This window comes from Rhodobacter sp. SGA-6-6 (assembly GCF_011043545.1).
Classification (GTDB): Bacteria; Pseudomonadota; Alphaproteobacteria; order Rhodobacterales; family Rhodobacteraceae; genus Pseudogemmobacter.
In genome coordinates, this window is record NZ_JAAKGP010000001.1 from 497368 (window position 1) to 606814 (window position 109447).

115 protein-coding genes, 1 tRNA gene and 1 riboswitch (2 of these 117 running past the window's edge) are annotated in these 109447 nt (G+C 69.6%); of the genes, 55 read left to right on the plus strand and 61 right to left on the minus strand.

What is annotated here, in order from left to right; all coding sequences use genetic code 11:
- Window positions 1-464 carry the 5' portion of an enoyl-CoA hydratase gene (locus G5B31_RS02370; protein ID WP_165013387.1) on the minus strand. It extends 313 nt beyond the left edge of the window, so the window shows 464 of its 777 coding nt (coding positions 1-464); it begins with the start codon at window positions 462-464; its stop codon lies beyond the left edge, outside the window.
- Between the two features lie 56 nt (window positions 465-520).
- Entirely contained in the window at window positions 521-1372 is an 852-nt protein-coding gene (gene mutM / locus G5B31_RS02375; RefSeq protein ID WP_165013389.1) for a bifunctional DNA-formamidopyrimidine glycosylase/DNA-(apurinic or apyrimidinic site) lyase, read from the minus strand.
- A gap of 130 nt (window positions 1373-1502) precedes the next feature.
- Between mutM and ubiE the strand changes: the two genes are divergently transcribed.
- On the plus strand, window positions 1503-2252 hold the full coding sequence (gene ubiE, locus G5B31_RS02380) for a bifunctional demethylmenaquinone methyltransferase/2-methoxy-6-polyprenyl-1,4-benzoquinol methylase UbiE (RefSeq protein ID WP_165013391.1): 750 nt from the start codon (window positions 1503-1505) through the stop codon (window positions 2250-2252).
- A gap of 1 nt (window position 2253) precedes the next feature.
- On the plus strand, window positions 2254-3789 hold the full coding sequence (ubiB, locus tag G5B31_RS02385; RefSeq protein ID WP_165013393.1) for a 2-polyprenylphenol 6-hydroxylase: 1536 nt from the start codon (window positions 2254-2256) through the stop codon (window positions 3787-3789).
- Window positions 3790-4036: 247 nt separating this feature from the next.
- Here the strand turns inward: ubiB and G5B31_RS02390 are convergent, their stop codons facing one another.
- Together G5B31_RS02390 and G5B31_RS02395 are read right to left on the minus strand one after the other, a co-directional pair.
- Window positions 4037-4693, minus strand: coding sequence for a flagellar hook capping FlgD N-terminal domain-containing protein (locus G5B31_RS02390; protein WP_165013395.1), 657 nt, complete (start codon window positions 4691-4693; stop codon window positions 4037-4039).
- Window positions 4694-4702: 9 nt separating this feature from the next.
- Entirely contained in the window at window positions 4703-5080 is a 378-nt protein-coding gene (locus G5B31_RS02395) for a flagellar hook-length control protein FliK (protein WP_165013397.1), read from the minus strand.
- 1539 nt (window positions 5081-6619) lie between these two features.
- Between G5B31_RS02395 and G5B31_RS02400 the strand changes: the two genes are divergently transcribed.
- The 6 genes from G5B31_RS02400 (at window position 6620) to G5B31_RS02425 (ending at window position 10601) form a co-directional block, all read left to right on the plus strand.
- Window positions 6620-6898, plus strand: a complete 279-nt coding sequence (locus G5B31_RS02400) for a rod-binding protein (protein ID WP_165013399.1) — start codon at window positions 6620-6622, stop codon at window positions 6896-6898.
- Window positions 6891-7217, plus strand: coding sequence for a hypothetical protein (locus G5B31_RS02405; protein WP_165013401.1), 327 nt, complete (start codon window positions 6891-6893; stop codon window positions 7215-7217). The genes G5B31_RS02400 and G5B31_RS02405 overlap by 8 nt, the downstream gene beginning before the upstream one ends.
- Before the next feature lie 210 nt (window positions 7218-7427).
- Window positions 7428-8960: a flagellin gene (locus G5B31_RS02410; RefSeq protein WP_165013403.1), complete on the plus strand. Its 1533-nt coding sequence runs from the start codon at window positions 7428-7430 to the stop codon at window positions 8958-8960.
- Window positions 8961-9031: 71 nt separating this feature from the next.
- Window positions 9032-9403 (plus strand): flagellar biosynthesis regulator FlaF, encoded by a 372-nt coding sequence (gene flaF, locus G5B31_RS02415; RefSeq protein ID WP_165013404.1) that lies wholly within the window; start codon window positions 9032-9034, stop codon window positions 9401-9403.
- Entirely contained in the window at window positions 9400-9804 is a 405-nt protein-coding gene (gene flbT / locus G5B31_RS02420; protein ID WP_165013406.1) for a flagellar biosynthesis repressor FlbT, read from the plus strand. Before flaF ends, flbT begins: the two co-directional genes overlap by 4 nt.
- On the plus strand, window positions 9801-10601 hold the full coding sequence (locus tag G5B31_RS02425; RefSeq protein WP_165013408.1) for a DUF1217 domain-containing protein: 801 nt from the start codon (window positions 9801-9803) through the stop codon (window positions 10599-10601). Before flbT ends, G5B31_RS02425 begins: the two co-directional genes overlap by 4 nt.
- A gap of 391 nt (window positions 10602-10992) precedes the next feature.
- Here the strand turns inward: G5B31_RS02425 and G5B31_RS02430 are convergent, their stop codons facing one another.
- Complete coding sequence (locus G5B31_RS02430) at window positions 10993-12303, minus strand: FliI/YscN family ATPase (protein ID WP_165013409.1); 1311 nt, start codon at window positions 12301-12303, stop codon at window positions 10993-10995.
- Window positions 12304-12387: 84 nt separating this feature from the next.
- Between G5B31_RS02430 and G5B31_RS02435 the strand changes: the two genes are divergently transcribed.
- The 9 genes from G5B31_RS02435 to G5B31_RS02475 are packed head-to-tail and all read left to right on the plus strand — an operon-like array spanning window position 12388 to window position 16827.
- On the plus strand, window positions 12388-12771 hold the full coding sequence (locus tag G5B31_RS02435; protein ID WP_165013410.1) for a FlgB family protein: 384 nt from the start codon (window positions 12388-12390) through the stop codon (window positions 12769-12771).
- A gap of 3 nt (window positions 12772-12774) precedes the next feature.
- Complete coding sequence (gene flgC, locus G5B31_RS02440) at window positions 12775-13155, plus strand: flagellar basal body rod protein FlgC (protein ID WP_165013411.1); 381 nt, start codon at window positions 12775-12777, stop codon at window positions 13153-13155.
- Window positions 13156-13166: 11 nt separating this feature from the next.
- Window positions 13167-13457: a flagellar hook-basal body complex protein FliE gene (gene fliE / locus G5B31_RS02445; RefSeq protein ID WP_165013412.1), complete on the plus strand. Its 291-nt coding sequence runs from the start codon at window positions 13167-13169 to the stop codon at window positions 13455-13457.
- Window positions 13454-13720 (plus strand): flagellar biosynthetic protein FliQ, encoded by a 267-nt coding sequence (locus tag G5B31_RS02450; protein ID WP_165013413.1) that lies wholly within the window; start codon window positions 13454-13456, stop codon window positions 13718-13720. The genes fliE and G5B31_RS02450 overlap by 4 nt, the downstream gene beginning before the upstream one ends.
- 3 nt (window positions 13721-13723) lie before the next feature.
- Window positions 13724-14431 carry a flagellar hook-basal body complex protein gene (locus tag G5B31_RS02455; protein ID WP_165013414.1) on the plus strand — a complete coding sequence of 236 codons (708 nt, stop codon included), beginning with the start codon at window positions 13724-13726 and terminating at the stop codon, window positions 14429-14431.
- Between the two features lie 8 nt (window positions 14432-14439).
- Window positions 14440-15225, plus strand: a complete 786-nt coding sequence (flgG, locus tag G5B31_RS02460) for a flagellar basal-body rod protein FlgG (RefSeq protein WP_165013415.1) — start codon at window positions 14440-14442, stop codon at window positions 15223-15225.
- Window positions 15225-15644, plus strand: a complete 420-nt coding sequence (flgA, locus tag G5B31_RS02465; protein WP_165013416.1) for a flagellar basal body P-ring formation chaperone FlgA — start codon at window positions 15225-15227, stop codon at window positions 15642-15644. Before flgG ends, flgA begins: the two co-directional genes overlap by 1 nt.
- Window positions 15641-16363 carry a flagellar basal body L-ring protein FlgH gene (flgH, locus tag G5B31_RS02470; RefSeq protein ID WP_165013418.1) on the plus strand — a complete coding sequence of 241 codons (723 nt, stop codon included), beginning with the start codon at window positions 15641-15643 and terminating at the stop codon, window positions 16361-16363. The genes flgA and flgH overlap by 4 nt, the downstream gene beginning before the upstream one ends.
- A complete protein-coding gene (locus G5B31_RS02475; RefSeq protein ID WP_165013759.1) occupies window positions 16360-16827 on the plus strand; it encodes a flagellar basal body-associated FliL family protein in 468 nt (155 codons plus the stop codon). The genes flgH and G5B31_RS02475 overlap by 4 nt, the downstream gene beginning before the upstream one ends.
- 33 nt (window positions 16828-16860) lie before the next feature.
- Here G5B31_RS02475 and G5B31_RS21345 read toward each other — a convergent pair whose 3' ends face one another.
- The 10 genes from G5B31_RS21345 to fliL form a co-directional block, all read right to left on the minus strand.
- A complete protein-coding gene (locus G5B31_RS21345) occupies window positions 16861-17193 on the minus strand; it encodes a hypothetical protein (RefSeq protein WP_165013420.1) in 333 nt (110 codons plus the stop codon).
- Window positions 17190-18251 carry a flagellar type III secretion system protein FlhB gene (locus G5B31_RS02485; protein ID WP_165013422.1) on the minus strand — a complete coding sequence of 354 codons (1062 nt, stop codon included), beginning with the start codon at window positions 18249-18251 and terminating at the stop codon, window positions 17190-17192. The genes G5B31_RS21345 and G5B31_RS02485 overlap by 4 nt, the downstream gene beginning before the upstream one ends.
- On the minus strand, window positions 18248-19018 hold the full coding sequence (locus tag G5B31_RS02490) for a flagellar biosynthetic protein FliR (protein WP_165013424.1): 771 nt from the start codon (window positions 19016-19018) through the stop codon (window positions 18248-18250). Before G5B31_RS02490 ends, G5B31_RS02485 begins: the two co-directional genes overlap by 4 nt.
- Complete coding sequence (gene flhA / locus G5B31_RS02495) at window positions 19015-21081, minus strand: flagellar biosynthesis protein FlhA (RefSeq protein ID WP_165013426.1); 2067 nt, start codon at window positions 21079-21081, stop codon at window positions 19015-19017. Before flhA ends, G5B31_RS02490 begins: the two co-directional genes overlap by 4 nt.
- Entirely contained in the window at window positions 21081-21755 is a 675-nt protein-coding gene (locus G5B31_RS02500) for a transglycosylase SLT domain-containing protein (RefSeq protein WP_165013428.1), read from the minus strand. Before G5B31_RS02500 ends, flhA begins: the two co-directional genes overlap by 1 nt.
- 82 nt (window positions 21756-21837) lie before the next feature.
- Complete coding sequence (locus G5B31_RS02505) at window positions 21838-23952, minus strand: hypothetical protein (RefSeq protein WP_165013430.1); 2115 nt, start codon at window positions 23950-23952, stop codon at window positions 21838-21840.
- Complete coding sequence (gene motA / locus G5B31_RS02510; protein ID WP_165013432.1) at window positions 23952-24821, minus strand: flagellar motor stator protein MotA; 870 nt, start codon at window positions 24819-24821, stop codon at window positions 23952-23954. The genes G5B31_RS02505 and motA overlap by 1 nt, the downstream gene beginning before the upstream one ends.
- A 59-nt stretch (window positions 24822-24880) precedes the next feature.
- The gene (locus G5B31_RS02515) at window positions 24881-25444 is read right to left on the minus strand and encodes a MotE family protein (RefSeq protein WP_165013434.1); all 564 of its coding nucleotides are present in this window, start codon (window positions 25442-25444) and stop codon (window positions 24881-24883) included.
- Window positions 25441-25818 carry a DUF6468 domain-containing protein gene (locus tag G5B31_RS02520; RefSeq protein WP_165013436.1) on the minus strand — a complete coding sequence of 126 codons (378 nt, stop codon included), beginning with the start codon at window positions 25816-25818 and terminating at the stop codon, window positions 25441-25443. The genes G5B31_RS02515 and G5B31_RS02520 overlap by 4 nt, the downstream gene beginning before the upstream one ends.
- Window positions 25819-25828: 10 nt before the next feature.
- Window positions 25829-26317, minus strand: a complete 489-nt coding sequence (fliL, locus tag G5B31_RS02525; RefSeq protein WP_165013438.1) for a flagellar basal body-associated FliL family protein — start codon at window positions 26315-26317, stop codon at window positions 25829-25831.
- A gap of 114 nt (window positions 26318-26431) precedes the next feature.
- On the opposite strand from fliL, the gene fliF reads away from it, so the two are divergent.
- The 5 genes from fliF to speB are packed head-to-tail and all read left to right on the plus strand — an operon-like array spanning window position 26432 to window position 30608.
- Window positions 26432-28006: a flagellar basal-body MS-ring/collar protein FliF gene (gene fliF, locus G5B31_RS02530; protein WP_165013440.1), complete on the plus strand. Its 1575-nt coding sequence runs from the start codon at window positions 26432-26434 to the stop codon at window positions 28004-28006.
- Window positions 28006-28608 (plus strand): flagellar biosynthesis protein, encoded by a 603-nt coding sequence (locus tag G5B31_RS02535; protein WP_165013442.1) that lies wholly within the window; start codon window positions 28006-28008, stop codon window positions 28606-28608. The genes fliF and G5B31_RS02535 overlap by 1 nt, the downstream gene beginning before the upstream one ends.
- The gene (locus G5B31_RS02540; protein WP_165013444.1) at window positions 28601-28870 is read left to right on the plus strand and encodes a FliM/FliN family flagellar motor switch protein; all 270 of its coding nucleotides are present in this window, start codon (window positions 28601-28603) and stop codon (window positions 28868-28870) included. Before G5B31_RS02535 ends, G5B31_RS02540 begins: the two co-directional genes overlap by 8 nt.
- Window positions 28867-29598, plus strand: a complete 732-nt coding sequence (fliP, locus tag G5B31_RS02545; RefSeq protein ID WP_165013446.1) for a flagellar type III secretion system pore protein FliP — start codon at window positions 28867-28869, stop codon at window positions 29596-29598. The genes G5B31_RS02540 and fliP overlap by 4 nt, the downstream gene beginning before the upstream one ends.
- A gap of 56 nt (window positions 29599-29654) precedes the next feature.
- The gene (gene speB / locus G5B31_RS02550) at window positions 29655-30608 is read left to right on the plus strand and encodes an agmatinase (protein ID WP_165013448.1); all 954 of its coding nucleotides are present in this window, start codon (window positions 29655-29657) and stop codon (window positions 30606-30608) included.
- 155 nt (window positions 30609-30763) lie between these two features.
- On the opposite strand, the gene G5B31_RS02555 is transcribed toward speB, so the two are convergent.
- From G5B31_RS02555 to G5B31_RS02600, 10 genes are all read right to left on the minus strand, one after another.
- Window positions 30764-31936 (minus strand): HlyD family efflux transporter periplasmic adaptor subunit, encoded by a 1173-nt coding sequence (locus tag G5B31_RS02555; protein WP_165013450.1) that lies wholly within the window; start codon window positions 31934-31936, stop codon window positions 30764-30766.
- Window positions 31933-34155: an ATP-binding cassette domain-containing protein gene (locus tag G5B31_RS02560; protein ID WP_165013452.1), complete on the minus strand. Its 2223-nt coding sequence runs from the start codon at window positions 34153-34155 to the stop codon at window positions 31933-31935. The genes G5B31_RS02555 and G5B31_RS02560 overlap by 4 nt, the downstream gene beginning before the upstream one ends.
- Window positions 34155-35474, minus strand: a complete 1320-nt coding sequence (locus G5B31_RS02565; protein ID WP_165013454.1) for a TolC family protein — start codon at window positions 35472-35474, stop codon at window positions 34155-34157. The genes G5B31_RS02560 and G5B31_RS02565 overlap by 1 nt, the downstream gene beginning before the upstream one ends.
- A gap of 20 nt (window positions 35475-35494) precedes the next feature.
- The gene (locus G5B31_RS02570; protein WP_165013456.1) at window positions 35495-38656 is read right to left on the minus strand and encodes an Ig-like domain-containing protein; all 3162 of its coding nucleotides are present in this window, start codon (window positions 38654-38656) and stop codon (window positions 35495-35497) included.
- A gap of 223 nt (window positions 38657-38879) precedes the next feature.
- Window positions 38880-39878, minus strand: a complete 999-nt coding sequence (locus G5B31_RS02575; RefSeq protein WP_165013458.1) for an ABC transporter ATP-binding protein — start codon at window positions 39876-39878, stop codon at window positions 38880-38882.
- A gap of 7 nt (window positions 39879-39885) precedes the next feature.
- Window positions 39886-40908, minus strand: coding sequence for a Gfo/Idh/MocA family protein (locus G5B31_RS02580; protein ID WP_205911766.1), 1023 nt, complete (start codon window positions 40906-40908; stop codon window positions 39886-39888).
- A complete protein-coding gene (locus G5B31_RS02585) occupies window positions 40905-41741 on the minus strand; it encodes a carbohydrate ABC transporter permease (RefSeq protein WP_394352107.1) in 837 nt (278 codons plus the stop codon). Before G5B31_RS02585 ends, G5B31_RS02580 begins: the two co-directional genes overlap by 4 nt.
- Complete coding sequence (locus G5B31_RS02590) at window positions 41741-42661, minus strand: carbohydrate ABC transporter permease (RefSeq protein ID WP_165013460.1); 921 nt, start codon at window positions 42659-42661, stop codon at window positions 41741-41743. Before G5B31_RS02590 ends, G5B31_RS02585 begins: the two co-directional genes overlap by 1 nt.
- Window positions 42662-42742: 81 nt before the next feature.
- Complete coding sequence (locus G5B31_RS02595; protein ID WP_165013462.1) at window positions 42743-43990, minus strand: ABC transporter substrate-binding protein; 1248 nt, start codon at window positions 43988-43990, stop codon at window positions 42743-42745.
- A 41-nt stretch (window positions 43991-44031) separates the two neighbouring features.
- Complete coding sequence (locus G5B31_RS02600) at window positions 44032-44916, minus strand: N-acetylmuramic acid 6-phosphate etherase (protein WP_165013464.1); 885 nt, start codon at window positions 44914-44916, stop codon at window positions 44032-44034.
- A gap of 159 nt (window positions 44917-45075) precedes the next feature.
- On the opposite strand from G5B31_RS02600, the gene G5B31_RS02605 reads away from it, so the two are divergent.
- The 5 genes from G5B31_RS02605 to G5B31_RS02625 are packed head-to-tail and all read left to right on the plus strand — an operon-like array spanning window position 45076 to window position 49486.
- Window positions 45076-45906 carry a BadF/BadG/BcrA/BcrD ATPase family protein gene (locus tag G5B31_RS02605; protein WP_165013466.1) on the plus strand — a complete coding sequence of 277 codons (831 nt, stop codon included), beginning with the start codon at window positions 45076-45078 and terminating at the stop codon, window positions 45904-45906.
- A complete protein-coding gene (locus G5B31_RS02610; RefSeq protein WP_165013468.1) occupies window positions 45906-46670 on the plus strand; it encodes a GntR family transcriptional regulator in 765 nt (254 codons plus the stop codon). The genes G5B31_RS02605 and G5B31_RS02610 overlap by 1 nt, the downstream gene beginning before the upstream one ends.
- Window positions 46667-47689, plus strand: coding sequence for an SIS domain-containing protein (locus G5B31_RS02615; protein WP_165013470.1), 1023 nt, complete (start codon window positions 46667-46669; stop codon window positions 47687-47689). Before G5B31_RS02610 ends, G5B31_RS02615 begins: the two co-directional genes overlap by 4 nt.
- Window positions 47686-48792 carry an N-acetylglucosamine-6-phosphate deacetylase gene (nagA, locus tag G5B31_RS02620; protein WP_394352108.1) on the plus strand — a complete coding sequence of 369 codons (1107 nt, stop codon included), beginning with the start codon at window positions 47686-47688 and terminating at the stop codon, window positions 48790-48792. The genes G5B31_RS02615 and nagA overlap by 4 nt, the downstream gene beginning before the upstream one ends.
- A 43-nt stretch (window positions 48793-48835) precedes the next feature.
- Window positions 48836-49486 (plus strand): GntR family transcriptional regulator, encoded by a 651-nt coding sequence (locus G5B31_RS02625; protein ID WP_165013474.1) that lies wholly within the window; start codon window positions 48836-48838, stop codon window positions 49484-49486.
- Here the strand turns inward: G5B31_RS02625 and G5B31_RS02630 are convergent.
- Window positions 49483-50142 (minus strand): type 1 glutamine amidotransferase, encoded by a 660-nt coding sequence (locus tag G5B31_RS02630; protein WP_240904239.1) that lies wholly within the window; start codon window positions 50140-50142, stop codon window positions 49483-49485. The genes G5B31_RS02625 and G5B31_RS02630 overlap by 4 nt on opposite strands.
- Before the next feature lie 91 nt (window positions 50143-50233).
- On the opposite strand from G5B31_RS02630, the gene G5B31_RS02635 reads away from it, so the two are divergent.
- Genes G5B31_RS02635 through G5B31_RS02645 form a run of 3 tightly spaced genes read left to right on the plus strand, consistent with a single transcriptional unit; the run spans window position 50234 to window position 53138 of the window.
- Complete coding sequence (locus G5B31_RS02635; protein ID WP_165013478.1) at window positions 50234-51490, plus strand: cytochrome P450; 1257 nt, start codon at window positions 50234-50236, stop codon at window positions 51488-51490.
- A 33-nt stretch (window positions 51491-51523) separates the two neighbouring features.
- The gene (locus G5B31_RS02640) at window positions 51524-52816 is read left to right on the plus strand and encodes a glutamine synthetase family protein (RefSeq protein ID WP_165013480.1); all 1293 of its coding nucleotides are present in this window, start codon (window positions 51524-51526) and stop codon (window positions 52814-52816) included.
- A gap of 7 nt (window positions 52817-52823) precedes the next feature.
- Complete coding sequence (locus G5B31_RS02645) at window positions 52824-53138, plus strand: 2Fe-2S iron-sulfur cluster-binding protein (RefSeq protein ID WP_165013482.1); 315 nt, start codon at window positions 52824-52826, stop codon at window positions 53136-53138.
- A 17-nt stretch (window positions 53139-53155) separates the two neighbouring features.
- Here the strand turns inward: G5B31_RS02645 and secB are convergent, their stop codons facing one another.
- Window positions 53156-53665 (minus strand): protein-export chaperone SecB, encoded by a 510-nt coding sequence (gene secB / locus G5B31_RS02650; RefSeq protein ID WP_165013484.1) that lies wholly within the window; start codon window positions 53663-53665, stop codon window positions 53156-53158.
- Window positions 53666-53822: 157 nt separating this feature from the next.
- Here secB and G5B31_RS02655 point away from each other — a divergent pair, with 157 nt between their 5' ends.
- Complete coding sequence (locus tag G5B31_RS02655; protein ID WP_205911767.1) at window positions 53823-54503, plus strand: FCD domain-containing protein; 681 nt, start codon at window positions 53823-53825, stop codon at window positions 54501-54503.
- On the opposite strand, the gene G5B31_RS02660 is transcribed toward G5B31_RS02655, so the two are convergent.
- The 8 genes from G5B31_RS02660 to pip form a co-directional block, all read right to left on the minus strand.
- Window positions 54500-55006 (minus strand): flavin reductase family protein, encoded by a 507-nt coding sequence (locus tag G5B31_RS02660; protein WP_165013488.1) that lies wholly within the window; start codon window positions 55004-55006, stop codon window positions 54500-54502. The two genes, G5B31_RS02655 and G5B31_RS02660, sit on opposite strands and share 4 nt — an antisense overlap.
- A gap of 10 nt (window positions 55007-55016) precedes the next feature.
- Window positions 55017-56357: a glutamine synthetase family protein gene (locus G5B31_RS02665; protein WP_165013490.1), complete on the minus strand. Its 1341-nt coding sequence runs from the start codon at window positions 56355-56357 to the stop codon at window positions 55017-55019.
- A complete protein-coding gene (locus G5B31_RS02670; RefSeq protein ID WP_165013492.1) occupies window positions 56347-57033 on the minus strand; it encodes a TetR/AcrR family transcriptional regulator in 687 nt (228 codons plus the stop codon). The genes G5B31_RS02665 and G5B31_RS02670 overlap by 11 nt, the downstream gene beginning before the upstream one ends.
- Entirely contained in the window at window positions 57030-58313 is a 1284-nt protein-coding gene (locus G5B31_RS02675; protein ID WP_165013494.1) for an alpha/beta fold hydrolase, read from the minus strand. Before G5B31_RS02675 ends, G5B31_RS02670 begins: the two co-directional genes overlap by 4 nt.
- The gene (locus G5B31_RS02680; protein ID WP_165013496.1) at window positions 58313-59620 is read right to left on the minus strand and encodes an acyl-CoA dehydrogenase family protein; all 1308 of its coding nucleotides are present in this window, start codon (window positions 59618-59620) and stop codon (window positions 58313-58315) included. Before G5B31_RS02680 ends, G5B31_RS02675 begins: the two co-directional genes overlap by 1 nt.
- 22 nt (window positions 59621-59642) lie before the next feature.
- The gene (locus G5B31_RS02685; protein ID WP_165013498.1) at window positions 59643-60695 is read right to left on the minus strand and encodes a peptidase M29; all 1053 of its coding nucleotides are present in this window, start codon (window positions 60693-60695) and stop codon (window positions 59643-59645) included.
- 118 nt (window positions 60696-60813) lie between these two features.
- Window positions 60814-61446 carry a flavin reductase family protein gene (locus G5B31_RS02690; RefSeq protein WP_165013500.1) on the minus strand — a complete coding sequence of 211 codons (633 nt, stop codon included), beginning with the start codon at window positions 61444-61446 and terminating at the stop codon, window positions 60814-60816.
- A gap of 78 nt (window positions 61447-61524) precedes the next feature.
- Window positions 61525-62496, minus strand: a complete 972-nt coding sequence (gene pip / locus G5B31_RS02695) for a prolyl aminopeptidase (protein WP_165013502.1) — start codon at window positions 62494-62496, stop codon at window positions 61525-61527.
- Between the two features lie 55 nt (window positions 62497-62551).
- Here pip and ubiG point away from each other — a divergent pair, with 55 nt between their 5' ends.
- Together ubiG and G5B31_RS02705 are read left to right on the plus strand one after the other, a co-directional pair.
- The gene (ubiG, locus tag G5B31_RS02700) at window positions 62552-63286 is read left to right on the plus strand and encodes a bifunctional 2-polyprenyl-6-hydroxyphenol methylase/3-demethylubiquinol 3-O-methyltransferase UbiG (RefSeq protein ID WP_165013504.1); all 735 of its coding nucleotides are present in this window, start codon (window positions 62552-62554) and stop codon (window positions 63284-63286) included.
- 58 nt (window positions 63287-63344) lie between these two features.
- Complete coding sequence (locus tag G5B31_RS02705; RefSeq protein WP_165013506.1) at window positions 63345-64202, plus strand: YihY/virulence factor BrkB family protein; 858 nt, start codon at window positions 63345-63347, stop codon at window positions 64200-64202.
- 59 nt (window positions 64203-64261) lie between these two features.
- On the opposite strand, the gene xylA is transcribed toward G5B31_RS02705, so the two are convergent.
- From xylA to xylF, 5 genes are read right to left on the minus strand one after another with little or no spacing between them, the layout of a single operon-like run.
- Window positions 64262-65563, minus strand: a complete 1302-nt coding sequence (gene xylA / locus G5B31_RS02710; RefSeq protein WP_165013508.1) for a xylose isomerase — start codon at window positions 65561-65563, stop codon at window positions 64262-64264.
- 1 nt (window position 65564) lies between these two features.
- Window positions 65565-66998, minus strand: coding sequence for a xylulokinase (gene xylB / locus G5B31_RS02715; protein WP_165013510.1), 1434 nt, complete (start codon window positions 66996-66998; stop codon window positions 65565-65567).
- Window positions 66998-67756, minus strand: a complete 759-nt coding sequence (locus tag G5B31_RS02720; protein ID WP_165013512.1) for an ATP-binding cassette domain-containing protein — start codon at window positions 67754-67756, stop codon at window positions 66998-67000. The genes xylB and G5B31_RS02720 overlap by 1 nt, the downstream gene beginning before the upstream one ends.
- The gene (locus tag G5B31_RS02725) at window positions 67756-69105 is read right to left on the minus strand and encodes a sugar ABC transporter permease (RefSeq protein WP_165013514.1); all 1350 of its coding nucleotides are present in this window, start codon (window positions 69103-69105) and stop codon (window positions 67756-67758) included. The genes G5B31_RS02720 and G5B31_RS02725 overlap by 1 nt, the downstream gene beginning before the upstream one ends.
- A gap of 59 nt (window positions 69106-69164) precedes the next feature.
- The gene (gene xylF / locus G5B31_RS02730; RefSeq protein WP_165013516.1) at window positions 69165-70190 is read right to left on the minus strand and encodes a D-xylose ABC transporter substrate-binding protein; all 1026 of its coding nucleotides are present in this window, start codon (window positions 70188-70190) and stop codon (window positions 69165-69167) included.
- Between the two features lie 210 nt (window positions 70191-70400).
- Here xylF and G5B31_RS02735 point away from each other — a divergent pair, with 210 nt between their 5' ends.
- A complete protein-coding gene (locus tag G5B31_RS02735; protein ID WP_165013518.1) occupies window positions 70401-71681 on the plus strand; it encodes an ROK family transcriptional regulator in 1281 nt (426 codons plus the stop codon).
- 48 nt (window positions 71682-71729) lie between these two features.
- On the opposite strand, the gene G5B31_RS02740 is transcribed toward G5B31_RS02735, so the two are convergent.
- A complete protein-coding gene (locus G5B31_RS02740; RefSeq protein ID WP_165013520.1) occupies window positions 71730-72575 on the minus strand; it encodes an SDR family oxidoreductase in 846 nt (281 codons plus the stop codon).
- 115 nt (window positions 72576-72690) lie between these two features.
- Between G5B31_RS02740 and G5B31_RS02745 the strand changes: the two genes are divergently transcribed.
- From G5B31_RS02745 to G5B31_RS02755, 3 genes are all read left to right on the plus strand, one after another.
- Entirely contained in the window at window positions 72691-74169 is a 1479-nt protein-coding gene (locus tag G5B31_RS02745) for an AMP nucleosidase (protein WP_165013522.1), read from the plus strand.
- Between the two features lie 152 nt (window positions 74170-74321).
- Window positions 74322-74612, plus strand: coding sequence for an HU family DNA-binding protein (locus tag G5B31_RS02750; RefSeq protein ID WP_165013524.1), 291 nt, complete (start codon window positions 74322-74324; stop codon window positions 74610-74612).
- A 66-nt stretch (window positions 74613-74678) separates the two neighbouring features.
- Window positions 74679-75551 carry a DMT family transporter gene (locus tag G5B31_RS02755; protein WP_165013525.1) on the plus strand — a complete coding sequence of 291 codons (873 nt, stop codon included), beginning with the start codon at window positions 74679-74681 and terminating at the stop codon, window positions 75549-75551.
- A 271-nt stretch (window positions 75552-75822) separates the two neighbouring features.
- Here G5B31_RS02755 and G5B31_RS02760 read toward each other — a convergent pair whose 3' ends face one another.
- A complete protein-coding gene (locus tag G5B31_RS02760) occupies window positions 75823-76434 on the minus strand; it encodes a glutathione S-transferase family protein (RefSeq protein WP_165013526.1) in 612 nt (203 codons plus the stop codon).
- 40 nt (window positions 76435-76474) lie between these two features.
- Here G5B31_RS02760 and G5B31_RS02765 point away from each other — a divergent pair, with 40 nt between their 5' ends.
- The 4 genes from G5B31_RS02765 to G5B31_RS02780 all read left to right on the plus strand — a co-directional run bounded on the left by G5B31_RS02765 (window position 76475) and on the right by G5B31_RS02780 (window position 78736).
- On the plus strand, window positions 76475-77206 hold the full coding sequence (locus G5B31_RS02765; RefSeq protein WP_346763868.1) for a YafY family protein: 732 nt from the start codon (window positions 76475-76477) through the stop codon (window positions 77204-77206).
- 70 nt (window positions 77207-77276) lie between these two features.
- Window positions 77277-77753 (plus strand): Rrf2 family transcriptional regulator, encoded by a 477-nt coding sequence (locus G5B31_RS02770; protein ID WP_165013527.1) that lies wholly within the window; start codon window positions 77277-77279, stop codon window positions 77751-77753.
- Between the two features lie 45 nt (window positions 77754-77798).
- Window positions 77799-78161 (plus strand): hypothetical protein, encoded by a 363-nt coding sequence (locus tag G5B31_RS02775; protein WP_165013528.1) that lies wholly within the window; start codon window positions 77799-77801, stop codon window positions 78159-78161.
- A gap of 83 nt (window positions 78162-78244) precedes the next feature.
- Window positions 78245-78736: a copper chaperone PCu(A)C gene (locus G5B31_RS02780; protein ID WP_165013529.1), complete on the plus strand. Its 492-nt coding sequence runs from the start codon at window positions 78245-78247 to the stop codon at window positions 78734-78736.
- A gap of 88 nt (window positions 78737-78824) precedes the next feature.
- On the opposite strand, the gene aroC is transcribed toward G5B31_RS02780, so the two are convergent.
- Window positions 78825-79925 (minus strand): chorismate synthase, encoded by a 1101-nt coding sequence (gene aroC / locus G5B31_RS02785; protein WP_165013530.1) that lies wholly within the window; start codon window positions 79923-79925, stop codon window positions 78825-78827.
- A gap of 275 nt (window positions 79926-80200) precedes the next feature.
- Between aroC and G5B31_RS02790 the strand changes: the two genes are divergently transcribed.
- The 4 genes from G5B31_RS02790 to G5B31_RS02805 all read left to right on the plus strand — a co-directional run bounded on the left by G5B31_RS02790 (window position 80201) and on the right by G5B31_RS02805 (window position 84747).
- Complete coding sequence (locus G5B31_RS02790; RefSeq protein WP_165013531.1) at window positions 80201-81187, plus strand: TerC family protein; 987 nt, start codon at window positions 80201-80203, stop codon at window positions 81185-81187.
- A gap of 263 nt (window positions 81188-81450) precedes the next feature.
- A riboswitch (TPP riboswitch) is annotated at window positions 81451-81552 on the plus strand.
- Between the two features lie 39 nt (window positions 81553-81591).
- Entirely contained in the window at window positions 81592-82566 is a 975-nt protein-coding gene (gene thiB / locus G5B31_RS02795; protein ID WP_165013533.1) for a thiamine ABC transporter substrate binding subunit, read from the plus strand.
- Window positions 82542-84065, plus strand: coding sequence for an ABC transporter permease subunit (locus G5B31_RS02800; protein WP_165013535.1), 1524 nt, complete (start codon window positions 82542-82544; stop codon window positions 84063-84065). The genes thiB and G5B31_RS02800 overlap by 25 nt, the downstream gene beginning before the upstream one ends.
- A complete protein-coding gene (locus G5B31_RS02805; RefSeq protein WP_165013537.1) occupies window positions 84052-84747 on the plus strand; it encodes an ATP-binding cassette domain-containing protein in 696 nt (231 codons plus the stop codon). The genes G5B31_RS02800 and G5B31_RS02805 overlap by 14 nt, the downstream gene beginning before the upstream one ends.
- 49 nt (window positions 84748-84796) lie before the next feature.
- Here the strand turns inward: G5B31_RS02805 and G5B31_RS02810 are convergent, their stop codons facing one another.
- From G5B31_RS02810 to G5B31_RS02855, 10 genes are all read right to left on the minus strand, one after another.
- A complete protein-coding gene (locus G5B31_RS02810; RefSeq protein ID WP_165013539.1) occupies window positions 84797-85591 on the minus strand; it encodes a cytochrome c1 in 795 nt (264 codons plus the stop codon).
- A 19-nt stretch (window positions 85592-85610) separates the two neighbouring features.
- Window positions 85611-86924, minus strand: a complete 1314-nt coding sequence (gene petB / locus G5B31_RS02815) for a cytochrome b (RefSeq protein WP_165013542.1) — start codon at window positions 86922-86924, stop codon at window positions 85611-85613.
- Window positions 86925-86935: 11 nt separating this feature from the next.
- Entirely contained in the window at window positions 86936-87502 is a 567-nt protein-coding gene (gene petA / locus G5B31_RS02820; protein ID WP_165013544.1) for a ubiquinol-cytochrome c reductase iron-sulfur subunit, read from the minus strand.
- 229 nt (window positions 87503-87731) lie between these two features.
- Entirely contained in the window at window positions 87732-88337 is a 606-nt protein-coding gene (locus G5B31_RS02825; protein WP_165013546.1) for a glutathione S-transferase N-terminal domain-containing protein, read from the minus strand.
- Entirely contained in the window at window positions 88334-88639 is a 306-nt protein-coding gene (locus G5B31_RS02830) for a hypothetical protein (RefSeq protein ID WP_165013548.1), read from the minus strand. Before G5B31_RS02830 ends, G5B31_RS02825 begins: the two co-directional genes overlap by 4 nt.
- A gap of 70 nt (window positions 88640-88709) precedes the next feature.
- Complete coding sequence (locus G5B31_RS02835) at window positions 88710-89336, minus strand: FMN-binding negative transcriptional regulator (RefSeq protein WP_165013550.1); 627 nt, start codon at window positions 89334-89336, stop codon at window positions 88710-88712.
- A gap of 98 nt (window positions 89337-89434) precedes the next feature.
- A tRNA-Thr gene (locus G5B31_RS02840) sits at window positions 89435-89510 on the minus strand.
- A 74-nt stretch (window positions 89511-89584) separates the two neighbouring features.
- Window positions 89585-91138 carry a heme biosynthesis HemY N-terminal domain-containing protein gene (locus G5B31_RS02845; RefSeq protein ID WP_165013552.1) on the minus strand — a complete coding sequence of 518 codons (1554 nt, stop codon included), beginning with the start codon at window positions 91136-91138 and terminating at the stop codon, window positions 89585-89587.
- A gap of 3 nt (window positions 91139-91141) precedes the next feature.
- Entirely contained in the window at window positions 91142-92212 is a 1071-nt protein-coding gene (locus G5B31_RS02850; protein ID WP_165013554.1) for a COG4223 family protein, read from the minus strand.
- Window positions 92213-92270: 58 nt separating this feature from the next.
- Entirely contained in the window at window positions 92271-92954 is a 684-nt protein-coding gene (locus G5B31_RS02855; RefSeq protein ID WP_165013556.1) for a uroporphyrinogen-III synthase, read from the minus strand.
- A 91-nt stretch (window positions 92955-93045) separates the two neighbouring features.
- Here G5B31_RS02855 and tsaD point away from each other — a divergent pair, with 91 nt between their 5' ends.
- Genes tsaD through G5B31_RS02875 form a run of 4 tightly spaced genes read left to right on the plus strand, consistent with a single transcriptional unit; the run spans window position 93046 to window position 95755 of the window.
- The gene (gene tsaD / locus G5B31_RS02860; RefSeq protein ID WP_165013558.1) at window positions 93046-94125 is read left to right on the plus strand and encodes a tRNA (adenosine(37)-N6)-threonylcarbamoyltransferase complex transferase subunit TsaD; all 1080 of its coding nucleotides are present in this window, start codon (window positions 93046-93048) and stop codon (window positions 94123-94125) included.
- Window positions 94122-95063, plus strand: a complete 942-nt coding sequence (locus tag G5B31_RS02865) for an NAD(P)H-dependent glycerol-3-phosphate dehydrogenase (RefSeq protein ID WP_165013560.1) — start codon at window positions 94122-94124, stop codon at window positions 95061-95063. Before tsaD ends, G5B31_RS02865 begins: the two co-directional genes overlap by 4 nt.
- 3 nt (window positions 95064-95066) lie before the next feature.
- Entirely contained in the window at window positions 95067-95339 is a 273-nt protein-coding gene (locus tag G5B31_RS02870) for a YciI family protein (protein WP_165013562.1), read from the plus strand.
- Window positions 95336-95755 carry an EVE domain-containing protein gene (locus G5B31_RS02875; RefSeq protein WP_165013564.1) on the plus strand — a complete coding sequence of 140 codons (420 nt, stop codon included), beginning with the start codon at window positions 95336-95338 and terminating at the stop codon, window positions 95753-95755. The genes G5B31_RS02870 and G5B31_RS02875 overlap by 4 nt, the downstream gene beginning before the upstream one ends.
- On the opposite strand, the gene G5B31_RS02880 is transcribed toward G5B31_RS02875, so the two are convergent.
- Window positions 95752-96342 carry an HD domain-containing protein gene (locus tag G5B31_RS02880; protein WP_165013566.1) on the minus strand — a complete coding sequence of 197 codons (591 nt, stop codon included), beginning with the start codon at window positions 96340-96342 and terminating at the stop codon, window positions 95752-95754. The genes G5B31_RS02875 and G5B31_RS02880 overlap by 4 nt on opposite strands.
- A complete protein-coding gene (locus tag G5B31_RS02885; RefSeq protein ID WP_165013568.1) occupies window positions 96342-97490 on the minus strand; it encodes a TauD/TfdA family dioxygenase in 1149 nt (382 codons plus the stop codon). Before G5B31_RS02885 ends, G5B31_RS02880 begins: the two co-directional genes overlap by 1 nt.
- Before the next feature lie 95 nt (window positions 97491-97585).
- Between G5B31_RS02885 and G5B31_RS02890 the strand changes: the two genes are divergently transcribed.
- Window positions 97586-98452: a LysR family transcriptional regulator gene (locus G5B31_RS02890; protein ID WP_165013570.1), complete on the plus strand. Its 867-nt coding sequence runs from the start codon at window positions 97586-97588 to the stop codon at window positions 98450-98452.
- Window positions 98453-98464: 12 nt separating this feature from the next.
- On the opposite strand, the gene iolE is transcribed toward G5B31_RS02890, so the two are convergent.
- From iolE to G5B31_RS02920, 6 genes are all read right to left on the minus strand, one after another.
- The gene (gene iolE, locus G5B31_RS02895) at window positions 98465-99358 is read right to left on the minus strand and encodes a myo-inosose-2 dehydratase (RefSeq protein WP_165013572.1); all 894 of its coding nucleotides are present in this window, start codon (window positions 99356-99358) and stop codon (window positions 98465-98467) included.
- Between the two features lie 131 nt (window positions 99359-99489).
- On the minus strand, window positions 99490-100437 hold the full coding sequence (locus G5B31_RS02900; protein WP_205911768.1) for a biotin-dependent carboxyltransferase family protein: 948 nt from the start codon (window positions 100435-100437) through the stop codon (window positions 99490-99492).
- The gene (locus G5B31_RS02905; RefSeq protein ID WP_165013576.1) at window positions 100430-101122 is read right to left on the minus strand and encodes an allophanate hydrolase subunit 1; all 693 of its coding nucleotides are present in this window, start codon (window positions 101120-101122) and stop codon (window positions 100430-100432) included. The genes G5B31_RS02900 and G5B31_RS02905 overlap by 8 nt, the downstream gene beginning before the upstream one ends.
- A complete protein-coding gene (locus tag G5B31_RS02910) occupies window positions 101119-101865 on the minus strand; it encodes a LamB/YcsF family protein (protein ID WP_205911769.1) in 747 nt (248 codons plus the stop codon). Before G5B31_RS02910 ends, G5B31_RS02905 begins: the two co-directional genes overlap by 4 nt.
- A 63-nt stretch (window positions 101866-101928) precedes the next feature.
- Window positions 101929-102351 carry a RidA family protein gene (locus G5B31_RS02915; protein ID WP_165013580.1) on the minus strand — a complete coding sequence of 141 codons (423 nt, stop codon included), beginning with the start codon at window positions 102349-102351 and terminating at the stop codon, window positions 101929-101931.
- Entirely contained in the window at window positions 102348-103565 is a 1218-nt protein-coding gene (locus tag G5B31_RS02920; protein ID WP_165013582.1) for a pyridoxal phosphate-dependent aminotransferase, read from the minus strand. The genes G5B31_RS02915 and G5B31_RS02920 overlap by 4 nt, the downstream gene beginning before the upstream one ends.
- Window positions 103566-103793: 228 nt before the next feature.
- Here G5B31_RS02920 and G5B31_RS02925 point away from each other — a divergent pair, with 228 nt between their 5' ends.
- The 5 genes from G5B31_RS02925 to G5B31_RS02945 form a co-directional block, all read left to right on the plus strand.
- Window positions 103794-105887: a hydantoinase/oxoprolinase family protein gene (locus tag G5B31_RS02925; RefSeq protein WP_165013584.1), complete on the plus strand. Its 2094-nt coding sequence runs from the start codon at window positions 103794-103796 to the stop codon at window positions 105885-105887.
- Window positions 105884-107473 carry a hydantoinase B/oxoprolinase family protein gene (locus G5B31_RS02930; RefSeq protein ID WP_165013586.1) on the plus strand — a complete coding sequence of 530 codons (1590 nt, stop codon included), beginning with the start codon at window positions 105884-105886 and terminating at the stop codon, window positions 107471-107473. The genes G5B31_RS02925 and G5B31_RS02930 overlap by 4 nt, the downstream gene beginning before the upstream one ends.
- 67 nt (window positions 107474-107540) lie before the next feature.
- A complete protein-coding gene (locus tag G5B31_RS02935) occupies window positions 107541-108542 on the plus strand; it encodes a TRAP transporter substrate-binding protein (protein WP_165013588.1) in 1002 nt (333 codons plus the stop codon).
- 26 nt (window positions 108543-108568) lie between these two features.
- Window positions 108569-109138, plus strand: coding sequence for a TRAP transporter small permease (locus G5B31_RS02940; protein ID WP_165013590.1), 570 nt, complete (start codon window positions 108569-108571; stop codon window positions 109136-109138).
- A protein-coding gene (locus tag G5B31_RS02945) for a TRAP transporter large permease (RefSeq protein WP_165013592.1) crosses the window boundary here: on the plus strand, window positions 109132-109447 show its 5' end (the start). It continues 989 nt past the right edge of the window; 316 of the gene's 1305 nt are visible here — the first part of the coding sequence; the start codon lies at window positions 109132-109134; the stop codon falls past the right edge of the window. Before G5B31_RS02940 ends, G5B31_RS02945 begins: the two co-directional genes overlap by 7 nt.

The following is a 109447-nucleotide window of genomic DNA, read 5'->3' on the forward strand; positions in this document are numbered from 1 at the left end:
TTCGACTTGCCCACCAGCCGGGTCAGCCGTTGCGTCCCGCCCATCCCCGCGACGATGCCGAGGTTGATCTCGGGCTGGCCGAATTTCGCGGTGTCGGCGGCGATGATGAAGTCGCAGATCATCGCCAGTTCGCAGCCGCCGCCCAGGCAATAGCCCGAGACCGCCGCGACGATCGGCTTGCGCACCCGCATGATCGCCTCGGCCTCAGGGCCGAAGAGGTTGTCGAAGAACACGTCGGCGAAGCTTTTCCCCGCCATCTCCTTCACGTCCGCCCCGGCGGCGAAGGCCTTCTCCGAGCCGGTGATGACGATGCAGCGCACCTTGTCGTTGGCCTCGGCCTGCGTCACCGCGTCGGCCAGCTCGCGCATGATGGTGGTGTTCAGCGCGTTCAGCGCATCGGGGCGGTTCAGCCGGATCAGGGTGGTGTAATCCTCGATCTCGACGATCAGCGTCTCATAGGCCATGGCTCTGTCCCCCGGATGTCGCGCGGACTCCTAGCAGAGGCCGCAGGATAGGCAAGTCACCGCTGGCAGGCGGGACAGTAGAAGCTGGAGCGGCCGGATTGCACGATCCGTTCCACCGTGCCGCCGCAGCCCGGCGCGGTGCAGGGCTGGCCCTCGCGGTCGTAGACGCGGAAGCTGTGCTGGAAATAGCCCAGCTCGCCATTGGCCTGCCTGTGGTCGCGAAGCGACGATCCCCCGGCCTCGATCGCCTCGGCCAGCACCTCGCGGATCAACGGCACCAGCGCCGCCGCCCGCGCCTCGCCCAGATCGCCGGCCGGCGTGGCCGGGTGCAGGCCGGCGCGGAACAGCACCTCGCAGACGTAGATGTTCCCCAGCCCCGCCACCAGATGCTGGTCCAGCAGCGCCGCCTTCACCGGCGTCCGCCGCCCGGCCAGCGCAGCGGCCAGATAGGGCCCGTCGAAGCTGTTCCCCAAGGGCTCCGGCCCCAGCGTCGCCAGCAGCGGATGCGTCTCTGCACCGGCGGTTCCGACCAGATCCATCGCCCCGAAGCGGCGGGCGTCGTTGAAGGTGACGCGGCCGCCGCCCTCCATCTCCAACACCACATGGTCGTGCTTCTGCGGCGCCGGGTGGTCGTGGTGGAAGCCGCCGAGCATCGCGCCTGAGACCAGCATCCGCCCCGACATGCCCAGATGGATCAGCAGCGTCTCGCCGGTCGACAGGTCGGCCAGGATGTATTTCGACCGCCGCCGCAGCGCCTGCACCTGCGCGCCGCGCAGCCGCTCCGCCATCCGCGGCGGGAAGGGCCAGCGCAGGCCCTCGCGGTTCACCCGCGCCTCCAGGATGCGGCGGCCCTCCATCACCGGCAGCAGGCCGCGGCGGACGGTTTCCACTTCGGGCAGTTCGGGCATGGGCGACTCCTTTGCCGCCATCTTCCCCGATCCCGCCCCGCCCGCAACCCGCCCGCTGCGGCAGTTTGCGGTTTCCCTCCGGCCCCCCGCGGGGCTATACCGCCGCAGACAGCATCTCCACGGGCCAGACATGAGCGGCGAGGACAAGACCACCCATTTCGGCTACCGCGACGTGCCCGAGGCCGAAAAGGCCGGCATGGTCCACGGCGTCTTCTCCCGCGTCGCCAGCAAATACGACGTGATGAACGACCTGATGTCGATGGGCATCCATCGCGTCTGGAAGGATGCGATGATGGACTGGCTGGCCCCCCGGCCCGGGCAGCGCCTCCTGGACGTGGCGGGCGGCACCGGCGACGTGGCCTTCCGCTTCCTGAAACGCGCGCCCGGGGCGACGGCGGTGGTCTGCGACATGACCGAGCCGATGCTGGTCGAGGGCCGCAAACGGGCCGAGGCCGAGCAATTGGCCGCCTCCCTCGACTGGGTGGTCGGCGACGCCATGGCCTTGCCATTCCCCTCGAACAGCTTCGACACCTACACCATCAGCTTCGGCATCCGTAACGTCACCCGCATTCCCGATGCGCTGGCCGAGGCGTATCGCGTCCTGAAACCCGGCGGCCGGCTGATGGTGCTGGAGTTCAGCCAGATCCCCAACGACCTGATGCAGAAGGTCTACGACCTCTATTCCTTCAACGTCATCCCGGTGATGGGCCAGATCGTGGCCGGGGACCGCGACTCCTATCAATATCTGGTGGAATCGATCCGCAAATTCCCCGATCAGGAGACCTTCGCCGGCATGATCCGGCAGGCCGGTTTCGCCCAGGTCAGATACCGCAACCTGACCATGGGCATCGCCGCCCTGCATTCCGGCTGGAAGATCTGAGTTGCGCGGCCCGCACAACATCTGGCGGCTGGTCCGCACGCTGGCCACGATGGAGCGCACCGGCGCCATCGGCCAGGTGCTGGAAGCGATGCAGGCCCCGCCGCGGCTGCGGGTGGCGGCGCGCATCCTCGGCTGGCCGTTCAAATGGATGGGCCTGCGCGGCGATCCCGACCTGCCGCCGCTGACCCGGGCGCTGACCGCGCTCGGCCCGGCCTACATCAAGTTCGGCCAGGTGCTCTCCACCCGCCCCGACATCGTCGGCGAAGAGATGTCCGGCCAGTTGAAATACCTGCAGGACAAGCTGCCGCCCTTCCCCACCGCCATCGCCAAGGCCATGGTCGAGGCCGAGCTGCAGGTGCCGGTGGACGAGCTGTTCTCCGCCTTTTCGGAACCCGTCGCCGCCGCCTCGATCGCGCAGGTCCACCGCGCCACCATGGCCGCGACCGGGCAGGACGTGGCGGTCAAGGTGCTGCGCCCCAACATCGAGCGCGCCTTCCGCAAGGACCTCGACGCCTTCTACCTTGCCGCGATCTGGATCGAGCGGCTGGCCCCGTTCTCGCGCCGCCTGCGCCCGCTGGACGTGGTGGCGCATTTCGAGGGCGTGGTGCTGGGAGAGCTGGACCTGCGGCTGGAATGCTCCGCCGCCTCGGAATTCGCCGACAACACCGCCGGCGACGCCGGGTTGATCGTGCCGAAGCCGGTCTGGTCGGCCTCGGGCCGCACGGTGATGACCATCGCCTGGGCCGAGGGCATCGGGCTGAACGAACTGGCAGCGATGGACGCCGCCGGCATCGACCGCGTGGCGCTCGGCGCCCGGGTGCTGCAGCTGTTCCTCAGCCACGCCCTGCGCGACGGCTTCTTCCACGGCGACATGCACCAGGGCAACCTGAAGGTCACGCCCGCCGGCGACCTGATCGCCTACGACTTCGGCATCATGGGCCGGATCGACGAATACACCCGCCGGGTCTATGCCGAGATCCTGATGGGCTTCATCCGCAAGGACTACCGCCGCGTCGCCGAAGTGCATTTCGAGGCGGGCTACGTGCCCCCCGACCGCGACATCGACGAATTTGCCCGCGCCCTGCGGGCGGTGGGGGAGCCGATCTTCGGCATGGAGGCCAGCCGGATTTCCATGGCGCGGCTGCTGTCCTACCTCTTCGAGGTGACCGAGCGTTTCGGGATGGAGACGCGCACCGAACTGATCCTGCTGCAGCGCACCATGGTGGTGGTGGAGGGCGTGGCACGGTCGCTGGACCCGCATATCAACATCTGGCAGGTCGCCCGCCCGGTGGTGGAAGGCTACATCCGCAAGCACATGGGCCCGCAGGCGGTGCTGCGCGACCTCTTGCTGACCGCCCGGGTCTTGGCCCGCTTCGGCCCCAAGCTGCCCGCGCTGGTCGAAGCGCAGCTGATCCGCGCCGGCAACCCCGGCGCGCCGGTGAAGCTCCTCCGCCGCGACCGGGCCTGGCGCTGGTGGCCCCTGCCCGCCATCGCCGCAGCCCTTGCCGCCGGCGCGGTGCTGGCCCGGCTGTTCTGACCGGGGCGGTCGTCCAGCAGCGAGAGCCCGCACATCATTCCATGGCCCTGCGGAGCCGATTGCCGCAGCCCGTGGCGGGGTCGCCCTGCTGCCAGTCTGATCGGGCGCAACCCAGCCCCGAAGCGGGTTTGCCTAGCCATGCCTTCCACGCCCTTGGCCGTTCGGGCGCGGTTTCGCTAATGCCCGGGGCGCAGAAGGCCCGGCGCTATCGACCATGCGCTGCCGCAATCCCTTGCGGCCGCCCCGATCACGGCGGGCTGCGCAGCGCGGTGATCTCGGCCGCCAGCACCTCGATCCCGCCCTCGAACACCAGCCGCACCCCGCCGCTGCCGCCCCGGGCCTCGATGACGCGGCCATAGTGTTCCACCGGGTCTTCCTGCACCACCTCGCCGTCGCGCCAGCTTTCCAGCGTCAGGCTGTAGCGGCCCTCGGGCAGCGGATCGCCTTCCGCATCGCCGCCCAGCCATTGGTAAAGCTCCGCCGAGACCGGCAATTCCTCGCGCGAGACGGTGTTGCCCTCGGCATCCTTGACCACCAGCACCGCCCGGTCGGCATTGGCCACCGGGTTCGGTGCCAGCGTCACCGGGCGGCCCGCATACCAGACATCCGCCGCCGCCCGCGCCTCCTGCCCGACCCAGCCGGCCAGTTGCGACATGCCGACCAGCGAGAACTGCGCCGCCAGCGATTCCAGCAGCTGGTTGGTCTGCACCTGCTGCTCCACCCCCGAGAAGGTGGCCAGCTGCATGGCATATTCCGTCGATTCCATCGGGTTCAGCGGGTCCTGGTTCTGCATCTGCACCGTCAGCATCTTCAGGAAGGTGGTGAAATCGGAGCTGAGCGCATTGGCCGCCTGCCCCGCCGGTTTGGAATAGGAGGTGGAACTGCCGGTCTCGGTGACATTCATGGTCTGTCCTCAGATGCGAAGATAAAGCCCGCCGCCGGGCCGGTCGGGGCGGGCCGCGGCTGGCAGGGAAGCAACCGCCTGCAAGGACGCCCCTGCGGCGGGCGCCTGCTCCGCCTCCGGCGCCGCGCCCGGCGGATTGCCGTCGCCGGCCCCCGGCCCGGACCAGCGCCCGAAGCTGAGATCCAGCCCCGGATGCCCTGCCGCCCGCAATTCGGCCGCCAGTTCTCCGGCATGGCGGCGCAGCAGGTCCAGCGTATCCTGCCGCTCGGCCGCGACGGTCATCACCAGCCGGTCGCCCTCCTGCCGCAGGTCGATGCGGACGTGGCCCAGTTCCTCCGGCGCCAGCCGCAGTTCGGTCACCGGGCCGTCCGGGGACAGCGCCTGCACGATCTGCACCTGAACCGGCGGCGCGAGGGCTGCCTGCCCCGGATCGGCGCGCGGCGATGGGTGGTGGATGGGGGAAACCGAATGGTCCACCGGCGCCGCAATGACTTGCGGGGAAGGCGTTGCGGGAGACGGACCGGGCGCCGCGGGTCCGGCACGGTCTGCCCCAACACCCGAGGGGGCCACCTCAACCGGACGCGATGCGGCTGCCGGGTCCTCCACCGCTCCAGGATTCACCTCTGCGGGTTTTATCTCTCCCGGCACCGCAGCAACCTCCGCCCCTTCCGCCACCCCGCCCGCCTCCACGATGACGGGTCCGGGCCGAGGGAGGACCGCCTCGCCCGGCTCGGGAACCGAGGCCGCCGCAGCACCGATCACCGAGGCCACAGGCCCCGTCTCCGGCGCCGGCCAGAGCGACCGCCACACCCGCTCTTCCCGCGCCATCCCGGGCTGCGATGGCTCCTTGGCCCGAACCACCTCCGGGTTTCCGGGCGGATCGACGGCGGGGATGGCATCTCCCTCCGCCCCGACGGTGGTGGTTCCTTCGATGGGACCGGATTGCCTCGGCGGGCGGGGCAGCACCTGTCTGTCCGGCGCTACCTCCTCGGCCGGAACGGGCTGCGCCGGCGGGGATGATGAGGGAGACGGGGCTGCGGATAGGGCCGGCGAAAAGGAGAGAACAGTCCGCGCGGCCCGCAGAACCTCCTGCCCGCCGTCTGCCTTTTCCTGCGGCCCGAAAGCCGCGGCGACCGGCGCCCCATCGCGCGACGGCGTTGGCAGTTCTGCACCAATCGGACTCGCAGGGACTGCGCCGACCGAGTCGGCAGCCGCAACCGCCGGCTGCGGCACAGGTGATGCAAGTGGCCCGTCCTCCTGCACTTCCGGCGCAGGCCGATCCGGCTGCACCGCCGCAACGCTCTCCCCCATCTGCACAGACGGTGGTTCGGCCGGCGGAACTGCGACCGCAGAAACCGGCACGGGAACGGAAAGGGCGCTGACGGAACCCTCCGCAGCGGGGAGCCCGTCTCCGGCGGGCCGGGCCGTCATATGCAGGCCTTCGTTCGGATCAATTGCGTCGGTCGGGCGATCCGCCACAGGCTCCGGCTCTAGGTTTTCCGCCGGTAGCGCGGGAAGCAACGCCGTTTCCGCCGCACGAGGCGAATCCAAAGGAGCATCTGAATCCTCCGGCAGGCCGGGGCTCTCCGACCCGTCCGCCGCTGTCTCCGGCGCCGACAACGTGGCAAGGGAAGAAACCGGCCAGAACAGCAGCGAGACCTCCAACACCGGGCCGGTCGCAACGGTTTCCAGCGGGTCTGCATCCTCCCCCAGCAGCGCCATAAACGCCGCAGGATCGGCGGCACCTTCCCCCGCTTCGGCCGGCAAGGGGGCGAGGAGCGGGAGGGGAAGGGCCGGAAAGATCGGTATCTGCGTCATGCCTGCGACTTCTGCCGGATGTCGCACCCGTTCTGCCCGCAACGGGTTACCGTTTTCTTTACCGCTGCGCGGAATGATCGGGAAAATCCGAACGACCGGGAGGGAAGGATGGACGTGACGAGACCGGGCCCGCCACCGCCCGCCGCACTCCCCACGCGCGACACCGCCCTGATGGCCCGCGCCAAGGAGCTGGAGGCGGCCTTCCTGGCCGAAATGCTGGGCCATGCCGGGATGGACGCCGAATCGGACGGCACCTTCGGCGGCGGCATCGGCGAGGAGCAGTTCGCCTCGTTCCTGCGGCAGCAACAGGCGCGGATGCTGGTGGAGCGCGGCGGCATCGGCCTGGCCGAATCGCTGTTCCGCGCCATGGGAGGAAAAGATGGCTGATTGCGCAGCATTGGAGACGATTCTGGACCGCAGCCGCGAGGCGCTGGCGGCGGGCGATCTGGCCGCGCTGGCCGGTCTTGCGGCGGAGACCGAGGCCGCGCTGGCCGACGCAGGGTGCTGCGGCCGGGCGCTGGCCGGGCGGCTGGCCGAGAAGGCGCGGCGCAACGAAAGGCTGATCGCCGCGGCGCTGGCCGGTGTCCGCGCCGCCCGGCGGCGGGCGCAGGACCTGACCGACCAAGGCCGGTTCTCCACCTACGACGCGGGCGGGCGGCGCGGCCAGCCGGGGCTGGTGGCGGCAACCCCGGCGCGCAGGCTCTAGGGTCGTTCAAATGCGCGGCAGTTTCCGGCTGCGGGCCGGGGCCGCCTTAAGACCCCGCTAACCGCCTCCCGCCATCCTGCCCCCTGCATCCCATGCCGGGATGGCGCCGCCGGGGGGACCGGCGGCAGCGGCCAGAACGCTGGAACCGCCGCGCGACAGCGGCAAGCAACGCTCCGCGCAAAGCGCCGGAAGCCAAGGAAGGAACGGAACATGTCGTCCATTCTGACGAACATCAGCGCCATGGTCGCCCTGCAGACAATGAAGGGCATCAACACCAGCATGGGCAAGGTGCAGAACGAGATCTCCACCGGCAAGACCGTGGCCACGGCCAAGGACAATGCCGCGGTCTGGGCGATCTCGAAGGTGATGGAATCCGACGTGAAGGGCTTCAAGGGCATCGCCGACAGCCTGTCGCTGGGGTCCTCGACGCTTTCGGTGGCCAGCAAGGCCTCGGAGACCATCGCCGACCTGCTGACCGACATGAAGGGCAAGATCGTCGCCGCGCAGGAAGAGAACCAGGACCGCAGCAAGCTGCAGACCGACATCGTGGCGCTGAAGGAACAGATCGCCTCCATCGTCGGCGGGGCGCAGTTCAACGGGCTGAACCTGATCTCGGGCACCGAGGACGTGAACATCCTCGCCTCGCTGGACCGCTCGGCCTCGGGCGTCGTCGCGTCGGAGATCACCGTCAACCGCCAGGACCTCGGCACCGCGGCGGGCACCTACGGCACCGGCACCTCGCTGGCGGCGAACGGCACCATCCTGAACGGCGCCAGTGCGGTCGCCGCGGCGGGCGAGACGGCGCAGGTGACCTTCGCCGGCACCTGGGCCGCGAACGACACCGCGCAGCTGACCGTGGGCGGGGTGGTGCTGAACCACACCGCGGCCGGCGCCTCGGTGGCCGATATCGCCACCCATTTCGCCGGCGCCATCAACGCGCTCGGCCTCGAAGGCGTGACGGCGGCGAATGCGGCCGGCGTGCTGACCATCACCTCGACCCGGGCGTTCGAGGGGCTGGCGGTCACCCAGAGCTCGACCACGGCGGGCGACGGCACCTCGGACATCACCGCGGTGAACGGCGCGGCGCCTACCGGCAGCAACAGCGCCACCGCCTCCACCGTGCGCCAGCGGGCCGAGCAGCTGAGCTTCTCGACCTCGGCCAAGGTGGCCGAGGGCGACGGCTACCGGGTGACCATCGGCACCTCCTCCTACAGCTACGTGGCCGGCAAGAATGAGACAATGGAGGATGTTGCCAAGGGGCTGAAGATCGCCATCGATTCGGCCGGCGCCGAGGGCGTCACCACCCGGGTGACGCAGGATACGACCACCGGCGCCTGGATGCTGAACGTCGACAATGACGGCAGCGGCAGCGCCTCGCTGGCCTTCAGCGCCACCGGCAACGCCGGCGGCAAGGCCTCGGGCGGGCTGTTCGGGCTCGATTCCATCGACGTGACCACCGACAAGGGCGCCCAGGCGGCGCTGTCCAACATCGAGACGATGATCGACCGCGCCATCGACGCCGCGGCCGAATTCGGCTCGGCCCAGGGCCGGATCGACACGCAGAACGACTTCGTCTCGGCGCTGACCGATGCCCTGACCGCCGGCATCGGCACCCTGGTCGATGCCGACATGGAAGAGGCCAGCGCGCGGCTGCAGGCGCTGCAGGTGCAGCAGCAACTGGGCATCCAGGCGCTGTCGATCGCCAACCAGCAGCCGCAGAACCTGCTGTCGCTGTTCCGGTAAGGGCGGAAGCCGGGGCCTGCGGGCCCCGGCCTTCTCCCCCTTCCTCCACCCCAGAACCGGAACAGTAAGCCATGAACGCCCATTCCAGCCTTGCCTATGCCCAACCCGCCGCGCCGACCCGCACGCCGCGCGCCGCGGAATACGAGGTGATCGCCCGCATCACCCGCCGCCTGTCCGCCGCCGCCGCGCGGCGGCAGGCCGACCATCCCGGCTTCATCGCCGCGCTGGCCGAGAACGAAGTCCTCTGGTCCACCCTTGCCGCCGATGTGGCCGGGCCGGGCAACGGCCTGCCCCAGGCCCTGCGGGCGCGGCTCTTCTACCTCTACCGCTTCACCGCCGAGCACAGCCGCAAGGTCCGCGCCGGCGCTGCCAGCGCCGAGGTGCTGGTCGAGATCAACACTGCCGTGCTGCGCGGCCTGCGCGGCGAAGGGGGTGCGGCATGACCGGCCTGGTGCTGAAGCTGGGCCCGCACGAGCGGGTGCTGATCAACGGCGCGGTGATCGAGAACGGCGACCGGCGGTCGAAGCTGGCGGTGATGACGCCCAACGCCAACATCCTGCGGCTGCGCGACGCGATCCACCCGGAGGAGGCCAATACGCCCGTCCGCCGGGTCTGCTACATCGCCCAGCTGGTGCTGTCGGGCGATGCCGATCCGGCCGACACCCGCCACCAGCTCCTGCGCGGGATCGAGCAGTTGAGCCAGGTTCTGGTGGACCCGGACAGCCGCGCGCTGCTGACCCAGGCCGGCGCCGCGGTGCTGGAGGACCAGCATTACCAGGCGCTGAAGGCCCTGCGCGGGCTGCTGCCGCGCGAGGAGCGGCTGCTGGCGGCGGGCCGGGCATGAGCTTCCAGCCGGTCATCCCCTTCTCGGGCTATGCCGGCTGGGCCTTCCTCAAGCGCACGATGGCCGTGCAGCAGGCCACGCTGCAATCGGGCGCCGCAGCAAAGCGGGACGAGGCCTATTTCCGCGCCAACATCGGCAAGATCGACACCGCCGAGCAGCTGGTCGCCGACCGCCGCCTGCTGTCGGTGGCGCTGACCGCCTTCGGGCTGGAGGGCGACCTCGGCAACAAGGCCTTCATCCGCAAGGTTCTGGAAGGCGGCACGCTGGCCAGCGACAGCCTGGCCAACCGGCTGGCGAACAAGCAATACCAGAAGCTCTCGGCCGCCTTCGGCTTCGGCGACATGGCGGTGCCGCGCAACAAGATCTCTGACTTCGCCGACAGGATCCTGTCGCAATACGCCACCCGGCAGTTCGAGGCGGCGGTAGGCGCGCAGAAGAACGAATACCGCATCGCCCTGAACGCCGAGCGCGAGATCGCCGCGCTGGCGGGCAAGAGCGGCTCGGAGGACACCAAATGGTATACCGTCCTCGGCACCGCCCCGCTGCGCGAGGCGTTCCAGACCGCGCTCGGCCTGCCCTCCAGCTTTGCCGCCATCGATCTGGACAAGCAGCTGTCGATGATCAAGGCCAAGGCAAAGGCGGCCTTCGGCAGCGACACGATCAGCCAGTTCGCCGATCCCGCCAGGCTGGAGAAACTGGTGCGCACCTATATCGTCCGGGCCGAGATCGGCGCGGTCAACGCGGGGGCGAGTTCCGGCTCGGTTGCCCTGCAACTGCTGGCCGGGCTGGGGCGGTGAGGGGGACCAGGAATGGCCCCCGGGCTGACACTCAGCGCCGCGCCACTCGGCGGGGGGCGAGAGAAGGCCGACGGTCTCGCCCCGGCCCATGCACGTCGGTCGCACCGGGAAAGGCAAAGCTTCGCCGCAATCGCATCGCCAGCCACATGCTGGCCTCCAACGCACCCCAGCCTTCGATCCGGCGAAGACCGATGCCAGCGCCGCGCCGGAAGTCCGGGGACAGTGGCAGCAAAAGACCACGTAGAGCCGGCGCCCGACCGACACGCCCCTGGCCCGAGAGCGGGGCGGCATCGGCCGGACCTTGGGAACCGGCCGGGGAAGTGGCACTCGCGCACGGAAAAGGCGGTAGCCTTGCTCGGAAACCGGGCGCGCCAGAGGGCGCACCGCCTCCCTATCCCATCAGACAAGCCTGCAATCGCGCGAAGCTCGCCTCCGGGCCGCCTGCCGGGGCGCCCTCGGCCAGGAAGCCGTCCAGCATCGGCCAGAGCCGGATCGCCCGATCCACCGCCGGGTCACTGCCCTGGACGTAAAGCCCGGCCTGCACCATCAGCTCGGCCCGGTCCCAGGCCCCCAGCACCCGCCGCGCCTCGCCGATCAGGGCGTTCTCCTCCGGGCTCGCCGCCTCGGGCAGGCTGCGCGAGACCGAGCGCAGCAGGTCTATCGCCGGATAGCGGCCCCGCTCGGCAATCCTGCGGTCCAGCACGACATGGCCGTCCAGCGTGCCGCGGATGATGTCGGCCACCGGCTCCTCCATGTCGGACCCGGCCACCAGCACCGAGAACACCGCGGTGATGTCCCCCGCCATGCCCGCCCCCGGCCCGGCGCGCTCCGCCAGCCCCATGATCGCAGGAGCGGTGGAGGGCGGATAGCCGCGCAGCGAGGCGCTTTCGCCCGAGGCCAGCGCCACCTCGCGATGCGCCTCGGCATGGCGGGTGACCGAATCGAGCAGCAGCAGGACGTGCAGCCCGCGGTCGCGGAAATGCTCGGCCACCGCCATGGCCGACAGCGCGCAGCGCCGGCGCATCAGCGGCGACTGGTCCGAGGTCGCGGTGACCACCACCGACCGCGCCATGCCCTCGCGCCCCAGCACCCGCTCGGTGAAGTCGCGCAACTCGCGCCCGCGCTCGCCGACCAGCCCGATCACCGCCACATCCGCGGCGAGACCCCGCGCGAACCGCGCCAGCAGCGAGGACTTGCCGACGCCGGAGCCGGCGAAAAGCCCGATCCGCTGCCCGCGCACCAGCGGCAGGAGCGTGTCGAACACGGCGATTCCGGTGGAAAGCCGCCCGCCCATCGCCCGCCGCGCCGCCGCAGGGGGCGGCGCGCCGGTCATCGGCCGGCGCTGCGGGCCGCACAGCAGCGGCCGGCCGTCCAGCGGCCGGCCCATCGGATCGACGATCCGCCCCAGCCAGGAGGAATCGGGCGCAATCGCCGCTGGCCCCAGCAGCGCCACCCGCGTGCCGAGGACCAGCCCCTCCGGGTCCTCCTCCGGCAGGACGGTGGCGCCGGCGGCGGAGAGCCGGACGATCTCTCCGCCCAGCCCGCCGGCGCCGGTTTCCGCCAGCACCCGGTCGCCCAGCGCCGCCATCGGCAGGCCGGCCACGGTGAAGGTGCCGCGGCCGGTCTCGGTGACGCGGCCGACCGGGCGGACAGGCTCCATTTCCGCGATTTCGGCCCGAAGTCCGTCGAAGATGCCGGTCATCGCACGCTCTCTTTGTTCCCGATTACCGTTTCTAAAGGAATCACCCTTAAGCCTTGGTGAAGCAGGTCGAGGGAGAAGCCCGAGATGTTCGAGAAGCTGGAACTCACCCGGATGGCGCAGGCCCTGGCCGCCCATGCCGGCACCCGCATGGGGGTGATCGCCGAGAATGTCGCCCATGCCGATACGCCCGGCTACAAGGCCCGGGACGTGGCCGATTTCGCCGCGGTCTGGGCCGAAAGGGGCGCGGGGATGCGCGCCACCCGCCCCGGCCACCTGTCCGATCCGCCGCGACAGGCCGCCGCCCGGCCCTTCGTCAGCGGCGGCGAGGAGGCGCCGAACGGCAACTCCGTCTCGCTGGAGGGTGAGATGGTCAAGATGGCCGAGGCCCGGCAGGAACATGAGATGGCGCTGGCGATCTACCGCAGCACCTCCGAGGTGATCCGCGCCTCGCTCGGCCGCGGCAGGTAAGCCATGGCGGACCTGATCACATCGCTGTCCTTCGCGGCCTCGGGGATGGAGGCGCAGGCGACAAGGCTGCGGCATGTCTCCGAGAACATCGCCAATGTCGACACGCCAGGATACCACCGCAAGACCATCAGCTTCGAGGCCGCAATGGACTCCGGGCTGGTAAAAGCCGGCCCGGTGCGGCTGGACCGCAGCGAACCGGCCCGCATCTACGCCCCCGGCCACCCGCTGGCCGACGAGACCGGCTATTACGACGGCTCCAACGTCGACCTGGTGGTCGAGATCGCCGACGCGCGCGAGGCACAGCGCAGCTACGAGGCCAACCTGAAGCTGTTCGACCAGGCGCGGCAGATGACGCAAAGCCTGTTCGACCTGCTGCGGCGCTAGGAGGTCCCGCCATGGACGTGAGAGCCAGTTTCGCCGCACAAAGCTATGCGCAGGCCAGAACGGCCGCAGCGCCAGGGCCGGGCACCGCCGAAAGCGGCTCTGCACCGGCGGAATTCGCCGCGTCCTTCACCGGGGCGCTGGCGAAGGCCGAGACCACGGCCCGCGCCGCCATGACCGGCGGCGCGGATCCCCATGCCCTGGTCGAGGCGCTGGCCTCCTCGCAACTGGCGGTGGAGACGGTCGCCACCGTCCGCGACCGCGTGGTCGAGGCCTATCAGGAAATCCTGAGGATGCCGATATGACCGAAGCCGCCATCTTCGACGTGATGCGCCAGGGGCTGTGGATCGCCGTCACCATCTCCACCCCGATGCTGCTGGTGGCGCTGGCGGCGGGCGTGGTCATCGGCCTCCTGCAGGCGCTGACCTCGGTGCAGGAGATGACGCTGACCTTCGTGCCCAAGGTCGCCGCCATGCTGGCGGTGTTCTGGGTGTCGATGAGCTTCATGACCACCACCCTGGTCGGCTTCTTCACCGGCACCATCATCCCGGCAATCGTGGGGGGCTGAGCCATGGACGCCGCAGGCTATACCACGCTGTCCCGCCAGTCCGGCCTGATGCGCGAGATGCAGGTAGTGGCGAACAACATCGCCAACATCTCCACCACCGGCTTCAGGCGCGAGGGCACGGTCTTCGCCGAACACGTCTACCGGATGGACGAAGGCCCGTCGCTTTCCATGCCCCACGCCGCCGGCCGGGCGGTGGACCTGTCGCAGGCCGGGCTCAGCATGACCGGCGGCGCCTTCGACTTCGCCATCCAAGGGGAGGGCTTCTTCCTGATCGAGACGCCGCAGGGCAACCGGCTGACCCGCGCCGGCCGCTTCACCCCGAACGAGGCCGGCGAACTGGTCACCCCCGACGGTAACCGCCTCTTGGACGCCGGCGGCGCGCCGATCTTCGTGCCGCCCGGCAGCGCCGTCAGCATGGCCGAGGACGGCACCCTTTCTGCGGGCGGCACACCGCTGGCGCAGGTCGGCCTCTGGCGACCCGCCGACCCGCTGTCCCTGCGCCACCAGTCCGGCACCCTGTTCGAGGCCGGGGAGCTGGAGCCGGTGGAGGACGGCCGGGTCTTCCAGGGCTTCCTGGAGGAGAGCAACGTCAACCCGGTCTCCGAGATCGCCCGGATGATCGAGGTGCAGCGTGCCTACGAACTCGGCCAGAAATTCCTGGACGCCGAAGATTCCCGCGCCCGCGGCGTGATCGAAACCCTCGGACGCTGAGGCCCGCCATGAAAGCCCTCCATATCGCCGCAACCGGGATGGCCGCCCAGCAGATGAAGGTCGACGTGGTGTCGAACAACCTCGCCAACATGTCGACCACCGGCTACAACGCCCGCCGCGCCGATTTCGCCGACCTGCATTATCAGCAGCTTGCCCGGCCCGGGACGGTTTCCGCCTCGGACGGGTCGATGCTGCCCAGCGGCATCCAGGTCGGCCTCGGCGTCCGCCCCTCGGCCGTCTCCATCGTGCTGGCCCAAGGGTCGCTGTCGCAGACCGGCGGCGATCTCGACCTCGCCATCGAGGGACCGGGCTACATCGAGGTCGCCCTGCCCTCCGGCGCCGCCGGCTATACCCGCGACGGGGCGCTGAAACGCTCGCCGGACGGGCTGATCGTCACCTCGGACGGCTATCCGGTCGCCCCCGGCATCACCATCCCCGACGACACCCGCAGCCTGGCGATCAACGCCGCGGGCGAGGTCTATGCCTATTTCGACACCCAGATCGAGCCGGAACTGCTGGGCCAGCTGACACTGACCGGCTTCACCAACGAAAAGGGACTGGAGGCGATCGGGTCGAACCTGTTCCTGGAGACCGCCGCTTCCGGCGCGCCTTTGGTCGGCCCGCCCGGGGTGGACGGCCTCGGCACCCTGCGGCAGGGCTATCTGGAGGAAAGCTCGGTCGATCCGGTGCGCGAGGTCACCGAGCTGATCAAGGCGCAGCGCGGCTACGAGCTGAACGCCAAGGTGATCACCGCCGCCGACCAGATGCTGGCGGCCACCACGCAGGTGCGGTGATGCGTCGGTTTCCCCTCCTGATCCTGCTAGCCGCGCCGGCCGGGGCCGAAAGCCTGGTCGCCCTGCGCACCCTGCCGGCGCAGACCGTGGTGACCGAGGCCGACGTGGCGCTGGTCGAGGCGCAGATCGACGGCGCCCTGACCGCCATTGCCCCCGCGCTCGGGCAGGAGGTCAGGACCACCGTCTACGCCGGGCGTCCCTTGCGGGCCGAGAACCTCGGTCCGCCGGCGCTGGTCGACCGCAATCAGACCGTGACGCTGGTCTACCTCGCCGGCGGGCTGACCATCCTGGCCGAGGGCCGGGCCCTGGCCCGCGGCGCAGAAGGAGAGGTGATCCGCGCCATGAACCTGTCCTCGAAAACCACCATTTCCGGCCGTGTCGACGGACAGGGCCGCCTTGTCGTCGGAGACCGCAATTGACCCGCCCCCTTCTGCTGCTGCCCCTTCTCCTCGCCGCCTGCGGTAATCTGTCCCAGGTCGGCAAGGCCCCGGATTTCAGCCCGCTGGAAGGCAGCTACCAGCACCATTCGCTCTATTCCACGCCGATGCCGGAAACCGCAGACCCGGATGCGCCGACCGACGCTTCCTCGCTCTGGACCGGCCAGACCACCTCGCTCCTGGGCGACCGGCGGGCGGCGCAGCGGGGCGACATCCTGACCGTGGTGATCGAGATCGACGACAAGGCCGAGATCACCAATTCCACCGGCCGGTCGCGGACCGGATCGCGCAGCATGGGCATCCCGCAGATGTTCGGCATCCCGCAGCGGATCGACGAAAGCCTGCCCGAAGGCGCCTCGATGGCCGAGGCGGTGGAGACGGACTCCGGCACGTCCTTCAAGGGCGACGGCAGCGTCTCGCGCAAGGAGAAGCTGACGCTGCGGGTGGCGGCGACGGTGGTGGAGGAACTGCCGAACGGCGTACTGCGGATCGAGGGCCAGCAGGAGGTGCGGGTGAACTATGAGCTGCGCGAGCTGATCGTCACCGGCTACGTCCGCCCCGCCGACATCTCGCGCCAGAACGAGATCACCTATGACAAGATCGCCGGCGCCCGCGTCTCCTACGGCGGCCGCGGCCAGATCACCGAGATGCAGCAGCCGCCCTACGGCCAGCAGATCGCCGACACCGTGCTGCCGTTCTGATGGGCAAGCTGCTTCCCGTCCTTCTGGCCCTTGCCGGCCTCGGCGCCGGCCTCGGCGCCGGGGTGCTGCTGCGCCCCGGGCCCGAGGAGACCCCGGCCGAGGCCGAGGCGGCGGCCGACCATGCGCCTGCGGAAGAGACGCCGCCGGATTATGTGAAGCTGAACAACCAGTTCATCGTGCCCATCGTCGAGGGCGGCCGGGTCGCCTCGATGGTGGTGCTGTCGCTCAGCCTCGAAGTGGCGGCGGGCCATTCCGAGGAAATCTACGCGCGCGAGCCGAAACTGCGCGACGCCTTCCTGCAGGTGCTGTTCGACCACGCCAATACCGGCGGCTTCCGCGGGTCGTTCACCGACGGGTCGAACCTGGTGCTGCTGCGGCAGGCGCTGAAGGAAAAGGCGGTCTCGGTGGCGGGCGGGATCGTGACCGACGTGCTGATCACCGACATTGCCCGGCAGGACAGCTGAGTCCGGGAACGTCTTGCAGCCGGGCCGGCCGGCCTATTTCCCCTTCCGCCCCGCAGGCAGCCTTTCCAGCACCCGCACCCGCCCGAAGGCCACCCGGGTCTCCTCCGCCGCCTGCAGGCAGAGCGCGGTCTGCGCCGCCAGCTGCCGGTTGATCCCGGCCCGCCGCCCCGCCGCCCATTGCTCGTAGCCGAAGCGCGCCTGTTCCGCCGCCGGCCAGAGCAGCCCCTCCCCCGCCGGCGCGGCCTCCAGGTCGGCCAGCTGCCGCAACAGCGCCTCGCGCGCCTCGTTCGCCCGCCGCAGCGCCTGCGAGCGGGTGTCGAAGACCAGTGCCGCCATCTGCTTCAGCCGCTCGCGCTCCGGGCTCATTGCCGCCGCGCCTTCCGGCGCATCGCATCGGCGAAGCGGATGGCGGCGGCGACGGCGGCGTAATGCTCGGGCCGGATTTCGCGGCCGATCTCCACCGTGGCGAACAACGTCCGCGCCGTCGGCGGGTCGCGGCGGATCGGCACGCCGTTCTCCTGCGCCCGCTCGCGGATGCGGGCGGCGATCTCGTCGGTGCCCTTGGCGACGCAGCGCGGCGCGGCCTCCTTGCCGCGCGCCCATTTCAGCGCCACCGCGTAATGGGTCGGGTTGACGATCACCACATCGGCCTTCGGCACATCCGCCAGCATCCGGTTGGTGGCGATCTCCTGCGCCCGACGGCGGCGGTCGGCCTTGAAATGCGGATCGCCCTCGCTCTCCTTCATCTCGTCGGTCATCTCCTTGCGGGTCATCCGGTGGCGGCGGGCGAACTCCAGCTTCTGCCAGAGGAAATCGGCCAGCCCGAAGGCCAGCGAGACGGCAAGGAACAGGATCAGGAAGCCCTGCAACTGCCGCGCCATCAGCGCCACCAGCGGCCCCGGCTCCATCGCCGCCGACGACATCACCGCCGGCATCTCGCGGCTCAGGAACCAGGCCAGCAGCCCGGCCACCGCCAGCATCTTGGCGAAGCGCTTGGCGAAATCGATCAGCCCGGCGCGGCCGAACTTCTGCCGGGCATTCGACAGGATCGACAGGCGCGAGCCCTTGAACGCCAACTTCGTGGGCGCGAAGATCAGCGAGCGGCTGGCGACCAGCCAGAGCAGCACCGCCGCCGCCGGCAACAGCAGCAGCGCCGCGAAGGGCGCGATCATCCGCAGGGACAGCGCCGTCGCGCCCGCCTGCGTCAGCCGGTCGGGCTGGTCGAGCAGGACCATCCCCGCCTGCCCGGCCCGCGCCACCGCCCAGCCGCCCGCCAGCATCAGCGCCAGCACCAGCCCGGCCAGTCCGGCCGAGGCCTGCAGGTCCTCGGACCGCGCGACATCCCCCTCCTCGCGGGCGCGGGTCAGCCTGCGCTCCGACGGGGCATATTCCTTCTCGGCCTCGTCCTCTTCCCCGGCCATCACCCGCCCCCCAAGGGAGCGGCCAGCGCCGCCTCCATCGCCGCGCGCCAGACGCCCAGCAGGACCGGCGCCGCCAGCGCCAGCAGCGCCAGTCCGCCCAAGGTCAGCGCCGGGGCGCCGACGAAGGAGACCATCAGCTGCGGCATCGCCCGGTTGATCGCCCCGAGCGCCAGGTTGTAGAGCAGCGCCGCCAGCACGAAGGGCGCGGCCAGCCCGAAGGCCAGCGCGAAGACCGAGGCGATCCTTCCCAGCCCCCAGCCGGCCAGATCGGCGGGGGCGGGCAGATGGCCGGGCGGCATCAGGTCGTAGGACAGGATCAGCAGCGCCACCGCCCGCTCCAGCCCGCCCATGGCGACGAAAAGCGCGAGGCCCGCCAGCACCAGAAGGTTCGCCACGATCGGTTGCGGCTCCGGCCCGGTGCCGGCGAACATCTGCGCCAGCGACACCGATTGCGCGGCGATGGTGCCGGCGGTCTGCAGGCCGAGGATCATCAGCCGCAGCCCGAAGCCGAGGACCAGCCCCGCCGCCGCCTCGGCCGCGAAGGGCAGCAGCAGGCCGGGCGGCAGCTCCGCGGGCGGGACGGCGGGGGCGACGACAAGGGTGACGGCCAGCGCCGCCGCCAGTTTCACCCTCTGCGGCACCATCTGCTCGCCGAGCGCCGGGAACAGCGCCACCGCCGCGCCGACACGCAGGAAGACCAGGGCCATGTGCCGGATGAAGCCCTCGGCCAGGCCGGAGAGTTCCGACAGCTGGGCGATCACCGCGTTCATGCCGCCACCTGGCCCAAGAGGGCGGGGCGGACCTCCAGCCCGATCTCCTCGTAGGACAGCACCGGGGTCTGGATGCCCTTGGCCTGCACCACCGTGCGCAGGAACCGCCTGCGCGCGGCCGAGGTGACCAGCGCCGGATGGGTGCCGGTCTCCACCGCCCGCGTCACCCGCTCGGCGATGCCATTGGCCAGCCGGGCGAACAGGTCGGGCGGCAGGGCCACGTCGCGGTTGGCGCGGTCGCCGTCCATCTGGTGGGCGGCGAAGGTCTTCTCCCAGTCCGGCGCCAGCTGGATCAGCGGGATGGTCCCGTCCGGCCGCTTCAGCCCCGAGACGATCTGGAACCCCAGCCTTTGGCGGACATGCTCGCAGACCGCCTCGGCGCTGCCCAGCGTGCGGGCCTCGGCCACTGCCTCCAGGATCAGCGGCAGGTTGCGGATCGAGACCTGTTCCTCCAGCAGCATCCGCAGCACCGAATGCAAGAGGTCCATCGGCACCTTGTCGGGGATCAACTCGTCGAGCAGCTTCCGGTTGGCCTCGGCCCGGGCCGGGTCGGTGAGCGCGGCGAACTCGTCCAGCAGCCGCCGCAGCCCCCGCAGCGACAGGAGCCGCGACAGCGAGGTCCGCAGCACCTCCAGCAGATGGGTCGCCAGCACCTCGGCCGGGGAAACCACGGTCAGGCCGGCCAGCACCGCATCCTCCTGCAGGTCGGGGCGGATCCAGCGGGCGGGCGCGCCGTAGACCGGTTCCTTCACGTCCTCGCCCTCCGGCGCGGGGATGCCCTCGGCCAAGAGCACCAGCACCCGGTCGGGCGACAGCCGGTCGGAGACCTTCTCGACCCCCTGGATGCGGATGCGGTAGCGGCCGGGGGGCAGCGCGGGTTCGTCGGTCAGCCGGATTTCCGGCAGGATCAGGCCGTAGCTGGTGGCGATATGGTTGCGCATGTTGGCGATGCGGCCGTCCAGCCCGGTGGCCGGGTCCAGCGCCATGGCAACCAGGTCGGGGGCGAATTCGATGTGGATTTCATCGAAGTCCAGCACATCGCCGATCTGGCGGCGGACCTGCTCGGCCTGCGGCTTCGCCTCCTCCGGTGCAGGCGGCGGCTTGCGGAAGCCCGCCCAGGCCGCGAAGCCAAGGGCGGCGGCGGCGGCGATGAAGGGCAGGAAGGGCATTCCCGGCACCACGGCGAACAGCGCCATCAGCCCGGCCACCGTGGCCAGCGCCGCCGGATAACGGCCGAGCTGGGCGAAGAACGACACGTCCGCCGCGCCCTTGGTGCCGCCGCGCGACAGCAGCAGCGCCGCGGCGACCGAGATGATGACGGCGGGGATCTGGCTGACCAGCCCGTCGCCGACGGTCAGGATCGAATAGGTCTGGAAGGCATGGGCCAGGTCCAGCCCGTGCAGGAAGGTGCCTACCGCCAGCCCGACGATCAGGTTCAGCGCGGTGATCAAGAGGCCCGCAATGGCATCGCCCTTGACGAATTTCGACGCGCCGTCGAGCGAGCCGAAGAAGGTGGTCTCGGCCAGTTCGGTCTCGCGCCGGCGCTTGGCCTCGTCATGGGTGATGGCGCCGGCGGAGAGGTCGGCGTCGATCGCCAGCTGCTTGCCGGGCATCCCGTCCAGCGCGAAGCGGGCGCCGACCTCGGCCATCCGCCCGGCGCCCTTGGTGATGACGACGAAGTTGACGATCATCAGCACGATGAAGATCACCAGGCCGAGGACGAGGTTGCCGCCCATGATGAAATCGGCGAAGCCCTCGATCACATGGCCGGCTGCGGCGGTGCCGGTGTGGCCCTGGCCGATGATCAGCTTGGTCGAGGACACGTTCAGCGACAGCCGCAGCATCAGGCTGGCCAGCAGGATGGTCGGGAAGGCCGAGAAATCCAGCGGCCGCTCGATGAACAGGGTCACGGTCAGCATCAGGATCGCCAGCGCGAAGCTGATCGCCAGGCCGATGTCCAGAAGCGCGGCGGGGACGGGCAGGACCATCATCCCGATCACCGCCATCAGCGCCAAGGCCAGCAGGACGGTGGGCCGGAACAGCCCGGCGGCGGAGAGGCGCATCACGGCCCCCCGAACAGCGGCCGGCCGCCGGCGGCCCGCGGCACCAGCGATCCGGCGGAGGCGGATTGGCCGGCGACCAGCAGGGGGAAGCCGTTGACGCGCAGTCCGGCATCTTCGGCGGGCGGGATGATGAAGGAATCGGTGCCGCCGAGGCCGGCATAGTTCGGCTCCAACCTTGCCAGATAGGCCGCCGCCTTTTCCGGCGTAGCCGAGTGATAGGCCCCGGCAGCGGCGATCCAGTCGCCCTGTTCCGCGGCGTGGCGGGCCAGCAGCCGGGCGGCATGAAGCGCATTGGCGCGCGGGTCCAGCATCTGCTCCAGCGAGGCGAAAGCCGCGCTGTGCCAGCGGTAGTTCAGCTGGAAGCAGCCCACGTCGATATTGGTGGTGCCCTGCGCCACCGCATCGGAGAGGACGGCCAGCGCCTCCTCCTCCGTCGCGAACCACAGCCCCTCGCCGCCGCGGTTCAGCGCCCAGGGCCAGGGGTGCAGCGCGCCGTCGCGGCGGCGGCCGGTCTCGGTCAGCGTCACCGCCAGCAGCAGCTGCAGCGGCACCCCGGTCTTGCGCGCGGCCTCCTCGGCGGCGCGCAGGCAGAGATCGGCGGCGGCGGCCGGAAGGGCCGGCGCCAGGACGGCGGCAAGGGCAATCGGCAGGGCGAGCATTCTGCTGCGGGGCATCTTCGGTCCGATGGGTCTGGCCGCCATCCGAGTCGCGGTCCGGGCCAGTCTGCGGCGGCAAGGGTTGCCAATCGGTTACCCGCTACCGGGCCTGAAGCAGGGCCTCGAGGACGGCGCGGGCGGCGGCGCTTTCTTCGGCCAGCGCAGCGCCGCGGGCGAGCGGCCCGGCGGCGGGCGCTTCGATGGGCTCCAGCAGGGCCGCGGCGGCGCGCCAGTTCTCCGGCCCCTCGGCCCCGACCAGCGGCCAGTCCTGGGTCCAGGTCAGCAGGCGCTGGCCCTCTTCGGCCGCCCCGGCCGCAATCAGGGTCTCGGCGGCGGCCTTCGCATCCCCCAGTTGCACCGCCGCCGCAGCCCGCAGGCGAGCGGCCTCGGGCCTGTCGTCTCCCTCCAGCAGGGCCAGGGCGGCGGGCGCGTCTCGCAAGGCGAGATGGGCCTCGGCCGCCAGCAGGCGCAGGTCCCGGTCGCCCTCGCCGACCGAACCAATCCAGCGCAGAGCGAGGTCGGGGAAGCCGAGGGCCAGCAGCCGTTCGGCGATCCGGCGGGCGGTGGCCGGGGCAAGCGGCGGGTGGCTTGCGGCCTGCCGGGCGGCCCGATCCAGGAACAGGTCGTCCGACGCGGCCTCCGCCGCCAGCGACCAGAGGTCGGCAAAGGTCTCGGGCGTGCGGTTCAGCAGCGCGAAGGCGGTGGCGTGGTCCGAGGTCATCGCGGCGGCCAGCACCCGGGCGCGCAGCAGCCGCGGCTCCAGCGCCGTGCCCTTGGCGTCCTGCAGGAAGGCGTCCAGCGCCAGCGGCACCTTCGGGTCCAGCACGCGGGCGCCGCGGAAGGCGGCCTCGACCAGCACCACCACCGCCTCGGGGCCGGAGGCGCCGCCTTCCGCCATCACCCCGGCGGCGATTTCCCCGGCTTCGGCCTGCTGTCCTTCGGCCAGGCGATAGCGGGCCTCCATCAGCGCCACCTCCGGCGAGTCGGCGGGAAGGCGCAGGATGGCGTCGCGGAGAATCCGCGCGGTCGGCTCGTCCCCGGCCTGAAGGAAGGCATCGACCAGCGGCGGGCCGAGATAGCGGCGCAGATGCGGCGGCAGGGCCGAGAAGCTGCGGGCGACGGCATCTGCATTGGTGCGCGGCAGCAGCGGCCGGTCCCGGCGCGCCAGCGTGGCCCAGAGCGCCGCCGCGGTATCGCAGCTTTCCTGGCCGTCGAAGGGGGAGTCCTCCACCGGCTCCTCGTCGACGATCCGGGACAGGGCGGAGAGCAGCGCAGCCTGATCGGCCTCCGCCCCGTCCAGCAGGGCGAGATATTGCCGCGCCTCGGCGCCGAAGCCGAGGTGGATGTGGAAGCGGGCGGCGCGCAGGATCGCCTCGGGGACGGGGGCGTCGAATTCTCCCAGCATTCCCGACCGCCCCAGCCCGATCTGCGCCGGGATCGGGCCGGGCAGGCCCCAGCCGGCGATATCCAGTTGCTTGTCCGAGATGCAGCTTTGCCCCGCGGCAGTCAGGCCGCCGGCAAGGTCGCGATCGGCCCCGGCCTTCAGGCCCGGCATCTCTCCGACCGAGACCCGAGACCATGGCCCGTCATCGACCCTGTTCGCACCAGCCTCGGGTGCCGGCCCACCCTCGGCGACCTCGACGACCCCCTCGGCCACGCCGCGGCCGATCTGCGCCAGCAGCGCATCGCGCAGCGGGTCCAGCGAGACCTCTCCGGTGGGCAGCGGAAGTGCCGGATCGGGAGGGGATTTGTCGCGGGCGATTGCAAGCCAGTCGTAGCCGGCAGCGGACTCCGCCGGCGGGGCTGCGGCAGGTTCCGCAGGTTCATCCAGCGCGGTCTCGAAACCCGATCCTTCCGGCGGCGGGCCGGAGCGGATGTCGATCACCACGATGCCGGGGCGGAACTCGAAGGCCAGCGCATGGCAGGCGCAGGCCAGCGCGAAGCGCAGCCGCCCGCTCTCCGGGTCGCGCCAGAGCGCGGTGATGCGGTCGCGCGGGATCTTCTCGAAGGCCGCGGTCACGTCATAGCCGGTGACTTCGGGGCCGAGCGCCAGTTCGTAGCCATCGGCGGAGCGGCCGAAGCGCCAGTCGCCGCTGCCCTTCGCCTCCACCACCAGACGGGTGAAATCCGCGTGTTCTCCGCCGGTCACCCGCGCGGTTTCGGCCCAGAGGGGGCCGGCGAGGACAAGGAAAAGCGCGACGAGCCGGGCCAGCATCAGGCGGCCTCCTGCTTCAGCGCCCGCATCGCCTCTTCCAGATCGCCGAAGCCGGGGCGCAAGTGGTGCGGGGTGTTCTGGCGGCCGACTTCGATGCAGATGTTGGCCGGATGGCGGTGCAGGTTGGCGACCAGAACCTCGCGGATCAGCTGGTAGAAATGGGCGTCGTCCTCCACCACCTGCTTCACCCGCGCCGCGAAAGGCCCCATCAGCCCATAGGCCAGGAACACGCCGAGGAAGGTCCCCACCAGGGCCGAGCCGATCATGCCGCCCAGCACCTCGGGCGGCTGGTCGATGGAGCCCATGGTCTTGATCACCCCCAGCACGGCGGCAACGATGCCGAGCGCGGGCAGCCCGTCGGCCATGGATTGCAGCGCGTGGCTGGAATGCATGGCGTGGTGCAGCTGCGCCTCCATCCGCTTGTCCAGCACCTCCTCGACCTGATGCGGGTCATCGTAGTTCATCGAGGCGGCGCGCAGGGTGTCGCAGATCAGGTCCACCGCGTCATGGTCGTGCTGGATCTTCGGGTAGCGGCCGAAGATGGCCGACTCATGCGGGTTCTCGACATGCTCCTCCAGCCCCACGGGGTTGGATTTCGCCAGCCGGACCAGCTCGAACAGCAGGCAGAGCAGGTCCTTGTAGTCCATCGGCTTCCATTTCGCGCCCTTGAAGACCTTGCCGATGTCCTTGAGCGTATGCTTGACCGAGGCGAGGTCGTTCGAGATCAGGAAGGCGCCGACCGCGGCGCCGCCGATCATCATCATCTCGAACGGCAGGGCGTGCAGGATCGGCTCCAGATGGCCGCCGTGGATGACGAAGCCGCCGAAGACCATCAGGATGATGACGATGATACCGATTATGCCGAACATCCGCTGCCCCCGCCTGTGCCCGGGCAGTCTGGCCGCCCGGGGTTAAGAAGTTCCGAAAGTCAGTCCTTCGGGGCCATGGCATTGCGCCCGGCCAGGATGGCGCTGACGGCATAGGCCCTTTCCGGCTGCATCCCGGCCAGCACCGCCGCCGCCGCATCGGCCCGCATCCGGCCTAGGAAGCCGGCGGCGAAGTCGGGCTCCATCGCGTCGAACAGGCGGGCGGCATCCTTGGGCTTCATCGTCTCGTAGACGGCGACCAGCCGGGTGATGTCCTCCTCCGCCGCGCCATCGGCCAGCGCGAGGGTCTTGCGCAGTTCCTCCTCCGCGGCCTGGAGTTCCGTAAGCCGCCGGGTGATCGCCTCGTCCGCCAGCGCCAGTGCGGCCTCGCGGTCGGAAATCGCCGCCTCCTGCGCGGCAAGGCGGCCCTCGCGGTCCGACAGCGCGGCGGCAAGGGCGGCCGGGGGAGCCGGGCATTCGGCGGGGGCTTCGGCCGGACCATCCGCCTCGGCCTTGCTGTTTTCGGCCAGGGCGGTCCCGAGGCTGCCGCCGATCCGCAGCGCGCCGGAGACGGCGAACATCAGCGCCAGGACGACGAGGGCCCCGCGGCCCGCACGGCGCTTCATTCCCCGTCCTCCCGCTCGCGCCCGGCCCTGCGGCGGGCGAAGCGCAGGCGGCGGCCGTCCTCCCCGGCCTCCGGTTCTGCCGCCTTCGGCTCCGGCAGGTCGTGCAGCGAGGCCATCAGCAGCTCCAGCCGCCGGGCCAGGGCATCGGCCCGCGCGGTCAGGTCCTCCAGGTTGCGCTCGGCCGAGCCGGCGACGCCGCGGGCCTTGTCCAGCGCCCGGGTCATGTCGTCCACCTGCGCCGACAGCACGGCGATGGCGCCGCCCATGCCGGTTTCCAGCGTGGTGAACCGGCGCAGCCTTGCGGCGAGGACGAGGCAATAGACCGCGGCCCCCAGAGTGGCGGCGGTCATCAGCATGTCGGCGATCAGATCCATGTCCGCCCCCTCAGTTCAGCACGAATTCGGTGACCAGCAGGTCGCGCACCCGGCCCTCTCCGGTGACGATCTGCACCCGGCGCAGCATCTGCGCCCGAAGCCGCGCCATGGCGGCGGGGTCTTCCAGCTCGGCCACCGCCACCGCGCGCAGGTAGCTGTTCAGCACGTCGAGGATGCGCGGCATCAAGAGCGTGACCTCATCGGCATAGGATTTCGCCACCTCCAGCTGGGCGGTGAACTTCAGGTGGCGGCTGAAGGAACCGGGGCCGAGCGAGATCACCACCGGCTCGACGGGCACGAAGGCGATGTCGGGCAGCGGGCCGGGCTTCTCCTCCTCCGCCTCGGCATGGTCCGGCGCCGCGGGGGCGAGGATCAGCCCCGCCCAGGCGGCATAGAAGCCGCCGCCGCCCAGGACCAGCGCCAGAACCAGCCCCAGGACCAGCGGCTTCTTCGACTTCTTCTTCGGTTCCGCATCCTGCGGCGCGTCGGCCTCTGCCACGGCGGTCTCCCTGAAATGACGGGATGAAAATAGATCGAAGGTCACTAACCGATTGTTAAGGCGCGTCCTTCAAAGCTGGCCGCAAGGGAGAAGCCCTGTCGGAGCGCAAGCGTCGTGCAGAACCTGTTGTCCACCTGGTCCGCGCTGGAGATGCGCCGGAAGATCATCGTCCTCGGGGCGACGCTGGCGATGTTCCTGGCGATCCTGGGGCTGGCGCGGATGGCTGGCACCGCGCGGATGGATCTCCTGTATGCCGGGCTGGAACCCGGAACCGCCGGCGAGATCGTCGCGGCGCTGGAGCAGCGGGGCGTCGCGCATGAGGTGCGGGGCGATTCGATCTGGGTCGATTCCGCGCAGCGCGACGGCCTGCGGATGGCGCTGGCCGCCGAAGGACTGCCGGCCGCGGGCGGCGCGGGCTATGAACTCCTCGATTCGCTCTCGGGCTTCGGCACCACCAGCCAGATGTTCGACGCCGCCTACTGGCGCGCGAAGGAGGGGGAACTGGCGCGGACCATCCTTGCCGTGCCGGAGGTGAAGGCCGCCCGCGTGCATATCTCGCAGGCGCCCGACAGCCCGTTCCGCCGCGACGAGAAGCCCACGGCCAGCGTGACCGTCACCACCTCGGGCGGCAGCCTGTCCGAGGCGCAGGCCGATGCGCTGCGGCATCTGGTGGCCTCGGCGGTGGCCGGGATGCGGCCGGGCGACGTGCAGGTGATCGACGCCGTGGGCGGGCTGATCGCCGGGCCGGAGGCGGGCGCGGGGGCGCAGGACCGGGCCGAGGAGATCCGCCGCAACGTCCAGCGCCTGCTGGAGGCGCGGGTCGGCGCCGGCAAGGCGGTGGTCGAGGTCTCGCTGGAGTTGATCACCGACAGCGAACAGATCACCGAGCGGAAGTTCGACCCGCAGGGGCGGGTGCCGATCTCGTCCGAAACCTCGGAGCGCAGCGAAAGCGCGACCCAGCCGGGCGGCGATGTCACCGTGGCCTCCAACCTGCCGGAGGGCGATGCCGGGCCGGGCGGCGATGGCAAGTCGCAGTCCAGCGAGACCACCGAGCGGGTGAATTACGAAGTGTCTGAGACGCAGCGGGAACTGCTGCGGGGCCCGGGCGGCATCCGGCGGATGACGGTGGCGGTGCTGGTGGACGGCCAGACCGTGACCGGGCAGGACGGCGCCTCGGGCTGGCAGCCGCGCAGCGAGGAGGAACTGGCGGTGCTGCGGGAACTGGTCGCCTCGGCCGTCGGGCTGGACGAGGCGCGGGGCGATGTGCTGGTGCTGAAATCTCTGGAATTCCAGAGCGTTGCCGCCCTAGGCACCGAGGCGCAGTCCAGCCTCTTGCCCGCCTTCGGCCCGGTCAATCCGATGGCGGTGATCCAGATCGCGGCGCTGGCGCTGGTGGCGCTGATCCTCGGCCTCTTCGTGATCCGGCCGGTGCTGAAATCCGGCCGCGCCGCCGCCCTGCCGCCGCCGGGCGAGATGCTGGCGCTGCCCGGCGCGGGCCAGGGCGCGCTGACCGGCGAGATCGACGACGGCTTCCAGCTGCCCGACCTGCCGGCGGTGGATTTCGGCGGGCTGGACGGGCAGCCGCCGGAAGATCCCGCCACCCGCCTGCGCCGGCTGATCGAGGAGCGCCAGGCCGAGTCGCTGGAAATCCTGCGCGGCTGGCTGGAGCCGGAAGAGGAGCGCGCCTGATGGCCATGCCGAAGCTGGAAGTCTTCGACACCGATCCGTCCCCGACCCCCGCCTCGGGCATGGTGGTGACGCAGATCGGCGCCATAGAGGAGGCGAAGCTGGCCGCCTACGAACAGGGCTACAAGGCCGGCTGGGACGATGCCGCCGCCGCGCAGTCGGAAGACCAGGGCCGCATCCGCGCCGATCTGGCGCGCAACCTCCAGCAGCTGTCCTTCACCTGGCAGGAGGCGCGGGCGCATATCCTGAAGGCGGTGGAGCCGCTCCTGGAAGAGATGGTCACCCGCCTGCTGCCCGAAACAGCGCGCGAGACGCTGGCGCCGATGGTGCTGGAGCAGGTGATGCCGATGGCCGAGGACCTGACCGACCAGCCGGTGGCGCTGGTGCTGAACCCGGCGGTGCGCCCGGCGGTCGAGGCGCTGATCGAGCAGGCCACCGGCCTGCCGATGGCGATCGAGGAAGAGCCCACCCTGCCCGAGGGCCAGGTCTACATCCGGCTCGGCGGGGCCGAGGCGCAGGTGGACCTCAGCCGCGTCACCGCCGACATCACCGCCGCCGTGCGCGGCTTCTTCAGCCTTTCCGGGGAGAGCGGAACCGATGGATGACCCTGCCGAGACGAACCCCTTCAGCCAGGTCCCGATCGAGATCACCATCTCGGTCGGCAAGGCCCGGCCCTTGGTGAAGGACCTGCTGCGCCTGTCGCGCGACGCGGTGCTGCCCTTGGACCGCCGGGTGGACGATCCGGTGGAGCTTTACGTCGGCGACCGTCTGATCGCCCGCGGCGAACTGACCGAGCTGGAGGGCGACATGGCCGGCCAGCTGGGCGTGCGGCTGACCGAGGTCGCCAACCTGCGGGGCGGATTGTGACCCGGCCGAAGGTGCTTCTGGCCGGCCTTGTCCCGCTTCTGGTCCTTCTGGCCGGCCCGGCGCTGGCGCAGCAGGTGACGCTGGACATGGGCGACGGAGGGTCGCTCGCCACCCGCTCGGTGCAGCTTCTGGTGCTGGTCACCGTGCTCAGCATCGTGCCGGGGCTGGCGGTGATGGTGACCTGCTTTCCCTTCATCGTCACCGTGCTGTCGATCCTGCGGCAGGGCCTCGGCCTGCAACAGGCGCCGCCCAACATGCTGATCGTCAGCCTGGCGATGTTCCTGACCTGGTTCGTGATGGAGCCGGTGCTGACCCAGGCCTGGCAACAGGGGGTGGAGCCCTTCACGCAGGAAGAGATCGACCTGACCACCGCCTTCGCCCGCACGTCCGAGCCGTTCCGCGGCTTCATGGCCAACCGGATCGACCCCGAGACCTTCGACACGTTGGACGCGCTGCGCCCACGCGAGGAGACGGGGGTGGAAGAGGCGCCGCTGTCGCTGCTGGTGCCTTCCTTCCTGCTGTCCGAGCTGAAACGGGCCTTCGAGATCGGCTTCCTGATCTTCCTGCCCTTCCTGATCATCGACCTGGTGGTCTCGGCCATCCTGATGTCGATGGGGATGATGATGGTGCCGCCCGCGGTGGTCTCGCTGCCGTTCAAGCTGGCCTTCTTCGTGGTCGCCGACGGCTGGAGCCTGATCGCCGGCGCTCTGGTGCGAAGTTACATGTGAGTCTTGCACCCGGCCGCCCGCCGGGGCAGCGTGGGGCAAAGCAGGAGGAGGCGTCCATGCCGTTCAACCAGCCGCTCGGCGGCAACGAGATGCCGCGCTTCGGCGGGCCGGTCACCTTCATGCGGCTGCCTTCGGCTGCGTCCGCCGAGGGGCTGGACGTGGCCTTCACCGGCATCCCGATGGACATCGGCACCTCGAACCGGCCCGGCACTCGCCTCGGGCCGCGGCAGATCCGCGACGAAAGCCGGATGCTGCGGCCCTACAACATGGCGACGGGGGCCGCGCCCTTCGACCATCTGCAATGCGCCGACATCGGCGACGTGGCTATCAACACCTTCGACCTGAAGAAATCGGTCGACATCATCACCGCGGCCTATGACGGCATCCTCTCGCACGGGGCGATCCCGCTGACCATGGGCGGCGATCATACCCTGACCTGGCCGATCCTGCGCGCGATCAGGAAGAAGCACGGGCCGGTGGCTCTGATCCATGTCGATGCCCATGCCGACATCAACGACACCATGTTCGGCGAGAAGGTCGCCCACGGCTGCCCCTTCCGCCGCGCCTGGGAGGACGGCTGCCTGCTGAACGACAAGGTGTTCCAGATCGGGTTGCGCGGCACCGGCTACGGCCCCGACGATTTCGACTGGGGCCGCAACAACGGCTGGACGGTGGTGCAGGCCGAGGAGTGCTGGCACAGGTCGCTGGCGCCGCTGATGGCCGACATCCGCGCGAAGATCGGCGACGCCCCGGTCTACCTCAGCTACGACATCGACAGCCTCGACCCCGCCTTCGCCCCCGGCACCGGCACGGTGGAGCCGGGCGGTCTGACGATCTGGCAGGGGCTGGAGATCGTGCGCGGCTGCGCCGGGCTGAACCTGATCGGCGGCGATCTGGTCGAGGTCTCGCCGCCCTACGATCCCTCGGGCAACACCGCGCTGATCGGGGCGAACCTGCTCTACGAGATGCTCTGCGTCCTGCCCGGCGTGCCGCAGCGCAAGCGGGGATAGGAGCGGTGCGCCCCGCCACAGCCGTTTTGCCGGACGGACTTCCTGCCCTTCCGCCTTCATCTTGGTGAAAATACTCTGCGGGGGGTCCGGGGGGTGCAAAACCCCCCGGCCGCCGGGCCGAGGCCCTCACGATTCCGCAAGACACCCCGGAGACCTCAGCGTTCCCGGAACGCCTCCTGGCTCTTGTAGAGCGGCTTGGTCAGGTAGGTCAGGATGGTCTTGCCGCCGGTCTGCAACTCCACCTCGGCCTGCATCCCCGGGCGGATTTCCATCTTCTTCTGCCGCTCGGTCAGCCGGGACAGGTCCACCCGCAGCGTCACGATGTAATGCGGGTCGCCGTCCGCCGCGCGCGAGCGTTCGTCGATGAAAGTGTCGGCCGAGACGAAGGTGACCTCGCCCTTCAGGCTGCCCCAGATGGTGTAGTCGTAGGCCGACAGCTTCACCACCGCCTCCTGGCCCTGCCGGACGGCGGCGATGTCGCGCGGCTTCACCTTGGCATCGACGTAAAGCTGTTCGTCCAGCGGGATGATCTGCAGGATCTCTTCCCCCGGCCGCACCACGCCGCCGATGGTGGAGATGGCGATCTCGTTCACCACCCCGCGCATCGGCGCGGTCAGCACGGTGCGGGCCAGCTGGTCCTGCGCCAGCTTCAGGTTCTGCTTCAGCGAGGTCAGCTCCTTCAGCGTGTCGGCATAATCGCCCGCCCGTTCCAGCTCGGTCTGGGTGATGGTGCCCGACAGCCGGTTCTCGGCATCGCTGTGCGCCTTGCGGGCGCGGGTCACCTCGATCAGCGGCGCCACGTCCTGGGCATACATCCGCTCCAGGATGTCCATCTCCTTCGCGGCCTGGTCCAGCACCGCCTGCGCCCCGGCCTTGCGGGCGCTGAAATCCTCGGCCCGCGCCTTCAGCAGCGTCGCCTCGGAGGCGACGATGTCCGGCACCCGCCCGGCCAGATCGCGCGGCACCATGAAGCGGGATTCGCCGCGCATCTCGGCCTCGATCCGCAGCTTGCGGATTTCCAGCGCGGCGATCTGGTCGCTGAAATCGTCCACCGCGGTCTGGTATTGCGTGCCCTGCAACCGGCCCAGAACCTGCCCCGGCTCCACCGTATCGCCCTCGGCCACCAGAAGTTCGGCCAGGATGCCGCCTTCGAGGTTCTGGATGATCTGCGGGCGGGAGGAGGACACCACGGTGCCCTGCGCCCGGACGATCTCGTCCACCCAGGCGAAGGCGGCCCAGGTCAGGAAGACCAGGAAGACCGCGCCGATGGCCCAGATCACAGCAGAAGGGCGGCCGCGGCGCTCGAACTCGTCGTCCCAGGTGGTCATTTCGGCCCCCCGACGGCGGCCTGCGCCTTGGCCAGATGGGCCAGCACGGCCTCCTTCGGCCCGTCCACGGCAAGCCGGCCGTTCTGCATGATCAGCGTCCGCGTGGTCAGCATCAGGATCGGCACCCGGTGGGTGGCGATCACCGCGGTGCGGCCTTCCAGCCAGGTCTGCAACCGGCTGACCAGCGTGGTTTCCAGCGTCTGGTCCAGCGCCGCGGTGGGTTCGTCCAGCAGCACCACCCTCGGGTCCTGCAACCACATCCGCGCCCAGCCGATCGACTGGCGCTGGCCGACCGAAAGCCCCTCGCCCAGTTCGCGGATTTCAAGGTCCAGCCCGCGCGGATGGTTGCGCACGAAGGGGCCGAGCCCGGCGAAGTCCAGCGCCTCCAAGAGGCGGTCGTCGTCGCGTTCCAGCTGGGTCATGTTCAGGTTGTCGCGGATGGTGCCGGCGATCAGCCGCACCTCCTGGCCCAGATAGCCGATGCCGCGGCGCAGGTCGCGCGGATGCACCTGGCCGAGGTCCACCCCGTCCAGCAGGACGCGGCCCTTGGTCGGTTCGTAGAGGCCCGCCAGCAGCCGCAACAGCGTGGACTTGCCCGAGCCGTTGGTGCCGAGAACGGCGACATGCTGGCCGGCGGGGATGGCGATGCCGGCGATCTCGACCGAGGGCGCGGCCTGCGGGTCGTAGCGGAATTCCACCCCCCGCAGCTCGAAGGCCCCCGCCACCCGGTCGCGGCGCAGGTATCTGCGGCCCTGCTCCTCGGCCTGCCGGGCCTCGGCCACCGCTTCCAGCGCGGTCAGCGCGGTCTTGACCTGGCTCCACCGCGCCAGCATCGAGGCGATCTGCGCCAAGGGGCCGAGGGTGCGCCCGGTCAGGATGCCGATGGCGATGATCGTCCCAACGGTGAACTGGCCGACGAAGACCATGTAGGTGCCCGCCACCACCGCCGAGACATAGGTGGCCTGCTGCACCCCCTGCGCCCAGGTCGACAGCATCGTGGTCAGGTGCCGCTGCTCGCTGCTTTTCACCGCGGAAAGCGTCACCAACTCGGCCCAGATGCGCCTGACCCGGTCCTCGCCCCGCTGGGTGGTGACGGTCTCGTGCTCGAAGACGCTTTCGTAAAGCAGCTTGGCGGCCTTGGTGGAGGCCCCCTGGGTGGAGGCGGTGATCGCCATCATCCGCTTCTGCATCAGGAAGCCGGGGGCGACCATCAGGATGCCGCCGAGGACCAGCACCCAGACCAGATTGCCGCCGATGGAGGCGACCAGCAGCAGGAAGACGATCAGGAAGGGCAGGTCGGCCAAGGTGCCGATGGTGGAGGAGGTGAAGAACTCCCGCACCGAGCCGAAATCGCGCATGGCGGCGAAGATTTCCGACGGCTTGCGCTCGCCCGGGCCCATCTTCATGCCCAGAAGCCGGTTCATCAGCCGCTGCTGCACCGCCAGCTCGATCCGCTTGCCGGTGTTGTCCAGCAGCGTGGCGCGGGCGATCTTCAGCACCGCCTCGAACAGCACCGCCAGCAGGACGCCGAGCGCCAGCACCCAGAGCGTGGGTTCCGACTGGTAGGGGATCACCCGGTCGTAGATCTGCAGGGAGAAGAGCGCGATCCCGACCGCGAGGATATTGGCGAACAGCGATCCGGCGGCGGCCTCGGCATATTGGCGGCGGTAGTGACGGAACTCGCCCCAGAACCAGTGCGGGGCGGGGGCCTGCTCGACATGCCGCGCCTCGATCCCGGCCATGGCGACGCGGGCCTGAAGGATGCGCCCGGCATAGACCTGAAGGAACTGCTCCACCGTCACTTCGGCCCGCATGTCCGGCGCGGTGGGGTCGTAGATCTCAGGCCCCTCCTCGCCGGGGCAAAGGACCAGCACCACCTGGCCGTTCGACATCTCGACCAGCGCGGGCCAGCAGCCTTCGGGCGGGATTTCGGCCGTCAGGATGCGGGTGGTCATCCCGCCGGCCTTCAGCGCGGCGGCGATCTCGTCCAGCCCCAGCCGCCCGCGCGCGGCGCCCGAGGCCAGCCGGATCTGCTCCAGCAGGTCGGCGGCGGAAAGGTCTGCCCCCAGCAGCCCGGCATAGACCGAGGCCAGCTGCGCCCGGTTCGCCGCCCGGCCATCGTCCCGGGACGGCGCGGGACGCGGGGCGGGCGCAGGGCGCGGCGAAGCGACCGGCGCTCGGGGGGAGTTCATGTCGAAGGCGACGACCCGGTCATCCATCACATCGCCGCCCCGTCCACCAGCACGCCGCGTTCGCGGGCGATGTCCAGCCGCGCCACCGCGATCCGGTATTTCAGCGTGGCCTGGTCGCGCCGCATGGCAACGAGCGACTCGAACTGGGTGACCAGCTCGATCAGCGTGCGGCCGCCGGCCTTGTATTGTTCGGTGAAGAGGTTGAGGTTCAGCTCCATCTGCCCCAGCACCCGGGCCTGCTGCGCCTCCTCTGCGGTCAGGCTGGCGATCTCGCGCTCCAGCGCGACGATGCGGCGCCGCGCCGTCTCCTCGGCCTCGCCGATGCGGCGGAAGGCGGCGGTCTCGGCCTCTTCCAGCGCCCGCAGGTTGTCCTTGCGGCCGAAGCCCAGGCCCTCGCCGTCCAGCAGCAGCCCGCCGTCCAGATCGCCCGTCTTGTCGATGCTGGCCTGCGCGCCGAAGCCCGGCATCAGCCCGGCGCGGACCATGGCGATCTCGGCCTTGCTGCGCGAAGCCTCGCCGCGGGCCAGCAGCACGTTCAGCGGCTCCGGCGTGCCGGTGTCGGGCGGCAGGACGCCAAGACCCTTCAGCCCCTCAAGCCCGCCCTGCGACATCGCCGCAAGCCCGGCCCAGGCGGTCTTGGCCGCCTCGCGTTCCTGCGTCAGCGTCGCCTCCATTTCGGCGACCTTCTGCGCGATGATGCGGTATTCGGAACGGTCGGACAGCCCGCCCTCGACCCGGATGTTCATGATCCGGTCGAAGTCGCGCATCCGCACCAGCGCGGTCTCGGTGATGCCTGCCAGCTCCGCCGCCCTTTGCGCCTCGATGTAAAGTTTCAGGCCGTCCTGCACCCGCTGGTTCAGCTCCACCGCCAGATGCACCGCGGCCACTTCCACATCCGCCGCGGAATAGGCGCGTTCGGCCTTGCGGCGGCCGTTGTCCAGGATCGCCTGGTCCAGCAGCAGACTGGCGGCCAGAGACCCCAGCGAGTTCAGGCTGACGTTCGGCCCGAGCGAGGGCAGCCAGTTCTTCGACTTCGCCTTGGCGGTCAGCCGGGCCACCCGCAGCTCGGCCTCCGCCGCGCCGGAGCCGGCGGCCAGGACCGAGGCGGCGACCTTGGCGTAAGAGCTGCCCGCGGGCAGCACCGACCGGCGCGCGGCAAGCGCGCCGATCAGGTCCGATTGCACCGCGCCCCTGCGGTCCAGCACCGGCGCGACCAGCCCCGGATCGGCGGCCGAGCGCGCGGCGGGCTCGCCGCCCAGGCACCCGGCCAGACAGGCGGCCGACAGCAGCACCAGGGCGGGGGGAAAGGCCCCCGCACCCGGCCTGCGCTTGCTTGTGACGGGCATGACCCGATCCCCGGTCAGGGTCAGATGATCGAGGTCTTGATGTCCTCGTCCACCAGCACCAATCCGTCGCCCAGCGAGTAGAGGGCATAGTCCTGGCCGTCGATGTGGCGGACCTCGCCGGTCGCCGAGGCATCGGCCAGCCCGACCTGATCGTCCGCGCCGCCCTTGACCATCAGCGTCTGGTCCGGTCCGGCCAGACGCGCCAGATCGTCGGCATCCAGCGTGAGCCTGCCCGGCGCCGAGCTCAGGTCGATGGCGCTGAAGTCGAAGTCGGACAGCACCTCCATGTCCACGTTGATGGTGGTCCCGCCCGTGTTGCGGATGTAGAGGGTGCTGGCTTCGTTCCCCGCGGCGTCCAGGTCGCGGACGATCAGGTAGCTGCCGTCCGGCACCGGGGTGTCGAAGGTGGCGAAGGAGCCCATGCTGCCACCCACATGCGTAAGCGTGGCGTCGATCTCGGTGGCCACCCCGCTGCCGTTGATGGAATAGAAGGTCAGGTCCCCCTCGGGCTGCGAGACCTGGATGCCGTTCAACTGGTTGCCGCTGCCGATATCGTTGATGATATGCGGCGCGTTCGGCGCCACGATATCGACCGAGAAGCCGAGGCCGCCACCGCTGTCGCCGATGGTGCCCGTGTTCCCGGCGGCGTCCACGGCCCGGACGGTATAGCTGAGGTTGCCTTCGGACAGGTCCGAGGCGCTCAGCTGCGCGGTCCAGTTGCTGCCGTTGACCGTGGCCTCGATCACCTTGCCGTTCGACAGCGTCAGCACGACCGATTGCGCGCCCGCCTCGACCTTGCCGCCGATGGTGACGCCCGCCGCGGCCTCGGCGGCGTTGATCGTGTCGTCGCCTGCGATGCTGCCCACCTGGGTCAGCGGCGAGACCACGGTGTCGACCTTGACGGTTTCGGTCAGGGTCGAGGTGTTGCCGACCGCATCGGTGGCGGTCATCGTCATCGCAACGCTGTTCTCGCCGGGCGGGATCTGGCCCGGCGGAACGGTGACCATCCAGCTGCCGTCGGCGGCGACGGTGGCCGCAAGCGGCGTGCCGCCGGGGCCGAACCTCACCATGACGGTCGAGCCGGGCTCCACCATGCCGGTGACGGTCAGGCCGTTGGCGGCCTCGGCCGCGTTCAGCACGTTGTCGGCGCCGGTGCTCAGCGTCAGGTGCTGGAAGGGCGAGACCTCGGTGTCGACCTTCAGGCTGTGGGTGGTGCTGGCGGTGTTGCCGGCCGCATCCGTCGCCGTGACCTGCACGGTCGAGACATAGGTGCCGGCCCGGTAGTCGCCCGCGCCGTAGCTGGCCGTCCAGTTGCCCGAGGCATCGGCGGTGACGGTGCGGGTCACGCCCTCGAACGTCACCTTGACGGTGGCGCCGGCTTCGGCGTGGCCGGTCAGCGTCAGGCCCGCGACGCGCTCGGCGCCCGAGACGATGTTGTCGCCGCCCGGTTGGCCCGGGTTGACCGAGACGCTGGTCTCGGTGTCCACCTGCACCACCCGCGTGGCGGTGGCGGTGTTGCCCACGGCGTCGGTCGCGGTCACGGTGGCGGTGGTCGGGTAGGTGCCCCCGGTGATCCCGGCGGCGGGGAAGGTGACGCTCCAGCTGCCATCCGCGGCGACGGTGGCCGGCAGGGTGGCGCCGTTCCAGGCCACCTGCACGGTGGCGCCGGGCTGCGCGGTGCCGGTCATGGTGACGCCCGCACCGGCCTCGGTGGCGTTGACCACGCCGTCGCCGGCAATCGCCGCCGGGGCGAAGGCCACGAAGGTGGTGGTGTCGACCCGGAAGGTATGGGTCGTGTCGGTGACGTTGCCCGCCGCATCGGTCGAGGTGGCGTTGATCGTGGCGTCGTATTCGCCCGCGGTCAGGGTGCCCGCGGCGAAGTTGACCGACCAGCTGCCGTCCGCCCCGGCCGTCACCACCTGCTGGATGCCCTGGATCGTGACCGTCAGCGTGGCGCCGGCGATGGAGGTGCCGGTGATCTGGAAGCCCGCCGCCGCCTCGCTGCCGTTGACGGTGTTGTCGGCCGTCACCGGATTGAAGCCGATCGGGTTCGGCACGGTATCGACCACCAGCACGTCGTTCAGCACGGTCTGGTTGCCCAGCGGGTCGGTCGCGGTGACGGTGAACGGCACCTCGTATTCGCCTGCCGGAACCTGGGTGGCCGGGAAGGTCACGCTCCAGCTGCCGTTCGAGCCGACGGTGGTGGTCTGGGTATAGTCGCCGACCTGGACGACGATCTTCGCGCCGGCCTCGCCCTCGCCGGCGATGGTCACGCCATTGGCGTATTCGACCAGGTTCTCGACATCGCCGGTGCTCTTGGCGCCTTGGGTGACCTCGACGTCCGGCGGGGTCAGGTCCAGCACGAAGGTCGGGCCGTCCAGCGTGGTCTCGGTGCCGTCGGGCTGCTCGAAGACCACTTCGGTCTCGTAGGTGCCGTCAACCGGCAGCTCGTCCTCGCCGAATTCGACGGCCCAGGTGCCGTCCTCGCCGATGATGGTTTCCTTGGTCTCGTCGCCGATGATCACGGTGACCTTGTCGCCCGGCTCGCCGGTGCCGGAGACGTCCAGCGTCTTGTCGTCGGTATTGGTGGTCACGGTATGCTTGGAGTCCGGCTCGTCCACGGTCGGCTGGGCGCGGCCGCCGTTGCCGCCGCCATCCCCGCCGCCGCCGCCGACCACGGCGCCGATCACGCCCAGGCCGGCCAGCGCCGCGCCGCCCGCGCCAAGGCCCAGCAGGCCGGGCACGAAGGCCGCCATGCCCGCCGGATCTTCGCTGACCGCACCCTGCGCCAGCGCAAGGTCGTCGCCGTTGCCGAAGCGCAGGTCATCCAGCGTCGAGAACTTGTCCCAGCCGTCGGCCGGGCCATAGGAGGCGATCAGGTGGCCGTTGCCCGCATCGGAGAACTCGACCGCGATGACCTCGCCGTTCTGCGACAGATACAGCTGGTTCGGCTCTCCGTTCTGGTTGAAATAGCCCGAAAGGACGATCTCGCGTCCGTCGATCAGCGTGACGACAAGGTCGCTTCCCCGCTGCTGGAATCCCGCGACGCTCTGCCGCGAAAGGTTGAGCGAGATCTCCTCGCCCGTCCCTAGCTGGACGAAGTTGCCACCGTCACCGGCAACGGAACCCCGCACCACACCGCCCGCAGAATCGCGGACGACGAAATCAATCGCCTTCACCATTTTACTGCTCCGCCTGTACCGCCGGGTCGTTGCCCGGCATATTGTAGTCAGGGCCTTGTTTGCCCCTATTTGGCCGGATGCTTACCTAGGTTTTGTCGTGATTTCTAGTGGGTATGCTGCGAATTGACACAAGTGGCCCGATTTTCCCCCCATTGTCGCCACAAGTGAGACTTTTCAGCCATGATTTCGCCGCAATTGCAACTATGGGTGGAATTGCAGGGGTTTAGCGCAAGCGGTTGCCTTCGGAGTCGAAATGGAAGGCCCGGCCGCCGTCGGGCGTCAGGTGCAGGGTTTCGTCCACCGCAAAGCCGTGTTCGCCGAACAGCCGCACCGTCAGAAGGCCATGCACCTCGCTGCGGACATAGACCAGCGTCTCGCCGCCCAGCTTCTCGACATGGCTGACCTTGCCCTCGATGGCGCCGGATGTGCGCGAGACGGCAAGATGCTCGGGGCGGATGCCCATGGTCTCGCCCCGCTGGCCCAAGGCGGCCGACTTCAGGAAGTTCATCTGCGGGCTGCCGATGAAGCCGGCGACGAAGGTGTTGGCCGGGTCGTTGTAGATCTCCATCGGCGCACCGACCTGCTCCACCCGGCCGGCGCGCAGGACGACGATGCGGTCGGCCAGCGTCATCGCCTCTACCTGATCGTGGGTGACGTAGATCATCGTCGCCGCCAGGTCGCGGTGCAGGCGGGCGATCTCGATCCGCGTCGCCACCCGCAGGGCGGCGTCCAGGTTGGACAGCGGCTCGTCGAAGAGGAACAGCTTCGGCCGCCGCACGATGGCCCGGCCGATGGCGACCCGCTGGCGCTGCCCGCCCGACAGCTCCGCCGGCCGCCGCTCCATCAGCGGCTCCAGCGCCAGCATCCCGGCGGCCTTGTCGGTGGCGGCCCTGATCTCTGCCTTGGCCACGCCCGCCTGTTTCAGCGCCAACCCCATGTTGTCGCGCACGGTCAGATGGGGGTAGAGCGCATAGCTCTGGAACACCATCGCCAGTTCGCGCTTGGCCGGGGCCACGTCGTTCACCCGCCTGCCGTCCAGCAGGATGTCGCCCGCGGTCGCATCCTCCAGCCCGGCAATGATCCGCAACAGGGTGGACTTGCCGCAGCCCGAGGGGCCGACGAAGACGCAGAACTCGCCCTCCTCGACGGTCAGGTCGACGCCCTTGATCACATCGGTGCTGCCGAAGGACTTGGTGACGGATTTCAGTTCCAGCGCGCCCATGCGGCCCTCACAGTTTGACGGGTTGGCCGGACCGGACGCTTTCGTCGGCGGCAAGGCAGATGGCAAGCGATTGCACGGCGTCTTCCATGTGGCGGGTCAGATCCAGGTCCTCGGCGATCGCCCGGGCCATGAAGCTCTGCTCGCGTTCGCACAGTTCCTGATGGCCGGGCTCGTCGGCCATGTTCAGGTCCTGGTCCGGCTGGCCGACGCGGTGGACGCGCAGCATCGAGGTCTTGGTATGGGTGTCGTGATCGTCGGACTTCGCGTTCTCCGGCATCCGTATGGAAACCGCGCCGTTGGGGCTGACCACGTCCTTCACGAAGAAGGCGGTATCGCTCATCATCGGGCCCCAGCCGGCCTCATACCAGCCGAGCGAGCCGTCCGCGAAGATCACCTGGAAATGGCCGTAGTTATACATGCCCGACGCGATCTCGTCGGACAGCCGCAGCCCCATGCCGCGCACCTCCACCGGCCTGGCATCGGTGATCTGGCACATGACATCGACGTAATGCACCCCGCAATCGACGATGGGCGGCGTGGTCTGCATCAGGGTCTTGTGGACCTCCCATGTGGGGCCGGAGGACTGCTGGTTCAGGTTCAGCCGGAAGACGTAAGGCCCGCCCAAGGCACGCGCCTCGGCGATCAGCCTTTGCCACGACGGATGGTGACGCAGGATATAGCCGACCACCAGTTTGCGCCCGTTCGCCTTGGCACAATCCACCACCCGGCGGGCATCGGCCACCGTGGTCGCCAAGGGCTTTTCCACGAAGACATGCGCCCCCGCCTCCATCGCCGCCACGGCGAAATCGGCATGGCTGTCGGAATAGGTCGAGACGTTCACCAGATCGGGTTTCAGCCTGTGCAGAGCCGCATGGAAGTCCGGCTCCACCGCATATCCCGCCAGCTCCGGGTCCAGCCGCGGGGTGGATCGGTTCACCAGCCCGACCAGATCGAAGGCCGGGTTGCGGTGATAGGCCAGCGCATGGCTGCGGCCCATGGTGCCCAGACCGGCAACAAGCGTTCGGATCATTTCACAGCCCCTGCGGTGATGCCGCGGATCAACTGCCGCGAAAAGATCAGGTAAAGCACCAGCACCGGAACGATGGCCAGCGATAGCGCCGCCAGCACCGCGTTCCAGTTGGTGACGAACTGCCCGATGAAGACCTGCGCCCCCAGCGTCACCGTCTTGGTGCTTTCGGCCGGGGCCAGGATCAGCGGGAACCACAGGTCGTTCCAGATCGGGATCATGGTGAAGACCGCCACCGTCGCCATCGCGGGGCGCACCAGCGGCAGCACCAGCGAAAAGAAGATGCGGTATTCCGACAGCCCGTCGATGCGCCCGGCGTTCTTCAGGTCGTCGGAGACCGACTTCATGAACTCCGACAGGATGAACACCGCCAGCGGCAGCCCCTGCGCGGTATAGACCAGGATCAGCGCGGTCAGCGTGTTCACCAGCCCGGAGGCCACCATGATCTCCAGGATCGCCACCGTGCCCAGCCGGATCGGGATCATGATGCCGAGCGCCAGATACAGCCCCATCAGCGTATTGCCGCGGAAGCGGTATTCGCTCAGCGCGAAGGCCGCCATGGCGCCGAACAGCAGCACGCAGAACAGGCTGACGCAGGTGACGATCAGGCTGTTCTGGAAATAGAGGAAGAAATCCCCCTGCTTCATCACCGTCTCGTAGCCCACCGGGTCGAAGGTGCCCGGCAAGGGCAGCGCCAAGGGATCGGCGAAGATCGCCTTCCTGCTCTTGAAGCTGTTGACCACGATCACGAAGACCGGGAACAGCGCTACAGCCGTATAGGCCAGCAGCACCGCATGGGCGGCGATGGTGCGGCCGGGGGACATCCGCGCGCTCATCAGAACTGATACCTCCGCAGCCGGGTCTGGATGCCGAACAGGTAGATGCAGACACCCACCAGGATGATGGCGAACATGGCGCCCGCGATGGCCGAGCCCATGTAGGGATCGCCCAGCTGCAACTGGAAGCCGAAGAAGGTGCGGTAGAGGAAGGTCCCCAGGATATCGGTCGAGAAATCCGGCCCGGCCAGCGCCCCCTGCGCCACGTAGATCAGGTCGAAGGCGTTGAAGTTGCCGACGAAGGTCAGCACCGAGATGATGCCGATGGAGGGCAGGATCAGGGGCAGCTTGATCTTCCAGAACTGGCTCATCCCGGTGATGCCGTCCATCTCGGCGGCCTCGATCACCTCGTCGGGGATCGACAGCAGGGCGGCGTAGATCAGCATCATCGGGATGCCGACGAACTGCCAGACCGAGACCAGCGCCAGCGCGGTCAGGGCGTATTCCTCTTTCCCCAGCCAGGGGGCGAACAGCGATTTCAGCCCCACCATGTCCAGCATCCCCGGCGCGATGCCCCAGATCGGCGACAGGATCAGTTTCCAGACGAAGCCGACGATGACGAAGCTCAGGATCGTGGGGATGAAGATCGCGGTGCGGTAGAAGGCCGCCATCCGCAGGCGCGGCGTCGACAGGATCGCCGCCAGCGCGATGCCGATCGGGTTCTGCACCAGCATGTGGATCAGGAAGAACCAGGCGTTGTTGCCGAGCGCGTTCCAGAACTGCTTCGACCACAAGGCATCGCCGAACAGCGTGGCGAAGTTGCGCAGGCCGACGAACATCCGCCCGCCCTGCCCGTCGGTGTTGAACAGCGACTGCAGCAGGGTGCCGAACAGCGGCACGATCATGATCGCGGTATAGACCGCCACCGCCGGGGCCAGAAACACGGCGATATGCCAGCGCACGGGCTTACGCGCAGCCATGCCTTCTCCCCTTTCATCTTGGCGGAAATACTCTCGGGGGGTCCGGGGGGCAGAAGGCCCCCCCGGCTCCTTCGGTTCAGATCACTTCTGCGGCTCATACCAGGAGGCCAGCCCCTCCTGCAGCCGCTTCGCCGCATCCTCCGGCGTCTCGGTGCCGCGGATGACGTTGGCGCTGGCGTTCCAGGTCTCGTTCTCCAGGTTCGGCGTGCCGCGCGACAGGATCTGGTAGGTGGAGCGGATCGTCGGCTGGCAGGTCTCGCGCCAGGAGACGAATTCCTGCGCCAGCGGATCTTCCATCGCCACCGGAGTGGAGTTGAGGCTGAAGAACCCCGGCAAGGCATTGGCATAAAGCGCCGCAAATTCAGGGCTGCCGACCCACTCCAGGAACACCTTGGCCGCCTCGGCGTTCGGCGACTTGGCGTTCATGCCCATGGCGATGTCAGTATGATCAGAGATGTAGCAGGTATCGCCCTCAGCGGCCACCGGAGGCGCAAATGCTCCCATCTTGAACCCGGCCTGGGTGTTGAAGACCGAAATCTCCCACGACCCCGCCGGATAGATCGCCGCGCGGCCGAGCGTGAACAGGTTCTGGCTGTCCGGGTAGGTCTGCGCCTCGAAGCCGTCGCCGAGATAGTCCTTCCAGCGCGCCAGCTCGGCATAGGGCTCCACCCATTGCGGGTCGGTAAGCTTCTGCTCGCCCTTGATCAGCGCCAGCCGGCCCTCTTCGCCCTTCCAGTAGTTCGGGCCGATGTTCTGGTAGCCCATGGTCGCGGCTTCCCACTGGTCGTTGGTGCCCATCGCCATCGGGATGTAGGTGCCGTCTTCCTTGATCTTGTCCAGCGCGGCGAAGAACGCGTCGCGGGTCTTCGGCACCTCGATCCCCAGTTCGGCGAAGGCGTCGGCATTGTAGATGAAGCCGTGGATCACCGATGCCATCGGCACGCAGAAGGTGGCGCTGCCGTCGTCGGTCTGCCAGGCCGATTTCGCCACCGGCGAGAAGTTGGCCATCGCACCCAGGTCGGTCAGGTCGGCCAGATGGCCCTGGTTGAACAGCTCCAGGCTGGCGTCGAACGGCCGGCAGGTGATCAGGTCGCCGGCCGAACCCGCGGCCAGCTTGGAGTTCAGCGCGGCGTTGTATTCCGCCGGGGCGGTCGGCGCGAAGACCACCTTGATGTCGGGATGCGCGGCCTCGAAGGCCGGGATCAGGGTGTCCTGCCAGATGGTCAGGTCGTCGTTGCGCCAGCTTTCGATGGTCAGCGTGGTCTCGGCCAGCGCCGGGCCTGCCAGCAGCGTGCCGGTCAGCAGCGCCACGCGATAGGTCTTGGTCATCTTTCTTCTCCCTGTTGCGGGCGTCGCTGCGCCCCTTCGCTTCACCGTTCCAGCCAGGGGGACAGATGCCCCCGGCTTTCCGTCAGATCCCCGGCCGCCTGCGCCGCCGGGCGCCCCCGCGCCACCAGCACCGCGGGCTTCACCGCGCCCGCCGTCGCCTCCAGCGCCGCGCGCGCCGTGCCGATGTCCGCCCCCGACAGCGCCGAGACGATCCGCGCCGCCCGGGCACGCAGCTTGGCGTTGTCGGCCACGACATTGACCATGTAGCCGTCATGCACATGGCCCAGCCTTATGCCGACCAGCACCGAGACCATGTTCAGCGCCGCCTTCTGCGCCGTCGCCGCACCCATCCGTGTCGATCCTGTCACGATTTCGGGTCCGGTTTCCAGCAGGACCGGCAGGTCCGCCGCCCGCAGCAGCGCCGAACCGGCGACATTGGCGATCCCCGCCACCTTGACCCCCGCCGCCCGGGCCAGCGCCGCCACCTCCAGCGTGTAGGGCGTGGTGCCGGAGGCCGAGAGGCACAGCGCCATGTCCCCCGCCTGCAGCCCGGCGGCGGCGAAATCCGCCTTGGCCAGCGCCGGATCGTCCTCCACCGCGCCGGTCATGTGCAGAAGCGCCGCCGTGCCGCCGGCGAACAGCATCGGCGTGCGGTCGGGCGGAATGCCGAAGGTGCCGGCCAGTTCCAGGCAATCCGACAGCGCCATCAGCCCCGAGGACCCGGCGCCGACATAGGCCAGCCTGCCGCCCGCCCGCAGAACCTCGGCCGCGGCCTCCGCAACCTGTTGCAATGAGGGAATCGCCGGGCGCACGGCCTCCAGCGCCGCCGCCTGCGCGTCCAGCAGCCGGGCCAGCACCTCGGCCCCGCCGGCGGCATGGAGCCCGGCCGATCCCGGATGGCGCGCTTCTGTCGACCCTTCGGCCATCTGATTCCCCCTCGTCTCCGGTATCTAATGCCAAAATAATACCACTTGTAAAGCATCCATTGCAAAAGCCGTAAATTTTGCCGGGTCAGGCAGGCTTTCCAAGGTATCTCTTGCAAATGGTATTATCTTGGTATCATCATGCGCCGCAGAGGAGTCGCCATGGGCCTGATCATCGGAGTGGACGGAGGGGGAAGCGGCTGCCGCGTCGCCGTGGCGGATGCGGCCGGCACCGTGCTGGCCCGCGCCGAGGGCGGCCCGGCCAATATCGCCACCGATCCCGAAGGCGCGCTGCGGTCGATCCTGGCCTGCGCAGAGACGGCGTTCCATCAGGCCGCCGGCTCCTCGGCCCGGATGGGCGAGGTCCGCGCCGGGCTGGGGCTGGCCGGGGCCAATGCCGCCGGCGCCGCCGAGCGGCTGACCGCCGCCCTGCCCTTCGCCCGCTGCCGGGTCGAGACCGACGCGATGACCGCCGCCCGCGGCGCCTTGGGCGCCGAGGACGGCATCCTCGCCGCCATCGGCACCGGCTCGGTCTTCGTGCGCCAGCAGGGCGGTCAACTGCGGCAGTTCGGCGGCTGGGGCATCGTCCTCGGCGACGAAGGCTCCGGCGCCAGCCTCGGCCGCGCCGCCCTGCGCCGCGCCCTGCGGGCCGCCGAGGGCTTCGTGCCGATGACCGGCTACCTGTCAGCCCTGATCGCCCGCTTCGGCGGGGCCGAAGGCGTGATCGCCTTCTCGCTGTCCGCCCGGCCCTCGGAGTTCGCGCAACTCGCGCCGGAGATCACCGCCTCGGACGATCCGGCCTGCCGGGCGATCTGGGCCGAAAACGTCTCTGACATTGCCGGAATGCTCACCTCTCTCGGCGCTCCCGCCCTTCCCGTCACCTTCGCCGGCGGGCTGGCCGCGGCCTGTGCCGCCGCCCTGCCCGACATCCCGCAGCGCCCCGCCAAGGGCACCTCGCTGGACGGCGCGCTGATGCTGGCGCGGGGGTTGTGATGGAGCAGCTGTTCAGCCCGGAAGGCTTCGACGACCCCGGCTCCGGCCCGCTTTACCTGCAACTGCAGCGCCGCATCGCGGAGGCCATCGCCTCCGGCCGGCTCTCCCCCGGCGACAGCCTGCCGGCCGAGCGCGACATGGCGGCGATGACCGGCCTGTCCCGCGTCACCGTCCGCAACGCCATCCAGGCGCTGGTTGCCGGGGGCCAGCTGGTGCAGCGCCGCGGCTCCGGCACCTTCGTCGCCCAGAAGGTCGAGCGGCTGGAACAGGCCCTGTCGCTGCTGACCTCCTTCACCGAGGACATGGCCCGCCGCGGCCGGACCGTCGATTCGCACTGGCTCTCCCGCCGCATCGACGCCCCCGCGCCCGAGGAGGTGATGGCCCTCGGCCTCGGCGGCGAGGAGCGGGTGGCGCGACTGGAGCGGGTCCGCCGCTCCGACGGCGTGCCGCTGGCGATCGAGCGCGCCTCGATCCCGGCCTCGATCCTGCCCGATCCCGCAGCGGTGGAAGGCTCGCTCTACCTGGCGCTGGAAAAGCTGGGCAGCCGCCCGGTCCGCGCCGTCCAGCGCATCTCGGCCGCCAATCTCGGCCCGCGCGACGCCGACCTGCTGGGCGTCACGCCGGGCGTGGCGGGGCTGAAGATCGAGCGGATCGGCTATCTGGCATCGGGGCGGGTGGTGGAATTCACCCGCTCGCTCTATCGCGGCGATGCCTATGATTTCGCCGTGGAACTGAAGCTTTCACCGGAAGGACAGGCAAGATGACCTCGCAGATGGCCCGCGAAGTGGCCGAGATTCCGCAGGCCGCCCGGCGCTTCCTGGACCTCTCCGCCGGCCCGCTGCGCGAGGCGGCGGGGGCGCTGCGGCAAGCCGAGCCGCGGATGCTGCTGACGGTGGCGCGCGGATCGTCGGACCATGCCGCGACCGTCCTGAAATATGCGGCGGAGATGCTGGCGGGCATCCCGGTGGCTTCCATCGGCCCCTCGGTCGCCTCGATCTACGGCCGGCCGCTGGCGCTGGCGGGGGCGGGCTGCATCGGCATCTCGCAATCCGGGCAAAGCCCCGACATCGTGCAGATGATGCAGGCGGCGCGGCAGGGCGGCGCGCTGACGGTGGCGATCACCAACCACGGCGAAAGCCCACTGGCCGCGGCCGCGGCGCATTGCCTGCCGCTGCAGGCGGGGGCGGAGACGGCGGTTGCGGCGACCAAGACCTTCGTCTGCTCGGTGCTGGCCGGGCTGGCGCTGCTGGCGGAATGGCGGCAGGACCGGGCCTTGCAGGAGGCCGTTGCCGCGACGCCGGAGGCGATGGAGCGGGCGCTGGCGCTGGACTGGTCGCCGCTGTCGGCCCGGCTGGCGCGGGCGCAATCGGCCTATGTGCTGGGGCGCGGCCCCGCCATCGGCATAGCCGCCGAGGCGGCGCTGAAGCTGAAGGAGACCTGCGGGCTGCACGCCGAGGGCTTCTCCGCCGCCGAGGTGCTGCACGGCCCCGCTGCCATCGTCCATTCCGGCTTTCCGGTGCTGGCGCTGGCGGTGGATGACGAGGCCCTGCCGCATGTGGTGCAGACCGCCGAGCGACTTGCGGCGCAGGGGGCGGATGTCTTCCTGACCGGGGCGCAGGCGAAGGGCGCGGTCACGCTGCCCGGGGTGGACGGGGTGCACCCGCTGCTGGCGCCGCTGGTGCTGGCGGTGGCGTTTTATGCCTTCGTAGAGACGCTTTCGCGCCGCCGCGGCTTCGACCCCGATACCCCGCCGCATCTGCGCAAGGTGACGGAGACCTTGTGATGACCACCTACACCGGCGCCATAGTCTATGACGGAACCCGCCTGCGGGAGGGCGGGCTTTCCGTGGCCGGGGGCCATGTCGCCGACACCGACGCCGGCCCGGTGGAGCGGCTGGAGGGCGGCTGGCTGCTGCCCGGTCTCCTGGACCTGCAGGTGAACGGCGGCGGCGGGCATCAGGTCTCGGGCGCGACCACGGCGGCCGACTTGGCGATGATGTGCCGGGTCCATGAGCGGCTGGGGACGACCGGCATCCTGCCGACGCTGATCACCGACACGCCGGAGGCGACGGCGGCGGTTCTGGCTGCCGGAGTCGAGGCGGCAGCGGTGCCGGGCTTCCTCGGCCTGCATCTGGAAGGCCCGCATCTCGACCCGCGCCGCAAGGGCGCGCACGACCCGACGCTGATCCGGCCGATGACGGATACGGACCTGAATCGTCTCTGCGAAGGCGCAAAAGCGCTGCCCTCGCTGCTGGTAACGCTGGCGCCGGAGAGCGTGACGGCAGCGCAGATCGCCGCGCTGGCGGCGGCGGGGGTGGTGGTCAGCCTCGGCCACAGCGACTGCGGCCTTGCCACGGCGCAGGCGGCCTTCGCGGCGGGTGCTTCCTGCGTGACTCACCTGTTCAACGCCATGAGCCAGCTCGGCAACCGCGAGCCCGGGCTGGCCGGCGCGGCGCTGACCGGCGCGCCGTTCTGCGGACTGATCGCCGACGGCATCCATGTCGCGCCCGAGGCCATGCGCATCGCCATGGCGGCGGCTCCGGGGCGGCTGTTCCTCGTCTCCGACTGCATGGCCCCCGCCGGCACCGTTGTGACCGAGTTCACCCTCGGCACCCGCCGCATCCTGCGCCGGGACGGACGGCTGACGCTGGAGGACGGCACGCTGGCCGGGGCCGACCTGACCCTGCCGCAGGCCATTCGCACCATGGTGGAGCGGGTGGGCGCCGCGCCGGAAGTGGCCTTCGCCATGGCCACCTCGCGCCCCGCCGCCTGCCTGCGCCGCAGCGACATCGGCCATCTGCGGCCGGGCGGCCGGGCGGATTTCGTCCATCTCGGCCCGGACTTCACCCTGCGCGGGGTCTGGCGGGCGGGACAGCGCGTCCGCTGACTTCCGCCTTTACAGAGCCGGTTTTCTCCGGCTTACCTCTGTCATGGCCGGACAGACCGATACCCTCATCACCGCGATCATGGACTGGATCGACATCGGCCGCCTGAACCCCGGCGACCCGATCGACGAGGCCGCGCTGGCCGCCGAGTTCGGCACCTCGCGCACCCCGGTCCGCGAGGCGATCCTGAAGCTGGAGGCGATGGGGCTGATCCGCCGCCACCCGCGCAAGGGTGCGACGCTGTTCCGGCCGACGCTGGAGGAGTTCCTCGCCATCCTCGAAGTCCACGCAAGGCTGGAGGGGCAGGCCGCCGGCCTTGCCGCCCGCCGGCTGTCGAAAAGCGGGGCCGAGGCGCTGGAGGCAATCGTCGCGCGCTGCGAGGACCATGCGGCGCGGCATGGCGACGGCAACCCGGACGGCTATTACCAGCTGAACCTGCGGTTCCACGAGACGGTTGCGGTGGCAGCGGGCAACCCGTTCCTGACCGAGATGATCAAGACCAATGCCCGCAAGCTGCTGGCCTATTACCGCGCGCGCTATCGCTATGCCGGGGCCATCGCGGCCTCGGCGGCCGAGCATCGGGCGCTGGCCCGGCTGATGCTGGACCGCGACTCGGCGGGCGCCGAGGCGATGATGCAGCGGCATGTGCAGTTCGACCAGATCACCGCGATGGACCTGCTGGCGGCGCTGTCCTAGGCGCGCTCGAAGAAATCCACGATGCGCTGCGCCATGCGTTCGGTCTCCGCGGGCCGGTTTAGTGACGCTTTTGCCCGCACCGCGACCTCGGGCGGCAGCTTGTCCTGATATTCCTCGACCAGCGCCTTGGCGAAATCCTCGGTGATCTCGGGGTGGTATTGCGTCGTCAGCACCCGCGGGCCGATGCGGTAGGCGCCGAAGGGGCAGTCCGCATTGCCGCCCAAGGGTTCCGCCCCCTCGGGCAGTTCGGTCACCTGCTCGACATGGGCGGCATAGAGCCGGATCGGCGCGCCTTCCATCTCGGTCTCGGCCAGCCCGAAGACCCAGCCGCCGGGATTGCGCTCCACCTTGCCGCCCAGGGCCTTGGCGATGGCCTGATGGCCGAAGCAGGCGCCGAACAGGGGCTGGTCGCAGTCCCTTATCTCGCGAATCACCTGCATCAGCCGGTGCACCCAAGCCTGATCGTCATGGACAGAGGCCGGGCTGCCGGTGATGATGAAACCGTCGTAGTCCGACAGGTCCGCAGGAAACGCGCCATCCTTCACCGCGATGGTGGTGAAGCGCCAGTCGGGCCGCAAGGACCCGAGAAGACGGGCGAATTTCTCGCCGTCCTTGGGATGCCTCTGCGCAAAATCGCTTTCGTCCGTGTTTGCCATCAGGATCGCGATATGCATGGTCTGCGGCCTTTACATATTTATGAACACGTTTAGTATATTTATAACTCAGCTTCAGGCAAGGGAGTGGCGCATGACGGTCTGGACCCCCACCGACGACGGTTTCGCCGACCTTTCCAGCCACGACACCTTCCTGAACGGCCCGCCGCACAACACCTTCGCCCGCCTGCGCCGCGAGGACCCGATGAGCTGGACCGAATATCCGCAGGGGCAGGGCTTCTGGTCTGTCACCCGCCACGCCGACATCCTGGAACTGAACGGCAAGCCGGACCTGCTGTCCAGCGCCCGCGGCATCCGGATGGAAGACCAGACCTACGAGGAATACCTGGCCCGCCGCACCTTCCAGGAAACCGACGCGCCGGAGCACATGAAGACCCGGGTCAAGGTGGCGAAGGCGTTCTCGAAGCCCGTAATCGCGCAGTTCGAGGGCATCATCCGCGACCTCTGCGGCCCGATCCTGGATGCGGCGCTGGAGAAGGGCACCTTCGACGCCACCAAGGAGATCGCCCGGCAACTGCCGATGCGGATGCTGGGCCGGATCGTCGGCCTGCCGGACGAGGACCTGCCCTGGCTGGTGGAGAAGGGCGATGCGCTGATCGCCAATACCGACCCGGACTTCACCCAGCACGTCCTCGACAAGATGACCACCGACGAATTCCGCATGATGCCGTTCAACTCGCCGGCCGGGGCGGAGTTGTTCGTCTATGCCAAGGACCTGATGCGGAAGAAGGCCGAGGCCGGCGATACCTCGGGCGTGCTGCACCTGATCCTGCAGCCGGGGCCGGACGGATCGGTCCTGCCGGAGCACGAGTTCCGCAACTTCTTCTGTCTGCTGGTCGCGGCGGGCAACGACACCACCCGCTATTCCATCGCCGCAGGGATACAGGCGCTGTGCCACCAGCCGGAACTCCTGGGCCGGATCCAGCGCGGCGAGGTGACCGAGACCATGGCGGACGAGATCATCCGCTGGGCCAGCCCCACCACCTATTTCCGCCGCACCGTCACCCGGGACTTCGACTATCACGGCAAGCAGGTGAAGGAAGGCGACAAGGTGATCTACTGGTTCGCCAGCGGCAACCGGGACGAAACCGCCTTCGCAGAGCCTTTCCGGCTGGACCTGGGCCGCACCCCGAACCGCCATGTCTCCTTCGGGCAGGGCGGGCCGCATGTCTGCCTGGGGATGTGGCTGGCGCGGCTGGAGGTGCGGGTGCTGTTCGAGGAGCTTGCCAAACGCATCCGCGCCATCGAACCTGCCGGACAACAGAAGTTCCTGCGGTCGAACTTCATCGGCGGCATCAAGGAATTGCCCGTCAGGGTCACGCTTCAATAAGCGGCGCAAGACCGCACACCAGGGAGATGCCACATGTCCGAGCGCCTGCGCGCGATGTTCTGCGATCATCTGTCGATCATGCGGGGGAAATATCTGCCCGCGTCGAAGATGAGAGATGACGAAAGCCGCTTCGCCCAGCCGAATTTCAGCGTGCATTACGACAAGGACCTGCTGCTGGAGGCGCCGGGGACGAAATGCCTGGAGGGCCTGCCCGACATGGCGCTGCGCTGGAAGGCCGAGGAGATCCGGCCCGGCTGGGAGCCGGCGACCAAGGTGGTGCTGGGGGACCTGTATCAGGGCGATGGCACGCCGCTGCCTTTGTGCCCGCGCGGGGCGCTGAAGCGGGCGGTGGCGGCCTGGGCCCGGCACGGGCTGACCCCGAAGGTGGGGATCGAGCTGGAGGCCTATGCCTTCACCCGCAACGAAGACGGCAAGATCGTGCCCTACGACAACCCGGGCGGGGTGGTCTACGGCACCGGCAATTTCACCGATCCGCGCCGGTTCTGTGACGCGATCTGGAACAAGGCGCATGAGATCGGCCTGCCCTTGGACCTGATCACCGCCGAATACGACACCCCGCAGTTCGAATTCACCCTGACCTTCGACACCGCGGTGGAGCATGTCGATACCGTGGTGCTGTTCCGGCAGATGGCGCGCGAGATCGCGCTTGACCACGGGGTGATCCTGTCCTTCCTGCCGAAGCCGATCCCGGGCAAGGGCGGCTCGGGCCTGCATGTGAACCTGTCCTTCACCGACCGCAACGGCCAGAACGCGCTGGCCAAGGGCGAAAGGGGCGACCCGGACGACCTCAGCGATCTGGCGCATGGCTGCATCGCCGGCTGGATGCGGCACCACAAGGCGATTGCCGGGCTGACGGCGCCGAACGCGCTGTCCTATGCCCGGCTGCAACCGGCCAGCCTGTCGGGCTACTGGTGCAACTGGGGCGGCGACAACCGCAACGTCACCGTGCGGGTCAGCGCCGAGGGCGGCAAGAAGGCGCGGCTGGAACACCGGATGCCCGACGCCGCCGCCAATCCCTATACCACGGTGGCGACGATCCTTCAGGCGGCGCTGCTGGGATACGAAGGCAGATACGACCTGCCGCCGAAGGAGACCGGCGACGGCTTCACCGGCAACGATGCCGGCCATGGCGTGGCGGCCTCACTGGCCGAGGCCATCGACGACCTGGCCGCCGACACCGCACTTTCCGCCGCGGTCGGGCAGGGGCTGGTCGACAACCACATCTTCATGAAGCGCGCCGAGGTCGAGAAGACCGCGGCGCTGGAGGGCGACGCCCTGCGCGACTGGTATATCTGGTATCTCTGAGGACGCGATGAAAGCCACCTGGATCCTGCCCGACGGCCGCGAGATCACCGCCGAGGTGAAGGAAGGTCTCAACCTGATGGAGGCCGCGGTCGCCAACAACATCCCCAATGTCATCGGGGAATGCGGCGGCAACCTGTCCTGCGCCACCTGCCATGTCTATGTCTCGGACGACTGGTCCGACCGGACCGGACCGGCGGGGGATTTCGAGGACCCGATGCTGGACGTGGCCGAGGCCGAGCGCCGCCCGACCTCTCGTCTGTCCTGTCAGCTGAAGATGTCGCCCGCGCTGGACGGCATCGTGCTGATCGTGCCCCAGCCCTAGGGCCGGGGCCGGGCCGGTCAGTTCGGCGTGGTCGTGGGGGCGGCGGACGCCTGCGCCCGGCGGGCCAGCTCCTGCCGGTAGAGCGCCAGGAAATCCACGCTGTCCACGTTCAGCGGCGGGAAGCCGCCGTCGCGCGTCACATCGCTGATGATGCGGCGGACGAAGGGGAACAAGAGCCGCGGGCATTCGATCAGCAGGAAGGGATGCAGCTGCTCTTCCGGCACGCCCTCCACCAGGAAGGTGCCGGCATATTCCAGCTCCAGCAGGAACAGCGTCTCGCCGTTGACCTTGTTCTTCGAGGTCACCTTGAACTTGGTCACCACGTCATACTGGTGCTCCGCCTGCCGCTTGCGGGCGTCCAGGCTGACCGCGACCTGGATGTCGGGCTGCACCTCGGCGCCGCTGATGCCCTTCTGCGCGACGATGTTCTCGAAGCTCATGTCGCGGATGTATTGCGCCAGCACCTGCATCTTCACTTGCGGGGCGGCGGCGGGGGCGCCGTTCGCGCCGGCGGTTTCTTCGGTCATCGTGATGCCTCTCCTCTGGCGGCCGCGCCGCCTGTCGGCCCGTGCTTACCAGAGCCGTCGGCCCCGCTCAATGCCAAGCGGAGGACCGCGGCATTGCGGATTCTCGACAACCTTCGGCGAAATCGGTAATCCTGCAATCGAACGCAAGGTAACCCGAATGCCCCGCAGCACCACCCTGACCGAAGACGCCTACCGGAGCCTCCGCCGCGACATCCTGCGCGGCCACTGGAAACCGCAGGAGCCCTTGCGGATGCACCAGCTGTCCGACCGCTACGGCATGGGCCAGTCGCCGCTGCGCGAGGCGCTCAGCCGGCTGCAGGCCGAGCGGCTGGTGGTGCTGATGCCGCTGAAGGGCTTCACCGTGGCGCCGCTGTCGCCGGCCGAGATGTGGGACGCGATCAACTTCCGCATCCTGCTGGAGACCGAGGCGCTGCGGCTGTCGATCCGCGACGGCGGCGACGGCTGGGAAGGCGCCATCGTCGCGGCGCTGCATTCGCTGGTGTTGCAGGCAAAGCGGGTGGAGGAGACCGGGACCGAGGCCGACCAGGACGAGTTCGAGACCCGCCACCACGATTTCCACCGCGCGCTGATCGCGGCTTGCCACTCGCCCCGGATGCTGGAGCAGTTCGACCGGCTCTATGCCGAATGCGAACGCTACCGCCTGCCCACCATGGCCCGCACCGCGCCGATGCGGCGCGACGTGCAGGGCGAACACCGGGCCATCGCCGAGGCGGCGCTGGCGCGCGATGCCGGCCGCGCCTGCGACCTGCTGGCCGGGCATTACCGCGCCACGGCGGAGCGGGTCGAGGCGCAGTTCCGCGAGATGGCGGCGGTCTAGCCCTTCGGCTCCAGCCCCACCGCCCGGCGATAGGCGCGCTGGCCGTAAAGCAGCGCGTGCGGGTTGTCGGCCAGCACCATCTGCGTGACCCGGCCGACGATGATGTGATGCGTCTCCCACAGCATCGCGGTCGCCAGCCGGCACTCGAAGGTCGCCGTCGCCCCCGCCAGCATCGGCTGACCCATCGGCCCGGCCTGCCAGTCCGCCCGGTCGAAGCGCGCGCCGTGGTCGTCGCCGCCGCGGCCTGCGAAGAGATCGGACAGCGGCTGCTGGTCCTCGGCCAGGAGGTTGGCGCAGAAGGCGCGGTTCTTCAGGATCGCCGTCGCCGCCGGGGACAGGTGATGGATGCAGGCCAGCAGCGAGGGCTGCTCGCCATCCGCCGAGACCGAGGTCAGCGAGGAGATCGTCACCCCCGCGCGCCCGCCCGGCCCGTCGGTGGTGGCGACCGCGACGAAGGTCGCGGCGCGGCTCATCCCTTCCAGAAAGGCGGCGCGCAGGTCCATGGCTTTCTCCTCAGCCCAGGTCGAAGAAGCGTTCCAGCTCCACGTCCGGGACGCGGCGGCGGAATTCATCGTATTGGCATCGCCGGGTGGAGGTGAAGGCCTCGACGAAGCGCGGGCCCAGCCAGTCCTTGGCGAAGTCCGACCCGGCCAGCCGCTCGATCGCCTCGGGCATCGAGCGGGCGAAGTCGCGGCTGGGTTCCTGCGCGTAGCCCGAGCCGATGACCTCCGGGTCCGGCTCGACCTTGCCGATGATGCCGGCGACGCCGGCGGCGATGGTGGCGGCGGCGGTCAGGTAGGGGTTGGAATCGGCACCCGGCAGGCGGTTTTCCACCCGCAGGCTGCCCGCGTCATGGCCGACCAGCCGGAAGCAGGTGGTGCGGTTCTCGTAGCCCCAGGTCAGGCCGGGCGGCGCGAAGGTGCCCGGCGCGAAGCGGCGGTAGCTGTTGACCGTGGGCTGGAACACCAGCGTCATGTCGCCGATGTATTTCTGCAAGCCGCCGAGGAACCAGCGGAAGGTCTGGCTGACGCCGTTCTTCTGGCCGTCTTCCCAGAACAGCGATTTGCCGGCCTTGTCCTTCAGGCTGATGTGCAGGTGGATCGACTGGCTGTCGGCGTTCTCGTTCCAGCGCGGCATGAAGGTGACGGACTTGCCCTGCCGCAGGGCCAGCGCGCGGATGAAGTTCTTCAGCAGCACGATCTGGTCGGCCGGCTCGACCCCGGTCCCCGCGCCGATGCAGGCCTCCATGAAGCCGGCGCCGATCTCCTCGTGCATCTTGGCGAGGTCGATCTTCAGCGGCTCGCAGATGGCGGAGATCGCCTCATACCATTCGGTCTGGACAACCTGATAGAGGATCAGGTCGTGGCTGGCGTGCATGGTCGCGGGCTTCAGGTTGCGGTAGCCCTTGGCCCGGGCGCTTTCCGGCGTCTCGTCGAACAGTGTATATTCCAGCTCCATGCCGTATTTCGGCACGAAACCGGCCTGTTCGGCCCGTGCCAGCACCTTCTTCAGGATCGCGCGCGGGCAGATCTCGGCCGAGGCGCCGGTGTAGTTCGACAGCACCAGCAGGTCGTGGCCGGGCTTGGACCAGGGCAGCTTGCGCACCGAGGCGGGGTCCAGCACCAGCGGGTCGTCGTGGAAGTCGCCGCTGTCGTCGTTCACCCCCGGGATGGTCAGCATGGCATCGGTCGGGTCCAGCGCCAGCTGCGCCGGGGCCATGCCCATGCCGTTCTTCGCAATCCCCTTCAGGCTGCCGACCGAGACCATCTGCCCGCGCAGAAGCCCGTTGGTATCGGCCATGCCGACGGTGGCAAAGCGGCTGGCCGGATCGGCAAGGAAGTCGTCAAGCGTCATGTCTCACCTGTTGGGGATGCGCGCCTTTCAGCGCTTCGAGTTGTTGGAGGTCCGCCTGCGGGGCGGTGGAATAGGCCTTCAGGAACACCCGCAGGCCGTTGTCGATGTAGCGCGCCAGCGTCGCCCGGTCGGGGGGCGAATCCGGCATATACAGAGCCTGAGTCCGCGGGGCAGAAAGGATCAGGCCCCAGAGGTCCTGCGCCGCCAGTTCGGCATCCTCGAAGTCCAGAAGCCCCTCGTCCCGCCGATCCGCCAGATAGCGCATGATGCCGCGCAGCAGATGGTCGGGGCCGCTGGCCTGGTAGGCCCGGCCGATTTCCGGGAAGCGCTGCACCTCGCCGATGATCAGCCGCGCCAGCGACAGCAGGTCGGGCCGCATCACCGTATCGGCATAGTCCCAGGCGAAGGTGTAAAGGTCCTGCACCATGCCCTCGGGCGAGGGATGCTCGAACACGTCCAGCATCCGGTCGCGCTTGCCCAGCATCATCGCCTGGAACAGCGATTCCTTCGACGGGAAGTAGGAATAGAGCGTCGGCTTGGTCAGCCCGGCCTCGGCGGCCACGGCATCCATGGTGGTGCCGGAATAGCCCATTTCGGAGAAGACCTTCAAAGCCGCATCCAGGATGCGCCTTTCGCGGTCAAGCCGGTTCTGCTGGCGGCGGGGAAGCGGTTTCATGGCAGCTTACGCAGGAATTCGGTCAGGTGGCGGTTGTAGGGGCCGGGCTCCTCGACGTTGCAGACATGGCCTGCGCCGGCGATCACCTCGAAGCGCACGTCGGGGCGGGGGGCGGCGTCCCAGATCCGGCCCGCCACGCCGCGGATTTCGGCGGGCGGGGCCAGCCGGTCATGCTCGCCGGTCATCAGCAGCACGGGCATGGTCAGCTTGCCGAAGTCGAACCGCTCCAGCGGGTTGGTGAAGCAGACCAGCGCGTCGCGGTAGGTGGCCGCCGGAATGGCCGCCATGCTGTCGTAGAGCCGCTTTTTCGTCTGCTCCGAGGCCCCCGGCCCGGCAAGAACCTGCACCACCGCCGGGGCGAAATCGGCCGGCACCTGTCCGGCGTTCAGCGGCACCTCGCGGCTGATGCGGAAGGCTTCGCGCTCGTCGGGGCCCGCTTCGGACATGCCGGTGCAGCCGCCGGAGAGGACCAGCCCATCCAGCATCTCCGGGTAGCGCATGGCGAAGGAGGTGGCGATCCACGATCCATAGGACAGGCCGACCAGAACCAGCCGTTTCGCCCCCAGAACCTCGGCCACCCGCAGGATGTCGGCGCAATAATCGTCGACGATGGATTGCCGCGGGCCGAGGGTGGAGTCGCCATAGCCCCGCAGGTCCAGCGCCGCACAACGCATCACGCTGCCCGCCGCCTGCAGTTGCTGATGCCAGTTGCTCCGCGCTCCGCCGATGCCGTGCAGGAACAGGCACAGCCGGCCGTCCCCCCGGTCGGGCGTCACGTCCAGCGCCAGCCGCGGCAGGTCGTCGAAGACCATCCTCTCCACCGGCACCGGGGCAGGCAGCGGCTCGGGCGCGGGCAACTCGCCCCTCAGCCCGGCCAGCGCCGCGATCCCGGCCTCGTAGACCGCCTTCGTCCCCTCGCAGATCGGCCCGAGGCGCGACGACGGCGCCCGGACCACCGCCGACCAGCCGACCACCGACCCGCCGCCGGTCGCCGGAGACACCGTGACCCGGGCGTCATAGGCTTCGCAGCCCGCGATCCCCTCCAGATGGGTGTAGCCGAGCACCCGGTCGCTGTCGGAGAAATACGTCAGCTGCTCGCGGTAGAGCGTATCCTCGCCCGTCACCGTGAAGGCCCGGACCAGCGCGCCGCGCGGGTCGCGCTCGGCACGGATCGTCGCCATCCACGGATGCCACAGCCCGCAGAAGTCGCGCAACACGGCCCAGACCTGATCCGGGCCGGCGTCGAGGCGCCCCGTGACCTGAACCGTGTCGCGCCCCATCAGCGCAGCATCCGCAGCGTGCCGGAGTCGCCGCGCCACAGCGAGTTGCGCGCGCCGCCCTCGTCGCCGGGGGCATCGTCCAGCTCGTCCATCTCGTAAAGCGCGAGGACGCCGATATAGTCCTCCATGATCTCCGAGGTATAGGGCAGCATCAGCGCACCGCAGCGGCTGTCGCGATACATCCGCTCCAGCGGCAACGATTTCAGCATCGACTGGCCGCCGCAGGTGCGGATCGCCATGGCGGCAATCTCCTGCACGCCCTCCATGACGTTGTATTGCGCCGCATACATCCGCATCACCTCGCCCTTCGAGGGGAAGCCCTTGCATTCGGAAAACGCCTGCCACCACAGCGCCCGCATGTTGGCAAGGCGGGCATACATCTTCGACACCGCCACCCGCTTGGTGGCATACATCCGCCGGTCGATCGGCGGCTGGCCCGGGATCTTGCCCTTCAGGTAGTCCACCGTGAAGTCGAAGGCGCCCTGCGCTACGCCCATGTAGGTCGGCGACAGCGTGGCCATCATGTGCGGCCAGTTGGGCAGGGTCTTGCCGAAGATGCCGCGCGGCATCAGCAGGTCGTCGCGGGTGACGAAGACGTCCTTCAGGATCAGGTCGCGCGAGTTGGTGCCGCGCATCCCCAGCGGGTCCCAGTCGCCTTTGACGGTCAGGCCGGGCGCGTCCTTGTGGACGACGAACAGCATCGTGTCCTCGTGCCGCGGTTCCTGGCCCTCGAAGACCTCGGTGCAGACGATGGTGTAATAGTCGCAATAGCCGGCCAGCGAGGCGAATTTCTTGAAGCCGTTGATCTTCCAGCCGCCCTCGACCGCGCGGGCCTGGGTCTGGTTCGGCTTCGAGGTCCAGTTCTGGCCGCCTTCCGAGATCGGCTGCGAGAAGATCGCCCGTTCCTTCATCGCCCGCAGGAACTGCCGCTCGCGCAGCGGGGCGAATTCGGCTTTTTCCTCGGGCGTCAGGTTCGGCATCTCGAACATGAAGCGCGACCAGGCCATCGAGCTGTTGTGCATGTTGAAGGTCAGCGCGGTGGCGCCGCAATACTTGCCGATCTCGGCCCCGACCATGGCATATTCGCCCATGGAGAAGCCCCAGCCGCCGAACTCCTCGGGGATCGACAGGCCCAGGAAGCCCGCATCCGCCAGGTCCTTGTAGTTCTCCACCGGGAAGGAGGCGTCGTCATCCACGCCCCTGGCGCGCTCGGCGAATTTCGGCCCCAGCTCGTTCACCTTGCGCAGCACCTTCTGCACTTCGGGGCGGATGCGGGACAGGTCGTAATAGTCGGCAATGTCGCTCATGTCGGTCTCTTTCGGGAAAGGGTCAGAGGGCCAGGTCGCCTTGCAGCACGCCGTCCTTGACGACGACGCGGCCGTCCAGCGCGATGGTGCAGTTGCGCATCGGCAGGTCGAAATGGCCAAGGGTGTAGCGGCCGGCATATTGGTTGGCGCCGGTGGACCAGAGGAAGCTGCCGGCCAGCGCCCGGAACTCCACCGCCTGCATGTCGCGCTTGTCATACATCGCGGCGCTGACCCATTTCGCGCCGGGATGCATCCCCCAGCCGACATGGCTCATCCCATAGGCGTTGCGGTCGTCCCAGGCTTCCATGTATTCGCGGAAATGCAGGGCGTCGATGCCGTCGCCCTCGATCCTGGTGACGAAGTCGTTCTCGATGGTGAAGTCGATCCGGCTGGTCAGGTAGGTCTTGAACGTCAGGTTCATGTCGCCGACGCCCATGACGATCCGGCCGTTCACCGCGTTCTTGCCGGGGAAGGCCAGGCACAGGCTGCCCGGCCAATGCGCCACCGCGCCCGGCGTGGTGCCGAAGCCGGCGGTGCCGCCGCAGGGCGCGCCGCGCAGGTCCACGGTCAGGTCGGTGCCAAGGGGCGAGGTCACCCGCATCTCCGACGCTTCGCGCAGCATCTGGATGCCCAGCTGCACCTTCGGCCCGTGCTCGGCCTTCGGCTCCGTCCGCTCAAGAATTTCCGGGTGTTCGTTGGTGATCACCAGCAGGCGGGTGCGGCCCGCATCCTCGATCTCCGGCCATTCCGGCGCGTGGATCAGCCCCTCCACCGTGCAATCGACGATCACTTCGCACAGCTTCAGCGCCTCGATCACCGCGCGGTTGCCCTGGATCGCCCAGCTGGTGCCGGTGGATTTCACCGGGACCGGGGCGGTCTGCACCGGGGTGGGCATCTGGATCATGCAGAATTCGGCGCCCAGGTCGTAGGCGGCCAGTTCGCACAGATGCACCAGCACCGGGCGCGACTGGGTTTCCGACAGGATGGCGATCCGCGTCCCCTTGCCGATTCCGTTCAAGGCGAAGACCCGGCGAAAGGCGGCGAGCCATTTGCCTTCGATGCGCTCTTGCAGCATCGCAGCACTCCCTGTTGACGATTCGCGTTCGCGCGAATTTCTTTACTCTGGAGTTAAGCATTCACAGGGCAGGCGAAGCTGTCAACAGGATTTTCGAGAATCTGATTTTCGACGAAAATCAGGAGCCTTCGCCGGTCAGTTGCGCCCAGGTCGGCCGCGCCAGGCTGAAGGTGTCCCGCGTCCGCACATAGTCGCTGCCGAAGGACCGCGCGACAAGCTCCAGCGCGTTGGTGTCGATATGGGCGCGGTCGGCGTCCAGCAGGAAGCGGTCCTCGATATGCACCGCCAGCACCCGGCCGATCACCACCACCTGGTTCGGCCCGGTGACCACCGAAGACAGCGCCCGGCATTCGTAGCTGACCGGGCTTTCCGCGATCCGCGGCGGGGCGACATGGGTGGAGGGCAGCGTCTCCAGCCCGGCGAAGGCCAGTTCGTCCACCCCGCGCGGCGCGTCGGCCGAGGTCAGGTTCATCTTCTGCACCAGCCGCTCCGGCACCAGGTTGACCACGAATTCCCCGGTGTCGAGGATGTTCTGCGCGGTGTCCTTGAAACCGCGCTTCGGGTCGCCCATGATGCCCAGCGCCAGCGTCGGCGGGTTGGACCCCATGACGTTGAAGAAGGAATAGGGCGCGGCGTTCAGCCCGCCGTCGCGGCCCTTGGTCACCACCCAGGCGATGGGCCGCGGGATCGTCGTCGCCGCCAGCAGCTTGTAGGCGATGGGTTCCGCCACCTGATCCAGATCGTATCGCATCGGCCTTCCCTTCGCTGCCTGCCGGCATTTGGCAAAGGGAGGCCGGGGGGTGCAAGGGATTTTCGATAATTCGCAGAATTATCGTGCCCGCAGCGCATCGGTCGCCTGCACCAGCGCCTCGCTGATCCCCGGCTCCGACAGCGCGTGCCCGGCCATGCCCACCATCCGCAGCTGGCACTTCGCCCAGCCCTGCGCCAGTTTCCAGGCCGAGACCGGCGGGCAGACCATGTCGTAGCGGCCCTGCACCACGGTGGCCCCGATATGCTCGATTCTATGGCGCTCGCGCAGGATCCAGCCGTCGCTTTCCAGGAAGCCGCCGTTCAGGAAATAGTGGTTCTCCAGCCGGGCGAAGGCGCGGGAATAATCCGACGGCCCTTCGCCGAAGCCGCCCTCGGACTGGATCGAGGCCAAGGCGTTCTCCCACTGCGCCCAGACCCTTGCGTGGCGGCCCTCCTCGGCCAGATTGCCGCTGAAGAGGCGCCGGTGATAGGCGGCGATCAGGTCGCCGCGCTCCTCCGGCGGGATCGGCGACACGAAGCGCTGCCAGAGATCGGGGAAGAAGGCCCCCGCCCCGCCGCCGTAGAACCAGTCCAGTTCCGCCTTCGTCATCAGGAAGACACCGCGCAGCACCAGATGGCGCACCCTTTCCGGGTGGGTCAGCGCATAGACCAGCGCCAGCGTCGCGCCCCAGCTGCCGCCGAAGGCAACGAAGCTGTCGATTCCCAGCGCCTGCCGGATACGTTCGACATCCGCCACCAGATGCCAGGTGGTGTTGTCCTGGACCGAGGCATGGGGCCGCGACCGCCCGCATCCGCGCTGGTCGAACAGCACGATCCGGTAATGCGCCGGATCGAAGTAGCGCCGCATCGCCGGCGAGCAGCCGCCGCCCGGCCCGCCGTGGAAGACGAAGGCCGGCACGCCGTTGGGGTTGCCGCATTGCTCGACATGGATGCTGTGGCCGTCGCCCATGTCGATGACGCGCTGGTCGAAGGGGTCGACCGGCGGGTAAAGGTATTCGACTGCGCGCTTTTGGACTGATCTGTGATCCATCGACACCCTATATAACCCGGGCGAAGCCCGAGTCGAAGCGCAAAGGGGAAGGCCCATGGAAACCACCGTCGATGCCGCCGAGGTGGCGAAGTTCGAGGCGATGGCCGCCGAATGGTGGGACCCTGCGGGCAAGTTCCGTCCGCTGCACCAGATGAACCCCTGCCGGCTGGACTACATCACCCGCCAGATCGCCGCCGAGTTCGGCCGCGACCTGACCGGCCCGCTGCCCTTCAAGGGCCTGCGCCTTCTGGACATCGGCTGCGGCGGCGGGCTGCTGTCGGAACCCATGGCCCGGCTCGGGGCCGATGTGGTCGGCGCCGATGCGGCCGAGCGGAACATCCCCGTTGCCCGCATCCATGCCGAGCAGTCGGGCCTGGCCATCGACTACCGCCACACCACCGCCGAGGCGATGGCCGCAGCGGGCGAGCGCTTCGACGTGGTGCTGAACATGGAGGTGGTGGAGCATGTGGCCGATCCGCTGGCCTACCTGACCGCCTGCCGGGATTTGCTGAAGGCGGGCGGGCTGATGGTCTGCTCCACCCTCAACCGCAATGCGAAAAGCTTCGCGCTGGCCATCGTCGGCGCCGAATGGGTGATGCGCTGGCTGCCGAAGGGCACCCACGACTGGCAGAAGTTCATGACCCCGGACGAGCTTTACGACCTGCTCCGCCGCGCCGGGCTGGACCCGGTGGACCGCAAGGGCATGGTGTTCAACCCGGTCAGCTGGCGCTGGAGCCTGTCGGACCGCGACCTTTCGGTGAACTACGTCACCGCCAGCATCCGCCGCTGACGGCGCGGGTGGCGGAAACCTCGTTGCGCCGTGCCGCCCCTCGGGCCATTCTGGCCGGATGTTGAGGTTCTGGCGGCATTTCTGGCGTTTTGTCTCGGCGGTCTGGCTGCGCGTGGGCGACGGGCATTTCGGCCTGATCGCCGCGGGCGTGGCCTTCTACGCCATGTTCGCGGTCTTCCCCGGCCTAGCCGCCGTGGTGGCGATCTGGAGCCTGATGTCCGACCCGCAGGTGATCTCCGGCTATCTGGGGATCGCCGAGCGCTTCCTGCCGCCCGATGCCGCCGACCTGATCCACGGCCAGGTGATGGAGCTGCTGACCGCCCCCGCGGCGACGCTGGGCTGGACCACCTTCGTATCGCTAATGCTGGCGCTCTATTCCGCCCGCGCCGGCGTCTCGGCGCTGGTGCAGGGGCTGGACGTGGTGCACCGCGCCAAGCCGCGGCGCTGGCTGCGCGGCTGGCTGGTGGATTTCGTGCTGACCGCGGCGCTGATCGGGGCGCTACTTGCCGCGCTGGCGACGGTGGTGATCGTGCCGATCCTGCTGAACTACGTCAGTTTCGGCACCTTCGAGGCGGTGCTGACCCGCCTGCTGCCCTGGGTCGCCATGTTCCTCTTGGTGCTGACCTGCCTGTCGATCCTGTATCGCTTCGGCCCCAACGTGCCGGGCGGGTTCCGCTCGGGCTGGATCACGGTCGGCGTGGTCTTCGCGGCGCTGGCCTGGGCGGGGGTGTCGATCGGCTTTTCCACCTATCTGTCGAACTTCAACAGCTACAACCGCATCTACGGCTCCATCGGTGCGGTGATCATCCTGATGATGTGGCTTTACCTGTCGGTCTGGGCGATCCTGGTCGGCGGCGCGATCAACGCCGAACTCGACGCCCGCCACCGCCTCTACCGCGCCATGGGCCGCCGCTGACGCTCATCGCGTGCCTTCGGCGCTCTTCGAGAAGAAGCCGAAGGCGCACGACGAGGCCCCTAGAGATACCGATTCCACAGGTTTTCCAGCCGCTCCTGCCGGCCCGACTTCGGCTGCGGCTCGATCCCCTCGGCCACGACCCGGGACGCCGCGGAAGCAAGGTCGCCCGCCAGCATCGCCTTGGCCGCCGGCGTTTGCCACCCGGCATAGCGCTCCTTCCGGGCCGCCTCCAGCTCGCCGCCTTCCAGCATCGCCGCGGCGCATTTCAGCGCCCGGGCGCAGGTGTCCATGCCGCCGACATGGGCCAGAACCAGGTCCTCGGGGTCCAGGCTCTGCCGCCGGATCTTGGCGTCGAAGTTGGTGCCGCCGGTGGCATAGCCGCCCGCCTTCAGGATCTCGTAGAAGGCCAGAGCCTTCTCGGCGTGATTGTTGGGGAACTGGTCGGTGTCCCAACCGGACTGGTAGTCGTTGCGGTTCATGTCGATCGACCCGAAGATGCCCAGGGCCGAGGCCAGCGCGATCTCGTGCTCGAAGCTGTGCCCCGCCAGGATGGCATGGCCCTGCTCGATGTTGACCTTGACCTCGGTCTCCAGCCCGAACTCTTTCAGGAAGCCGTAGACCGTCGCCACGTCGTAGTCATACTGGTGCTTCGAGGGCTCCTGAGGCTTCGGCTCGATCAGGATCGCGCCCTTGAAGCCGATCCGGTGCTTGTAGTCCACCACCTGCTGCAGGAACCGCCCGGCATGGGCGCGCTCGGCCTTCAGGTCGGTGTTGAGAAGCGTCTCATAGCCCTCGCGCCCGCCCCAGAGGACATAGTTCTGCCCGCCGAGTTTCAGCGTGGCGTCCATGTTGGCCTTCACCGTGGCGGCGGCATAGGCATAGACATCCGGGTCCGGGTTGGTCGCCGCGCCGGCCATCCAGCGGCGGTGGCTGAACATGTTGGCGGTGCCCCAGAGCAGTTTCGTCCCGTGGCTCTCCTGCTTCTGGCCGAGGTATTCGACGATCTCCTCCAGGTTCCGCAGGCTTTCCGCGAAAGTCGCGCCTTCGGGCCGGATGTCGGCATCGTGGAAGCAGTAGAACGGTGCGTTCAGGATGCCGAACAGCTCGAAAGCCGCGTCGGCCTTCAGCTTCGCAAGCTGCATGGTGTCGCCGAACCAGGGCCGCTCGAAGGTCTGGCCGCCGAAGGGGTCGCCGCCGGGCCAGGCGAAGGAATGCCAATATGCCACCGCAAAGCGCAGGTGGTCCTCCATCCGCTTGCCGAGGATCACCTCGTCCGGGTCGTAGTGGCGGAAGGCGAATTCGTTTGTGCTTTCCGGGCCTTCGTAGCGGATGGCGGGAATGCCCTTGAAGAAGTCGGTCATGCTATAGGTCCTTGATCCTGTCTTGCGCGGCGCGGAAGCGGGCATGGCCGGCATCCATCGCCGCGGTCAGTCTGCGGTCGGGCTCCACCACCCGGGCGATCTTCGGCAGGGTTGCGATCTCGGCCCCGGCGCCGGTGGCGGCCATCAGCGCCAGCCGCGCCGCGCCGAAGGCGCCGCCGAAATCGCCGGCCACCGGCAGCTGGACCGGCACGTCCAGCGCGGTGGCGATCAGCCGCAGCCAGTAGTCCGACCGGGAGCCGCCGCCCACGGCCAGCAGGTGGTTCAGCCGCGTCCCGGTCGCCGCCAGCGCATCGCGGCTGTCGCGGATGGCGAAGGTCACGCCTTCCAGCACCGCCCGCGTGGCCGCGGCCCGGTCGGTGGCATGTTCCAGCCCGGTGAAGGCGCCGCGGACCGAGGCGCTGTTCAGCGGCGTCCGCTCGCCGCCCAGATAGGGCAGGAACACGGTCTTGCCTGGGGCCTGCAACGGGCCGAGGTCGCCGGTCAGCCCGGCCGCATCCGTTCCCACCATCCGCGCGAACCAGTTCAGCGCGTCGGTGGCGGCGAGGATCACCCCCATCTGGTGCCAGGTCCCCGGCAGGGCGTGGCAGAAGGTATGCACCGCCGTCTCCGGGTCCGGCTGATAGCCGTCATTGGCCGCGAACAGGACGCCCGAGGTGCCGAGCGAGACGAAAGCCTCCCCCGCCCGCACCACGCCGACGCCGACGCCCGAGGCCGCGTTGTCGCCGCCGCCGCCGGCCACGACGACACCCTTCGGCAGGCCCCAGCGGGCGGCCAAACCGTCTCTAACATGGCCCGAAACCGCCGATCCTTCGACCAGCCGCGGCATGTGGCTGCGGGTCAGGCCGGTCGCCGCCAGCAGGTCGTCCGACCAGTCCCGCGCGCCAGTGTCGAACCAGCTGGTGCCGGCAGCGTCCGACATCTCGGCGACATGCTCTCCGGTCAGCCAGAGCCGCAGGTAGTCCTTCGGCAGCAGCACCTTCGCCACCTTGTCGCGGATCGCCGGCTCGTGCCGGGCGACCCAGAGCAGCTTCGGCGCCGTAAACCCCGGGAAGACGATGTTGCCCGACACCCGCCGGAACATCGGGTCGCCGTCCAGTTCGACCGCCTCCTCATGGGCGCGGGTGTCGTTCCACAGGATGCAGGGCCGCAGCACCTGGTCGCGCGCATCCAGCAGCGTCGCGCCGTGCATGTGGCCCGAAAGCCCGATACCCTTCACCGCACCAAGGCCATGCGCGGAAAGCCGGTCCATCACCGTCTCGGCCGCGCCGATCCAGTCGGCAGGGGATTGCTCGCTCCACCCCTCCTGCGGCCGCTGCACGGTCAGCGGCGTGGTGGCCTCGGCCAGCACCGCCTGATCCTCGCCGATCAGCACCCCCTTCAGGCCCGAGGTGCCAAGGTCCAGCCCGATATACATCAATAGGCCTGCGCGGGTTTCTTGCCCATGATGATCATCCCCAGGATGTCGTCATCCGTCACCTCGCCCACGTTCACCGTGCCGACGCGCTGGCCGTTCTTCATCACCACCGCCCGGTCGCAGAGGTCCATCACAGCATGGATGTCGTGCTCGATCAGGAAGATGCCCAGGCCCTGGCGCTTCAGCTCCTGGATCAGCTCCGCCACCATCCGGGTCTCATGCGGGCCGAGCGCGGCGGTCGGCTCGTCCATGATCAGGATTCTGGCGTTGAAATAGACCGCCCGGGCAATGGCGACCGACTGCCGCTGCCCGCCGGAGAGCGCCGACACCGGGTCCTTGAACTTGCGGAAGTTGGGGTTCAGCCGCCCCATGATCTTGCGCGTCTCGGCCTCCATCGCCGAGTCGTCGACCATGCCGAAAGCCGTCACCAGCTCGCGCCCCAGGAACAGGTTCGAGGCCGCATCCAGATTGTCCGCCAAGGCCAGCGTCTGGTAGATCGTCTCGATGTTCAGGGCGCGGGCGTCGCGGGGGTTGCGGATGTCCACCCGCGCGCCGTTGACGTAGATTTCCCCGGCATCGGCCTGATAGGCCCCCGACAGGCACTTGATCAGCGTCGATTTCCCGGCGCCGTTGTGGCCCAGCAGACCCACCACCTCGCCGGGGTAGAGGTCGATCGACACATGGTCCACCGCCTTGATGCCGCCGAAGGCGATCGAGATGTCGCGCATCTCGACCAGAGGCGTTCCTTGCCGGTCCATCAGCGGATCCCCTTGCGCTTGCGATACTGGATGTCGATCCAGACCGCGATCACCAGCACCATGCCGACGACGATGTTCTGGAACGGGCTGTCCACGCCCACCATCGCCATGCCCGATTGCAGCGCCTGCATGATCAGGGCGCCCAGAAGCGCGCCGTGGATGGTGCCGATGCCGCCGGCCAGTGCGGTGCCGCCGATCACCGCCGCGGCGATCACCCGCAATTCGTCCAGCGTGCCGATATCGTTGGTGTGGTTCTGCAACCGCGCCTGCGCGATGATCGCCGACAGCGCGCAGAGAAAGCCCATCAGCGCGAAGACCTTCACCGTCAGCAGGCGGGTGTTGATCCCCGAAAGCTCCGCCGCATCCGGGTTGCCGCCGGTGGCGAAGACGTAGCGGCCGAAGCGGGTGCGCTTCGCCACCACCGTCATCACGATGGCCACCACCGCCAGGATCAGCACCGAGACCGGCAGGCCGAAGCCCACGCTATAGCCCTCGGGCATCGCCTCGCCCTTGGCCTCGAACATGCGTTTCAGCTTGCCGGCGGGAATCTGGTAGGCGTTCAGCATGGCGATCAGGCCGAGGATGGCGCCGCAGGCCACCGCGGCCAGCACGGCCTCGGCCCAAATCGGCTTGACCGCGAAGCCGTGGCGCATCTTCCCCTTGCGGGCCTGCATCAGGCCGAACAGCACGAAGGCCGAGGCGACGATGCCGACGACCCAGCTCCACAGCGGGCCCAGCGTGCCCTCGGCGCCGCCGAACAGGATGAAGGTGGCGTCCAGCGGCCCCTGGGTCTGGCCGTCGGTCATATACCAGCCGACATTGCGCCAGATCAGCAGCCCGCCGAGGGTGACGATGAAGGAGGGAATGCGCTGGTAGCCGACCAGCCAGCCGGTGAAGCCGCCGATCAGGATGCCGAGCGCCAGCCCGGCCAGCATCGCCAAGGGCGCAATGGCCGGATGGCCGATGCCGAGCGCCAGCGTCTTCGGCAGGATCGTCACCTGCAGCACCCCCATCAGCGCCGAGCACAGCGCCAGGATCGCGCCCACCGACAGGTCGATGTGGCGGGTGACGATGACGAAGACCATGCCGGTGGCCATGATCGCCACGGAAACCACCTGGATGGTGATGTTGAACACGTTCTGCGGGATCAGGAACCGCCCGTTCGCCAGCCAGGCGAAGGGGTTCCAGCTGAACTCGGGCAGCGCGCGGATGCCGGTCCAGCCCTGGAAGGCGATGCAGATCACCAGGAAGGCGCCGATCATCCCCAGAAGCCGGGTGTCGATCTCCAGTGTTTCGAGAAGACTGCGCCGCGGCTGCGCGGGCGCGGCGTCGGGGGCCGCCTGGGTCATGGATCACCTGCCGGACAGAAGGGAGAGGGGCCCCGGTCTCCCGGAGCCCCCGCGTCGACTCAGTTGCAGGGCGCGGGACCGGCGGTCACGCCCTGGCACAGTTCGTCCTTGGTGATCCAGCCGGCATCCACCACCACCGACAGGTTGTCCTTGGTGATGGCGACGGGGGCGAGGAAGACCGAGTTCATCTCGTTGCCGCCCGGGGTGGTGAACTTCACCACGTTCGGGATGGCGTCGGGGGCGGTGCCGCCGGCCAGCGCCAGCGCGATCTCGGCCGCGTTCTTGCCCAGCTCGCGCGCGTCCTTCCAGACCGAGACGGTCTGGGTGCCCAGCGCGATGCGGTTCAGCGCCGCCTTGTCGCCGTCCTGGCCGGAGACCGGGATGCCCTGCAGCCCCACCGCCGTCAGCGCCGCCACCGCGCCGCCCGCGGTGCCGTCGTTCGAGGCGACCACCGCATCCACCGCATTGGCGTTCTCGGTCAGGATCTGCTCCATGTTCTTCTGGGCATTGGCCGGCAGCCAGCCTTCGGTATAGGCCTCGCCGACGATCTTGATGTCGCCCGCGTCGATGGCAGCCTGCAGCACCTCTTGCTGGCCGCCGCGCAGGAAGTCGGCGTTCGGGTCGGTGGGCGAGCCCTTGATCATCACGTAGTTGCCCTTCGGCGCGGCGGCGAAGACGGCGGCGGCCTGAAGCCGGCCGACTTCGACGTTGTCGAAGGTCAGGTAGAAGGCGCGCGGGTCCTCGATCAGCCGGTCATAGGCCACCACCGGGATGCCGGCATCCGCCGCCGCCTGGATCGCCGGCACCACCGCCGCGGTGTCCTGGCCCAGGATGATCAGCGCATCCACGCCCTGCGCCATCAGCGCCTCGATGTCCGAAAGCTGCTTGGCCGAGGACGATTGCGCATCGGCCGAGACATAGGTGGCGCCCGCCGCTTCCAGCGCGGCCTTGATCGCGGCCTCGTCGGTCTTCCAGCGCTCTTCCTGGAAATTCGACCAGCTGACACCCACAGTCAGGCCCTGGGCCAGTGCGGCCGACGAGAACCCGGCCGCCGCGATCACCGCGGCGAGAAAGGTCTTTTTCATGTGTTCCTCCCGTTAGACGGCCAGCGCATGGCCGGTCCGGCGGTTTCGCCGGCACGGGAAGAAACTGACCCCATTTAATTCAGTTGTCAAAATAAAAATGATCGGCGATTCTGCCGATGCCCGCCAAAGCAGCGCGAAATCGCTGCGTTGCGGCGGAAGACATGCAATCCGACCGTTATCCTGGCGGTTTTTTGTTTGAAGGCCGAACAAATGATGCCGCGACCGCCAAGGGAATACGACGATGCGCCGCGCCGCGGCGTCGGCCCGCTGATCCCGCCCTTGTCCGAGGGCCAGCGCCCGTTGCGCCAGCAGGTCTTCGACCGGGTGCGCGCGGCGGGGCTGATTCCCCGGGTGGCGCTGGCGAAGGAACTGTCGGTCTCGCCCGCCTCCGTCACCACCATCACGCAGGAGCTGATCGAGGCCGGGCTGATCGAGGAGGTCGCCGCGCCGCGCGACAACGAGGCCGGGCGGGGCCGCCCGGCGGTGGCGCTCGGCGTGCGGGCGCAGGCGCATTTCGTCGCCGGGATGAAGCTGTCGGACCGCGAGCATACCTGCGTCATCGTCGATTTCGCCGGCCACCTGCTGGCCGACGGGGTGATCCCGCGCCAGCCGGGACCGATGGCGCTGGAGGAGCTGCTGGACGCGGTGGAGCATCTGCTGGACCAGGTCTGCGCCAAGGCCGGGATGGCGCGCGGCGACCTTGCCGCCATCGGCATCGGCGTGCCGGGCTTCGTCGACGTGGCCGAGGGGATGGCGCTGTGGTCCTCGGTGCTGACCGCGCGGCAGGTGCCGCTGGCCGCCGCCGCCGCCGCGCGGCTGGGCCTGCCGGTGATCATCGACAACGACGCCAATCTGGTGGCGCTGGCGGAACTGTGGTTCGGGGCCGGGCGGGGGCTGTCGGATTTTGCCGTGGTGACCATCGAGCACGGCGTCGGCATGGGCTTCGTGATGAACCACCGTATCTACCGTGGCGCCCAGCGGGTGGGGATGGAGCTGGGGCACACCAAGGTGCAGCTGGACGGCGCGCTCTGCCGCTGCGGCCAGCGCGGCTGCCTGGAGGCTTACGTCGCCGACTATGCGCTGGCGCGCGAGGCGGTCACGGCGCTGAACTGGGGCCACCGCGACGGCGCGCCGATCAATGTGCTGCTGGAAAGCCTGTATGACCATGCCAAGGCCGGCAACGCCACCGCCCGCAGCATCTTCCGCCGGGCGGGGCGCTATCTGGCGGTGGGGCTGGCGAATGTGGTCAATCTGTTCGACCCGGCGCTGATCATCCTGTCGGGCGAGCGGATGCGCTACGACTACCTCTACGCCGCCGAGACGCTGGACGAGATGGACGCGCTGGCGATCGAGACTGGCCGGCCGCGGGCGCCGATCGAGATCCACGCCTGGGGCGACCTGCTCTGGGCGCATGGGGCGGCGGCTTTGGCGCTGTCGGACGTGACCGAGCGGCTGCTGTCGGGCCAGGCGCGCGAGATGGCGGCGCAGTAGCGGGGCCAGCCCCCGCACCCCCGGAGTATTTGTGCCAAGATGAAGGGGTTACGAGCCGGGGGTGCTGTCGGCCAACAACGCCGCGAGGCCGCTGCGGTAGTCCGGGTAGCGCAGGGTGACGCCGAGGTCGCGCTTGATGCGGTCGTTCCTGACCCGCTTCGATTCGCCGTAGAAGCTGCGGGCCATCGGGGTCAGGTCCGCCTGATCGAAGGGGACCGCCAGCGGGATGGGCAGGCCCAGCAGGCGGGAGGCCTCGGCGATCACGTCCTCGGGCGGGGCGGGGTCGTCGTCGGTCAGGTTGTAGACGGCGCCGGGATCGGGGCGGGCGATGGAGGCGCGCAGGGTGGCGGCGATGTCCTCGACATGGATGCGGCCGAAGACCTGGCCGGGCTTGACGATGCGGCGGGCGGTGCCGTTGCGCACCTTCTCGAACGGGCCGCGGCCGGGGCCGTAGATGCCGGCCAGCCGGAAGACATGGACCGGCAGGCCGGTGGCGCGCCATTCCGCCTCGGCCCCGACCCGCCAGCGCCCGCGCTCGGAGGCCGGGTCGGGCGGGGTGTCCTCGTCGACCCAGCCGCCCTTATGGTCGCCATAGACGGCGGTGGTGGAGAGGTAGCCGACCCATTCCGCCTTCGCCGCGGCGATCTGCGGCGCGGCGCGCAGGAAGGGGTCGCCGCCGGCATCCGGCGCGGCGGAGGCGAGGATATGGGTGGCCTGCTCCAGCGCCTCGCTCAGGTCGCCGGGCCAGAGGAGCGGGGCGATGCCCCCGGCGCGCAGCGCCTCGGCCTTCGCGGCCGAGCGCGTGGTGCCGGCCACCGTCCAGCCTTCGGCCAGCAGCAGGCGGGCAAGCGCGGCGGCGGAATAGCCGTGGCCGAGGGACAGGAGCATGGGCATGGCCGGACTATCCCCGCGCCGCGCCGCCGATGCAAGCCGCCTGTCGCCAAGGCTTCACTTGCGCGGCCCCCGGGGATCGGGGTTATATCGCGGATCATTTCGACGGATACCCAAGATGCAGGACGACGCCCCCGGCTTCCTTCTTCCCGACAGCCCCGGCCATACCGCCTATGACGATGCCGAGGCCGCGGTGAACCGGCTGGAAGAGCTTTACGGCAGGGCGACCGCGCATCTGTCGCATTACTTCAACATGGCGGTCAGCCGCGGCCGCCCGCCCGCCCGCGTCCGCGCCTTCTACCCGGAGATCCGGCTGACCGTCTCCACCTTCAGCCGGGCCGACACCCGGCTGTCCTTCGGCCATGTCGCGGCGCCCGGCACCTATGCCACCACCGTCACCCGGCCCGACCTGTTCCGGCAATACCTGATCCAGCAGATCGGCCTCCTGATCCGCCACCACGGCGTGCCGGTGGAGATCGGCCCCTCGGGCACGCCGATCCCGGTGCATTTCGCCGTGGCGGGCAACCCCGGCGTCTCGGTCCCGCAGGAGGGGGTGCTGGACTTCTCGCTCCGCGATGTCTTCGACGTGCCGGACCTGGCGACGACCAACGACGACATCGTCAACGGCACGCTGACGCAATATCCCGACGGGTCGATGCCGCTGGCCCCGTTCACCGCGCAAAGGGTGGACTACAGCCTGGCCCGGCTGGCACATTACACCGCCACCGACCCGGCGCATTTCCAGAACCACGTCCTGTTCACCAACTACCAGTTCTACGTCGACGAGTTCGAAGCCTATGCCCGAGCCGCGCTGGCCGATCCGGCCGGCGGCTATACCGCCTTCGTCGCCACCGGGAACCAGATGATCACCAGCCCGGACGGGCTGCTGCAACCCATCGCCAAGATGCCGCAGATGCCGACCTATCACCTGAAACGGGCGGACGGGCAGGGCATCACCCTGGTGAACATCGGCGTCGGACCGTCGAACGCCAAGACCGCCACCGACCACATCGCCGTGCTGCGGCCCCATGCCTGGCTGATGGTCGGCCATTGCGCCGGCCTCAGGAACAGCCAGCAGCTCGGCGATTTCGTTCTCGCCCACGCCTATCTGCGCGAGGACCATGTGCTGGACGACGACCTGCCGGTCTGGGTGCCGATCCCGGCGCTGGCGGAAATCCAGATCGCGCTGGAAGACGCAGTGGAGGAGGTGACCCAGCTGGAAGGCTACGAGCTGAAGCGGATCATGCGCACCGGCACCGTCGCCACCATCGACAACAGGAACTGGGAACTGCGCGACCAGTCCGGCCCGGTCCTGCGCCTCAGCCAGAGCCGGGCGGTGGCGCTGGACATGGAAAGCGCCACCATCGCCGCCAACGGCTTCCGCTTCCGGGTGCCCTACGGCACGCTCTTGTGCGTGTCCGACAAGCCGCTGCATGGCGAGCTGAAGCTGCCCGGCATGGCGTCGGACTTCTACAAGACCCAGGTCAGCCGCCACCTGCAGATCGGCATCCGCGCCATGGAGCTTCTGCGCGAGATGCCGCTGGAGCGCATCCACAGCCGCAAGCTGCGCAGTTTCGAGGAAACCGCCTTCCTCTGACGTGCGGGAATCCGGCCAAAATATGCCCCGCGCCCCGATCTGGGGCTTGATTTCGGGGCGGAAAGCATGTGTCTGGACCGTGGCCCGCAAATCGGGGGCGGTCCGCGCAGACGGACCCTGCAAGCTGGAACAACCACACAAGGGATAGACAGATGTCCACCAAGCCGATGACCAAGACCCAACTCGTTGCCGCCGTTGCCGAAGCGATGGGCAGCGACAAGAAGACCGCCTCCTCGGCGCTGGACGCCATCGCCGCGGTGGTCTCGAAGGAAGTCGCGGACGGCGGCAGCGTCACCCTGCCGGGCCTGGGCAAGGTCGCCTGCCGCGCCCGCCCCGAGCGTCAGGTCCGCAACCCCGCCACCGGCGAGACCATGACCAAGCCCGCCGACAAGACGGTGAAATTCGCCATCGCCAAGGCGCTGAAGGATCTGGTGAACGGCTGATCCGGCCTAGGGTCGTCCGTGTCGGGGCTGTCCGCCGGGCAGCCCCTTTTTCTTTGGGGAAGCGGAATGTCGGCGCGCAGTATCGTGATGGGGCTGGTCTTCGTGGCGCTGTGGTCCTCGGCCTTCGCCACCGGGCGGGTGATCGTCGCCCATGCCCCGCCGCTGACCGCGCTGGCCCTGCGCTTCGCGATCTCGGGCCTGCTGGCGGTGGCGCTGGCCCGTGCTCTGGGCCAAAGCCTGCGGCTGACCCGCGGGCAGGCGCTGTCGGTGCTGGTCTTCGGCCTGTGCCAGAACGCGCTTTACCTGGGGCTGAACTTCATCGCCCTGCAATGGGTGGAGGCCTCGCTGGCCGTGATCATCGCCGCCGCCATGCCGCTGCTGGTCGCCGCGCTCGGCTGGGCTTTCCGGGGCGAGCGGGTCTCGCCGCAGGCCGTGGCCGGGCTGGCCCTGGGCTTCCTGGGCGTGGCGCTGATCATGGGCACGCGGGTGTCGGGCGGGGCCGATCCCTTGGGCATCGCGCTTTGCGTCATCGGCGCGCTGGCGCTGGCGGTCGCCACGCTGACCATCGGCGGCGCCTCTTCGGGCGGCAACCTGCTGATGGTGGTGGGGTTGCAGATGCTGGTCGGCTCGGTCGCACTGGCGGGGATCGCCACCCTGACCGAGGACTGGCACTTCACCCCCGTCCCGGCCTTCTGGGCCGCCTTCGTCTGGCAGATCCTCGCCCCCGGCCTGGCCGCCACGCTGATCTGGTTCCGGCTGGTCAAGGAGATCGGCCCGGTCCGCGCCGCCGCCTTCCACTTCCTGAACCCGGCCTTCGGGACCCTCGTCGCCGTGGCCCTGCTGGGAGAGCAGGTCCACGGCTGGGACATCCTGGGCATCGCGGTGACGATGATCGGCATCCTTCTGGTGCAGCGCGCCCGCATCGCTGCGGTAGGGTGACGATCACCGTTTGGCCGGGCGGGAGCAGGCGAGGCACTGCCTCGCCCCCGCCCGCGCGCAGCGGCTCAACCGGAAACGATGGCAGCACAAGACCCGGTGAGGCCAGCGCCCGACCGGGCGGGCGTGAAGCGCCCGCCAGGGGGCGGGCGGGCGCTGGCCGGGTGCTTTGGGCACCCGGCCGGACAAGGGGATGCGTTGCGCGGTGGCGAAGGCGATGGCCTTCGCCAGACGGAGGAAGCAAGATCGGACCGAACGCCGGTTCCTGCGAACCTCAAGCCGCTTTCAACTGCGCCAAATCGCGCTCCAGCACCCGCAGGCGGCTGGGGCGGGACTTGCAGCGGTCCACCCAGTCGCGGATCAGCGGGTCGTCGGGGGTCATGTCCTCGAACCAGGCATAGGGGCTGTGGACCAGCACATCCGCCGCCGAATAGCTGTCGCCCATCAGCCAGGGCCCCTTTTCCAGCGCCGCACGGATGCGGGCCGTGGCCTCGGCGGTGCCGCGGATCGCGGCGGTCAGCCAGGGGTGGCTGACCCCGGCGGCCTCGAGGATCAGCACCGGCTCCAGCACGCCCTGATACCAGGCCATCCAGCCCGCGAAGACGCCCCAGTCGGGGGTGCCGGGCAGCGGGGCCATCCCGGCCTCGGGGAACAGCGCGCAGAGATGCAGGATGATCGCGCCGCGCTCGGTGATCACCCTTCCGTCGTGCAGCAGCGCCGGCACCTTGCCCTCGGGGTGGGGGTTGGCCGGGTCGCGGCGGCCGCTGCCGTCGGCGCGGGGAATGGTCACCAGCCGCAGCTCCAGCCTGTCGGCAATGCCCATTTCCTCGACCAGCGCCACGATGGCGGAAGAGCGGCTGTGGGGCGAATGAAACAGCGTCAGCATCGGATCGTCCTTTCCTTTCGGGTTTCGCATGATCTGTGCTATGGCATGGTCCTCCTGCCAGAACCCGTCAGCATCCATGGCCCGCGCCGACCGTCTGTTCCGCCTGCTTGCCGCCCTGCGCAGCCTGCCCGCGCCGGTCACCGCCGCCCGGCTGGCCGAGGAGACCGGCGTCTCCCCCCGCCAGCTTTACCGCGACATCGAGGCGCTGCGGGCCGGCGGCGCGCTGATCGACGGCGCGGCGGGCTATGGCTACACCCTGGCCGAGGACCCGGCCCTGCCGCCGCAGATGCTGACGCGGCTGGAGGTGGAGGCGCTGACCCTGGGCCTTGCCGAAATCCGGCTGGCGGGCGATCCGGCGCTGGCGAAGGCCGCCGATTCCGCGCTGGCCAAGATCGTGGCCACCCTGCCCGACCGGGTGCAGGCGCAGGCGCTGCACACCGCCCACCAGCTTTACCGTTTCGAGAAGCGGCCGCCGGCGCCCGCGCAGATGGCCGCGGTGCGCGAGGCGATCTGGGAGGAACGCGCGCTGCACATCGGCTACAGCGACAAGGCGGGCGCGGCGACGGAGCGGAAGATCTGGCCTTTGTCCGTGGTCTTCCTCGACCGCAGCCTGATCTGCCTGGCCTTCTGCCACCTGCGGCAGGATTTCCGCCGCTTCCACCTGGGCCAGATGACCGCCATCACCCCGCTGGAGGAACATTTCCGACCGCGCCGGGTGCCGCTCTTGCGGCAGATGATCGCACAGATGCGCGGCGATTCCCGACGAAACTGATCCAGATCAGATACGGCGGCGGAAAATAGGGGTAGGCGATACAGGATTCACCTCTCGCCGGGGCCTTGCCATGCGCCTGACCATCCGCACCAACCTTGCCGCCCGCGTCCTGATGCATTGCGCGGTGAACCAAGGCCGCATCGTCCGCTCTTCCGACATCGCCGAGGCCTGCAACGCCTCGGGCAACCACATGGCGCAGGTGATCCACCAGCTGCAGGTGAACGGCTTCGTCGCCACCCAGCGGGGGCGTTCGGGCGGGTTGCAGCTGGCGCTGCCGGCCGACCAGATCTCCATCGGCCGGGTGTTCCGCACCTTCGAATCCGGCGTGCCCTTCACCGAATGCTTCGATCCGGCGACCAACACCTGCCCCATCGTCGCCGACTGCCGCCTGCGCGGCTACATCGCCCGCGCAGTGGAATCCTTCTACCGCGAGCTGGACGAGGTGACGCTGGAAGACCTGGTGCAGGGGAACTGCGGGCTGCAGGCGCTCTTGGAAATGTATCCCGCGCCGCCGCCGGCCGAGGCCTGCACCCGGGCGATGGCCTGAATGCCGCCATTGATCCGCGCGCCGATCCGGGGCAAGGATGCTGTCATGTCGATGCGGCTGACCCTTTGCAGGATCGCGGCGCTCTGCCTGCTGACCCTCGCCCTGGTGGCGACGGGTTTCGCGCATCGCGCGCCCTCGCCGCAGGAGCCGGCGCTGCAATCGGCCTGGCTGCTGTCGGGCGGCAACTGGTCCGGCCTCTGCGGCGAGCCCGGCAGCGACGGCCAGCGCAGCCATGTGAAATGCCCGGCCTGCCAGTTGGCCGGCGCCGCCGACCTGCCGCCCGCCCCTGCCGCGGCGCAGAGCGAGAGGCCGCGGCTGCTGGCCGTGCTGGCCCCGCCCGCGGCAGAGGTGCCGCTGCGCCCGGTGCTGGACCCGGCCCACGGCTCCCGCGCGCCGCCGCGGGCCTGACAGGTTTTCCCGATTCCGGCCCGGCTGGCGGCGCAAAAGCGCGGCTGGGGCCGTTCCCCAACCACATCCCGAAAGGACAAGCGATGAAACACGCTTTCGGTCTGATTGCCGCCTTGATGATCTCCACCGCCGCCCATGCCCATGGGGTGACCAAAGGCGATATCGAGATCATCCACCCCAACATCCCGCAACCCGCCGCCGGTGCCAAGGCCGCCGGAGGCTACATGGGCATCTCCAACGAAGGCACCGAGGCAGACCGCCTGATCGCGGTCGAGACCGAGGCCGCCGGGAAGGCCGAGCTTCACATCTCGGAAATCGGCGACGATGGTGTGGCGACGATGCGCCACCTGCCCGAAGGCATCGAAATCCCCGCCGGCGACACCGTGGTGCTGGAGCGGGGCGGGCTGCATGTCATGCTGATGGGCCTGACCGGCCCCCTGACCGAGGGCGACATGGTGAAGGCCACGCTGGTCTTCGAGCACGCCGGCAAGGTGGAGATGGAGTTCATGGTCGACCCGCCCGGCGGCGAGGACCATTCCAAGATGGACCATTCGGACCATTCCACCGCGGAGTAACGTGAGCAAAGGGCCGGGCGGCATGAAGCTGCCCGGCCGTCACCACGCTCATCTGTCATCCCGCGAAGGCGGGGAGGCCCGACCGCCCCTACCCGATCCGCCCACGCTGCCCGCCGGTCTGGCCGCGGTCCAGCAGAAGGTGGTCCAGCAGCACGCAGGCCATCATCGCCTCGCCCACCGGCACGGCGCGGATGCCGACGCAGGGGTCGTGGCGGCCCTTGGTCACCACCTCCACCGCCTCTCCGGCCGTGTTGACCGACCGGCGGGGGGTCAGGATGGAAGACGTGGGCTTCACCGCGAAGCGGCAGACCACCGGCTGGCCGGTGGAGATGCCGCCGAGGATGCCGCCGGCGTGGTTCGAGCCGAAGCGCAGCCCCGCAGGCCCCATCTCCATCTCGTCGGCGTTCTCGACCCCGGTCAGCGAAGCCGCCGCCATGCCGGCGCCGATCTCGACCCCCTTCACCGCGTTGATCGACATCATCGCCGCCGCAAGGTCGGCATCCAGCTTGCCATACAAAGGCGCGCCGAGGCCCGGCGGAACCCCCTCCGCCACCACCTCGATCACCGCACCGACCGAGTTGTGGTCCAGCCGCAGCCGGTCCAGATATTCCGCCCAGTCCGCCGCAGCCACGGGATCGGGACACCAGAACGGGTTGCACCCGATCTCCCCGGCGTCGAAGCGGCTGCGGTCGATCGCCTTCGTGCCCATCTGCACCATATAGCCGGTGATCCGCAGCCCCGGCGCCAGCGCGGCCAGCGCCGCCCGCGCCACCCCGCCCGCCGCCACCCGCGAGGCCGTCTCGCGCGCCGAGGACCGGCCGCCGCCGCGATAGTCCCGCAGCCCGTATTTCAGATGATAGGTCACGTCGGCATGGCCCGGCCGAAACTGGCTGGCGATGTCGCCGTAATCCTTCGACCGCTGGTCGGTGTTCTCGATCATCAGCTGGATCGGCGTGCCCGTCGTCACCCCCTCGAACATGCCGGAGAGGATGCGCACCTCGTCCGGTTCCTTCCGCTGGGTGGTGAACTTCGAGGTGCCGGGCTTCCTGCGGTCCAGCCAGGGCTGGATATCGGCCTCGGTCAGCGCAATGCCCGGGGGGCAGCCGTCCACCGTGCAGCCGATGGCCGGGCCATGGCTCTCGCCCCAGGTCGTCACGCGGAACAGGTGGCCGAAGGTATTCAGGCTCATGGCTTCACTCCCGATCTGCCCCTGCGCATAGCCGCCGCAGCGCCCCGGCATCAAGCCCGGGCAGCGGAAATCGCGCGGAAATCGCCCTGTCCCCCTTGAAACGCCGCATCCGGCCCCCAAGATTGCAGCCGCGGGCCGGGCCCCTCTGACGGCGACCTGCCGTGATGTCGGACCGCATCGGGAAAACGCGCCCGATGGTCAGCCCGGCATCCTGCCCCCAACGGCCCTTGCCCGTCTGCCCCTCCGGCGCCCAATGCAGGACCCAAAGGAGCAACATGGACCTTCTTCTCACCGACCTTCTCGGCACGCCGGCCTGGATGTGGCTGGTCTTCCTGACCACCGTGCTGGTGCTGCTGGTGCTGGACCTCGGCATCCTCAACCGCGGCAGTCACGAGATCGGCGTCGCCCGCAGCCTGAAGCTGTCGGCCTTCTACATCACCCTCGGCCTGGCCTTCGGCGGCTTCGTCTGGTGGCAGATGGGGGCCGAATCCGCCGGGCTCTACCTGACCGCCTTCATCGTGGAGAAGACGCTGGCGATGGACAACGTCTTCGTCATCGCGATGATCTTCACCTATTTCGCCATCCCGCGCCAATACCAGCACCGGGTGCTGTTCTGGGGCATCCTGGGGGTGATCGTGCTGCGCGGGCTGATGATCGGCTTCGGCGCGGCGCTGGTGGCGGAATACCACTGGATCCTCTACCTCTTCGCCGCCTTCCTGATCTTCACCGGCGTGAAGATGCTGGTGACGGACGAAACCCAGGTGGACATCTCGAAGAACCCCATCCTCGGCCTGCTGCGCCGCCGGCTGAGGGTAACGGAGGGCTTGCACGGCAACGCCTTCTTCACCCGCCTGCCCGACCCGCAGACCGGCAGGCTGGCGACCTTCGCCACGCCGCTGTTCCTGGCGCTGGCGATGGTCGAGATCGCCGACCTGATCTTCGCGGTGGATTCCATCCCCGCCGTCTTCGCCATCACCACCGACACCTTCATCGTCTACACCTCGAACATCTTCGCCATCCTCGGCCTTCGCGCGCTGTATTTCGCGCTGGCGGCGATCATCCACCGCTTCCACTATCTGAAATACGCCCTCGGCGTGCTGCTGGTCTTCATCGGCTCCAAGGTCTTCATCGCCGACCTGTTCGGGCTGGCAAAGTTCCCGGCCTCGGTCTCGCTGGGCGTGACCTTCGCCATTCTCGCGGCCGGCGTGGCCTGGTCGCTGTGGAAGACGCGGGACGGGGCGGAGGGGCACGGGATCACCTGACCCCGTAGTCCGGGCGGGAAAAGGCGAGGCACTGCCTCGCCCCGCCCGTGCGAATGGGTTCACCCGGAGACGGCAGTCACTCTAAACCCCGAGAGGCCAGCGCCCGCCGAGGGCGGGGCGGGCGCTGGCCGGGCCTTTGGGGCCCGGCCGGTCCTGGTTGAAATGGTGCGCCGTGGCGAAGGCGACGGCCTTCGCCAGACCAGCGGGTGCCGCAAGTCCTGCGGACGCAACCCCTTGCACCCGGGCCGCTTTCGCCTATGCTCCGCCTCACCTCGGGGTGCCCGTCTGACGGGCTGAGATGCGAAAGCGGACCCGTTGAACCTGAACCGGCTCATACCGGCGGAGGGAAGGTGCATCGGAAACCTCCTGTGCCCGGCCATCCGTCGCAACAGAAAGGTGCCAAGATGCGGCTTTTCCTTGCGGCGCTCACCTCCTGCCTCGCCCTTCCGGCGGCGGCGGAGGTGCCCGTGCTTACCGTGCTGACCTATGACAGCTTCATCTCCGAATGGGGTCCCGGCCCGGCGGTGGAGAAGGCTTTTGAAGAAACCTGCGGCTGCGACCTGCGCTTCGTCTCGGGCGGCGACGGCGCGGCGCTGCTGGCCCGGCTGCAGCTGGAGGGCGCGGCTTCCGAGGCCGATGTGGTGCTCGGCCTCGACACCGGCCTGACCGCCGCGGCGGCGGCCACCGGGCTGTTCGCGCCGCACGGCCAGCCTGCGGCGACGGCGCTGCCGGTGGCCTATGACGACCCGCTGTTCCTGCCCTACGACTGGGGCTGGTTCGCCTTCGTCTTCGACAAGTCGAAGCTGCCCGCCCCGCCGAAATCCTTCGCGGAACTGGCGGCGTCGGATCTGAAGATCGTGATCCAGGATCCGCGCTCCTCCACCCCGGGCCTCGGCCTGCTGCTCTGGGTCAAGGCCGCGCATGGCGATGCGGCGGCGGAGGTCTGGAAGGGCCTTGCCGACAACATCGTCACCGTCACCCCCGGCTGGTCCGAGGCCTATGGCCTGTTCCTTGAAGGCGAGGCCGACATGGTGCTGTCCTACACCACCTCGCCCGCCTATCACCGCATCGCGGAACAGGACGACAGCAAGGACTGGGCGCCCTTCGACGAGGGCCATTACCTGCAGGTGGAGCTGACCGGCATTCTCGCCGCCTCGGACCAGCCCGATCTGGCGAAGGCCTTCCTTGCCTTCACCCAGGCGCCGGAGTTCCAGTCGGCTCTGCCCGCCACCAACTGGATGTATCCCGCCACCGACATCCCGCTGCCGGAGGGGTTCGAGACCGCCCGGCCGGAGAAATCCCTGCTGCTTTCGGCGGAAGAGGCCCGGGCGGCGCGCGATCCGGCGCTGGCGGAATGGCAAGCGGCGCTCGCGCAGTAGGGGCCGCCGCGGTCCTGCTGGTCGCCGTGCCGCTTGGCGCGGTGGCCTTCCGGGCGGGGGGGCTGTCGCTTTCCCCCGCCGACTGGGCCGCGCTGCGCTTCACCCTCTGGCAGGCGGTGCTGTCCTCGGCGCTGTCGGTCGGGCTGGCGATCCCGGTGGCGCGGGCGCTGGCGCGGCGACGGTTTCCCGGGCGGGGGGCGTTGATCACGCTGATGGGCGCGCCCTTCCTGTTGCCGGTGATCGTGGCCGTCATGGGCCTTCTGGCGCTGTTCGGCCGCGGCGGGGCGATCAATGCCGCGCTGGCAGCGCTCGGTCTGCCCGGAATCTCGATCTACGGATTGCAGGGGGTGCTGATCGCCCATGTCTTCCTGAACCTGCCGCTGGCGACGCGGATGATCCTGCAGGGCTGGCAGGCGATCCCGGCCGAGCGGTTCCGGCTGGCCGAGAGCCTGTCCTTCACCCCCGGCCAGACCTTTCGCCACCTCGAACGGCCGATGCTGGCCGAGGTGCTGCCGGGCGCGGCGGCCACCGTCTTCGCGCTGTGCCTGACCTCCTTCGCCGTCGCCCTGATCCTGGGCGGAGGCCCGCGGGCGACGACGCTGGAGCTGGCGATCTACCAGGCGGTGCGGTTCGAGTTCGACCTGTCGCACGCCGCCGGGCTGGCGCTGGTGCAGGTGCTGGTCGGCGGCGCGGCGGCGCTGGCGGCCTGGGCCGCGGCACGGCGGGCGGGCTTCGGCGCCGGGCTGGACCGCGCCATCGCGCTGACGCCCCCGGGGGGTTGGCGGCGGCTGGCGGACGGGGCGGCGCTGGTGCTGGCGGCCGGCTTCCTGCTGGCGCCGATGGCGGCGGTGGTGCTGCGCGGCCTGCCCGGCCTGCCCGACCTGCCGGCGCAGGTCTGGCCGGCGCTGGCGCGGTCGGTGGCGGTGGCGCTGGCCTCGGTGGTGCTGACGATGACGGCGGCGCTGGTGCTGGCGCTCGGCTCCGCCCGCCGGGGGCAGCGCTGGCTTGACCTTGCCGCCGCGCTGCCGCTGGCGACCTCGGGCCTGGTGCTGGGGACCGGGCTGTTCCTGCTGGTGCAGCCGTTCCTGCCGCCGGCAAGGCTGGCGCTGCCGGTGACGGTGCTGGTGAACGCGCTGCTCGCCCTGCCCTTCGCCTATCGTCTGCTGGCGCCCGAGGCCCGCGCCTTGCAGGCCGACTACGCCAGGCTGGCCGAGAGCCTGGGGCTGCGCGGAATGGCGCGGCTGCGGCTGCTGGTGCTGCCGCGGCTGGCCCGTCCCCTGGGCTTCGGCGCCGGGCTGACGGCGGCGCTGTCGATGGGGGACCTGGGGGTGATCGCGCTTTTCGCGGGCGAAAGCCAGGCGACGCTGCCGCTGGTGATCCAGCGGCTGTCCGGGGCCTACCGAATGGACGAGGCGGCGGCGGCCTCGCTGCTGCTGGTGGCGGTCAGCCTGGGACTGTTCTGGATACTGGATCGGAGGGGGCGCCATGCTGCGGCTTGAACGGGTGGAACTGGCGCAGGACGGCTTTCACCTGACCGCCGACTGGCAGGTGGAGAAGGGCGCGCGGGTGGCGCTGATCGGGCCGTCGGGGGCGGGGAAATCCTCGCTGCTGTCGGCCATCGCCGGGTTCTTCCCGCCGGCCGGCGGGCGCATCCTCTGGCAGGGGCAGGATCTCGGCCCGCTGTCGCCGGGCGCGCGGCCGCTGACGATCCTGTTCCAGGACCAGAACCTGTTCCCGCACCTGACGCTGGCGCAGAACCTAGGCCTCGGCCTGCGGCCGGACCTGCGGCTGTCGCCGGAAGAGCGGAAGCGGGTGGAAACGGCGCTGGACCGGGTGGGGCTGGCCGGGATGGGCGCGCGCAAGCCCGGGCAATTGTCCGGCGGTCAGATCGGCCGGGCGGCGCTGGCGCGGGCGCTGTTGCGGGCGCGGCCGCTGCTCTTGCTGGACGAGCCCTTCGCCGCGCTCGGCCCGGCGCTGAAGGCCGACATGCTGGACCTGGTGGCCGAGGTGGCGGGCGAGACCGGGGCAACGCTGCTGATGGTGACGCACGACCCGGCGGATGCCCGGCGGATCACCGAGGCCACCGTGCTGGTGGCCGATGGAGTCGCCCATCCGCCTGCGCCGACCGCGGCGCTGTTCGCCGACCCGCCGCCGGCGCTGCGCGCCTATCTGGGGCAATGAAAAACCCCGCCCTTTCGGGCGGGGTTCAGGTCTTTCCCAAAAGCCCGGATCAGGCGCCGAAGGACTTGCCCTTCACCCGCGACCACAGCTTCTTGTTGGTCAGGTAAAGCAGCACCGACAGCACGATCAGGAAGCCGACGGCCAGGAAGCCGGACTGCTTGCGCGCCATCAGATGCGGCTCGGCCGCCCACATCAGGAAGGCCGCGACATCTTCGGCCATGTGCTTCACGTCGTTGGGCGAGCCATCGGCGAATTCGACCTGGCCGTCCGACAGCGGCGGCGGCATGGCGATCTTGCCGCCGGCAAAGGTGTGGTTCTCGTAGAAGACGGTGCCCGCCTCCTCGATCTCCTCGCCGGTGTAGCCGGTCAGGAGCGAGACGATGTATTCCGGCCCGCCGATGCCGCGGAACAGCTGGTTGATGCCGGTGCCGTAGGGCCCGTGGAACCCGGCGCGGGCCTTCGCCATCAGCGACAGGTCCGGCCCCATCCCCTCACCCGAGCGGGTGGGGAACTTGTCGGTCCATTCGCGCGGACGCTCGTTGCCGTCCGGCAGCAGCACCGCGTCCAGGCTGGCCGCATAGGCGCGGACCTGGTCGGCCGGCAGCTCCGGCCCGCCGGGATCGGCGAGCGTGCGGATCGGCACGTAGTGCAGCCCGTGGCAGCCGGCGCAGACCTCGGTATAGACCTGAAGGCCGCGTTGCAGCTGGAACTGGTCGAAGGTCCCGAAGGGGCCCTCGAAGCTGAAGGCCACGTCCTCGACATGGCCCCCGTCGCCTGCGGCCCGGGCCATGCCCACCGAAAGCGTCAGCGCGGCGACGGCAGTGATTGCGATCTTGCGGAACATGTTGGCTTGATCCTTTCCGTCACTCGGCCGCATGGGGGTAGTGGGCCCTGAAGTCTTCCTCGATGGTCGCCGGCTGCGGCAGGGGCTTCTCGATGATGCCCAGCAGCGGCAGGATGACCAGGAAGTAGGCGAACCAGTAGGCCGCCGCGATCAGCGAGATCGTGGCATAGGGTTCCTCGGCCGGCATGGCGCCGCACCACATCAGCACCACGAAGTCGACGCAGAGCAGCGCGAACCACCACTTGAACATCGGGCGGTAGCGGCCCGAGCGCACCGAGGAGGTGTCCAGCCAGGGCACGATCACCATCACCGCGATGGCGCCGAACATCGCCAGCACGCCGAAGAACTTGGCGTCGATGATGCCGAAGCTGATCCAGTTGGCCAGCTGCACCACCCAGACATCGGCGGTAAAAGCGCGCAGGATGGCGTAGAACGGCAGGAAATACCATTCCGGCACGATATGCGCGGGCGTCGCCAGCGGGTTGGCCTCGATGTAGTTGTCGGGGTGGCCCAGGAAGTTGGGCATGAAGCCGACCACCGCGAAGAACACCACCAGCACCACGGCCAGGGCGAAGAGGTCCTTGATCACGAAATAGGGCCAGAAGGGCAGGGTGTCCTTCTCGGCTTCCGTTTTCGAGCCGCGGCGCACTTCAACACCCGTGGGGTTGTTGTTGCCGGTGGTGTGGAAGGCCCAGATGTGGACGGCGACCAGCGCTGCGATCACGAAGGGCAGCAGGTAGTGCAGGCTGAAGAAGCGGTTCAGCGTGGCATTGTCCACCGCCGGCCCGCCCAGCAGCCATTCCTGGATGGTCGGCCCGATGCCGGGGATGGCGCCGAAGAGGCCGGTGATCACCGTGGCGCCCCAGAACGACATCTGGCCCCAGGGCAGCACATAGCCCATGAAGGCCGTCGCCATCATGGCGAGGTAGATGATCATGCCGATGATCCAGGTCACCTCGCGCGGGGCCTTGTAGCTGCCGTAGTAGAGGCCGCGGAAGATGTGCAGGTAGACGGCGAAGAAGAACAGCGAGGCGCCGTTGGCGTGCAGGTAGCGCAGCATGTGGCCGCCGTTCACGTCGCGCATGATATGCTCGACCGAGGCGAAGGCCATGTCGACATGCGGGGTGTAATGCATGACCAGGACGATGCCGGTGACGATCTGCAGCACCAGGCAGAAGGCCAGCACGATGCCCCAGATCCACATCCAGTTCAGGTTGCGGGGGGTGGGGATCATCAGCGTGTCATAGACCAGGCTGACGATGGGCAGCCGCTTGTGCAGCCACTTCTCGATGCCCGTTCCGGGCTCGTAATGGTCGTGGGGGATACCAGCCATGGATCTCTACCTCAGCCCAGAAGAATCGTGGTTTCGTCGGTGAACTGCGCCACCGGCACGTCGAGGTTGCGCGGCGCCGGCCCTTTGCGGATGCGGCCCGCGGTGTCGTAGTGCGACCCGTGGCAGGGGCAGAACCAGCCGCCGAACTCGCCCGCGCCGTTGCCCAGCGGCACGCAGCCCAGGTGGGTGCAGACGCCCAGCATCACCAGCCATTCCCCCGCCTCGTCCAGCGCGCGGTTGGCGTCGCTGGCGTCGGTGCCGGGCTTGTTCGCGTTCTCGGAGTGCTTGTCGATCAGGGTGGGGTCGTCCAGCGACACGGCGCGGGCGGCCTCGATCTCCTCGGGCGTGCGGCGGCGGATGAACACCGGCTTGCCGCGCCATTTCACGGTCAGTTGAGTGCCCACTTGAACGTCCGAGACATCGACATAGATCGAGGCCAGGGCCCGCGTGTCGGCCGAGGGGTTCATCTGGTTGACCAGCGGCCAGACCGCGGCGCCGGTCGCCACGACGCCCGCTCCGGCCGTGGCGTAATACAGGAAATCACGGCGAGTGCCTGCGTCAGCTTCTGCGTGGGACACGAGTTCCTCTCCCTATCGGGGCCGCGGTGCGGCGGCCCATGGAAAACGGGGGTCCCGCTTGCGCGGAACCCTGCCGGTCGCGCTTTTAGACAAGGCGCGGCGGATCGTCCAGCGGACAAAGCCGCGCAGCAGGCGATTTGCCCTGCCTTTTTCCGCTGAATTTCCGGCCCTGTGGCAGAAGGGGCGCGGCGCACCGGCCCGGGCGGAGGGATGGGCGGCCATGGCGGGTTCAGCCCTGCGGGACGGTGGCCTGCAGCGCGGGGCGCGCCGCCATCGCCGCCTCCCAGGCCGCCAGCGCCGGGCGGCCCTGCCGCCAGCCGCGGCCGTCATGGCGGAAATCGAGGTATCCCAGCGCCACCGCCAGCGCGATCTGCCCCATGTCCAGCGGCCCGGCCAGATGCGGCTGCCAGCGCGTCTCGGCCGCGTCCAGCGCGCGGTTCACCTTCAGCCATTGCGCCTCGACCCAGGGCTGGTGCCGGCGTTCCTCGGGGCGGATGCGCGATTCGTAGACCATCAGGACCGCGGCCTCCATCATGCCGTCGGCCATCGCCTCCAGCGCCAGCGTGTCCCACAGCCTTTCGCCGCCGGGATAGAGGCCGGCGCCCGCGCGGTGGTCCAGGTAGCGGGTGATCACCCGGCTGTCATACAGCGCCCGGCCATCGTCCAACACCAGCGCCGGGATCTTGCCCAGCGGGTTGTGGTCCACCGGCAGGCTGCCCGGCGCGACCGGGTTGCCCGCCACCTCCTCGGTGTCGATGCCTTCGATCCCGGCCTCGCGGATCATGACCACGACCTTGCGCACGAAGGGCGAGGTCGGCGAGACGAAAAGCCTCATTCCTGCCTCTCGCGCAGCCGCAGCCGGGCCACCAGACCGGCGTCCAGCTCGTATTCCCGGCCGCGGAAGCGGATCACCCGGCGGACCCGCGCGCTGGCATTGGTTTGCCGGTCCCCGGCGCGGTCGGCGGGGCGGTGCAGGCTGATCCCCTCGCCCAGGTCGTCCAGCGCATCCTCGGCCCGCTGGTCGGTGCGGCCGGGGAAGCTGCGCCGGCGCAGCCAGCTGCGGGCGGCAATTCCGGTCGCCGCCACGGCACCGAGGCGCAGGGCGATCGGCAGGATCGGAGCAAGCGGAAGCGGCATGGCGACCTCCTTCGTCGGGGCAATCCCTTCGTGGGAAGACCAGCTTACGAAGCGCTCCGGCGACTGTAAACTACCCCTCGGGCAAGGCCCGCATCAGCGCCGCAATCGCCCGCGCCCCGGCATCGCCCTGCGCCAGCGCCGCGGCGGCGCGGGCGCGGATGGCGGCCTCCTTGTTCTGGTTCAGCTTCCAGGTGCCATCCACCGACGCGACCCGGAACCGGAACGGCAGGATCATCCGCATCATCCGCTCCATCGCGCCGGGGGTCATCTTGGCGCTGGTCCAGGGCCGCTTGCCGGCGATCCGTCCCTCGTGCTCGGCCGAAAGCGCATCGACATGGGCGCGGAGGGTCTCCGGCGGCAGCGGCTCCAGCACGCCGCGCAGATGGACGGCGATGTAGTTCCAGGTCGGCACCTGGTCCGGCACCTGATCGTGCGGGCCATAGAAATCGGGCGAGACATAGGCATCCGGCCCGGAGACGGCGATCACCGCCGGCAGCGGCAGGCCGGCACGGGCGATGGGATTGGACCGCGCCAGATGGATCTCGGCGAAATCGGCCTCCGGCGACAGCAGAAAGGGCACATGCGCCATCAGCGGACCTTCGGGACCGTTGACCGACAGGATGCCGAAGCCGCGGCTCCGCGCAAAGGCAAGGTTCCGGTCGGCCGGCGTCTGGCGGAAGGCGGGATTCGGGTGCATGGCGATGTTCCGGCTGGCGTCCGGCCGATCCTCCACCACCCGCCCGGCAGCCGTTAGGATCAGTTCCGCAGCGGCGATAGGTCCAGGGAAAAGAAGCGTGGTGCCGGTGAAGGGACTCGAACCCCCGACCCCATCATTACGAATGACGTGCTCTACCAGCTGAGCTACACCGGCACGCTTCCTGCCGCGGGCCGAAGGGGCCGCGCGGACGGCGTGGCTTTAGCACCGCTCCCTCCGGCTGTGTAGCCCTAATTTGCGCGGCGCAGGATTTCGTCCGGGGTCAGGCCGGGCGGGGGTTCCACCACCTCTTCCACCGGCTCCGGCGGGGGCTGCGGCGCGGGATCGGGCTCCGGTTCCGGGGGCCGGGCGGGGGCCGGCGCGGGCACGGGCTCGATCTCCTCCGCCTCGATCAGCACCGGCTTCTCCTGCCCGAACAGGAAGGGCGCCAGCCGGGCCAGCACGCCGGCGGGCTTGCGGCCCTCGTGCAGCGGCTCGCGCCAGGACAGCGTGTCGAAACCGCCGCAATCGGGGCAGATCGGCGCCCAGTCCTCCTGCACCGCCTGGCACTTGTCGCAGCACCATTGCGGCCCGCGCGAGGCCGTCACCGCCCGCGCCAGGATGCGGCGCACCACCGCGTCCTCGGCCCCCGATCCCCGCTCCACCGCCGCCAGGATCGCCAGCGTGCGCTGCGTCGGATGGTCCTCGGCCAGCGTCCCCAGCGCCTCGCGCGCGCCGGGGAAATCGCCGTCGGCCAGCAGCAGTTCCGCCCGGGTCAGCCGGGTCTCCTCGTCCTGCGGGCGGGATTGCAGCAGCGGCTTGAAGCGCTTCAGCCGCTCGGCCGGGGTCTCCTCCGGCTCGATGGCCGCGAAGGCGGCGGCGAGGTCGGGGTGCGGCAACACCTCCCAGGCCTTCTTCAGCACCCTTGTCGCGCCCCTGCGGTCGCCCTTCTCCACCAGCGCATGGGCGGCGATGACGGCGGCGGGGATCAGGTCGGGCGACAGCCTGTTGGCCTCGATCGCCGCCTCGCGCGCCTCGATGCTGCTGCCTTCGTCGGTGATCGCCTTGGCCTCCTGCAAGGCCAGCAGCGCATCGCGGCGGCGGTAGACGCTGCGCGGTAGTTCACCCGAGCGCAGCTTCTCGCCCAGCGTCGTGCGGGCACCCTTCCAGTCGTGGCTGTCGGCCTGCAGCTTCAGCAGGATGTCCTGCGTCTCGGCATGGCGCGGCTTCAGCGCGAAGGCCTTCTCGGCCAGCTTCAGCGCGGTGTCGGTATCGCCCTCCGCCAGCTTGTGGCGCAACAGCCCGCGCATGGCGGCGAAGCGGGTCTGTTCGTTCGACAACAGCGATTTGTAAGCATCCACCGCCGCCCGGCGGTCGCCCGAGGCCTCGGCCGCCTGCGCCACCAGCAGCCTGGTCAGTTCCGGCTTCCTCAGCAGCCGCTCCGCCGCCTTGGCCCGGTTCATCGCCGCCGCGCTTTCGCCCGAGGCCAGCGCCACCAGCGCCTCGGACATCGCGGCATAACCCTTGCGTTCGCGGTTGCGGTCGAAATAGCGGCTGATCGCGGTCTCGTCGCCGTTCAGGAAATGGAGAGTGGCGCTGAGCAGGCCGAGGATCTTCAGCGCCGCCCAGACCAGCGCGAACAAGAGCAGCACCGCGATCACCGCCTGCAACGGGCCGAGGGTGAATTCCAGCCCGGCGGCGCTGATCCGCACTGCCTCGCCGGTGTCGGAGAGCATACTGCCCAGCACCGCCAGGCAGGCGATGGCCAGCAGGAACAGGACGACCTTCGTCAGCGACCACAGCACCCGTCATCCCCCCTGCACGGCGGCCGCGGCCGCCAGATCGTCCAGCGCCTTCTCGGCAGCCAGCCATTGCTTCGCCTGCGCGGTCCAGCCCGCCATCTCCGCCTGCCCTTCCGGCGGCAGTCCGGCCAGTTCCTCCAGCGTCTTGGCGATGTCCCCGGCCTCCGCCGCCGCCTCGGCCCGCGACAGCACGGCATCCGGGTCGCTGCCCTCGCGCGGCTCCAGGGACCGGGCGCCGGTCTGGATGCGCAGGAAGGTGTAGAGCCGGTCGCCGATGCCCTCGCCGGCGGTGGCCCGCAAGGAGGCGTCAAGTGCCTTGCGGGCGGCCTCGGGGAAGCCCTCCACCAGCGCCTTCTGCGTCACCAGGCCGGCGGAAGCCGCCTCCTGCAGCACCGGGTCCAGCGGCAAGCCGTCCAAGGCCGGGATCAGGTCGGCATAGGGCGCGCCGGCCCGCGCCGCCGTCAGCAGCCGCGCCACGGCATCGGCGCGGGCGGCCTTCCTCTCGGCCGCCACGGCAAGGGCCTTGGCCTCCGCCTCCTGCTCCGCCGCGCGGGCCTCCATCGCGGCATCCACCGCCGCCCGGATGTCCTCGGACGAGCCGGGGGTGGTGGACAGACCCGCGACCTGCCGCTTCAGGTCCTCCACCGCCTGCGCCAGCGCGGCGACCTGGACGGAGGAGACCTCGTCCCCCGCCCCCGGCGCCTGTTGCAGCGCCGCAAGCGCCGCCTGGTTGTCCTTCACCGCCTGTTCCAGCGCCGCCAGAGCCTCGGGCGAGACCGGGGCGGGGGCGGATTCCAGCTGCGCCAGCCGCCCTTCCAGTGCCTTGGTAGCAGTTTCCGCGGCATCCAGCCGCGCGGTCAGCGCTGCGACCTCGGTCTGGACCGTGTTCTCCCCGCGCCAGTGCAGCGGGTCATACCAGGCGAAGGCCACCGCCGCGCCGCCCAGCAGCAGCAGCGCCAGCAGGGCCATGCCGCCGCGCCGCCGCGGGCGGACCGGCTCCGGCGCGGGTTCGGGCAGGGGGTCGGGGTCCGGCACCGGCGGCGGGGCCGTCTCCGGCGGCTGATCGTCGTCCGGCATGGGATTCCCTTCGGTCAGCGTGGCGTCCTCCTCACCTAAACACCCCACCCCCGCCGCTTCAAGGCGCGAGGGACCGAATGACGCGGAGGATTGCCGCCTGCATCGCCGGCCCGTCCGGGCGTTCCGCCACCACGGCCTTCGCCCGCAATGCCTCCGGCAGCGCCTCCAGCACCGGCGGCGCGATCACCACCGGCCGCAGGTCGGCCGCCGCGTCCGGCGGACAGGCGGCCAGGAACAGCCGGGCGGAGCGGGCGGAATAGAGCGGAATCGTCACTATTCCGGCGCTTTTCAACAAGTTCTGCGCCTCGCCGGACAGCGGGGCGGGCTCCTGCGCATAGACCACCGCGCTGGCGGCCTCCTTCCCCCGCGCCCGCAAGGCGGCGGCGACATCGACCGAGGCCTCGCGGCCGCGCAGGTAGAGGAACGGCCCCGGCTCCGCCGCCAGCGCCGGCAGCATCTCCGCCGCCGTCGATCCCAGCGACCGGGCATCGAAGCCGCCGGCGCGGGCGACCTCGGCCGTGCGCTCGCCGACGCAAAGCGCGCGGCGGGGCAGGCCCGGCAGCCGCGCCGCCGCCATGGCCCCGGCTTCCGAGGTCAGGATCACCGTGGCGAAATCGCCCTCCGGCAGGGTCACGGTCAGGAATACCGGCCGCATCAGCGGCGAGACCACGACCCGCGCGCCCTCCGCCCGCAAGGCGGCGGCCAGCCGGCCGGCCTGCGGCTCGGGCCTGGTGATCAGCACGATGGGGTGGTCCAGGGTCTTGCTCCGTAAGCATTGTGCGGGGGCCGGGCGGATGCTACCTGCCAGGGGCACCCCGCCACAAGCCGCAACCATGACGCATCCGCTGACCTTCCTTGGCATCGAGTCCAGCTGCGACGACACCGCCGCCGCCGTGGTCCGCGCGACCGGCGGGGCAGGAGAGATCCTGTCCTCGGTGGTGCGGGGGCAGACCGCGCTCCATGCCGATTTCGGCGGCGTCGTGCCTGAAATCGCCGCCCGGGCGCATGTCGAGCGGCTGGATCTTTGCATCGCGCAGGCGCTGGCGCAGGCCGGGGCAAGGCTGACCGATCTGGACGGCATCGCCGTCACCGCCGGGCCGGGGCTGATCGGCGGCGTCCTCTCCGGCCTGATGACGGCCAAGGCGCTGGCCGCCGCCGCCGGCCTGCCGATGGTGGGGGTGAACCACTTGGCCGGCCATGCCCTGACCCCGCGGCTGATCGACGGGCTGGAGTTTCCCTACCTGATGCTGCTGGTCTCCGGCGGGCATTGCCAGTTCCTTGCGGTGGAGGGGCCGGAGACGTTCCGCCGCCTCGGCAGCACCATCGACGACGCGCCGGGCGAGGCCTTCGACAAGATCGCCAAGCTGCTGGCCCTGCCCCAGCCCGGCGGCCCGCATGTGGAGCGGGAGGCCGCCGGCGGCGATCCCCGCCGCTTCGCCTTCCCCCGGCCGCTGCTGGACCGGCCGGGCTGCGACCTGTCGTTCTCCGGCCTGAAGACCGCCGTGCTGCGCGCCCGCGACGAACGGGTGGCTGCGCAGAGGGGCCTCACGGCACAGGACCGCCGCGACCTCTGCGCCGGGTTCCAGGCGGCGGTGGCCGATGTGCTGGCGGAAAAGACCCGGCGGGCGCTGGCCGCTTTCCCGGTCTCCACCATCGCCGTGGCGGGGGGCGTGGCCGCGAACAGGGCCATTCGGGCAAGGTTAGAGACTGTTTGTGACGAAACCAACACCCGGTTCGTCGCCCCGCCGCTGGCGCTCTGCACCGACAATGCGGCGATGATCGCCTGGGCGGGGATCGAGCGGTTCCGGCTGGGTCATTGCGATGGCCCCAATCTCACCGCAAGGTCGCGCTGGCCGCTGGACGAAGGCGCGGCGCCGGTGATCGGGTCGGGCAAGAGGGGGGCGAAGGCATGATCGGCATCGCAGGCGCAGGCGCCTTCGGAACCGCGCTGGCCGTGGCGCTGGCCTCGGGCGGACGGCAGGTCGCGCTCTGGGGCCGCGACGAGGCGCTGCGGGCCACGCGGCAAAGCCCGCGCCTGCCGGGGGTGCTGCTGCCGGAGGGCGTGACTCTGGCCGAAAACGTCTCTGACATTGCGGAATCCGAAGTCGTGCTGCTGGCGCTGCCGATGCAGCAGCTGCGCGGTTTTCTCTCCGGTCCGGGCGCCGCGCTGCTGGAGTCAGACCTGATCGCCTGCTGCAAGGGCATCGACCTGGCCACGCTGAAAGGCCCGGCCGAGGTGATGGCCGAAGCCGGCGCAACGGGACAGCGGGGCATCCTGACCGGCCCCAGCTTCGCCGCCGACATCGCCCGCGGCCTGCCGACCGCGCTGACGCTGGCCTCTGCCGGCGACCGGGCCGAGGCGATGCAGGCGCTGCTCTCCACCCCGACCCTGCGGCTTTACCGCACCGACGACGTGGTGGGAGCAGAACTCGGCGGCGCCTTGAAGAACGTGATCGCCATCGCCGCGGGGGTGGTGGCCGGGGCGGGCCTGGGCGACAGCGCCCGTGCGGCGCTGGTGACGCGGGGCTATGCCGAGATGCTGCGGCTGGCGCTGGCGCTTGGCGCGAAGGCGGAAACGCTTGCGGGCCTGTCCGGTCTGGGCGACCTTATCCTGACCTGCACCTCGGCGCAGTCGCGCAACTTCGCCCATGGCGTCGCGCTCGGCGCCGGCCGGCCGGTGGCGCAGGCCACGGTAGAGGGCGTGGCGACGGCGCAGGCGGCGGTGCGGCTGGCCGAAGGGATGGAGATCGAGATGCCGGTCGCCGCCATGGTGGCGCGGCTGGTGGCGGAGGAGATCGGGGTGGCCGAGGCCGTGCGGCAATTGATGTCGCGCCCCCTGAAACAGGAGTGAGCGATGCGCGTGGCGCTGATCTGTATCGACAAGCCCGGGGCCCTTGAGATCCGCAAGGCCAACCGCGAGGCGCATCTGGCGCATATCCGCGATTCCGGCGTGGTGGAGATGGCGGGGCCGTTCCTGTCCGACTCGGGCGAGATGTGCGGGTCCCTGGTGGTGCTGGAGGTGCCCGACCTGCAGGCGGCGAAGGACTGGGCGGCGGCGGACCCCTATGCGAAGGCCGGGCTGTTCCAGAGCGTCGACATCCGCGAATGGAAGAAGGTGATCGGATGAACCACTGGCTGTTCAAGTCGGAGCCCGACAGCTGGAGCTGGGACCAGCAGGTCGCCAAGGGCGCCGGGGGCGAGGAATGGAGCGGCGTCCGCAACTATCAGGCCCGCAACAACATGCGGGCGATGAAGATCGGCGACCGCGGCTTCTACTACCATTCCAACGTCGGGAAAGAGATCGTCGGCGTGGTCGAGGTCTGCCGCGAGAGCACGCCGGACAGCACCACCGACGACCCCCGCTGGGATTGCGTCTGGATCCGCGCGGTGAAGCCGTTCAAGCGCCCGGTGACGCTTGAGGAATGCAAGACCACGCCGGGGCTGGAGCAGATGGCGCTGATCAACAACATGCGCCTGTCGGTCCAGCCGGTCAGCGCAGAGGAATGGGCCATCGTCTGCCGGCTGGGCGGGGTGGAGCCCTAGGTCCCCAGGTGGGAATCGACCACCCTTTGCACCATCGGCGCATAATGGGCGAAGTCCGGGGTCTGAATCCCGGCGATCTTGCCGGCGTCGTCCAGCCGCCGCACCTTCACGATCTCGGCGAAGTTGGGGTTGGCCTCGAAGGCCGCCACCTCGGCCGCATCCATCGGCCCGCCCTGCAGTTTCAGCGAATGGATCGAGGCCTCGGAGAGTTCGCCGAAATAGGACGGGTCGGTGGCGCAGATGTAGCGTTTCGCCGCCACATGCTGACGCACGCAATCGACCACCAGCTTGGGGAAGAACCGCTCCAGCACCCGGGCGCCGGCCTCCTCGTGGTGGCGGTCGTGGGTGTCCTCCATCGAGAAGGTGCCGAATTCGCTGGTGAAATGGCCGATGTCGTGCAGAAGGGCGGCGACCACGATCACCTCGCTTTCGCCCTGCTGCTCCGCCAGGCAGGCGCCTTGCAGCATGTGTTCGGCCATGGTCACCGGCTCGCCCAGGTATTCCTCGCCGCCCCGCCGCTCGAAGATGCCGGCGAGGAAGGGGACGATGGTGTCGCGGGTCAGGCCGTCGATGGGTTGCACGGTCATCAGGCGGCCCTTTCCTCGGCCAGTTCCATCGCGGCAAGGGTGGAGAGAAGCCCGTCCTTGTCGGCGTAGCAGCCTTGCAGCCAGCGGGTGCCGCTGCCGGAATAGCCCTTGCGGGCGTGCAGCACGCGGGTGTTGTCCACGACGAAGCTTTCGCCCGGGTTCAGCCGGAAGGTGACCTCCATCGCGGTGTCGTCGATCAACTCGCCGAAGCGGCGATAGGCGGCGTAGTAATCGGCCATGTCGTCATAGGGCACGTCGGTGATCGCCGCGGCCGAGCGGTTGTTGAAGCGGATCGCCACCAGTTCGCCATCCGGCGCCAGCTCGATCATCGGCCGGCGCGACCGCAGGCAGACCCCGCCCGACCCGGCATATTCGAAGCGGGCGCAGTAGCGGGTCAGCAGGTCGAAGCCGCGCGGCGATTCCTCGCGCAGCCGCTCGGCGGCGCGGAAGCCGTCGACCACCATGTTCTCGCCCCCGGCGGCCGAGCTTTCCAGACAGTAGAGGATCTGCACGGTGGGCACCGGGTCGCGGTAGGGGTTGTCGGTATGGGCCTGAAGCCCGAGGCCGGTATAGGCGAGGTTGGTCGGGTTGACCTCGGTCCGCACCTCGAAATGGCGGCCGTAGTTGGTTTCGCGGACATAGCCGAACAGGTCGGCCACCTCGAACAGCGCGCCATCCTGCACCGGGCCGCCGGTGATCTTGGCGAAGCCGTAGCGGCGCATCGCCGCCAGCCAGTCGCGCAGGGCGCGGCCGCCGGTCTTCAGCGCGGTAAAGTCGCCGGTGGGGATGGCGCTGTTCAGCCCGGCATCCCAGGTCTCGATTCCCGGGGCGGTCCAGCCGGGGCGGCGGTCGGCGCTGCGGTCATAGGCATTGGCGCGCAGCCAGCCGATGTCGTAGGGGATGGCGCGGTCCTCATGGGCGAAGCGGACCATCAGCTTGCCGCCCTCGGGAGCCGCCGAGACGATCCGGCAATCGGCGGGAATGTCGCCCAGCGTGATCAGCCGCTGGCCGTTGCCGGGCGCGCGGGTCCTGTCGTCCCAGGCGTTGTCGCGCAGCCAGACGGCATGGAACCGCAACGGCCCGTCGGGCAGGTGAAGGGCGACGGCCTTGCCGTCGTTCAGGATTTCGGCCGTGGTTGCCTGCTGCATGAGGGTGCTCCGTGGCTGGCGTGATATGGACATCGGACCCGGGCGCAGACATAAATTCAAGAAACAAGTTTTAGCCGCGAGGGCCAGATTTTCTAATGCCTGCGTCAAGCCGCGACCTGCCGCCGCTGGAATGGATCCGGGTCTTCGAGACCGCGGCGCGGCATCTGAACTTCAGTGCGGCGGCGGCGGAGCTGGGGCTGACCCAGGCCGCAGTCAGCCAGCGCATCCGCAACCTGGAGCTGCGGATCGGCGCGCAGCTGTTCAACCGCCACCCGCGCGGGGTGACTTTGACGGTGCAGGGCGAGGCCTGGCTGCCGCATGTGCAGCTTGCGCTCGGCCAGCTGGGGCGCAGCACCGCCAACCTGTTCGCGGCGCCGCGCCGCAAGGTGACGCTGGCGGCCTCGTCCTCGGTGATCGGGCTGTGGATCGTGCCGCGGCTCGGCCAGATCGCCGCGCGGCTGCCGCAGTTGCAGATCGCCTGCGAGACGATCCATACCCTGACCGACTACGACCGCATCGAGGCGGATTTCGAGATCCGCTTCGGTGCCGGCACATGGCCGGGACGCGGGGCGCGGCTGATCTATCGCGACGAGCTGACGCCGCTGGCCGCTCCCGGGCTGGCGGCCGGGGCGGACTGGCGCGACCTGCCGCTGATCGCCACCTCCGGCCCCCGGCTGGGCTGGCGCGACTGGTTCGATGCCCGGGGCGGGCCGCCGGAGCCCGCGCCGAAGATCCGCTTCGACACCTTCGTGCAGTCCTTGCAGGCGGCGCTGGCCGGGGCCGGGGTGATCCTCGGCTCTCTGCCGCTTTGCGCGGCGGAAATCGCCGCCGGCCGGCTGGACCGGCTCAGCCCGGCCAGCCTGAAGATGGAGACCGGCTACTGGGCGACATGGGACAGCGAGGCGGCGCCCTTCCGCGAAAGGGACATCCTGCTGGACCTGCTGACCGTGCCCGAAGCCTGACCGCCCTCCGCCTTACTGCACAACCTCGTATCCCGCCGCGGCCATCACCCGCAGCAGTTCCCTGTGGCCCTTCTTCGCCATTTCCAGCGGCGGCGAGACCTTCGGGTCCTGTTCGGCCTCGACCACGAACCAGCCTTGGTAGCCCTTGGCCGCCAGCGCCTTCGTGATCGCCTCGAAATCCAGCGACCCGTCGCCCGGCACGGTGAAGGCGCCCTTCACCACGGCGTCGAGGAAGCTTTCCTTCGTGCGGTCCAGCCCGTCGATCACCGACTGGCGGATATCCTTGGTGTGCACATGGGTGATGCGGGCATGGTGATTGTCGATCACCCGCAGGTTGTCGCCGCCGGCAAAGGCCATGTGGCCGGCGTCGAACAGCAGCGGCACGGTGGAGTGCTTCATCAGCAGGTCCAGTTCCGGCTCGGTCTCGATCGCCGCGGCCATGTGGTGATGGTAGCTGATCGGCATCCCCTGCGCTGCGCACCAGTCGGCGAAGTCGCTGATCTTGCGGCCGTAGGCGGCGATCTCGGCCTCGGTCAGCTTCGGCTTGGTCGCCAGCGGCGCGGATTTCACCCCCTGGATCGACCCCGCGGTCTCGCCATAGACGATGCAGGGCGCGCCCGCGGCCTTGAAGAAGGCCAGCTGCTGCGCGATGCGGTCCTTCTCGACCTCGATGTCGCCATCCAGCAGCAGGCCCGAGAACCAGCCGCCGCAGACCGAGATGCCGTATTTGGCCAGAATCGGCCCCAGCTCGGCCATGTCCATCGGAAAGCGGCGGCCGGTCTCCATGCCGGTGAAGCCCGCCACCGAGGCCTGCCGCAGACATTCTTCAAGGCTCACGTCGTCGGACAGTTCCGCCAGATCGTCGTTCCACCACGCGATCGGCGCGATCCCCAGTCTTGCCTTCATCCTGCACTCTCCCACGCGAATTGCATCCCTGTCCCGCCGCATCCGGCAGGATGGAAATCACCGCTGGCCCGCCGTTTTGCAATGCCCATTTCTCACGGCCCCGGTGCCGGCAGCAAAGAAACGGCGGCGCCTCATGCGCCGGCCCGGGCCATGGTCGCCAGCCAGGCCGCCTTCTGCCGCGCCCGGTGGCGGGCGATGCCCACGGCTTCCTCCGGCGAAACCAGCCGGAAGCGGGCGAAGTCGTGCGGGCGAAGCTGGACGAAACCGTCGATGTCCTCGCCGATCAGCGTGGCGATCTTCGGATAGCCGCCGGTGGTCTGGTGGTCGGCCAGCAGCACCGTCGCCACCCCGTCGCCCGAGACCTGGACCGAGCCGCGCAGGATCGGCTCCGACGGAAGGCTCAGCGCCGTGGTCTCCAGCTGCGGGCCGTGCAGGCGGACGCCCATCCGGTCATAGGCATCGGTCAGCCGGAACGGAGCGGAGGTCAGCAGCTCCACCGCCCCCGGCGCGAAGCATCGCTCCTGCGGGCCGAGCACGGCGCGGACAGCGGCGCGCGGACGGGCCCAGATCGGGCAGGGGATGCGGCGCTCGCCCCTCTCGCGCACCTCGGCCCCGGCGATGGTCAGCTCCTGCCCCGCCAGCAGCCTGCCGCCGCCGAGGCCCGAGGTGACATGGGTGGCGCGGCTGCCCAGCCAGCACGGCGCCTGCAGCTGTCCGGCGAAGGCGAGGCAGGTCCAGTTGCCCCATGGTCCCGGGCGGATGGTCAGCCGCTCGCCCGCCCGGACGGTCAGCACCTGCCAGGACCCCAGCGTCCTTTCGCCTGCGCCGACGATGAAGCCGCCCCCCACGACCGCCAGCGTGACCGCGCCGCTGCGGCAGTCCAGCACCAGCCCGCCCAGCGAGACCTCGATCCCCGCCTGTCCCGGCGGGTTGCCCAAGGCGGCATTGGCGATGCGGAGGGACATCCGGTCCATCGGGCCCGAGGCGGGCACGCCGTAGCGCATCAGGCCGGGCCGCCCGCCGTCCTGCACGGTCACATGCGGCCCGGCATGGACGACGCTGAACACCGCCTCAGCCATGCTGCGCACCCTCGAACTCCGCCCGGCCGATGCGGCGGAAGCGGACGGCATCGCCGACGTCGAACAGGAAGGGGCGGCTTTCGTCCCCGGTCAGGATGCGGGTGGGCGAGCGGCCGATGATCCACCAGCCGGTCGGCATGGTCAGAGTGGTGACCAGGCATTGCGGCCCGGCGACGATCACGCTGCCGGCGGGAACGCCGCGGCGGGGGGCGGGCTTGCGGTCCAGCCGGATCGCCTCGGTCACGCCGGCGAGATAGGCGTAGCCGGGGGCGAAGCCATAGAGGAACACCCGGTAGTCGCCCGCCAGATGCGCCTCGATCACCGCCTCCTCCGACAGCCCGGTCCGCGCGGCGACCTCGGGCAGGTCGGGGGCGAGATCGGGGTCGTAGCAGACCAGCACCTCGCGCAGGGCGGCGGGGCGATTGTCCTGCCTCGGCCGGCGCACGGCGGCCAGAACCGCGGCGCCGACGGCGGTATGGTCGGTCACCAGTGGGTCGAAATCGACCAGCAGGCTGACATAGGCGGGGACCAGCTCCGTCACCCCCGGCGGCAGGGCGGCGGAGAGCGCCCGGTCCAGATGCAGCACGGCGGCATGGGCCGCGTCGCCGATGGCCTCGGCGAATTCGACCAGCAGGGCGTGGTCGGCGACGGGGGTCAGGCGGGGAGTGTCGGGCGTGGGGGTCATGGCGACAGGAAGGGCCGGATGGCGCAGCCCGCCGCCTCCAGCCGGTCGCGGATCAGCCGGGCCATCGCCGCGGCCCCGGGCGTGTCGCCATGGACGCAGACGGAGTCCGCCGCCAAGGGGATCGGGTCGCCGCCGAGCACCGGCATCAGGCCGGTCTCCAGGAAGCGCAGCAGCCGGTCGGCGGCTTCCCCGGCATCATGCAGCACCGCGCCCTCGCGGGTGCGGGGGACGAGACGGCCGTCGGGCAGATAGGCCCGGTCGGCGAAGATCTCCGAGAACACCGGCAGCCCGGCGGTCCGGGCCGACGCCTCCAGCTCGGTGCCGGAGATCGCCAGCACGGCAAGACCCCCGGGCAGCGCCGCCACCGCGCCGGCGATGGCGTCGGCCACCGCCCTGTCGTCGGCGGCAAGGTTGGCCAGCGCGCCGTGCGGCTTGACGTAGCGCAGCGTCCCCCCCGCCAGCGCCGCCACCCCGGCCAGCGCGCCGACCTGCGCCGCGACCATGCGGGCGATTTCCGCCGGTTCCATCGGGATCACCCGCCGGCCGAAGCCCTCGCGGTCGGCAAAGCCGGGATGGGCGCCCACAGCCACGCCGCGCTCCGCCGCCAGCCGCAGGGTGGCGAACATCGTCTCCGGGTCGCCGGCATGGCCGCCGCAGGCGATATTGGCGCTGCTGACCAGCGACAGCATCGCCGCATCGTCGCCCATGCCCTCGCCGAGATCGGAATTCAGGTCGATCCGCATCACCCCTCGCCCCCTGCCCGCGGCATCCTAGCAGGCGAACCGCGCCGGGGGCGAGAGCGCATCTCAGACCGCAGCGACCAGCTGGATTTCCACCGGGGCATTGCCGGGCAGGGTGGCGACCCCCACCGCCGCCCTTGCGCCGATGCCCTGGGCGCCGAACTCGGCCCGCAGGAAAGCCGAGGCGTGGTCGGCCAGCTTCGCATGGGCCTCGAACCCCGGCTCGGCGGCGATGTAGACCGTCAGGCTGAGGATGGCGGAGATGCCTTCGCCCTCGGCCAGCACCCCGCGGGCGGCGGCCAGCGCGTTGGCGCAGGCCAGAAGGACGGCTTCGCGGTAGTGCTCCACCGGCACGTCCTTGCGGACCGGGCCGGCGAATTGCAGCACCCCGTTCCGCCGCGGCGTCATGCCGGAGGTGAAGATCAGACCGCCGTGCCGCCGGGCGGGCACGTAGTCGCCCTGCGGCACCGGCTGGGGGATGCCGCTCATGCCCGATACCTGTCGACCAGGGCCACGATCCGCTCCGCCGCCGCCACCGCCGCGGCATGGTCCTGGCTGAAGTTCAGCCGCACGCTGTCGGCCGTATGCGGGCTGAACTCGGTGCCGGGGGTCACCACCACCCCGGCCTGCAGCCGCAGCACCTTGACGAAATCGGCCGGGTCCACCGCCAGCCGCGGCAGCCGCAGGAACAGGTAGCTGCCCGCCTGCGGGGTGCGGGCGAAGACGCCCTCGCAGCCCCGCAGCACCGACAGCAGATCGTCGCGGATCGCTTGATGCTGCGCAATGCGGTCTTCCATCCAGCCCGCCGGTTCATCGAACCAGCCGCGCAGCACCGCCTGGCTGTAGCCGGGGGCGCGCAGGCTGACGATGGCCTGCAGCTTCTCCATCCGCGCGATCACGGATTTCGAGCCGAAGGCGACGCCCAGCCGGTAGCCCGACAGCGACTCGGTCTTCGACGGGCCCATGATCGTCACCACGTTCTCGGCGTCGATGGCCTGCGCCCGCAGGTGGGTATAGGCCGCGCCGGGATAGAGCAGGCGGGAATAGAGCTGGTCGACGATCACCGTCGCCCCGTATTTGCCCGCCAGAGCGGCGATCTGCGCGATCTCCTCGGCCGAATAGACCACGCCGGCCGGGTTGTTGGGGTTGGAGAACAGGAACACCTTCGCCCCGGCCTTGAACGCCTCCTCCAGCCCGGCCAGGTCCAGCCCGGCGCGGGTGTCACCGGCGGTCTGGTAGTCCAGCCGCACGGGAAGCATCTCGCCCTCGAAGAACTCCACCAGCTTGCGGTTGGCGAAATAGTCGGGCTGGACGATGGCCACCTTGTCGCCCCGCGCGACGGTGGAGGCCACCGCCAGGAACAGTGCGCCCTGGGTGCCGGGGGTCAGGATCAGCCCGTCCCGCGCATCGACCGGCGCGCCGGTGAAAGCGGCCAGCCGCGGCGCCAGCAGCTCGCGGATGCCGATGTCGCCGCGGTATTCGGTATAGGCCTGCGCCCCGCCCGCGGCGACCCCGGCCGCGAACAGATCGAACGCCCCCGGCGTCGGCTCATGCGCATCGACATCGCCGTGCGAGAAGTCGACCGGCCGCCCCTCCAGCACCCCGCCGCGCAACAGGCCCTCCACCCCGCCGGCCTGCTGCCGCACCTCCTGCCCGGGGGCGTTGTCGGTGCCCAGTTTCCTGAATTTCGCTTCGATCGACACGATGGGCTTCCCCCGGGTTGGACGTTGGATCAGGTGCGGTCGCGGCCGACTATAGGCATCGCGCCGCGCCGGAGACGAGCGGAAATCGCAGGCTTTCCGCCGCTTCGTCGCCTGCCGGAGAGGCGGCGCAAGAAAAAGTAACGACACCGTTACGAATCATCTTTACAGCTCCGGTTTTTCCGCCTCTATTTCTGTAACGAAAGCGTTACTGTCATGGAAGAGGCAAGCATGAACCCGCGGATTCGCGTCGCATCCGATGTCGGAGGAACCTTCACCGACAGCATCGCCTATGACGAGGATTCCCGGGTGATCACCGTCTCGAAGGTCTCGACCACGCCCGACAACCGGGCCCGCGGCACGGTCGAGGGGCTGCGCAAGGCGGTGGGGCTGCAGGGCGGCGACGGGCAGAACGTGGTCTATGTCGGCCATGGCATGACCACCGCGACCAATGCGGTGATCCAGCGCAAGGGCGCCCGCACCGCCTTTCTCACCAACACCGGCTTCCGCGACCTCTTGCTGATCGGCCGCCAGAACCGCCCGACCTTGTTCGACCTTCAGGTGGTGCGGCCCGAGCAACTGGTGCCGCAGGAACTGTGCTTCACCGCCGCCGGCCGCATCGGCGCCGACGGGGCCGAGATCGCGCCGCTGTCCGAAGAGGACGTGCGCGCCGCCGGGCGGGCGATGGCCGCGGCGGGGGTGGAAGCGGTGGCGATCCTGTTCCTGCATTCCTACGCCAACCCCGCGCACGAACGCCGGGCGCGCGACATCCTGGAGGAGATGCTGCCCGAGGCCGCCGTCTGCGCCTCGACCGACATCAATGCCGAGTTCCGCGAATACGAACGCGCCAGCACCACGGTGCTGAACGCCTATCTGCGGCCGGTGATGAACACCTACCTGCGGTCGCTGTCGGGCTTCCTGCAGGATGCCGAGAAGGGGCTCGGCCTCGGCGGCGACAAGCCGGTGATGGTGATGGACGCCGCGGGCGGGCTGATGAGCCTGGAAAGCGCCCGGGCCAAGCCGGTGCATACCGTGCTGTCCGGCCCCGCCGGCGGCGTGGTGGCCAGCGCCCATGTCGCCGCGCTGGCCGGGGTGCCCGACATCATCACCATGGACATCGGCGGCACCTCCACCGACATCAGCCTGATCCGGGGCGGCCGCCCCGAAGTCACCCGCAGCGCCAAGCTGGAAACGGTGCCGATCCGGCTGCCGGTGATCGACATCAACGCCATCGGCGCCGGCGGCGGCTCCATCGCCTGGATCGACGACGGCGGCGCCCTGCGCGTCGGCCCGATGAGCGCCGAGGCGGTGCCCGGCCCGGTCTGCTACGGCCGCGGCGGCACCGAGCCGACCGTCACCGACGCCAACCTGGTGCTCGGCCGCTTCGACGGCAATTCCCGGCTGGGGGGAGAGCTGCGGATGGACGTGGCCTCGGCCCGCGCCGCGATCCAGGAGAAGATCGCCGATCCGCTGGGGCTGAGCCTGGACGAGGCGGCGGCGGGCATCCTGCGGGTGGCGCACGCCAACATCGTGCGCGGCATCCGCGTCGTCTCGGTCGAACGCGGCTACGACCCGCGCGACTTCGCCCTTGTCCCCTTCGGCGGGGCGGGGCCGATGCACGGCAGCCCGGTGGCGCGCGAGCTGCGGATGACCCGGGTGCTGGTGCCCCCCACCCCCGGCATCCTCTGCGCGCTCGGCCAGCTGATCTCGGACCTGCGGCACGATTTCGTCGAAACCCATATCCTGCCCTATGCCGACCTGAGCGCCGAGGGCGCGGCCGGCCTGATCGGGGCGATGGTGGCGCGGGCGGACGAGCATCTGGCGCATGACGGCGTGCCTGTGGAGAAACGCTCGGTCGAGGTGCGGATCGACATGCGCTACATCGGCCAGAGCTACGAGCTGGCGATCCCGGTGGACCTGGCGGACCCCGACTACTGGGCCAAGCTGCCCGAGGCCTTCCACCGGATGCACCAGGCCCGCTTCGGCCATGCCGACCGCAAGGCCCCGATCGAGGTGGTCGGCATCGGCGCCACCGGCATCGGCCGCATCGACACGCCGCATCTGCCGCAACTGCCCGCGGGCGACGGCACCCCCGCCCCCGAGGCGCGGGTGGGCGAGCGGGAAATCTATTTCGAGCCGCTGGACCCGTCCGAACAGGGCCGCCACCACAAGACCGCGGTCTACCGGCGCGAGGCGCTGCGGGCGGGCGACGTGATCCAGGGCCCGGCGGTGATCGAGGAAGTCTCTTCCACCACCATCCTTTACCCCGGCGACCGGCTGACGGCCCATGCCTCGGGCAATCTCATCGTGGAGGTCGCGCAATGAGCGCCGCTAGGAATTTCGACCCGATCCGCCTGGAAGTCCTGCGCAACGCGCTGGAGGCGACGGCGCAGGAGATGGGCGTGGTGCTGCAGTTCACCTCGTTCTCGCCCAACATCAAGGAACGGATGGACGCCTCCTGCGCGATCTTCGACGCCCAGGGGCAACTGGTGGCGCAGGCCGAGCATGTGCCGGTGCACCTGGGGTCGATGCTGCGGGCGGTCCGGCCGGTGCTGGACCGGATGACGCAGCTGGAAGAGGGCGATGTCGCCATCGTCAACGATCCCTTCGTCGCCGGCGCCCACCTGCCAGACATCCTGCTGATCGCCCCGGTCTACATCGGCGGGCGCTGCATCGCCTATGTCGCCAACCGCGCCCACCATTCCGACGTGGGCGGGATGGAGCCGGGGTCGATGCCCGGCCGCTCGACCGAGATCTTCCAGGAAGGCATCATCATCCCGCCGCTGCGGCTTTACCGGCAGGGTGTGGAACAGGAGGACATCCTGGCGCTGATCCTGGCCAATGTCCGCACCCCGGACGAACGCCGCGGCGACATCAACGCCCAGCTGGCCTCGCTGCGGATCGGCATCCGGCGGCTGGAGGAGCTGGCGGAACGGTTCGGCGCCGAGGTGCTGGAGGACGGGCTGGCCGAGGTGCTGGACTATACCGAGCGGCGGATGCGCAAGCGGCTGGCCGAACTGCCCGTGGGCAGCTGGACCACCGAGGATTGCCTGGACGACGACGGCAGCAGCGAAGAGCCGGTGGTGATCAAGCTGCGGGTCGATGTCTCGCCCGAGGAGCTGGTCTTCGACTTCGAGGGATCGTCGCCGCAGCGCAAGGGCAACGTCAACGCCGTCGCGCCGATGACCTATTCGTCGATCTTCTACGCCATCAAGATCCTGACCGACGCCACCATGCCGCCGAACGCCGGCGTGCTGCGGCCGGTGCGGGTGAAGATCCCCAAGGGATCGTTCCTGGACGCGCAGCACCCCGCCGCGGTCTGCTCGGGCAATACCGAGACCACGCAGCGGGTGGCCGACACCGTGCTGCGGGCCTTCGCCCAGATCGCGCCGCACCGCATCGCCGCGGCCAGCCAGGGCACGATGAACCTGATCGGGGTGGGCGGCCGCGACCCGCGCTCGGGCAAGCCCTATACCTATATCGAGACCATCGGCGGCGGCCAGGGCGGCCGGCCCTACGGCCCGGGGATGAGCGCGGTCCACGCCAACATGTCGAACACCCTGAACACCCCGATCGAGGCGCTGGAGATCACCTACCCGCTGCGCGTCGAACGCTACGAACTGCGCGACGGATCGTCCGGCGCCGGCAAGAACCCAGGGGGCGAGGGCGTGGTCCGCGCCATCCGCGTGGTCGGCCACGACGCCCGGGTCTCGCTGCAATCCGACCGCCGCCGGTTCGCGCCCTATGGGTTGCATGGCGGCGAAAGCGGGGCCAAGGGTCTGAACTGGATGCTGGATGCCGAAGGCACGCGGCGCGAGCTGCCCTCGAAAGGGTCGATCACGCTGAAGCATGACGAGGTCGTCGTGGTGGAAACGCCGGGCGGCGGGGGATGGGGGAAGGCGCAGGCCTGACCCGCGGATGAACGGAGAGAAGCCGAAAGCGGCCTTCCAGAAGGACCAATCTCAACAGGAGGTAAGAATGAAAGACTTTTCGGGAAGCATCCGCGCGGCCATCGCCGCCCTGGCGCTCGGCGCCCTGGCGGCGCCGGTCTCGGCCGAGACCTGGCGCTTCGCCACCAAGATGCCCGCCGACAGCCCCGAGGGGCTGGTGTTCCAGTATTTCGCCGACCGGGTGGAAGAGCTTTCGGAAGGCGGCTTCGTCGTCCAGGTCTTCCCCTCCGAACAGCTGGGCACCGAGGCGGCGATCCTGGAGCAGCTGGAACTGGGCACGGTGAACCTTTACGCCGAGGACGCCTTCTTCCTGCAGAAATGGGTGCCGGACATCCGCTGGATCTCGATGCCCTTCATGTTCCCCGACCGCGAGAAGTGGCAGAGCTTCATGCACAGCGACCTGGTGAAGGGCTGGTTCGCCGAGGTCGAGGCCACCGCCGGCATCCGCCCGCTGGGCGACCCGACCGCGGTGATCCGCGGGCCCTATCGCGTGCTGGTCTCCTCCACCCCCGTCGCCGGGCTCGAGGACATCGGCAAGATGCGGCTGCGGATGTATCCCGACCAGCTGGCCATCGACGTCTGGACCTATCTCGGCGCCGACCTGCGGATGCTGGCCTGGACCGAGACCTACGAGGGCCTCAAGAGCGGCATCGCCACCGCCACCACCAGCCCCGCCGCGCTGGTGGAAAGCATGAGGCACTACGAGGTCGCCCCCTATATCTCGCGCACCAACGAATACTGGCAGGGCATCGTCTTCGCCATGAACGCCGAGGCCTTCGACGGGCTGTCCGAGGAATACCAGCAGATCCTGCTGCAGGCCCATGCCGATGCCGGCGCCTACAGCGCGCAGATCATGACCGAGGTGACCGACAAGATGCAGGCCAACCTCGAAGGCCAGGGCGTGACCTTCGTCGACTTCGACATCCAGGGCGTCGTCGACCACATGGCCGGCTGGTATGACCAGCAGGAAGCCGCCGGCGCCCTGCCGAAGGGCCTGCTGGAGGCCGCCCGCGCCGCCTCGGCCGAATAAGCGCACAAACAGCCAGGAAAAGCCCGATGGACAGAACCAACGATGTGCAGGGGAGGGGATCGCCCCCTCCCAAGCCCTACATCCTGCGCCTGCTGGACCGTGTGCTGGATGCCGCGGCCACGATCTTCCAGACCTGCGCCGAGGTTCTGGTCGGCATCATGCTGCTGATCAACATCCTCAATGTCGGCAGCCGCAACCTGGGGGGACCGTCGCTCCTCTGGGTCTGGCCCTGGACCGCCACGCTGATGGTCTGGGCCGTCTTCCTGGCGTTCTACGTGATGTATCGCCGCAACGTCGACATCAGCATGAGCTTCGTCGTCGAGCGGCTGGCGCCGGTCTGGCAGAAGGCGGCGACGATCCTGGCCCATCTCTGCGGGCTGGTCGTCGTCGGCCTGATCACGCTGGAAGCCCCGCAGATCCTGGCCCGTCAGGTCGGCGTGATGGAACTGGTCGGCCTGCAACGCTATGCGCTGTCAGTGCCGCTGCTGGTGTCCTCGGCGCTCTTGGTGCTGCATTTCCTGTCCGAGATCGCCAGCATCCTTCTGGGCCACGCCTCCATCGCGCCCCCCGGAGATGACGAGGCCCTGCTATGGTAGCCTTCACCATCTTCGGCATCTTCATCCTGCTGATGCTGCTCCGGGTGCCGGTGGTCGTCGCCATGGCGGTCGGCACGCTGGCGGGCATGGTGCAGCTGGGCTTCGCCACCAGCCTGTCCAAGCTTTACGTCTTCCCGCTGCAGATGCTGGAAGGCATCAACAGCCCGGCGCTGCTGGCGGTGCCGTTCTTCATCCTCGCCGGCCATTTCATGACCGCGATCGGGCTGACCGAGCGGATCTTCGCGCTGGCCAATGCCTTCGTCGGCCACATGCGGGCCGGTCTGGCGCAGGTGAACGTGGTCTGCTCGC

Bases quoted from the DNA above. Each gene is read 5' to 3' on its own strand.
- mutM (WP_165013389.1), bottom strand. From the start codon at position 1,372: ATGCCCGAACTGCCCGAAGTGGAAACCGTCCGCCGCGGCCTGCTGCCG.
- ubiE (WP_165013391.1), top strand. From the start codon at position 1,503: ATGAGCGGCGAGGACAAGACCACCCATTTCGGCTACCGCGACGTGCCC.
- G5B31_RS02390 (WP_165013395.1), bottom strand. From the start codon at position 4,693: ATGAATGTCACCGAGACCGGCAGTTCCACCTCCTATTCCAAACCGGCG.
- G5B31_RS02400 (WP_165013399.1), top strand. From the start codon at position 6,620: ATGGACGTGACGAGACCGGGCCCGCCACCGCCCGCCGCACTCCCCACG.
- G5B31_RS02405 (WP_165013401.1), top strand. From the start codon at position 6,891: ATGGCTGATTGCGCAGCATTGGAGACGATTCTGGACCGCAGCCGCGAG.
- G5B31_RS02410 (WP_165013403.1), top strand. From the start codon at position 7,428: ATGTCGTCCATTCTGACGAACATCAGCGCCATGGTCGCCCTGCAGACA.
- flaF (WP_165013404.1), top strand. From the start codon at position 9,032: ATGAACGCCCATTCCAGCCTTGCCTATGCCCAACCCGCCGCGCCGACC.
- flbT (WP_165013406.1), top strand. From the start codon at position 9,400: ATGACCGGCCTGGTGCTGAAGCTGGGCCCGCACGAGCGGGTGCTGATC.
- G5B31_RS02425 (WP_165013408.1), top strand. From the start codon at position 9,801: ATGAGCTTCCAGCCGGTCATCCCCTTCTCGGGCTATGCCGGCTGGGCC.
- G5B31_RS02430 (WP_165013409.1), bottom strand. From the start codon at position 12,303: ATGACCGGCATCTTCGACGGACTTCGGGCCGAAATCGCGGAAATGGAG.
- G5B31_RS02435 (WP_165013410.1), top strand. From the start codon at position 12,388: ATGTTCGAGAAGCTGGAACTCACCCGGATGGCGCAGGCCCTGGCCGCC.
- flgC (WP_165013411.1), top strand. From the start codon at position 12,775: ATGGCGGACCTGATCACATCGCTGTCCTTCGCGGCCTCGGGGATGGAG.
- fliE (WP_165013412.1), top strand. From the start codon at position 13,167: ATGGACGTGAGAGCCAGTTTCGCCGCACAAAGCTATGCGCAGGCCAGA.
- G5B31_RS02450 (WP_165013413.1), top strand. From the start codon at position 13,454: ATGACCGAAGCCGCCATCTTCGACGTGATGCGCCAGGGGCTGTGGATC.
- G5B31_RS02455 (WP_165013414.1), top strand. From the start codon at position 13,724: ATGGACGCCGCAGGCTATACCACGCTGTCCCGCCAGTCCGGCCTGATG.
- flgG (WP_165013415.1), top strand. From the start codon at position 14,440: ATGAAAGCCCTCCATATCGCCGCAACCGGGATGGCCGCCCAGCAGATG.
- flgA (WP_165013416.1), top strand. From the start codon at position 15,225: ATGCGTCGGTTTCCCCTCCTGATCCTGCTAGCCGCGCCGGCCGGGGCC.
- G5B31_RS21345 (WP_165013420.1), bottom strand. From the start codon at position 17,193: ATGAGCCCGGAGCGCGAGCGGCTGAAGCAGATGGCGGCACTGGTCTTC.
- G5B31_RS02490 (WP_165013424.1), bottom strand. From the start codon at position 19,018: ATGAACGCGGTGATCGCCCAGCTGTCGGAACTCTCCGGCCTGGCCGAG.
- flhA (WP_165013426.1), bottom strand. From the start codon at position 21,081: ATGCGCCTCTCCGCCGCCGGGCTGTTCCGGCCCACCGTCCTGCTGGCC.
- G5B31_RS02500 (WP_165013428.1), bottom strand. From the start codon at position 21,755: ATGCCCCGCAGCAGAATGCTCGCCCTGCCGATTGCCCTTGCCGCCGTC.
- G5B31_RS02505 (WP_165013430.1), bottom strand. From the start codon at position 23,952: ATGCTGGCCCGGCTCGTCGCGCTTTTCCTTGTCCTCGCCGGCCCCCTC.
- motA (WP_165013432.1), bottom strand. From the start codon at position 24,821: ATGTTCGGCATAATCGGTATCATCGTCATCATCCTGATGGTCTTCGGC.
- G5B31_RS02515 (WP_165013434.1), bottom strand. From the start codon at position 25,444: ATGAAGCGCCGTGCGGGCCGCGGGGCCCTCGTCGTCCTGGCGCTGATG.
- G5B31_RS02520 (WP_165013436.1), bottom strand. From the start codon at position 25,818: ATGGATCTGATCGCCGACATGCTGATGACCGCCGCCACTCTGGGGGCC.
- G5B31_RS02535 (WP_165013442.1), top strand. From the start codon at position 28,006: ATGGCCATGCCGAAGCTGGAAGTCTTCGACACCGATCCGTCCCCGACC.
- G5B31_RS02540 (WP_165013444.1), top strand. From the start codon at position 28,601: ATGGATGACCCTGCCGAGACGAACCCCTTCAGCCAGGTCCCGATCGAG.
- speB (WP_165013448.1), top strand. From the start codon at position 29,655: ATGCCGTTCAACCAGCCGCTCGGCGGCAACGAGATGCCGCGCTTCGGC.
- G5B31_RS02555 (WP_165013450.1), bottom strand. From the start codon at position 31,936: ATGACCACCTGGGACGACGAGTTCGAGCGCCGCGGCCGCCCTTCTGCT.
- G5B31_RS02560 (WP_165013452.1), bottom strand. From the start codon at position 34,155: ATGGATGACCGGGTCGTCGCCTTCGACATGAACTCCCCCCGAGCGCCG.
- G5B31_RS02565 (WP_165013454.1), bottom strand. From the start codon at position 35,474: ATGCCCGTCACAAGCAAGCGCAGGCCGGGTGCGGGGGCCTTTCCCCCC.
- G5B31_RS02570 (WP_165013456.1), bottom strand. From the start codon at position 38,656: ATGGTGAAGGCGATTGATTTCGTCGTCCGCGATTCTGCGGGCGGTGTG.
- G5B31_RS02575 (WP_165013458.1), bottom strand. From the start codon at position 39,878: ATGGGCGCGCTGGAACTGAAATCCGTCACCAAGTCCTTCGGCAGCACC.
- G5B31_RS02580 (WP_205911766.1), bottom strand. From the start codon at position 40,908: ATGATCCGAACGCTTGTTGCCGGTCTGGGCACCATGGGCCGCAGCCAT.
- G5B31_RS02585 (WP_394352107.1), bottom strand. From the start codon at position 41,741: ATGAGCGCGCGGATGTCCCCCGGCCGCACCATCGCCGCCCATGCGGTG.
- G5B31_RS02590 (WP_165013460.1), bottom strand. From the start codon at position 42,661: ATGGCTGCGCGTAAGCCCGTGCGCTGGCATATCGCCGTGTTTCTGGCC.
- G5B31_RS02595 (WP_165013462.1), bottom strand. From the start codon at position 43,990: ATGACCAAGACCTATCGCGTGGCGCTGCTGACCGGCACGCTGCTGGCA.
- G5B31_RS02600 (WP_165013464.1), bottom strand. From the start codon at position 44,916: ATGGCCGAAGGGTCGACAGAAGCGCGCCATCCGGGATCGGCCGGGCTC.
- G5B31_RS02605 (WP_165013466.1), top strand. From the start codon at position 45,076: ATGGGCCTGATCATCGGAGTGGACGGAGGGGGAAGCGGCTGCCGCGTC.
- G5B31_RS02610 (WP_165013468.1), top strand. From the start codon at position 45,906: ATGGAGCAGCTGTTCAGCCCGGAAGGCTTCGACGACCCCGGCTCCGGC.
- G5B31_RS02615 (WP_165013470.1), top strand. From the start codon at position 46,667: ATGACCTCGCAGATGGCCCGCGAAGTGGCCGAGATTCCGCAGGCCGCC.
- G5B31_RS02625 (WP_165013474.1), top strand. From the start codon at position 48,836: ATGGCCGGACAGACCGATACCCTCATCACCGCGATCATGGACTGGATC.
- G5B31_RS02630 (WP_240904239.1), bottom strand. From the start codon at position 50,142: ATGGCAAACACGGACGAAAGCGATTTTGCGCAGAGGCATCCCAAGGAC.
- G5B31_RS02635 (WP_165013478.1), top strand. From the start codon at position 50,234: ATGACGGTCTGGACCCCCACCGACGACGGTTTCGCCGACCTTTCCAGC.
- G5B31_RS02640 (WP_165013480.1), top strand. From the start codon at position 51,524: ATGTCCGAGCGCCTGCGCGCGATGTTCTGCGATCATCTGTCGATCATG.
- G5B31_RS02645 (WP_165013482.1), top strand. From the start codon at position 52,824: ATGAAAGCCACCTGGATCCTGCCCGACGGCCGCGAGATCACCGCCGAG.
- secB (WP_165013484.1), bottom strand. From the start codon at position 53,665: ATGACCGAAGAAACCGCCGGCGCGAACGGCGCCCCCGCCGCCGCCCCG.
- G5B31_RS02655 (WP_205911767.1), top strand. From the start codon at position 53,823: ATGCCCCGCAGCACCACCCTGACCGAAGACGCCTACCGGAGCCTCCGC.
- G5B31_RS02660 (WP_165013488.1), bottom strand. From the start codon at position 55,006: ATGGACCTGCGCGCCGCCTTTCTGGAAGGGATGAGCCGCGCCGCGACC.
- G5B31_RS02665 (WP_165013490.1), bottom strand. From the start codon at position 56,357: ATGACGCTTGACGACTTCCTTGCCGATCCGGCCAGCCGCTTTGCCACC.
- G5B31_RS02670 (WP_165013492.1), bottom strand. From the start codon at position 57,033: ATGAAACCGCTTCCCCGCCGCCAGCAGAACCGGCTTGACCGCGAAAGG.
- G5B31_RS02675 (WP_165013494.1), bottom strand. From the start codon at position 58,313: ATGGGGCGCGACACGGTTCAGGTCACGGGGCGCCTCGACGCCGGCCCG.
- G5B31_RS02680 (WP_165013496.1), bottom strand. From the start codon at position 59,620: ATGAGCGACATTGCCGACTATTACGACCTGTCCCGCATCCGCCCCGAA.
- G5B31_RS02685 (WP_165013498.1), bottom strand. From the start codon at position 60,695: ATGCTGCAAGAGCGCATCGAAGGCAAATGGCTCGCCGCCTTTCGCCGG.
- G5B31_RS02690 (WP_165013500.1), bottom strand. From the start codon at position 61,446: ATGCGATACGATCTGGATCAGGTGGCGGAACCCATCGCCTACAAGCTG.
- pip (WP_165013502.1), bottom strand. From the start codon at position 62,496: ATGGATCACAGATCAGTCCAAAAGCGCGCAGTCGAATACCTTTACCCG.
- ubiG (WP_165013504.1), top strand. From the start codon at position 62,552: ATGGAAACCACCGTCGATGCCGCCGAGGTGGCGAAGTTCGAGGCGATG.
- G5B31_RS02705 (WP_165013506.1), top strand. From the start codon at position 63,345: ATGTTGAGGTTCTGGCGGCATTTCTGGCGTTTTGTCTCGGCGGTCTGG.
- xylA (WP_165013508.1), bottom strand. From the start codon at position 65,563: ATGACCGACTTCTTCAAGGGCATTCCCGCCATCCGCTACGAAGGCCCG.
- xylB (WP_165013510.1), bottom strand. From the start codon at position 66,998: ATGTATATCGGGCTGGACCTTGGCACCTCGGGCCTGAAGGGGGTGCTG.
- G5B31_RS02720 (WP_165013512.1), bottom strand. From the start codon at position 67,756: ATGGACCGGCAAGGAACGCCTCTGGTCGAGATGCGCGACATCTCGATC.
- G5B31_RS02725 (WP_165013514.1), bottom strand. From the start codon at position 69,105: ATGACCCAGGCGGCCCCCGACGCCGCGCCCGCGCAGCCGCGGCGCAGT.
- xylF (WP_165013516.1), bottom strand. From the start codon at position 70,190: ATGAAAAAGACCTTTCTCGCCGCGGTGATCGCGGCGGCCGGGTTCTCG.
- G5B31_RS02735 (WP_165013518.1), top strand. From the start codon at position 70,401: ATGATGCCGCGACCGCCAAGGGAATACGACGATGCGCCGCGCCGCGGC.
- G5B31_RS02740 (WP_165013520.1), bottom strand. From the start codon at position 72,575: ATGCCCATGCTCCTGTCCCTCGGCCACGGCTATTCCGCCGCCGCGCTT.
- G5B31_RS02745 (WP_165013522.1), top strand. From the start codon at position 72,691: ATGCAGGACGACGCCCCCGGCTTCCTTCTTCCCGACAGCCCCGGCCAT.
- G5B31_RS02750 (WP_165013524.1), top strand. From the start codon at position 74,322: ATGTCCACCAAGCCGATGACCAAGACCCAACTCGTTGCCGCCGTTGCC.
- G5B31_RS02755 (WP_165013525.1), top strand. From the start codon at position 74,679: ATGTCGGCGCGCAGTATCGTGATGGGGCTGGTCTTCGTGGCGCTGTGG.
- G5B31_RS02760 (WP_165013526.1), bottom strand. From the start codon at position 76,434: ATGCTGACGCTGTTTCATTCGCCCCACAGCCGCTCTTCCGCCATCGTG.
- G5B31_RS02765 (WP_346763868.1), top strand. From the start codon at position 76,475: ATGGCATGGTCCTCCTGCCAGAACCCGTCAGCATCCATGGCCCGCGCC.
- G5B31_RS02770 (WP_165013527.1), top strand. From the start codon at position 77,277: ATGCGCCTGACCATCCGCACCAACCTTGCCGCCCGCGTCCTGATGCAT.
- G5B31_RS02775 (WP_165013528.1), top strand. From the start codon at position 77,799: ATGTCGATGCGGCTGACCCTTTGCAGGATCGCGGCGCTCTGCCTGCTG.
- G5B31_RS02780 (WP_165013529.1), top strand. From the start codon at position 78,245: ATGAAACACGCTTTCGGTCTGATTGCCGCCTTGATGATCTCCACCGCC.
- aroC (WP_165013530.1), bottom strand. From the start codon at position 79,925: ATGAGCCTGAATACCTTCGGCCACCTGTTCCGCGTGACGACCTGGGGC.
- G5B31_RS02790 (WP_165013531.1), top strand. From the start codon at position 80,201: ATGGACCTTCTTCTCACCGACCTTCTCGGCACGCCGGCCTGGATGTGG.
- thiB (WP_165013533.1), top strand. From the start codon at position 81,592: ATGCGGCTTTTCCTTGCGGCGCTCACCTCCTGCCTCGCCCTTCCGGCG.
- G5B31_RS02800 (WP_165013535.1), top strand. From the start codon at position 82,542: ATGGCAAGCGGCGCTCGCGCAGTAGGGGCCGCCGCGGTCCTGCTGGTC.
- G5B31_RS02805 (WP_165013537.1), top strand. From the start codon at position 84,052: ATGCTGCGGCTTGAACGGGTGGAACTGGCGCAGGACGGCTTTCACCTG.
- G5B31_RS02810 (WP_165013539.1), bottom strand. From the start codon at position 85,591: ATGTTCCGCAAGATCGCAATCACTGCCGTCGCCGCGCTGACGCTTTCG.
- petB (WP_165013542.1), bottom strand. From the start codon at position 86,924: ATGGCTGGTATCCCCCACGACCATTACGAGCCCGGAACGGGCATCGAG.
- G5B31_RS02825 (WP_165013546.1), bottom strand. From the start codon at position 88,337: ATGAGGCTTTTCGTCTCGCCGACCTCGCCCTTCGTGCGCAAGGTCGTG.
- G5B31_RS02830 (WP_165013548.1), bottom strand. From the start codon at position 88,639: ATGCCGCTTCCGCTTGCTCCGATCCTGCCGATCGCCCTGCGCCTCGGT.
- G5B31_RS02835 (WP_165013550.1), bottom strand. From the start codon at position 89,336: ATGCACCCGAATCCCGCCTTCCGCCAGACGCCGGCCGACCGGAACCTT.
- G5B31_RS02850 (WP_165013554.1), bottom strand. From the start codon at position 92,212: ATGCCGGACGACGATCAGCCGCCGGAGACGGCCCCGCCGCCGGTGCCG.
- tsaD (WP_165013558.1), top strand. From the start codon at position 93,046: ATGACGCATCCGCTGACCTTCCTTGGCATCGAGTCCAGCTGCGACGAC.
- G5B31_RS02865 (WP_165013560.1), top strand. From the start codon at position 94,122: ATGATCGGCATCGCAGGCGCAGGCGCCTTCGGAACCGCGCTGGCCGTG.
- G5B31_RS02870 (WP_165013562.1), top strand. From the start codon at position 95,067: ATGCGCGTGGCGCTGATCTGTATCGACAAGCCCGGGGCCCTTGAGATC.
- G5B31_RS02875 (WP_165013564.1), top strand. From the start codon at position 95,336: ATGAACCACTGGCTGTTCAAGTCGGAGCCCGACAGCTGGAGCTGGGAC.
- G5B31_RS02880 (WP_165013566.1), bottom strand. From the start codon at position 96,342: ATGACCGTGCAACCCATCGACGGCCTGACCCGCGACACCATCGTCCCC.
- G5B31_RS02885 (WP_165013568.1), bottom strand. From the start codon at position 97,490: ATGCAGCAGGCAACCACGGCCGAAATCCTGAACGACGGCAAGGCCGTC.
- G5B31_RS02890 (WP_165013570.1), top strand. From the start codon at position 97,586: ATGCCTGCGTCAAGCCGCGACCTGCCGCCGCTGGAATGGATCCGGGTC.
- iolE (WP_165013572.1), bottom strand. From the start codon at position 99,358: ATGAAGGCAAGACTGGGGATCGCGCCGATCGCGTGGTGGAACGACGAT.
- G5B31_RS02900 (WP_205911768.1), bottom strand. From the start codon at position 100,437: ATGGCTGAGGCGGTGTTCAGCGTCGTCCATGCCGGGCCGCATGTGACC.
- G5B31_RS02905 (WP_165013576.1), bottom strand. From the start codon at position 101,122: ATGACCCCCACGCCCGACACTCCCCGCCTGACCCCCGTCGCCGACCAC.
- G5B31_RS02910 (WP_205911769.1), bottom strand. From the start codon at position 101,865: ATGCGGATCGACCTGAATTCCGATCTCGGCGAGGGCATGGGCGACGAT.
- G5B31_RS02915 (WP_165013580.1), bottom strand. From the start codon at position 102,351: ATGAGCGGCATCCCCCAGCCGGTGCCGCAGGGCGACTACGTGCCCGCC.
- G5B31_RS02925 (WP_165013584.1), top strand. From the start codon at position 103,794: ATGAACCCGCGGATTCGCGTCGCATCCGATGTCGGAGGAACCTTCACC.
- G5B31_RS02930 (WP_165013586.1), top strand. From the start codon at position 105,884: ATGAGCGCCGCTAGGAATTTCGACCCGATCCGCCTGGAAGTCCTGCGC.
- G5B31_RS02935 (WP_165013588.1), top strand. From the start codon at position 107,541: ATGAAAGACTTTTCGGGAAGCATCCGCGCGGCCATCGCCGCCCTGGCG.
- G5B31_RS02940 (WP_165013590.1), top strand. From the start codon at position 108,569: ATGGACAGAACCAACGATGTGCAGGGGAGGGGATCGCCCCCTCCCAAG.